This window comes from Micromonospora sp. DT46 (assembly GCF_049841735.1).
Lineage (GTDB): Bacteria > Actinomycetota > Actinomycetes > Mycobacteriales > Micromonosporaceae > Micromonospora > Micromonospora reichwaldensis.
This window is the reverse complement of sequence record NZ_JBNCKW010000005.1, coordinates 532,085-628,276: the sequence shown is the minus strand read 5'-3', so window position 1 is coordinate 628,276 and position 96,192 is coordinate 532,085. Positions and strand designations below refer to the sequence as shown.

At 72.5% G+C, this 96,192-nt stretch carries 71 protein-coding genes and 2 tRNA genes (1 of these 73 running past the window's edge); 49 read left to right on the top strand and 24 right to left on the bottom strand.

Annotated elements, in window-relative coordinates; all coding sequences use genetic code 11:
• Positions 1–674: 674 nt before the first annotated feature.
• On the bottom strand, positions 675–929 hold the full coding sequence (locus tag ACLQ20_RS17095; RefSeq protein WP_425856399.1) for a hypothetical protein: 255 nt from the start codon (positions 927–929) through the stop codon (positions 675–677).
• A gap of 300 nt (positions 930–1,229) precedes the next feature.
• Positions 1,230–3,134 carry a family 20 glycosylhydrolase gene (locus ACLQ20_RS17090; protein WP_425856447.1) on the bottom strand — a complete coding sequence of 635 codons (1,905 nt, stop codon included), beginning with the start codon at positions 3,132–3,134 and terminating at the stop codon, positions 1,230–1,232.
• Between the two features lie 279 nt (positions 3,135–3,413).
• Here ACLQ20_RS17090 and ppdK point away from each other — a divergent pair, with 279 nt between their 5' ends.
• On the top strand, positions 3,414–6,146 hold the full coding sequence (gene ppdK, locus ACLQ20_RS17085) for a pyruvate, phosphate dikinase (protein ID WP_327029309.1): 2,733 nt from the start codon (positions 3,414–3,416) through the stop codon (positions 6,144–6,146).
• A gap of 131 nt (positions 6,147–6,277) precedes the next feature.
• Here the strand turns inward: ppdK and ACLQ20_RS17080 are convergent, their stop codons facing one another.
• Positions 6,278–6,763 (bottom strand): roadblock/LC7 domain-containing protein, encoded by a 486-nt coding sequence (locus ACLQ20_RS17080; protein ID WP_151456293.1) that lies wholly within the window; start codon positions 6,761–6,763, stop codon positions 6,278–6,280.
• A gap of 193 nt (positions 6,764–6,956) precedes the next feature.
• On the opposite strand from ACLQ20_RS17080, the gene ACLQ20_RS17075 reads away from it, so the two are divergent.
• The 6 genes from ACLQ20_RS17075 (at position 6,957) to ACLQ20_RS17050 (ending at position 13,732) form a co-directional block, all read left to right on the top strand.
• Positions 6,957–7,310: a VOC family protein gene (locus tag ACLQ20_RS17075; protein ID WP_327029308.1), complete on the top strand. Its 354-nt coding sequence runs from the start codon at positions 6,957–6,959 to the stop codon at positions 7,308–7,310.
• Positions 7,300–8,601 carry a deoxyguanosinetriphosphate triphosphohydrolase gene (locus ACLQ20_RS17070; protein WP_425856396.1) on the top strand — a complete coding sequence of 434 codons (1,302 nt, stop codon included), beginning with the start codon at positions 7,300–7,302 and terminating at the stop codon, positions 8,599–8,601. The genes ACLQ20_RS17075 and ACLQ20_RS17070 overlap by 11 nt, the downstream gene beginning before the upstream one ends.
• A 15-nt stretch (positions 8,602–8,616) precedes the next feature.
• Positions 8,617–9,453, top strand: a complete 837-nt coding sequence (locus tag ACLQ20_RS17065) for a siderophore-interacting protein (protein WP_327029306.1) — start codon at positions 8,617–8,619, stop codon at positions 9,451–9,453.
• 77 nt (positions 9,454–9,530) lie between these two features.
• Positions 9,531–11,165, top strand: coding sequence for a BCCT family transporter (locus ACLQ20_RS17060; RefSeq protein WP_358116196.1), 1,635 nt, complete (start codon positions 9,531–9,533; stop codon positions 11,163–11,165).
• Between the two features lie 137 nt (positions 11,166–11,302).
• Positions 11,303–13,195: a DNA primase gene (dnaG, locus tag ACLQ20_RS17055; protein WP_327029304.1), complete on the top strand. Its 1,893-nt coding sequence runs from the start codon at positions 11,303–11,305 to the stop codon at positions 13,193–13,195.
• A complete protein-coding gene (locus ACLQ20_RS17050; RefSeq protein WP_327029303.1) occupies positions 13,196–13,732 on the top strand; it encodes a hypothetical protein in 537 nt (178 codons plus the stop codon). It begins immediately after the preceding gene.
• A gap of 10 nt (positions 13,733–13,742) precedes the next feature.
• Here ACLQ20_RS17050 and ACLQ20_RS17045 read toward each other — a convergent pair whose 3' ends face one another.
• From ACLQ20_RS17045 to ACLQ20_RS17025, 5 genes are all read right to left on the bottom strand, one after another.
• Positions 13,743–14,711: a TAXI family TRAP transporter solute-binding subunit gene (locus ACLQ20_RS17045; protein WP_327029302.1), complete on the bottom strand. Its 969-nt coding sequence runs from the start codon at positions 14,709–14,711 to the stop codon at positions 13,743–13,745.
• On the bottom strand, positions 14,708–15,100 hold the full coding sequence (locus tag ACLQ20_RS17040; RefSeq protein WP_088998933.1) for a roadblock/LC7 domain-containing protein: 393 nt from the start codon (positions 15,098–15,100) through the stop codon (positions 14,708–14,710). Before ACLQ20_RS17040 ends, ACLQ20_RS17045 begins: the two co-directional genes overlap by 4 nt.
• Complete coding sequence (locus tag ACLQ20_RS17035) at positions 15,097–17,544, bottom strand: sensor histidine kinase (RefSeq protein ID WP_358116206.1); 2,448 nt, start codon at positions 17,542–17,544, stop codon at positions 15,097–15,099. The genes ACLQ20_RS17040 and ACLQ20_RS17035 overlap by 4 nt, the downstream gene beginning before the upstream one ends.
• A 68-nt stretch (positions 17,545–17,612) precedes the next feature.
• Positions 17,613–18,632, bottom strand: a complete 1,020-nt coding sequence (locus ACLQ20_RS17030; protein WP_151456933.1) for a TAXI family TRAP transporter solute-binding subunit — start codon at positions 18,630–18,632, stop codon at positions 17,613–17,615.
• Positions 18,629–20,845 (bottom strand): TRAP transporter permease, encoded by a 2,217-nt coding sequence (locus ACLQ20_RS17025; RefSeq protein ID WP_425856389.1) that lies wholly within the window; start codon positions 20,843–20,845, stop codon positions 18,629–18,631. The genes ACLQ20_RS17030 and ACLQ20_RS17025 overlap by 4 nt, the downstream gene beginning before the upstream one ends.
• 428 nt (positions 20,846–21,273) lie before the next feature.
• Between ACLQ20_RS17025 and ACLQ20_RS17020 the strand changes: the two genes are divergently transcribed.
• The 21 genes from ACLQ20_RS17020 (at position 21,274) to ACLQ20_RS16920 (ending at position 47,765) form a co-directional block, all read left to right on the top strand.
• Complete coding sequence (locus ACLQ20_RS17020; protein WP_425856387.1) at positions 21,274–22,206, top strand: ABC transporter ATP-binding protein; 933 nt, start codon at positions 21,274–21,276, stop codon at positions 22,204–22,206.
• A gap of 145 nt (positions 22,207–22,351) precedes the next feature.
• Positions 22,352–22,894, top strand: coding sequence for a hypothetical protein (locus ACLQ20_RS17015; protein WP_425856384.1), 543 nt, complete (start codon positions 22,352–22,354; stop codon positions 22,892–22,894).
• Between the two features lie 87 nt (positions 22,895–22,981).
• The gene (locus tag ACLQ20_RS17010) at positions 22,982–23,782 is read left to right on the top strand and encodes an ABC transporter permease (RefSeq protein WP_358116738.1); all 801 of its coding nucleotides are present in this window, start codon (positions 22,982–22,984) and stop codon (positions 23,780–23,782) included.
• Between the two features lie 11 nt (positions 23,783–23,793).
• Positions 23,794–24,594 (top strand): ABC transporter permease, encoded by an 801-nt coding sequence (locus ACLQ20_RS17005; protein WP_327029299.1) that lies wholly within the window; start codon positions 23,794–23,796, stop codon positions 24,592–24,594.
• Positions 24,595–24,658: 64 nt separating this feature from the next.
• Positions 24,659–25,771, top strand: coding sequence for a YihY/virulence factor BrkB family protein (locus tag ACLQ20_RS17000; protein ID WP_151456165.1), 1,113 nt, complete (start codon positions 24,659–24,661; stop codon positions 25,769–25,771).
• Positions 25,772–26,018: 247 nt separating this feature from the next.
• The gene (locus ACLQ20_RS16995; protein ID WP_151456164.1) at positions 26,019–27,197 is read left to right on the top strand and encodes an ROK family protein; all 1,179 of its coding nucleotides are present in this window, start codon (positions 26,019–26,021) and stop codon (positions 27,195–27,197) included.
• Positions 27,194–28,753, top strand: a complete 1,560-nt coding sequence (locus tag ACLQ20_RS16990; RefSeq protein ID WP_425856380.1) for a sugar ABC transporter ATP-binding protein — start codon at positions 27,194–27,196, stop codon at positions 28,751–28,753. The genes ACLQ20_RS16995 and ACLQ20_RS16990 overlap by 4 nt, the downstream gene beginning before the upstream one ends.
• Complete coding sequence (locus ACLQ20_RS16985; protein WP_425856377.1) at positions 28,750–29,874, top strand: ABC transporter permease; 1,125 nt, start codon at positions 28,750–28,752, stop codon at positions 29,872–29,874. Before ACLQ20_RS16990 ends, ACLQ20_RS16985 begins: the two co-directional genes overlap by 4 nt.
• Positions 29,875–29,995: 121 nt before the next feature.
• Positions 29,996–31,051 carry a substrate-binding domain-containing protein gene (locus ACLQ20_RS16980; protein WP_151456162.1) on the top strand — a complete coding sequence of 352 codons (1,056 nt, stop codon included), beginning with the start codon at positions 29,996–29,998 and terminating at the stop codon, positions 31,049–31,051.
• Positions 31,052–31,104: 53 nt separating this feature from the next.
• Positions 31,105–32,310 (top strand): Gfo/Idh/MocA family protein, encoded by a 1,206-nt coding sequence (locus ACLQ20_RS16975; protein WP_425856445.1) that lies wholly within the window; start codon positions 31,105–31,107, stop codon positions 32,308–32,310.
• Between the two features lie 488 nt (positions 32,311–32,798).
• A complete protein-coding gene (locus ACLQ20_RS16970; RefSeq protein WP_425856374.1) occupies positions 32,799–33,959 on the top strand; it encodes an inositol-3-phosphate synthase in 1,161 nt (386 codons plus the stop codon).
• Positions 33,943–34,797, top strand: coding sequence for an SCO3242 family prenyltransferase (locus ACLQ20_RS16965; RefSeq protein WP_425856371.1), 855 nt, complete (start codon positions 33,943–33,945; stop codon positions 34,795–34,797). Before ACLQ20_RS16970 ends, ACLQ20_RS16965 begins: the two co-directional genes overlap by 17 nt.
• Complete coding sequence (locus tag ACLQ20_RS16960) at positions 34,794–35,723, top strand: sugar phosphate isomerase/epimerase family protein (protein WP_425856369.1); 930 nt, start codon at positions 34,794–34,796, stop codon at positions 35,721–35,723. The genes ACLQ20_RS16965 and ACLQ20_RS16960 overlap by 4 nt, the downstream gene beginning before the upstream one ends.
• Before the next feature lie 35 nt (positions 35,724–35,758).
• A complete protein-coding gene (locus ACLQ20_RS16955; protein ID WP_425856366.1) occupies positions 35,759–36,361 on the top strand; it encodes an EboA domain-containing protein in 603 nt (200 codons plus the stop codon).
• The gene (locus ACLQ20_RS16950) at positions 36,361–37,224 is read left to right on the top strand and encodes a TatD family hydrolase (protein WP_425856363.1); all 864 of its coding nucleotides are present in this window, start codon (positions 36,361–36,363) and stop codon (positions 37,222–37,224) included. The genes ACLQ20_RS16955 and ACLQ20_RS16950 overlap by 1 nt, the downstream gene beginning before the upstream one ends.
• Complete coding sequence (gene eboE / locus ACLQ20_RS16945; RefSeq protein WP_425856361.1) at positions 37,224–38,426, top strand: metabolite traffic protein EboE; 1,203 nt, start codon at positions 37,224–37,226, stop codon at positions 38,424–38,426. Before ACLQ20_RS16950 ends, eboE begins: the two co-directional genes overlap by 1 nt.
• 46 nt (positions 38,427–38,472) lie before the next feature.
• A complete protein-coding gene (locus tag ACLQ20_RS16940) occupies positions 38,473–39,912 on the top strand; it encodes an alkaline phosphatase family protein (RefSeq protein ID WP_327029293.1) in 1,440 nt (479 codons plus the stop codon).
• A complete protein-coding gene (locus ACLQ20_RS16935; RefSeq protein ID WP_151455400.1) occupies positions 39,909–40,976 on the top strand; it encodes a polyprenyl synthetase family protein in 1,068 nt (355 codons plus the stop codon). The genes ACLQ20_RS16940 and ACLQ20_RS16935 overlap by 4 nt, the downstream gene beginning before the upstream one ends.
• A gap of 313 nt (positions 40,977–41,289) precedes the next feature.
• Positions 41,290–44,157, top strand: a complete 2,868-nt coding sequence (locus tag ACLQ20_RS16930) for a PQQ-dependent sugar dehydrogenase (protein WP_425856359.1) — start codon at positions 41,290–41,292, stop codon at positions 44,155–44,157.
• A gap of 74 nt (positions 44,158–44,231) precedes the next feature.
• Complete coding sequence (locus tag ACLQ20_RS16925) at positions 44,232–46,358, top strand: ThuA domain-containing protein (RefSeq protein WP_358116232.1); 2,127 nt, start codon at positions 44,232–44,234, stop codon at positions 46,356–46,358.
• A 399-nt stretch (positions 46,359–46,757) separates the two neighbouring features.
• Positions 46,758–47,765, top strand: a complete 1,008-nt coding sequence (locus ACLQ20_RS16920) for a sugar phosphate isomerase/epimerase family protein (RefSeq protein ID WP_151455397.1) — start codon at positions 46,758–46,760, stop codon at positions 47,763–47,765.
• A gap of 93 nt (positions 47,766–47,858) precedes the next feature.
• On the opposite strand, the gene ACLQ20_RS16915 is transcribed toward ACLQ20_RS16920, so the two are convergent.
• Entirely contained in the window at positions 47,859–48,263 is a 405-nt protein-coding gene (locus tag ACLQ20_RS16915) for a hypothetical protein (protein WP_151455396.1), read from the bottom strand.
• Between the two features lie 269 nt (positions 48,264–48,532).
• Here ACLQ20_RS16915 and ACLQ20_RS16910 point away from each other — a divergent pair.
• The 7 genes from ACLQ20_RS16910 (at position 48,533) to ACLQ20_RS16880 (ending at position 57,206) form a co-directional block, all read left to right on the top strand.
• Positions 48,533–48,605 (top strand) — tRNA-Asn (locus ACLQ20_RS16910).
• Positions 48,606–48,883: 278 nt separating this feature from the next.
• Entirely contained in the window at positions 48,884–50,122 is a 1,239-nt protein-coding gene (locus ACLQ20_RS16905; protein ID WP_425856357.1) for an NAD(P)/FAD-dependent oxidoreductase, read from the top strand.
• A 43-nt stretch (positions 50,123–50,165) separates the two neighbouring features.
• A complete protein-coding gene (locus ACLQ20_RS16900; RefSeq protein WP_425856356.1) occupies positions 50,166–51,119 on the top strand; it encodes a hypothetical protein in 954 nt (317 codons plus the stop codon).
• Complete coding sequence (locus ACLQ20_RS16895) at positions 51,116–52,807, top strand: insulinase family protein (RefSeq protein WP_327029289.1); 1,692 nt, start codon at positions 51,116–51,118, stop codon at positions 52,805–52,807. Before ACLQ20_RS16900 ends, ACLQ20_RS16895 begins: the two co-directional genes overlap by 4 nt.
• A 63-nt stretch (positions 52,808–52,870) precedes the next feature.
• Positions 52,871–52,947 (top strand) — tRNA-Ile (locus tag ACLQ20_RS16890).
• A gap of 366 nt (positions 52,948–53,313) precedes the next feature.
• Positions 53,314–55,494, top strand: a complete 2,181-nt coding sequence (locus tag ACLQ20_RS16885) for a GTPase (protein ID WP_327029288.1) — start codon at positions 53,314–53,316, stop codon at positions 55,492–55,494.
• Positions 55,491–57,206 carry a GTPase gene (locus ACLQ20_RS16880; protein ID WP_425856348.1) on the top strand — a complete coding sequence of 572 codons (1,716 nt, stop codon included), beginning with the start codon at positions 55,491–55,493 and terminating at the stop codon, positions 57,204–57,206. Before ACLQ20_RS16885 ends, ACLQ20_RS16880 begins: the two co-directional genes overlap by 4 nt.
• Positions 57,207–57,698: 492 nt before the next feature.
• Here ACLQ20_RS16880 and ACLQ20_RS16875 read toward each other — a convergent pair whose 3' ends face one another.
• From ACLQ20_RS16875 to ACLQ20_RS16865, 3 genes are read right to left on the bottom strand one after another with little or no spacing between them, the layout of a single operon-like run.
• On the bottom strand, positions 57,699–59,327 hold the full coding sequence (locus ACLQ20_RS16875) for a serine/threonine-protein kinase (RefSeq protein WP_327029286.1): 1,629 nt from the start codon (positions 59,325–59,327) through the stop codon (positions 57,699–57,701).
• 20 nt (positions 59,328–59,347) lie between these two features.
• A complete protein-coding gene (locus ACLQ20_RS16870) occupies positions 59,348–62,524 on the bottom strand; it encodes a type I restriction endonuclease subunit R (protein ID WP_425856344.1) in 3,177 nt (1,058 codons plus the stop codon).
• Positions 62,521–64,422, bottom strand: coding sequence for an AIPR family protein (locus tag ACLQ20_RS16865; RefSeq protein ID WP_425856342.1), 1,902 nt, complete (start codon positions 64,420–64,422; stop codon positions 62,521–62,523). The genes ACLQ20_RS16870 and ACLQ20_RS16865 overlap by 4 nt, the downstream gene beginning before the upstream one ends.
• Before the next feature lie 26 nt (positions 64,423–64,448).
• Here ACLQ20_RS16865 and ACLQ20_RS16860 point away from each other — a divergent pair, with 26 nt between their 5' ends.
• Positions 64,449–64,973, top strand: coding sequence for a UTRA domain-containing protein (locus tag ACLQ20_RS16860; protein WP_425856340.1), 525 nt, complete (start codon positions 64,449–64,451; stop codon positions 64,971–64,973).
• 142 nt (positions 64,974–65,115) lie between these two features.
• Here the strand turns inward: ACLQ20_RS16860 and ACLQ20_RS16855 are convergent, their stop codons facing one another.
• Genes ACLQ20_RS16855 through ACLQ20_RS16845 form a run of 3 tightly spaced genes read right to left on the bottom strand, consistent with a single transcriptional unit; the run spans position 65,116 to position 70,612 of the window.
• Entirely contained in the window at positions 65,116–66,420 is a 1,305-nt protein-coding gene (locus tag ACLQ20_RS16855) for a restriction endonuclease subunit S (protein WP_327029276.1), read from the bottom strand.
• Between the two features lie 29 nt (positions 66,421–66,449).
• Entirely contained in the window at positions 66,450–68,498 is a 2,049-nt protein-coding gene (locus tag ACLQ20_RS16850) for a type I restriction-modification system subunit M (RefSeq protein WP_425856338.1), read from the bottom strand.
• A complete protein-coding gene (locus ACLQ20_RS16845; RefSeq protein ID WP_327029274.1) occupies positions 68,495–70,612 on the bottom strand; it encodes an N-6 DNA methylase in 2,118 nt (705 codons plus the stop codon). The genes ACLQ20_RS16850 and ACLQ20_RS16845 overlap by 4 nt, the downstream gene beginning before the upstream one ends.
• Before the next feature lie 189 nt (positions 70,613–70,801).
• Between ACLQ20_RS16845 and ACLQ20_RS16840 the strand changes: the two genes are divergently transcribed.
• Positions 70,802–73,063 (top strand): hypothetical protein, encoded by a 2,262-nt coding sequence (locus ACLQ20_RS16840; RefSeq protein WP_327029273.1) that lies wholly within the window; start codon positions 70,802–70,804, stop codon positions 73,061–73,063.
• 184 nt (positions 73,064–73,247) lie between these two features.
• Here ACLQ20_RS16840 and ACLQ20_RS16835 read toward each other — a convergent pair whose 3' ends face one another.
• Genes ACLQ20_RS16835 through ACLQ20_RS16825 form a run of 3 tightly spaced genes read right to left on the bottom strand, consistent with a single transcriptional unit; the run spans position 73,248 to position 75,891 of the window.
• Positions 73,248–74,222, bottom strand: coding sequence for a hypothetical protein (locus ACLQ20_RS16835; RefSeq protein WP_327029272.1), 975 nt, complete (start codon positions 74,220–74,222; stop codon positions 73,248–73,250).
• Positions 74,219–75,589 (bottom strand): hypothetical protein, encoded by a 1,371-nt coding sequence (locus tag ACLQ20_RS16830; RefSeq protein ID WP_327029271.1) that lies wholly within the window; start codon positions 75,587–75,589, stop codon positions 74,219–74,221. The genes ACLQ20_RS16835 and ACLQ20_RS16830 overlap by 4 nt, the downstream gene beginning before the upstream one ends.
• Positions 75,586–75,891 carry a DUF6403 family protein gene (locus tag ACLQ20_RS16825; protein ID WP_151453699.1) on the bottom strand — a complete coding sequence of 102 codons (306 nt, stop codon included), beginning with the start codon at positions 75,889–75,891 and terminating at the stop codon, positions 75,586–75,588. The genes ACLQ20_RS16830 and ACLQ20_RS16825 overlap by 4 nt, the downstream gene beginning before the upstream one ends.
• A gap of 165 nt (positions 75,892–76,056) precedes the next feature.
• Here ACLQ20_RS16825 and ACLQ20_RS16820 point away from each other — a divergent pair, with 165 nt between their 5' ends.
• Together ACLQ20_RS16820 and ACLQ20_RS16815 are read left to right on the top strand one after the other, a co-directional pair.
• Complete coding sequence (locus tag ACLQ20_RS16820; RefSeq protein ID WP_425856334.1) at positions 76,057–76,851, top strand: class I SAM-dependent methyltransferase; 795 nt, start codon at positions 76,057–76,059, stop codon at positions 76,849–76,851.
• 195 nt (positions 76,852–77,046) lie between these two features.
• Positions 77,047–77,823 carry a hypothetical protein gene (locus tag ACLQ20_RS16815; protein ID WP_425856332.1) on the top strand — a complete coding sequence of 259 codons (777 nt, stop codon included), beginning with the start codon at positions 77,047–77,049 and terminating at the stop codon, positions 77,821–77,823.
• 83 nt (positions 77,824–77,906) lie between these two features.
• Here the strand turns inward: ACLQ20_RS16815 and ACLQ20_RS16810 are convergent, their stop codons facing one another.
• Positions 77,907–80,168 carry a DUF4153 domain-containing protein gene (locus ACLQ20_RS16810; protein WP_425856329.1) on the bottom strand — a complete coding sequence of 754 codons (2,262 nt, stop codon included), beginning with the start codon at positions 80,166–80,168 and terminating at the stop codon, positions 77,907–77,909.
• 188 nt (positions 80,169–80,356) lie between these two features.
• On the opposite strand from ACLQ20_RS16810, the gene ACLQ20_RS16805 reads away from it, so the two are divergent.
• The 6 genes from ACLQ20_RS16805 to ACLQ20_RS16780 all read left to right on the top strand — a co-directional run bounded on the left by ACLQ20_RS16805 (position 80,357) and on the right by ACLQ20_RS16780 (position 87,991).
• On the top strand, positions 80,357–81,442 hold the full coding sequence (locus tag ACLQ20_RS16805; protein ID WP_327029267.1) for an endonuclease domain-containing protein: 1,086 nt from the start codon (positions 80,357–80,359) through the stop codon (positions 81,440–81,442).
• Positions 81,439–82,134, top strand: a complete 696-nt coding sequence (locus tag ACLQ20_RS16800) for a hypothetical protein (RefSeq protein WP_151453703.1) — start codon at positions 81,439–81,441, stop codon at positions 82,132–82,134. The genes ACLQ20_RS16805 and ACLQ20_RS16800 overlap by 4 nt, the downstream gene beginning before the upstream one ends.
• Positions 82,131–85,385, top strand: coding sequence for an ATP-binding protein (locus ACLQ20_RS16795; RefSeq protein ID WP_425856325.1), 3,255 nt, complete (start codon positions 82,131–82,133; stop codon positions 85,383–85,385). Before ACLQ20_RS16800 ends, ACLQ20_RS16795 begins: the two co-directional genes overlap by 4 nt.
• Positions 85,386–85,828: 443 nt before the next feature.
• Entirely contained in the window at positions 85,829–86,098 is a 270-nt protein-coding gene (locus ACLQ20_RS16790; protein ID WP_151453705.1) for a hypothetical protein, read from the top strand.
• Positions 86,098–87,135, top strand: a complete 1,038-nt coding sequence (locus ACLQ20_RS16785) for a hypothetical protein (protein ID WP_151453706.1) — start codon at positions 86,098–86,100, stop codon at positions 87,133–87,135. Before ACLQ20_RS16790 ends, ACLQ20_RS16785 begins: the two co-directional genes overlap by 1 nt.
• Before the next feature lie 178 nt (positions 87,136–87,313).
• Positions 87,314–87,991, top strand: coding sequence for a hypothetical protein (locus ACLQ20_RS16780; RefSeq protein WP_225852063.1), 678 nt, complete (start codon positions 87,314–87,316; stop codon positions 87,989–87,991).
• A 93-nt stretch (positions 87,992–88,084) separates the two neighbouring features.
• Here ACLQ20_RS16780 and ACLQ20_RS16775 read toward each other — a convergent pair whose 3' ends face one another.
• Complete coding sequence (locus ACLQ20_RS16775) at positions 88,085–89,242, bottom strand: acyl-CoA dehydrogenase family protein (RefSeq protein ID WP_151453707.1); 1,158 nt, start codon at positions 89,240–89,242, stop codon at positions 88,085–88,087.
• A 173-nt stretch (positions 89,243–89,415) separates the two neighbouring features.
• On the opposite strand from ACLQ20_RS16775, the gene ACLQ20_RS16770 reads away from it, so the two are divergent.
• Entirely contained in the window at positions 89,416–90,345 is a 930-nt protein-coding gene (locus ACLQ20_RS16770) for an LLM class F420-dependent oxidoreductase (RefSeq protein ID WP_151453708.1), read from the top strand.
• 96 nt (positions 90,346–90,441) lie between these two features.
• Here ACLQ20_RS16770 and ACLQ20_RS16765 read toward each other — a convergent pair whose 3' ends face one another.
• Positions 90,442–90,645: a hypothetical protein gene (locus ACLQ20_RS16765; RefSeq protein ID WP_225852064.1), complete on the bottom strand. Its 204-nt coding sequence runs from the start codon at positions 90,643–90,645 to the stop codon at positions 90,442–90,444.
• A 74-nt stretch (positions 90,646–90,719) separates the two neighbouring features.
• Here ACLQ20_RS16765 and ACLQ20_RS16760 point away from each other — a divergent pair, with 74 nt between their 5' ends.
• Positions 90,720–91,274: a hypothetical protein gene (locus ACLQ20_RS16760; protein ID WP_151453709.1), complete on the top strand. Its 555-nt coding sequence runs from the start codon at positions 90,720–90,722 to the stop codon at positions 91,272–91,274.
• Positions 91,271–92,530 (top strand): FAD-binding protein, encoded by a 1,260-nt coding sequence (locus ACLQ20_RS16755; RefSeq protein WP_425856317.1) that lies wholly within the window; start codon positions 91,271–91,273, stop codon positions 92,528–92,530. The genes ACLQ20_RS16760 and ACLQ20_RS16755 overlap by 4 nt, the downstream gene beginning before the upstream one ends.
• Here ACLQ20_RS16755 and ACLQ20_RS16750 read toward each other — a convergent pair.
• The 3 genes from ACLQ20_RS16750 to ACLQ20_RS16740 form a co-directional block, all read right to left on the bottom strand.
• Positions 92,527–93,675 (bottom strand): site-2 protease family protein, encoded by a 1,149-nt coding sequence (locus ACLQ20_RS16750; protein ID WP_151453710.1) that lies wholly within the window; start codon positions 93,673–93,675, stop codon positions 92,527–92,529. The genes ACLQ20_RS16755 and ACLQ20_RS16750 overlap by 4 nt on opposite strands.
• 206 nt (positions 93,676–93,881) lie before the next feature.
• On the bottom strand, positions 93,882–94,085 hold the full coding sequence (locus tag ACLQ20_RS16745; RefSeq protein ID WP_151453711.1) for a cold-shock protein: 204 nt from the start codon (positions 94,083–94,085) through the stop codon (positions 93,882–93,884).
• A 305-nt stretch (positions 94,086–94,390) separates the two neighbouring features.
• Complete coding sequence (locus ACLQ20_RS16740) at positions 94,391–94,711, bottom strand: MerR family transcriptional regulator (RefSeq protein WP_132237156.1); 321 nt, start codon at positions 94,709–94,711, stop codon at positions 94,391–94,393.
• A gap of 947 nt (positions 94,712–95,658) precedes the next feature.
• Here ACLQ20_RS16740 and ACLQ20_RS16735 point away from each other — a divergent pair.
• On the top strand, positions 95,659–96,192 hold the start of the coding sequence (locus ACLQ20_RS16735; protein WP_425856312.1) for a DUF3103 family protein. Its footprint extends 594 nt past the window's final position; the window shows 534 of its 1,128 coding nt (coding positions 1–534); it begins with the start codon at positions 95,659–95,661; its stop codon lies beyond the right edge, outside the window.

Genomic DNA, 96,192 nt, shown 5'->3' with positions numbered 1-96,192 from the left:
AGGCGAGCCCGGCAGCGGTCAGAGCGGTCTTACGCAGGATGTCGGTACGCATGATGGCAGCACCTTTCGATCGGGGGTACGCGGACGCGCGGGGGAGCGGCGTGCCGCGAGGGGGAAGTCAGAACGGATCGCTCCGGCGGTGGGGGGCCTGCTCGGGCGTCCGGGATGTCTCAACGACCCGGGTCGGCCAGTCATTCCGCCGGCCGGTCGGGCCACCGTGGCGCGCGGGGGAGGCGCCGTGGGTATGCCATGTTCAACGGCCCGCACCGGCCCACGATTCCGCCGCTGAGGTGGCGCCGGCCACGGGACGCACCGGACGGCGACGGACATCCAGGCACGGACTCGGACACTTCGAAGCGGACAAAACTCCCACGACTCCACAGCCCGTCGCAGCCCGTCGCAGTCTGCCGCCGTCGGTCGTCGGGTGCAGCATGGGGCGGCGAGCGCGCTGTCGAGCTGATGTCGTAAACGACTCACGCTGCCCCGACGGCACGAACCGCGACTTCTTTCCGCGCCCAATCCCCACGCCTCTCCGGCCCGGAACGGACGGCACCGCTGAATCGTCTACGACATCAGCTCGACAGCGCCCCGAGGAGCGCATCCGTGCCGCCTGTCCGCGCGCCCGCCAGCAATGGGCACCCCGGCAACCGGCGGTACGTGCCCTGCGTGACGCGTCAGGCGAAACCGCCCTGACCCCGAGATCGAGAGGCATCCGCGACGGCGATGGCGACGGCACCCGTGACCGTCGCGGCACCCGTGACCGTCGCGGCACCCGTGACCGTCGCGGCACCCGTGACCGCCACGGTGACCGTGACCGTCGCGGCACCCGTGACCGCCACGGTGACCGCGACCGTCACGGTGACCGCGACCGTCACGGCACCCGTGACCGCCACGGTGACCGCGACCGCGACGGCAGCGGCGACCGCCACCGCCCCGTCCCTGCGCCGGGCACGGCGGGCCACACCCCGTCGGTGCCCACTCTCGCGTCCGTCCGCTGGGCTTCTACCGGAGATCTTGGTGAGAAACCGCCCCTCCAGGGGCCATCTCGTACCAAGATCTCCACCGTTGATCCGTTGATCCGTTGATCCGTTGATCCGTTGATCCGTGGACCTGGGTGACCCGTGAACCCGGGTGATCCGGTAACCGGGGTGAGCCAGGTGACCCGGTGACGACCGCGATGGCGGCGGCGACCGCCACCGCGGCGGGGATGGGGGCGTTGGGCGCGGGCGTCAGGCGGACGGGCCTGGCGCGGAGGCCTCCTCGGGGTTGGTTTGGATGGGGGCCGCCGTGCGCGGCCCGGTGGGAGTTGGTTGGTCGGTCTGGGTGGGGATCGTCGTGCGCGGCCCGGTGGGAGTCGGATGCGCGGCCTGGGTGGGGATTGCCGCCTGCCGCTCGGCGGGAGCTGGCCGCTCGGCGGGCCAGGGGATCTCCGGTGAGCGGTGGAAGGCCATGCCGGCCTCGGCCCAGCGCGGGCCGTGCCCTGCCAACCGGTCGCGGAACCCGGCCCAGTCGTGCGCCGCGCGGGGCGACCAGCCCAGCTCGGCGATCGCGGGCAGGCGCGGGAAGAGCATGAACTCGACCTCGGCCCGCGAGGTGACCGACTCGGTCCACAGCGGCGCCTCCACGCCCAGCACCGCGTCGGCCGGCACGCCGGCCACGTGGGTGCCGGGATCCCAGTCGTATGCCCGCCGCACGTCGATCAGGCCGGCCCAGTCGTGCCCGATGGGGGTGTCCGGGGCGTACTTCATGTCGAGGTAGGCGTGGTTGCCGGGGGAGAGGACGAGCCGTGCCCCCCGGTGGACGGCGTCCGCCGTGACCGGGTCCTCGCCCTTGGTGCCCCACCACTGGAGCACCCGCCCCTCGGCGTGCGCGACGGGCGCGATCTGGTGCCAGCCCACCACCGTCTTGCCGGTTCCGGCGACGATGCGTTGGGTGCGCTCGACGAAGGCCGCGTACGCGTCGGGACGTACCTTGAACGCCTCGTCGCCCCCGATGTGCAGCCACGGCCCGGGGGTGAGCGCCGCGATCTCGCCCAGCACGTCGGCGACGAACTCGTACGTCCGCTCGTTCGTGGGGTCGACGTAGCTGAAGCCGACCTCGGTGCCGGTGTACGGCGGCGGCGCGGCCCCGTCCGGGGCCAACTCGCCGTACGCGGTCAGCGCGGCGTTGGTGTGGCCCGGCAGGTCGATCTCCGGCACCACGGTGACGTGCCGCTCGGCGGCGTAGGCGACGATCCGCCGGTAGTCGTCGCGCGTGTAGTGCCCGCCCGGGCCGCCGCCCACCTCGCCCGCCCCGCCGACCTCCGCCAGCCGGGGCCAGGAGTCGATCGCGATCCGCCAGCCCTGGTCGTCGGTGAGGTGCAGGTGCAGGTGGTTGAGCTTGTAGCGGGCCAGGTGGTCGATCACCCGCAGCACGTCCGGTACGCCGAAGAAGTGCCGGGCCACGTCGAGCATCGCCCCCCGGTAGGGGAACCGGGGCCGGTCGGTGATCGAACCGCCGGGCAGCGCCCAGTGCTCGGCGACCGGCACCGGGCTCTCGATGGCGGCGGGCAGGAGTTGCCGCAGCGTCTGCACGCCGTGGAAGAGCCCGGCCGGGGTGGCGGCCTCGATCCGTACGCCGTCGGGCGTCACGTCGAGCCGGTAGCCCTCCGGGCCGAGGTCGGCGGAGACGGCCAGCGTCAGGGTGATGCCGCCGGCCGGCTCCGGTCGGGTGGCGTCGGTCACCGGCAGCGGGTAGCCGGTGGCCGGCCGGAGCAGGGCGGCCAGCTGTCCGGCGACGGCGCGGGCGTCGTCGTCGCCGTTCACCCGGATCGCCGCGTCGGGAGTGAGGACGAAGTCGGCGCCCGGGACCGGCGTGACCCGCTCCGGGGCGGGCACGACGTCGCCCAGCCGGACCCGGGCCGGCGTGACGGGCAGGTCGTCGGCGGTCCCGGGCGGCGGGGTGAGCAGGTCGTCGGCGGCCCGGGTCGCCGCCCGGGCCAGCTCGGCGGCGGCCGGTTCGTGGATCGGTAGGGCGCGGTGGCCGGGCTCCCGCTCGTCCACCCCGGCGGCGCGGGACGGGTCGAGCGGCTCCGGGGCGGCGGTGGGAACGGCTGGCACGGCGTCGGCTCCGAGGGGTGTATTTGCGGCGGTTATGGCAAAGGTGAGGTTCACCGAAAAGCGTGCGGCCAAGAATACGAGGCGGAGCCGGAAATGCGTGATCGTGCGCGTGGAAGCGTTCCCAAAAACCGGTACGAACGCGGATAGTCGTGATAGCTGTGCCTATTGTCACCGAACGGTCCCGGGCCACGCGAAGTTCGCTTAGCCTTCGCCCACCGGCCGGCTTGGCACCGGGATTGCCGGTGGTCCGTCCCGGGGTATGAGAGCGACTGAACCTTCGTTAAGTGTCGGACCGGCGCGCGTGGGAGGGCTCTGGTGGCAAAGCAGGAGACGGTGGAACACAAGTACGTGTACGCCTTCGCCGAGGGCAACAAGGATCTCAAGGAACTGCTCGGTGGCAAGGGGGCCAACCTGGCCGAGATGACCAATCTCGGCCTGCCGGTCCCACCGGGCTTCACGATCACCACGGAGGCCTGCAAGGCGTACCTCGCGACCGGGGAGGAACCGGACGGCCTGGCCGACCAGATCGCCGCGCACCTCGCGTCGCTGGAGCAGGCGATGGGCAAGCGCCTCGGTGACCCGGAGGACCCGCTGCTGGTGTCCGTCCGTTCCGGCGCCAAGTTCTCCATGCCCGGCATGATGGAGACCGTCCTCAACGTCGGCCTCAACGACCGCAGCGTCCAGGGGCTCGCGCGACAGGCCAGCGGCGCGGACGCGCAGACCTCCGGCGGCGCGGACCGGTTCGCCTGGGACTCCTACCGCCGCCTGATCCAGATGTTCGGCAAGACGGTGTGCGAGGTGCCGGGCGAGGAGTTCGAGCACGCGCTCGACGACGCCAAGCGGGCCAAGGGCACCCACGACGACCTCGACCTCGACGCCGACGACCTGCGGGGGCTGGTCGACGCGTACAAGAAGATCTTCTTCAAGCACACCGGCCGGGAGTTCCCGCAGGAGCCGCGCGAGCAGCTCGACCTCGCCATCCGCGCGGTCTTCGAGTCGTGGAACGCCGAGCGCGCGGTGCTCTACCGCCGCCAGGAGCGGATCCCGGCGGACCTGGGCACGGCGGTCAACGTGGTGGCGATGGTCTTCGGCAACCTCGGCCCGGACTCCGGCACCGGCGTCGCGTTCACCCGCGACCCCGCCAGCGGCGCCCAGGGCATCTACGGCGACTACCTGGCCAACGCCCAGGGCGAGGACGTGGTCGCGGGCATCCGCAACACCGTGCCGTTGCAGGAGCTGGAGCGGCTGGACAAGAAGTCCTACGACGAACTGCTCGGCATCATGGCCCGGCTGGAGGGCCACTACAGGGACCTCTGCGACATCGAGTTCACCATCGAGCGCGGCAAGCTCTGGATGCTCCAGACCCGCGTCGGCAAGCGCACCGCCGCCGCGGCGTTCGTCATCGCCGGGCAGCTCGTCGACGAGGGCCTGATCGACCTCGACGAGGCGCTGCACCGGGTCAACGGCGCGCAGCTCGCCCAGCTGATGTTCCCCCGGTTCCGGCTCGACCACGAGTTCCAGCCGGTGGCGAAGGGCATCGGGGCGTCGCCGGGCGCGGCGTCGGGCAAGGTGGTCTTCACCTCCGCCCGCGCGGTCGAACTGGCCGCCGAGGGGGAGTCGGTGATCCTGGTCCGGCGTGAGACCAACCCCGACGACCTCAACGGCATGATCGCCGCCCAGGGCATCCTCACCTCGCGCGGCGGCAAGACCAGCCACGCCGCCGTGGTGGCGCGGGGGATGGGCAAGACCTGCGTCTCCGGCGCCGACGAGATCGAGGTCAACGTCCCGCAGCGCCGGTTCGTCGTCGGCGGGCAGACCGTCGTCGAGGGCGACGTCGTCTCCATCGACGGCACCACCGGCAAGGTCTACCTCGGCGAGGTGCCGGTCATGCCGTCGGAGGTGGTGCAGTACTTCGAGGGCAGCCTCGACCCCGAGCACGTCGACAATCCGCTGGTCCGGGCCGTACACCGGATCATGTCGCACGCCGACGCCAGGCGGCGGCTGGCCGTCCGCACGAACGCCGACACCGGCGCGGACGCCGCCCGGGCCCGGCGCTTCGGCGCGGAGGGCATCGGGCTGTGCCGCACCGAGCACATGTTCCTCGGCGACCGGCGCGAGCTGGTCGAGCGGCTGATCCTGGCCCGCGACAACACCGAGCGCGAGGCCGCGCTGGCGGCGCTGCTTCCGTTGCAGCGGGCCGACTTCGAGGAGATCTTCCGGGAGATGGACGGGATGCCCGTCACCGTCCGGCTGATCGACCCGCCGCTGCACGAGTTCCTGCCCCCGCTGGAGCAGCTCGCGGTCAACGTGGCGGTCGCCCAGGAGCGCGGCGAGGACGTGGCGCAGGAGGAGGCGCTGCTCGCCGCCGTCCGGCGGATGCACGAGGAGAACCCGATGCTGGGCCTGCGTGGCGTCCGCCTCGGCCTGGTCATCCCCGGTCTGTTCGCCATGCAGGTCCGGGCGATCGCGGAGGCCGCGGTCACCGTCACCCGCAGCGGCGCGGTGGCCCGACCGGAGATCATGGTCCCCCTGGTCGGCGCGGTGCAGGAGCTGGAGACGGTCCGCGCCGAGGCCGAGAAGATCATCGCCGAGGTGGTCGGGGACAGCGGCGTCGAGGTGCTGATCGGCACGATGATCGAGGTGCCCCGGGCGGCGCTGACCGCCGGCCAGATCGCCGAGGCGGCGCAGTTCTTCTCCTTCGGCACCAACGACCTGACCCAGATGGGCTGGGGGTTCTCCCGCGACGACGTCGAGGGCGCGTTCTTCTGGCGCTACCTGGAGCTGGGCATCTTCGGCATCTCGCCGTTCGAGTCGATCGACCGCGACGGCGTGGGCCGGCTGGTGCGCATCGCCGCGGAGGAGGGCCGGGCGGCCCGGCCGGAGCTGAAGCTCGGCGTCTGCGGCGAGCACGGGGGCGACCCGGAGTCGGTGCACTTCTTCCACGAGGTCGGCCTGGACTACGTGTCCTGCTCCCCCTTCCGGGTGCCCGTCGCCCGGCTGGAGGCCGGCCGCGCGGCGGTGGAGACGGACGGCTCCGACAGCCGCTGACGCGCGAGGACGACAGGCCGGCGGCGGACCCGGGGGAGCGGAATCCGCCGCCGCTGCCGTGCGGGCGGCCCGTGCCGGCGCGACCGCACCGTGGGCCGGGAGTCGGTCGCGGACCGACTCCCGGGGGTTGCTCAGACCGGCGGGCGGCGCCAGGCGTGGGGGGTGACGCGCCGGGGCAGCCTGCCGCCCGAGGTGCGGGCCGCGAGCCGGGCGTGTGCCTCGGGCACCGTCGCCGCCCCGATCAGGCGGCTGGTGTCCAGCACCGAGCCGGTGCGCCGGGCCACCGCCCGCGCGTCGGCGTGCAGCTCGTCCAGGTCGGCGCTGGCGTCGGCGACCAGCGTCAACAGGGCGTTGCGCCCGGCGGGATAGGTGACGACGGCGCCGGTCGAGGTGCGGACCACCGATTCCCGGAACTCGCCGTGCCGCACGGTGTCGGCCACCCGGTGACCGAGGCCGAAGCTCGCCGCCGCGAGCGCCGCCAGGTGGGTGGCGTCCGTCGTCGGCAGGTCGCTGGAGATCAGCAGGCCGTCGGTCCCGGCCAGCACCGTGCCCGCCACCTCCGGGCGGCGCCGGCGCAGCTCCGACAGTTCCGTTCCCATCATCGTGTCCGCGTTCACGGGCGTCTCCCCACCGTCGGGCCCTCAGTCTGGTCACGTTCCGCGCTGGGAACGCTACCGGCGGCCATGCCGGACCGCGATCCCGTAACCGACGGCGATCGGTCGACAACTCTCGACTGTTCGGAGGTTGCGTAGCCGTCGGGCGCGCGCCGGCGGCGCGCCGTTCGCGGCGCGCGGGCGTAACCTGATCGACATGAGCAGCGCCTGGGAGAGCCTGACCGTCGACGCCCGGGACCCCGCCCGGCTCGCCCGCTGGTGGGCCGAGGCGCTGGGCTACCAGGTGGTCACCGAGCAGCCGGACGAGGTGGAGATCCGCCGGTCCGCCGACCGGCTGCCGGGCATCGTCTTCGTGCCGGTGACCGACGACAAGACGACCAAGAACCGGCTGCACATCGACCTGCGTCCCGACGACCAGGAGGCCGAGGTCGAGCGGCTGGTCGACATGGGGGCCCGGCACGTCGACGTGGGGCAGGGCGACGGCGGGTGGACCGTGCTGGCCGATCCGGAGGGCAACGAGTTCTGCGTGCTGCGGCAGCGTGAGGACTGAGCCTCCCGGGCCGGACGATCCGGACGTCGCCCGCTGGGTCGCCGAGCCGCCGAAGGACACCGGTCACGGGCGGTCGGCGTACGAGCGGGACCGCGCCCGGGTGCTGCACTCGGCGGCGTTCCGGCGGCTGGCCGCGAAGACCCAGGTGCACACGGCCGGCACCGACGACTTCCTGCGTACCCGGCTGACCCACTCGCTGGAGGTCGCGCAGATCGCCCGCGAGATGGGGGCCCGGCTGGGCTGCGACCCGGACGTGGTCGACACCGCGGGGCTCGCCCACGATCTCGGTCACCCGCCGTTCGGGCACAACGGCGAGGACGCGCTGGACGACCTCGCGGCCGGGTGCGGCGGCTTCGAGGGCAACGCGCAGACGCTGCGGGTGCTGACCCGCCTGGAGGCCAAGGTGGTGGCCCCGGACGGGCGGTCCGCCGGCCTCAACCTGACCCGGGCATCGCTCGACGCGGTCAGCAAGTACCCGTGGCCCCGCCGCCAGGAGCAGCGCAAGTTCGGGGTGTACGACGACGACCTCCCGCTCTTCGCCTGGCTGCGTACGGGCGGCCCGGGTGACGACCGGCGCTGCCTGGAGGCGCAGGTGATGGACTGGGCCGACGACGTCGCGTACTCGGTGCACGACGTCGAGGACGGCATCCACGGCGGGTACGTGGCGCTGCGCACGCTGCTGCGCGACCCCGACGAGCGGGCCGCGCTCTGCGCCGACGTCGCCGCCACGTACTCCGGGGAGTCCCCGGCCGACCTCGGCGACGTGCTGCTGGAGCTGCTCGGCGACCCGGTGCTCGCCCCGCTGGCCGGTTACGACGGCAGCCACCGCGCGCAGGCGGCGCTGAAGGCCACCACCAGCGTGCTGACCGGCCGCTTCGTCTCGACGGTGGTGGCGGCCACGCAGGAGCGGTACGGCCCGGGTCCGCACCGCCGCTACGCCGCCGACCTGGTGGTGCCCCGGCGGATCGGGGCGCAGTGCGCGCTGCTCAAGGGCATCGCCCTGCGGTACGTGATGCGTCGCCCCGGCGCGGGGGGCCGCTACCGGCGGCAGCGGGAGGTGCTGGCCGAGTTGGTGCACGCCCTGGCCGACCGGGCGCCGGACGGGCTGGATCCCGTCTTCGCCCCGCTCTGGTCGGCCGCGCCGGACGACGCGGCCCGGCTCCGGGTGGTGGTCGACCAGGTGGCCTCGCTGACCGACCCGGCGGCTGTCGCCTGGCACGCGCGGGTGGTGCGCGGTGGGCGCGGGCACCCGCCGACGGGGGATCAGGGATGGGCAGGCGCGCGAACTTAGGCTAGCCTAACCGGCATGACGGAGCGCCCCATCAAGGTCACCACCGCCCGGGTACTGCGCACCGAGCGGCCCACCCCCCACGTCGTCCGGCTGGTGCTCGGGGGTGAGGAGCTGGCCGGCCTGCCGGTGGGCGAGTTCACCGACCACTACATCAAGATCGTCTTCCCGGCGCCGGGGACGCGGTACCCGATCCCGGCGGATCTCAACGCGCTCCGCCGCGACCTGCCCCGGGAGCAGTGGCCCCGGCTGCGCGCGTACACCGTGCGGGCCTGGGACGCGTCGGCCGGCGAGCTGACCGTCGACATCGTGCACCACGGTGACGTGGGGCTGGGCGGGCCGTGGGCGGCCGCGCTGCGCCCCGGCGACCCGGTGCCCTTCGTCGGCCCCGGCGGGGAGTACGCCCCCAGCCCCGACGCCGACTGGCACCTGCTGGTGGGCGACGAGAGCGCGCTGCCGGCCATCGCCGCCGCCCTGGAGCGGCTGCCCGCCGGCGCCCCGGCCACCGTCTTCGTCGAGGTCGCCGACCCGACCGAGGAGCAGCCGCTGGCCAGCCCGGGCGCGGTGCGCCTGACCTGGCTGCACCGGGGCGACCGCCCGGTCGGGGAGGCCCTGGTCGCGGCCGTCCGCGCCCTGGAGTTCCCGCCCGGGGACGTGCAGGCCTTCGTGCACGGCGAGGCCACCTTCGTCAAGGAGCTGCGGCGCCTGCTCCGCGTCGAGCACGCCGTTCCCCGCGAGCGGCTCTCCATCTCCGGCTACTGGCGCCGGGGCATGGACGACGAGGGTTGGCGGGCCAGCAAGTCCGACTGGAAGCGGCAGGTGGAGGCCGAGGAGGCCGCCGCCGTCCCCGCCTGACCAACCACTGCCGGGCAGGTTCGCCCGATATCGCCGTGTGCCGCCTCCCTGCCCAGCAGGATGGGCAGGGGGTGGCCATGAGCGGGCAGGTACGGGACCGGGCGCAGGCCGTGGGCCGGATCGACCGGACGGTGTTGGCGCTCAGCGTCGGCGGCGTACTGGCCGTGGTGACGTGGGGCGTGCTGGCCCGGGGCTCCCTGGCCGGCTTCGGCGAGTCGGGCCTGGCCTGGGTCATCGACACCTTCGGCTGGTTCTTCGTGGTGGCCGCCGACGCCTTCCTGGTGCTCTCGGTGATCATCGCGACGACGAGGTTCGGCCGGATCCGGCTCGGTGCCGACGACGACGAACCGGAGTTCAGCACGCTGGCCTGGGTGGCCATGATGTTCAGCGCCGGGATGGGGATCGGCCTGGTCTTCTTCGCCGTCGCCGAGCCCATCCAGCACTACGCCATGCCTCCGCCGGCCACCGGCGTCGCACCGCAGACCGGCGCGGCCGGTGCCACGGCGATGCAGTACACCCTCTTCCACTGGACGCTGCACCCCTGGGGGATCTACGCCGTCGTCGCGCTCGCGCTGGCGTACTCGACCTTCCGCAGGGGCCGGGAGAACCGGATCTCGGCGGCCTTCCACCCCCTGCTCGGGGACCGTGCCGACGGCGCGGCCGGGCGGGCGATCGACCTGCTGGCCGTCTTCGCCACCGTGTTCGGCTCGGCGACGAGCCTCGGCCTCGGCGCGCTCCAGGTCGCCGCCGGTCTCGACCTGGTGGCGGGTGTTCCGGACACGACCGCGGTGGAACTGGTGGTGATCGGCGCGCTCACCCTGGCGTTCGTCATCTCCGCCTTCTCCGGGCTGCACCGGGGCATCAAGTGGCTCTCCACCACCAACGTGCTGCTGGCGGTGCTGCTGATGCTCTTCGTCTTCGTGGTCGGGCCGACCATCTACACGCTGGAGGTCCTGCCGGCCGCAGTGGGCGACTATCTCAGCAACCTGGTCTTCATGTCGACCCGCACGGGCGCCTTCTCCGATCCGTCGTGGCTCGGCTCCTGGACGATCTTCTACTGGGCGTGGTGGATCTCCTGGGCGCCCTTCGTGGGCACCTTCATCGCCCGCATCTCCCGAGGCCGTACGGTCCGGCAGTTCGTCGTCGGGGTGCTGCTGGTGCCGAGCGGAGCCAGCGCGGTCTGGTTCGCGGTGATGGGCGGGAGCGGGCTGCGGGCGCAGGCCACCGGCGCCCGGGACCTGGTCGCCGACGTCGGGGCGGGCACCGAGCAGGCCCTCTTCGGCCTGCTGGGGGCACTGCCGCTGGCGACGCTGACCAGCGTGCTGGCCATGGTGCTGATCGCCCTCTACTTCGTCACCAGCGCCGACTCGGCGTCGCTGGTGCTCGGCTCGCTGACCTCCCGGGGCGCGCTGCGCCCGCACCGCGCGCTGGTGGTGGTCTGGGGCGTGCTGATCGGCGCGGTCGCCGCCGTACTGCTGCTGGTGGGCGGGCTGGACGCGCTGCAACAGGCGACCATCCTCGTCGCCCTGCCCTTCGTCGTGGTGATGCTCGGCCTGGCCGTCGCGCTGGTCCGGGACATGGCCCGGGACCCGGCGGTCAACCCGCCGCCGCGGGTCCGCCGCTCCGGCCTGGCCGCCGCCGTCCGGGCCGCCCGGTCGTACGACGAGGAGGACCCGCCGCCGGTGCGGCGCTACCTGCGGCGCCCGCGCTGACCCGGCGTGGCACCGCGCCGGGTGGCCGTGACCCGGCCGGGCGGGGGCGGCCGTCGCGGGCGCGGGCGCCGAGGTGACGGCGGTGGTCGCCACACGCGGCGTCCCCCGGCGGCGCGGCGTCGGTGCGGCAGGGCAGGATGTACGCCGAGGGGGTGGCGGACATGGCTGGGCGGATCCGGGACGAGGACATCGCGCTGGTCCGGGAACGCAGCTCGATCGCCGACGTCATCTCCGAGACGGTGACCCTGAGGTCGGCCGGCAGCGGCAACCTCAAGGGGCTGTGCCCGTTCCACGACGAGAAGAGCCCGTCGTTCAACGTCTCGCCCGCCCGCAACGTCTGGTACTGCTTCGGCTGCGGCGCCGGCGGCGACGCGATCAAGTTCCTGATGGACGCCGAGCACCTCAGCTTCGTCGAGTCGGTCGAGCGGCTCGCCGACCGCGCCGGCCTCCAGTTGCGCTACGTCGAGAACGACTCGGCCGCGCCGCGCCCGCGCCCCCAGCAGGGGCAGCGGCAGCGCCTCGTCGCCGCGCACGCCGCCGCCGTGGAGTTCTACCGCGGCCAGCTCACCACCGCCGGCGCGCGTCCGGCCCGGGAGTTCCTGGCCCGGCGCGGCTTCGACCGGGCCGCCGCCGAGCGCTACGGCTGCGGTTTCGCACCCGACGCCTGGGACCTGCTCACCAAGCACCTGCGCCAGCAGGGCTTCAGCCACGACGAGCTGGTCACCGCCGGGCTGTCCCGCCCGTCGCGTTCCGGCACGCTGATCGACCGGTTCCGCCGCCGGCTGATGTGGCCGATCCGCGACCTGACCGGCGACGTGATCGGCTTCGGCGCCCGCAAGCTCTTCGACGACGACGACGGCCCGAAGTACCTGAACACCCCCGAGACGCCGATCTACAAGAAGTCGCACGTCCTCTACGGGATCGACCAGGCCAAGCGGGAGATCGCCAAACAGGGCAAGGTGGTCGTGGTCGAGGGCTACACCGACGTGATGGCCTGCCACCTGGCCGGGGTCCCGACGGCCGTGGCGACCTGCGGCACGGCGTTCGGCGGGGACCACATCGGGGTGCTGCGCCGGCTGCTGATGGACACCGACGACGTGGCCGGCGAGATCATCTTCACCTTCGACGGGGACGCCGCCGGCCAGAAGGCGGCCCTGCGCGCCTTCGAGGACGACCAGCGCTTCGTCGGGCGTACGTTCATCGCGGTCAGCCCCGACAACATGGACCCCTGCGACCTGCGCCTGGCCAAGGGCGACCTGGCCGTCCGCGACCTGGTCGCCCGCCGCGAGCCGCTTGTCGACTTCGCGCTGCGGCACGTGATCAACCGTTTCGACCTCGACACCGTCGACGGCCGGGTCGAGGCGATGCGCCGGGCCGCGCCGCTGGTCGCCAAGCTCAAGGACCGGGAGAAGCGCCCGGAGTACGTGCGCAAACTCGCCGGCGACCTCGGCATGGAGATCGAGCCGGTGCAGCGGGCCGTGCTCGCCGCCGCCTCGGCCGCACCCGGCCGGGACGCCCCGCCCGCGCCCCGGCCCGCCCCGGCGGAGCCGATCGTCGACAACCCGCAGTCGATGGTCGAGCGGGAGGCGCTGAAGCTCGCCCTCCAGGAGCCGGTGCTGGCCGGGCCGATGTTCGACGCGGTCGAGGCGTCGGAGTACCGGCACCCCGTGCACGTGGCGGTGCGGGCGGCCGTCGCGGCGGTCGGCGGGGTCGCCACGGCCACCGGCGGCGCGGTCTGGATCGAGTCGGTCCGCGACGCCTGCGAGGACCTGGCCGCCCGGGCGCTCGTCGGCGAACTGGCGGTGGAGCCGCTGCGCATCGACGGCGAGCCCGACCCGCGCTACGTCTCGGTCACCATGGCCCGGTTGCAGTTTGGCTCGGTGACCAGCCGGATCAGGGATCTCAAGTCCCGGATCCAGCGGATCAACCCGGTCAACAACAAGGACGAGTACTTCGCCGCCTTCGGGGAGCTGCTGTCGCTGGAACAGCACGCCCGGGCGTTGCGCGAGCAGGCCGCGGGAGGGCTGTAGATGGGACTGTTCCGCCGCAAGCCGAAGCTGCCCGCGGCCCAGCGGCCGCCGCTCGCCGCCGAGGAGCGGGTGCTCGCCTGGGCCGCCGTCGGCGACGGCCAGGGCGACGGGGTCGTCGTGGCCAGCAACCTCGGCCTCTGGCTGCCCGGCCGGGCGGAGAGGCTGGGCTGGCACGACATCCTCAAGGCGGTCTGGTCCGGCCGGCAGCTCACGGTGACCCCGGCCGAGTCGTCCGCCGAGCGCGACGGTTACCTGGTGGTGGCCGACGGCCCGGCCGAGAGCCACCTGCTGCTCGACCCGGGTGAGCTGCCGCACCAGGTGCGGGAGCGGGTCACCCGGTCGGTGGCGTACACGCAGCACCGCCCGGTGCCCGGCGGCGCCGGCCGGGTCGCGGCGCGCCGGGTGCCGGGGGTGGACGGCCTCACGTGGACGGTCCGTCTCGACCCCGGCACCCCGGCCGACGACCCCGAGGTGCTCGCCGAGACCGACCGCCTCGTGGCGGAGGCCCGTGCCGCCACCGCCCCGGCGGACGTCTGACCGGCGCGGGTCACCCGCGCTGGTAGAACCGCGCGGCCCCGGGGTGCAGCGGGATCGGGTCGGTGCCCGAGGCGCTCTGCTGGGTGAAGTTGCCGGCCTCGGGGTGCACCTTGACCAGGTCGGCCTGGTAGGCGAAGAGCAGCCGGGTCAGGTCGTACGCCAGCTGGTCGGGCATGTCGGCGCTGACCAGGATGACGTTCGCCACCGTGACCGTCGGCGTGCCGCTCCTCGTCTTGTAGGCCTCCTTCGGCAGCTCCGCCGTGGTGTAGACCGAGCCGTGGCGCGCGGTGAGCGGCTCCATCAGGTCGACGATCGGCAGCAGCGCGTATCTGCCGGGCGCGCTGGCCAGCAGGTCGGCGATGCCCGGCGTGGGTAGGCCGCCGGAGAAGAACATCGCGTCGAGCGTGCCGGCCCGCATCCGCTTCACGGTCTCCGGCAGGGAGAGCGTGGCCCGGACGACGTCCCGGTCCGGGTCGAGGCCGGCGGCGGTCAGCAGACGCCCGGCGATGATGTCCGTGCCGGACCTCGGCGAGCCGGTGGAGACCCGCTTCCCGCGCAGGCCCGACAGCTTGGTGACCTTCGCGTCGGCGCGGACGATGACGTGGGTGTAGTTGCTGTAGACCCGGGCCAACGCCCGCACCGGCTGCGGCTGGCCCTCGAAGGCCCCGCGCCCCGCGACGGCGTCGGCCGCCGTGTCGGCGAGGCTGAAGGCGATCTCCATGTCGCCGCTGGCCAGCCGGTTGACGTTCTCCACCGACGCGCCGGTCGGCTCGGCCCGTGCCTCGTAGCCGGGCAGGTGCCGGCTGATCACGTCCGCGTAGCCGCCGCCGAGCTGGTAGTAGACGCCTGTGGTGTTGCCGGTGGCGAGGAAGATCCGGCCACCGTGCCAGGGTTGCGGCCCGGCCTCGGCCGCGCCGCAACCGGTGGCGAGCACGGTCGCCAGCAGGGCCGCCAGCAACCGGGAGGACCGTCCGATCACGCCCGGACCGCCGGCTCCAGGGCCTCCGCCACCCGCTGGACCAGCATGGCGGTCTCGTAGCCGATCTGGCCGAGGTCGCAGCCGGGCGCGGCGAGCACCCCGACGAGCGCGCGCTCGCCGACCGCCATCACCAGCATCACCCCGCCGTCCATGTCGACGATCTGCTGGCGTACGCGGCCGGCCGACATGAGCCGGGCGGCACCGACGGTCAGGCTGGCCAGGCCGCTGATCACGGCGGAGAGCTGGTCCACCTGGTCGGGCGCGAGGTGGGGCGAGGCCGCCAGGCGCAGCCCGTCGCCGGAGACCGCGAGGGCGTGTGACACGTCCGGCACCTGTTCGGCGAAGTTGGCCAGGAGCCAGTCCAGGCCAGCGCTCTCGGATGGGGTCATGGGATTCTCCTGGGGGGTGTCGTCTGGGTACGTCGGGTCGCCGCGGCCACTCCCTCGGCGAGCGAGGACAGCCGGGACCGCACGACCTCGGGGTCGAGCAGGTCGCCCGCCGGCCGCGCCGTCGGGGCCTCGTGCAGCGCGGCCGGCAGTTGGCCGCCCCGGGTGCGGCGCGGCAGCCCGGCCCCGGTGAGCGGAGGCGGCGCGGGCGGGGCCGACGCGGGACGGGACGGCGGCATCGCGGCGCCGCCACCCGACCCGGTCGGGCGCGCGCCGAGCACCGGGAGCGTGATCGTCGGCGCGTGGTGGACGCTGGTCAGGTCCGGCAGGGTGGCGGGACCACCGGCCCCGGTCCGGGGCCGGAACCAGGCGGTCTGGGCGGGAACGACCGGCGCGTGCGTACGCACGGGCGGCGGCGCCTGCGCGGGCACCGTCCGGACGGGCCCCGCAGGTGCGCGCACCTGCGGGGCGGCCTGCGCGGGAGCGCGTCCCTCCGGGGCGGAGCGCGGGGCGACGTCCTCGACGCGGGTCAGCGCCGACTCGGGGATCTCCACCTGCGCGACGGTGCCCGCGCCGCTGTTGTGCAGCTGCACCCGCACCCCGTGCCGGGCCGCCAGGTGGGCCACCACGTGCAGGCCCATGCTGCCGGCGGAGGCGCTGGAGAGCATCGCGGGGGCGAGCAGCCGCTCGTTGATCGAGGCGAGGCGGCTGTCGCTGATGCCGATGCCCTGGTCGTGTACGCGCAACGTGAGGCCGTCGATCGTGCGCCGGCCGTCGACGTGCACCGGGGAGTTCGGCGGGGAGTAGACGGTGGCGTTCTCCAGCAGCTCGGCGAGGAGGTGGACCAGGTTGCCCACGGCGGCCCCGTGCACCGCGGCGGTCGGCACGTCGACCTCCACCCGCGGGTAGTCCTCGATCTCCGAGGCGGCCGCCCGCACCACGTCGGCGAGCAGGTGGGCGCCGTCGTGCGTACGGCCGGGCTCCCCGCCGGCGAGGACGAGGAGGTTCTCGCCGTTGCGCCGCATGCGGGCGGCGAGGTGGTCCAGCGCGAAGAGCCGGGCCAGCGCGTCCGGGTCGGTCTCCTCGCGTTCGAACTCGTCGAGCAGCCGCAGCTGGCGGGTGATCAGGGTACGGATGCGCCGGGCCAGGGCCTCGGCCATCCGGGTCACGTCCATCCGCACCTCGGCCTGTTCACCGGCCAGACGCAGGGCGGCCCGGTTCACCGTGTCGAAGGCCTGGGCGACCTGCGCGATCTCGTCCCGGCCCTGCCCGATGCCGGCGGTCAGCCGGGTGGCCGCGCCGTCGGTCGGCGCGCCGTCACCGGACGCGATGGCGGTGATCCGCTCCGGCAGCTCGCGGTGCGCCATGGCGAGCGCCGCGACCCGCAGCCGGCGCAGGCGACGGCTGGTGCGGACGGCGAGCAGCACGGCGGCGGTCAACGACGCCAGCGCGACGGCGGTGGTCGCGCCTCCGGTGACCAGGGCCCGCCGCTGGGCGTCGCGGGCCAGCCCGGCGGCCTTGCGGTCGAGCTCCTCGGAGAGTTCCCGGCCGAGCAGGTTGTACCGCCGGATGGCCCCGCTCTGGGCCACGTACCAGGCGTCGCCGTCGGTCCTCAGCCCGGCGGGCTCGGACTCCACGTTGAGCGCGCTGTCGCGCATCCGGCGGGCGGTGGAGACGTCGGTCCCGGCCACCAGCCGGGTGTACGCGTCCGCCGCCGGCCGGCCGGCGATCCGGGAGAACTCGGCCTGACGCTGCTCCTGCGCGCCCCGCAACTGGCCGAGGCGGACCAGTTCCCCGTTCACCAGCGTGCCCCGCACGAAGACGGCGCGGAGCAGGTCGCGTTCCACGGCGGCGAGGTGTTCCTGGGCGGCCACGGCCGCCACCTCCCGGGCCCCGTTGGCCAGCTCGCGGTCGCGCAGCTGGGCCGGCAGCGCGTCGGCGACGGCGAGCAGCGACTCGACAAGCGAGAGGTAGGCCGGGTCGGCGGTGGTGCCGCCCAGCGCGGACCCGCGGGCCGGTTCGAGCTGGCCGAGCTGCGCGTCGGCGCCGTCGAGCACCTGGCGCAGGTCGGGGGCGGCGCGGCGGGCGTCCCGGCTGGCGCCGCGGTAGCGCTCGACGGACGCGTCGACCCGTCGTCGCTGCGCGTCGACGAGGGGCCGTCCGCTGCTGCCGCCCCGCTGGCGCAGGGCCGCCGTCTCGCCGAGTTCCCGTTCCAGCTCGTGCACCAGGCGCACGGTGGCCGTCGCGGTGCCGGCCAGCACCCGGGCGCGGTCCGCGTCGTCGGAGGCGTCCAGGGCGGTGGCGGTCTGGGCCGCCCCCAGCACCACCAGGCCGACCGTGGCCACCAGGATGGGCGCGAGCAGCTGGGTGCGTACCGACCACAGCCGGTCGGTGTGGTCGGCGGGCCGGTGGTGCCGGCGTACGCGGCCGGGGGTGGGGAGCGACACTCGGGCCCTCCGGGCTCAGGGTCGGGGGCGCCGGGCCCGGGCGCGAGGCCCGGACCCGGCGCCGGGGATCAGCGTGCGCCGAGGTCCTGCAACGCCTTGTCCGCGCCGCGGTGCAGCGGTACGGGGTCGGTCTTGCGGGCGTTGTCCAGGCTGATGCCCTTGGCGGCCGGGTTCGCCTGGGCCAGGGCGTCCTTCTTGTCGAACACCGTCCGGGTGATCGCGCAGGCCACGTTCGCGTTGAGGTCCTTGCGGACCAGCAGCACGTTCGGCACCACGATGGTCGGGGTGTCCGCGGCGGTCTTGTAGACGTCCGCGCCGATGGTCCCGGCCTGGTACGCCGGGTTGAGCTCGGTCATCTTGGGCAGCAGCGGGGTGATGTCGATGAACTTCACCTTGTCCCCGGCGGTGGTGAACAGGTCGGTCAGCCCGCCCGTGGGCACCCCGCCCGACCAGAACAGGCCGTCGACGCTGCCGTCCTTGACGCCCTCGACGCTCTTGGTCAGGTCGAGCCGCTGCGCCTGGACGTCCTTGGCCGCGTCGAGGCCGGCGGCCTCCAGCAGCCGGTTGGCGATGACCTCGGTGCCGGACTTCGGGGAGCCGGTGGAGATCTTCTTGCCCTTCATGTCGGCGACCGAGTTGATCCCCGAGTCGGCCCGGACGACGACCTGCGTGTAGTTGTCGTAGATCCGGGCGAGCGCCTCGACCGGCTGCGGGGCCGTGAAGCTGCCCTTACCCTGCACCGCGTTGACCGCCGTGTCGAACAGCGAGAAGGCGACGTCGTACTGCCCGCCGACGAGCTGTTCGATGTTCTGCACCGAGGCGCCGGTCTCGGCGGCGGTGCCGGTCAGCTTGCCCTCGGTCGCCCCGGAGAGCTGACCGGCCAGGGCGTTGCCGACCACGTAGTAGACCCCGGTGGCGTTGCCGGTGGCGATGCCGACGCGGGTGCTGTCGGTGACCTTGCAGGTGATCTCACTGGCGGCGTCGTCCTTGGTCGCGCCGTCCTGACGGCCTCCGCAGCCGGCGGTGCCCGCGGCGACGAGGGCCAGCGCGCCAACCCCCGCGGCGAGCCGCATGTTGATCCGTCTCACTGTTTTTCCTCCCCATGGTTCACCGTTGGTACTGCTGACGGCCCGCCGTTCCGGCCGGCGGATCCGCGTCTGACGAGCACGCCCGCCACCATGACGGCAGCCAGGGCGGCGCCGATCGCGACGGGCACGGGTTCGAGCCAGAGCAGCGTGAGCCCGGCGAGCGCGCCGACGATCCGCTCCGGCGCGCCGGCCGGGCCGACGCCGGGCAGCCAGCCGCCCGCCGCGACCGCGAGCACGGCGACGCTGAGGGCGGCGACCGTCGCGGCGACGGCTATCCGCTGCGGGCCCCCGATGCCGAGCAGCCCGAGGCCGGTCGGGGTGACCACGAAGGCGAGCGGGATGAGGTAGGCCGGCAGGGCGTACCGCAGGGTCTGCCACATGGTCGGCACCAGCCGGCCGCCGGTCACCGCGGCAGCGGCGACCGCGGCGAGCGCGGTCGGCGGGGACGCCTCGGACAGCACCGCGAAGTAGAAGACGAACATCGCCGCGGCGGGCGCGGTGACGCCCAGGTCCAGCAGGGCCGGGCCGATGATCACCCAGCCGATCACGAACGACGCGGTGACCGGCACGGCCAGCCCGAGGAGGGTGAGGGCGACGGCGGCGAGCAGCGCGGTGAGCGCCAGCACCACGGCCGGCTCCGAGCTGACGGCCTGGGCCCCGCTGACCAGCAGCGCCGCCGCCTGGGGGCCGAGGCCGGTCTTGGTGGTGGTGGCGGTGATGATGCCCGCGGCGGCGCAGACCGCGCTCACCGCGAGGACCCCGCGCACCCCGGCGCTGAGCGCGGCGAGCAGGCGGGGCGGGGTGAGCCGGTGCCGACGGTCGAGGAAGGACAGCACGGCGGCCAGGATGGTGGCCAGCACCACGGCCTTCGTCGCGGAGAAGCCGACGGCCAGCAGCCCGACGATCGCGAAGAGCGAGAGGAAGTGGTAGCCGAACCGGGCCAGCAGCCGGCCGGCGGAGGTCGTGTCGATGACCACCGGCCGCACGCCCGAGCGGCGGGCGTCGATCTCGACCGCGAGGAGGATGCCGAGGTAGTAGAGCACCGTCGGGACGGTCGCCCAGCCGAGCACCTGAAGGTACGACACGCCGAGGTACTCGGCGATGATGAAGGCTGCCGCGCCGAGGGTGGGCGGGGAGAGGATCGCCCCGACGCCGGCCGCGGCGAGCATGCCGCCCGCCCGCTCCGGCGGGTAGCCGGCGCGGCGCAGCACGGGCCAGGTGACCGCGCCGATGCTGACGGTCGTCGCCGCGCCGGAGCCGGAGACGGTGCCGAGCAGGAACCCGGAGGCGACGGCGGTGCGCCCGGCGGCCGTGCGCGAGCGCCGGAAGGCGGCGGCGGAGAGCTCCACGAAGAACCGGCCGGCCCCGGAGAGGTCCAGCACCGCGCCGTAGATGGTGAACAGCACGATGTACGTCGCCGCGACGTCGAGCGGGGTGCCGTAGAAGCCGCTGTCGGAGTTGTAGAGGCCGTCGACGATCTGCCCGAAGTCGAGGCCGGCGTGGGCCACCGGCCAGGACTGGGGCAGCAGCCCGCCGTAGTAGCCGTAGCCGAGGAAGACCACGCAGACGGCCGGCAGGATCCAGCCGGTGGTGCGCCGGCACGCCTCCAGCAGCAGGAGCAGCAGGACGGTGCCCATCGCCACGTCCATGCCGACGAGCAGGCCCTGCCGGTCGAGGAAGGCGTCGTACCCGCCGCCGCCGTCGCCCAGGTCGACGGGCAGCACCGGGTAGAGGCAGCTGACCAGCGCCGCGCCGGCCAGGATCCAGTCCGGCAGGGTGGGGCGCCGGCGCCCGGGGCGCTCCGCCGGAACCGCGTCGTCCGGCCCGGTCGCGCCGGTGCGGCGCAGCCGCCGGGGCAGGCGCAGATCCGCCGGGTACGCCAGGAAGACCATCGGCAGGATGCCGGCCAGGAAGATGACCAGGTAGAACTTGCTCCCCTGCGGCAGCGGGTAGAACACCTGCCAGAGGGCGAGCAGCGCGATCGCCAACGTCGTTCCGGTGACCAGCACGCCGATCGGCCCGGAGAGTTCCCGTCCGGGCTTTTCGTCCTCGAACTGCGCGGCGAGTTCCCGTGGATCGGGCGCGGCACCGTCCGGATCGGACCGATTGTCGGTCTCGGGCGGCAACGGGACCGGACCGCCATCCGGGGTGGACTCGGGGCCCACGGTGGACGGCTGCGGGGCGGGTTCGCCGGAGGAACGCACTGGTGGCACGAGGGGGCACGATACGCGAATTAGATACCGGGCGGAACATTGCTGATCATGATTGCAGCCAGTAATTAATTGGGACTCGCGATTACGCAGAGAGACTGTAATTGGGTCCGGATATGCGGAAGGATGCGCGCCCTGATTGGTAAGAATGCGGCAAGCCGGGAGCGGGTCGTATCCGATGCGTCCACTCTGGTCCGGTAGCAACGCGTTTCCGTCCCGCCCTCGCGTGGCCGTCGCCGTGCCGTCGGCACCGCACCAGGCCATGACGCAGGGTAGTTTTCGTCGCTCTCCGTTGCCGGATGGGCCCTGACCAGGGCGCCTGTACCCCTACCGCCCCGGCCCCTATCACCCGGCGACGGACCCGCCCGGACCCGGTGGGGTGTCGGAACCGCTCGGTGGGAGGTGTCGGATCCGGAGGTTAGGGTCGGGCGATGACCACGGCTCCACCACTCATCCAGGCGCGGGCGCTGGTGAAGCGGTTCGGCGACTTCACCGCCGTCGACGGCATCGACGTCGCGGTGCGGGCCGGCGAGGCGTTCGGCTTCCTCGGGCCCAATGGCGCCGGCAAGTCCTCCACCATGCGGATGATCGGCTGCACCTCCCCGCCCAGCGGCGGCGAGCTGCGCATCCTCGGCATGGATCCGGTGCGCGACGGGCCGGCGATCCGGGCCCGCCTCGGCGTCTGCCCGCAGCTCGACAACCTGGATCCCGAGCTGACCGTCCAGGAGAACCTGACCACCTACGCGCGCTACTTCGGCATCTCCCGCCGGGTGGCCCGGGCGCGCGCCGCCGAGCTGCTCGACTTCGTCCAGCTCACCGAGCGGGCCGACAGCAGGGTGGAGCCGCTCTCCGGCGGCATGAAGCGGCGGCTGACCATCGCCCGCGCGCTGGTCAACGAGCCCGAGATCGTCCTGCTCGACGAGCCGACGACCGGCCTCGACCCGCAGGCCCGGCACCTGGTGTGGGAGCGGCTGTTCCGGCTCAAGCAGCAGGGCGTCACGTTGGTCCTCACCACGCACTACATGGACGAGGCGGAGCAGCTCTGCGACCGCCTGGTCGTCATGGACGGCGGGCGGATCGTCGCCGAGGGCTCGCCCCGGGCGCTGATCGACCGGCACTCCACCCGGGAGGTCGTCGAGCTGCGGTTCGCCGCCGAGTCCCAGGAGGCGTTCGCTGGCAAGCTCGACGGGCTGGGGGAGCGGGTCGAGGTGCTGCCCGACCGGATCCTGCTCTACGTGCCCGACGGCGACGCGGCCGTCGCCGAGGTCGGCGAGCGGGGGCTGCACCCGGCCAACGTGCTGGTCCGGCGCAGCAGCCTGGAGGACGTCTTCCTCCACCTCACCGGCCGCACCCTGGTCGACTGACAGGGCGTCCGGTCGCTCGTCGTCGGTGGTTTGCGATCCGGTGCCGGTCGTCCGGCGCGACCGGGTGGGTGCGGCGGGCCGGCCGTTACGTAGCATCGGCGGGCCGGCGCCACGTCGACCGCCCGGCGACGCACACGGGGGTGTCATGTCGGAGTTGGAGTTCCAGTCCCGCCGCCAGGCCGGGCTCGCCGCGCTCTACCTGGGCGTCTTCGCGACGATCTGGTTCAGCGTGCCGGCCGCCGAGCAGCCGCTGCGCGCCCTGCTGGTGGTCGCGAGCGGCGCGGCCCTGGTCACGGCGGTGATCGGCGCCGTCGTCGTGGCCCGCAGCCGGGGAGCAGGGGGCGTCACCCACGACCCTGCCGCCGACCGCCGCTACCTCCTGATCGTCCTGGCCGAGTTCGCCGCCGCCGGGCTCGGCGCCGTCGTGCTCGCCCTCGTCGGCTGGTCGGAGTTCATCCCGGTGCTGGTCGGCGCCGTCGTGGGGCTGCACTTCTTCCCCCTCGTCCCGGTGCTGCGCGACCCGCTGCTGTGGCCGCTCGGGGTGGCGGTGTGCGCCGTCGCCGTGGCCGGGCTGGTCACCGCGCTCGTCTCGGCGGTGCCGGCGGGGCTCGTCGTCGGCACCGGCACCGGGCTGCTGCTGCTCGCCTACGCGGTGCAGGCGCTGCTGCGCGCGGCCCGTAAGCGCTGACGGGGCGACGGAGTCGCCGGCCTGTCGTACCCGCGAGGTAGGAAGGCCGTGGTGGACGCGGAGCGAGACGGGGGTGGTCGCGTGAGCGTGGCGCAGTCGGCGCGGGAACGCGCGCGCCCGAGGTTGCCGCGGGTGCCGGCGCTCGCGGTGCTGGCGCACCACCTCGTCGGCTACCGGCGCACCTGGCGGGCGGGGATCTTCTCGTCGTTCCTGTTGCCGGTGCTGACCGTCCTCGGCTTCGGCGTCGGCGTCGGCTCCTACATCGACCAGGGCATCGACGGGGTGAGCTACCTCGACTGGATCGTGCCCGGCCTGATCGCGTCGACCGCGTTGCAGACGGCCGTCAGCGAGTCGACGTGGCCCGTGTTCGGTAACTTCCAGTGGGTCAGGACCTATTTCGCGCAGAGCGCGGCGCCGCTGCGGGTGGGCGACATCCTCGGCGGGCACCTGGCCTTCGTGGTGTTCCGGGTGGTCACCACCGTCGCGGCGTTCCTGCTGGTGACGGCCCTGTTCGGGGCGCTGAGCTCTCCGTGGGCGCTCGCCGCGCTGCCGGCGACGGCGCTGCTCGGGCTGGCGGTCGCCGCGCCGACCTTCGCGTACGCGTCGGTGGTCTCCGTCGACAGTTGGCTCGCGATGCTGCTCCGCTTCGCGGTGATCCCGATGACGCTCTTCGCCGGCGTGTTCTTCCCCGTCGAGTCGCTGCCCCTGGCGCTGCGCTGGCTGGCGTACGCGACCCCGCTCTGGCACGGCGTCGACCTGTGCCGGGCGGCGGCGCTCGGCGTCGCTCCGCAGTGGTCGGTCGCCGGTCACCTGCTCTACCTCGCGGCCTGGGCGGTCGGCGGCTGGCTGCTGGCCCGGCGCGCGTTCCGTCGCAGGCTGGTCGTCTAGGAGGAGTCGCAGTGGTCGCTCTCGTCCTGCCCCGGCTGGCCGCCGCGTCCCGCCGGTCGGTCTCCGTGGCCGAGCGCAACGTCGCGGCCCTGAAGGCCGTCTACTGGCTGCTGCTCGTCTCCGGGTTCGTGGAGCCGCTGCTCTACCTGCTCTCCATCGGCGTCGGGGTCGGCGCGCTGGTCGGCGACCTCACGCTGCCCGGCGGCGAGGTCGTCACCTACGCGGCGTTCGTCGCGCCGGCCATGCTCGCGTCGTCGGCCATGTCCGGCGCGCTGTCGGAGACGACCTTCAACTTCTTCGGCAAGATGAAGCAGATGAAGCTGTACGACGGGGTGATCGCCACCCCGGTGCAGCCGTTCGAGATCGCGCTGGGGGAGCTGCTCTGGGCGATGCTGCGCGGCAGCGCTTACTCGGCCGCCTTCCTGGTGGTGATGGTGGTGATGGAGTTGACCACCGCGGCGCGGGCGCTGGTCGCCTTCCCGGCGGCCGTGCTGGTCGGCTTCGCCTTCGGCGCGCTGGGCATGGCGATCACCACCTTCATGCGCAGCTGGCACGACTTCGACCTGATGTCGGCGGCCCAGTTCACCCTCTTCCTCTTCTCCGGCACGTTCGTCCCCGCCGAGGCCTACCCGGCCGCGCTGCGCTGGGCGGTGGAGGTGACGCCGCTCTACCGCGCGGTGCACCTCATCCGCGGCGTCTCGGTGGGCGCGGCCGGCTGGGAGTGGGTGCTCGACGTGCTCTACCTGGTCGCGGCAATGGTCCTGGGGCTGCTGGTCGCCTCGCGCCGGATGGGCAGGTTGCTCTACGGCTAGTGGTTAACGGTGGCCGCTGCCTGGGCATGTCGAGGGGGACTGACACCGACCACGAGGAGGGGCGATGGCCTCCGACGAGTCCTCCACCCGCAGCGGACGCGACCGCGACGATTCCGGGGCGGCCGGCCGGGTGGGCGACCGCCGGACGGGCCGCGCGGACCGGGGATCCGACCCCGTTCGTGCCGAGCGGCACCGCCCGGGTCGCGGCCCGGTCGGGCCCGACGAGGGTCCCGACAGCCCGACCGGGCTGCCGGGCGCCGGTTGGAAGGCCGCGCTGCGCCGCACGGTGCGGGAGTTCCAGGACGACAGCCTGACCGACTGGGCGGCGGCGCTGACGTACTACGGGGTGCTCTCCATCTTCCCCGGCCTGCTGGTGCTGGTCTCGATCCTCGGCCTGCTCGGCCCACGGGCCACGGAGGGCGTCAAGGAGACGGTCAACGACGTCGTCCCGCAGGACAGCATCCGGCAGATCGTCGAGGGGGCGATCGACCAGGCGCAGCAGAGCGGCGGCTTCGCCGGCTTCGCCGCGATCCTCGGTCTGCTCGCCGCGTTCTGGTCGGCGTCGGGTTACGTCGCCGCGTTCATGCGCGCCTCCAACACCATCTACGACGTGCCGGAGGGGCGGCCGATCTGGAAGACGCTGCCGATCCGCGTCGGGGTGACCGCGGTGATCGGCGTGATGCTGCTGGCCAGCGCGGTGATCGTGGTCTTCACCGGCGGCCTCGCCGAGCAGGTCGGGGAGGCGATCGGGCTGGGCTCCACGGCGGTGACCGTGTGGAACATCGCCAAGTGGCCGGTGCTGCTGCTCCTGGTGAGCCTGATGTTCGCGATCCTCTACTGGGCGTCGCCGAACGCGCGGCACGGCGGCTTCCGCTGGGTCAGCCCCGGAGGCGTGCTGGCGGTGGTCATCTGGTTGGTGATCTCGGGCCTGTTCGCGCTCTACGTCAGCAACTTCGGCTCGTACAACAAGACGTACGGGGCGCTCGCCGGTGTGATCGTCTTCCTGATCTGGCTGTGGCTGAGCAACATCGCGATCCTCCTCGGCGCGGAGTTCGACGCCGAGCTGGAGCGCAGCCGCGCCATCGAGGCGGGCCACTCCCCGGACGAGGAGCCGTACGTCGAGCTGCGCGACGACCGCAAGCTCAAGAAGAAGCGCAACGCCGCCAACCGCAGCTGACCGCGCGTCGCCCGTCCGCACCCGCCGCCGCCCCGCCACCGTCCCCGGTGGCGGGGCGGCGGCGTGCTCCCGCCAGCTCCGGGGCTCCGCGCTTTTCCTGATCCTTCCGATGCTTTTGTTTGATCGGACAAAAGTTCGCGTCAAATCGGCCGAAGCTCTGGACACGTGACACGGAACACTCCTACTGTGTCGGCACGACACCTCGGCATCGCGTCGATGTGAACGAGCCCGCGAAGAGGTGAGTCCGGTGCGGACGGTCGACCCCCTGCACGTACGGCTGCTGCGGCTGCTCCGTGACGAGGGCGCGGTGTCCCGGGCCGAGCTGGGCGACCGGTTGCAGATGCCCCGTCCCCGGCTGCTGGCGGAGCTGGAACGGCTCGTCGCCCTCGGCTACGTCGCCGAGGCGGGGCTGGCGGCCTCCCGGGGCGGTCGCCGTTCCACCCTGGTCGAGCTGAGCCCGCGCCTGCGCTTCGCCGCCGTCGACCTCGGCGCCAGCTCCATCGACGTCGAGGTGGTCAACGGCCGGCTGGAGCCGGTCGCCGCGTACGCCGAGGCGGCCGACATCCGCACCGGCCCGAAGGTGATCCTCCAGCGGGTCAACGAGCTGCTGCACAAGGCCCGGGTGGACGGCGCCTACGAGCGGCTCGACGCCGTCGGCATCGGGGTGCCCGGCCCGGTCAGCTTCCGCGACGGCGTGCCGGTCTCCCCGCCGATCATGCCCGGGTGGGACCGGTTCCCGGTGCGCGAGCTGCTCACCCGCGAGCACGGCTGCCCGGCGGTGGTCGACAACGACGTCAACATCATGGCCATCGGGGAGCGGCACGGCGGGGTCGCCCACTCCGTGGACGACTTCCTCTTCGTGAAGATCGGCACCGGAATAGGGTGCGGGATCTACCTCAGCGGCGAGGTCTACCGGGGCACCGACGGCTGCGCCGGGGACATCGGCCACATCCAGGTCGACGCGCAGGGCCCGATGTGTTCCTGCGGCAACATCGGCTGCCTGGAGGCCCTGTTCAGCGGGGCCGCGCTGGCCAAGGACGCGACCGCCGCCGCGCGCAGCGGGGTGTCGCCGGCGCTGGCCGAACGGCTCGCCGCACGCGGCGCGGTGACCGCGCTGGACGTCGCCGGGGGCGCCGTCGAGGGGGACGTGACGTGCATCCAGCTGATCCGCGACGGGGGTCGGCGGGTGGGTGGGGTCCTGGCCGGGCTGGTCAGCTTCACCAATCCGTCGATGATCGTGATCGGCGGCGGGCTCGCCCAGCTCGGGCACATCCTCCTCGCCGAGATCCGCAGCGTCGTCTACCGCCGGTCGCTGCCGCTGGCCACCGGCAACCTGCCCGTCGTCCTGTCCGAGCTGGGCCCGCGCGCCGGCGTCGCCGGTGCCGCCGTGCTGGCCAGCGACGTGGCCTTCGCGGAGGCATCATGAGTGAGCAACTGGTCGAGTCGCCCGCCGACGCCGTCGCGGGCGAGGTGGTGCTGCGCCTCACCGACGTGGTCAAGACCTTCCCGGGCGTACGGGCCCTGGACGGGGTGCAGCTGGAGGTGCGCGCCGGCGAGGTGCACTGCCTGCTCGGGCAGAACGGCGCCGGCAAGTCCACCCTGATCAAGGTGCTGGCCGGGGTGCACCGGCCCGACTCGGGGCTCGTCGAGTGGCGGGGCGAGCCGACCACCTTCGCCAACCCGCAGGCCGCCATGCGCGCCGGCATCGCCACCATCTACCAGGAACTCGACCTGGTCGAGGACCTCTCGGTCGCGGAGAACGCCTTCCTCGGCCACGAGCCGCGCCGGCTCGGCTTCGTCCGGCGGGGCGCCATGGCCCGGCACACCCGGCAGATCCTCGGCCGGCTCGGCCACGCCGAGATCCCGCCCGGGCGGATGGTGCGCGCGTTGCCCGCCGCCGGCAAGCAGATCGTCAGCATGGCCCGCGCGCTCTCCCACGAGGCACGGCTGATCATCATGGACGAGCCGAGCGCCGTGCTGGCCCACGACGAGGTGGGCAACCTGTTCCGGATCATCCGGGAGCTGACCGCACAGGGCATCGCCGTCATCTACATCTCGCACCGGCTGGAGGAGATCCGCGAGATCGGCGACCGGGTCACCGTACTCAAGGACGGCCGGACCACCGCGGCGAACCTGTCGGCCCGCGACACCCCGACCCGCGACCTGGTCAGCCGCATGACCGGCCGCACCATCGAGTACGTCTTCCCGGACCGCCCGGCCGGCGCGGCGGGGGGCGCGGAGCTGCTCACGGTCGAGGGGCTGACCCGGGCCGGCGAGTTCGCCGACGTCTCGCTCGGCGTCCGGGCCGGCGAGATCGTCGGCATCGCCGGGCTGGTCGGCTCGGGTCGTTCCGAGCTGCTGGAGACCATCTACGGCGCGCGCCGTGCCGATGCCGGCTCGGTGCGGATGGCCGGCCGGGCGCTGCGCCCCGGCAGCGTCGGCGCGGCGGTGCGGGCCGGGATGGGGATGGCCCCCGAGGAGCGCAAGAGCCAGGCGCTGCTGCTGGGCGAGCCGATCTACCGCAACGTGACCCTGGCGACCTTCGCCCGCTACGCCCGCGCCGGGTTCACCGACGTCGGCCGGGAGCGGGACGAGGCGGACCGGATCGCCGAGAGCCTGGAGCTGCGCCCCCGCGACGTACGCCGGCCGGTGCGCACCCTCTCCGGCGGCAACCAGCAGAAGGTGGTGGTCGGCCGCTGGCTGCTCGGCGACACCCGGCTGCTGCTGCTCGACGAGCCGACCCGGGGCGTCGACGTCGGCGCCCGGGCGGAGCTCTACCAGGTGATCCGGGGGCTGGCCGCGCGCGGCGTCGGGGTGCTGCTGGTCTCCAGCGAGGTCCCCGAGGTGCTCGGCCTGGCAGACCGGGTGCTGGTGATGCGGGAGGGGCGGGTCGTCCACGAGGCCCCGGCCCGCGAACTCGACGAGAACACCGTGCTCGACCTCGTCATGGCGGGGTCCCTGATGGAAGGCGCACCGGCATGACCGAGGGTCCTACTCCCACCGTGGCGCCCCAGCGGGCGGCGCAGCTGCCGGCGCAGTCGCCGCCGGTGGACCCGGCGCAGACCGGGGCGGCCGTCGACAAGGTGGCGGCACCGGGCCGGATCTCCTGGTGGCGGGGGGACGGCGGCGAGGGCGCCCGCCGCAACCTCGGCCTGATCGGGGTGCTGGCCGTGCTCGTCGTGATCGGCGCCCTCACCCGCTCCGACCTCTACTCCAACCCCGACTGGGTGTGGGACAACGTCCTGAGCATCCTCAAGCTGGCGGCCGTGGTCGGCGTGGTCACCGTCGGCATGACCTTCGTGATCATCGGCGGCGGCATCGACCTCTCCGTCGGTGCGATCGTCGCGCTGGCCGGCGTCTGGTGCACCACGGTGGCCACCCAGAGCTACGGCGCCGGCGGCATGATCTTCAGCGCGCTCACCGTCGGGCTGGCGGTCGGCCTGGTCAACGGGCTGCTCATCTCGTACGGCCGGCTGGTGCCGTTCATCGCGACCCTCGCCATGCTGGTGGCGGCCCGGGGCCTGGCCGCCGAGATCTCCGACAAGCAGACCCAGGTGTCGGACAACGGCTTCATCAACGGCCTCGCCAGCAACAGCCTGCTGGGCATCCCGCTGCTGGTCTACATCCTCGCCGCCGTGGTGGCCGCCGGCTGGGTGCTGCTCAACCGCACCACCTTCGGCCGGCGTACGGTCGCCGTCGGCGGCAACCCGGAGGCCGCCCGGCTCGCCGGCATCAACGTCCGGCGGCACACCGTGCTGCTCTACGCGCTCTCCGGGCTCTGCTGCGGGATCGCCGCCATCATGCTCACCGCCCAGGCCAACTCGGCACAGGCGGCGATGGCGAACCTCTACGAGCTGGACGCGATCGCCGCCGCGATCATCGGCGGCACGCTGCTCAGCGGCGGGCGGGGCACCATCATCGGCTCCCTGCTCGGCGTGGTCATCTTCGCCACCATCACCAACCTCTTCGCCATCAACGGCCTCTCCACGGAGGCCCAGAACATGGTCAAGGGCGGCATCATCGTCGCAGCCGTCCTGGTCCAGCAGGTCCAGTTCCGCAGCCTCACCCAGTTCCTGAGCCGCAACCGGCTCACCACCACCTGACCCGCACCGCACCGACCGCGCGGCATCCGGGCCACCTGAGCGAGGGTGGCCGGGCACCGCACGCGCTCTTCCGTCCCGCACCGCGAGATTTCCTCCACCACCGTCAACCCAGGAGGTCGTCATGACCCAGCACAGTCGCGACATGTCGCGCCGCCGGCTGCTCTTCGGCGGGGCCGCCGTCGGCGCCGGCGTGCTGCTCGCCGGCTGCACCAGCAACGAGACCAAGCCGACCGAGGCGCAGACCAAGGCGGCGGCCGCGCCGGGCGGCAACAACGAGCCCGGCAAGCGGGTCGTCATCGGCTTCTCCGCGCCGGCCGCCGACCACGGCTGGATCGCCGCCATCACCAACAACGCCAAGGCGCAGGCCGGGGCGTACTCCGACGTGGAGTTCAAGTCGGTCGAGGCCGGCGCGGACGCGGCGGCCCAGCGGGCGGCGCTGTCCACGCTGATCTCGCAGAAGCCGGACGTGATCGTGCTGCTGCCGCACGACGGCAAGGAGCTCAACGCGTTCGGGCTGGAGGCGATGAAGGCCGGCGTCCCGGTGGTCAACCTGGACCGGGCGTTCCCCGACGCGCGGGCCTACCGGCTCCAGATCAAGGGCGACAACTACGGCATGGGCGTGGCCGCCGCCACCTACATGATCGAGCAGTTCAAGGCCAAGGGCGTCAGCAACCCGGTGATCGGCGAGATCGCCGGCATGGACGAGCTGGAGCTGACCCAGGAGCGGTCGAAGGGCTTCGTCGACACCCTGACGGCGAGCGGCTTCAAGGTCGCCAACCGCCGGGCGGCCCGGTTCACGGCCGACTCGGGGCAGCAGGAGGCGGCGCAGCTGCTCCAGGCCCTGCCGAAGATCGACGCGCTCTGGAACCACGACGACGACCAGGGCATCGGCGTGCTGGCCGCGGTCAACCAGAGCGGCCGCAAGGAGTTCTTCATGGTCGGGGGCGCCGGCTCGAAGAAGGCGATGGAGGACATCCAGGCGGACAACACGGTGCTGAAGGCGACGGTGACCTACAGCCCCTCGATGGCCTCCTCGGCCATCTCCCTGGCCCGGCTGATCGGCCAGGGCAAGGGCATGTCCGACCTGGTGGAACTCCAGGTGCCCAAGGAGATCATCCTCGCCTCCGAGACGATCACCAAGGAGAACGCGGGCAGCTACCTCAAGCTCGGGTTCTGATACACGGGGGGAGACCCACCTTGTCCACGACAGACAGAGAACTGCGGGTCGGCATGGTCGGCTACGCGTTCATGGGCGCCGCGCACTCGCAGGCGTGGCGCACCGTGAACCGGGTGTTCGACCTGCCGGCGCGGGCCCGGATGTCGCTGATCTGCGGCCGGGACGCCGGGAAGGTGGCCGACGCCGCCGACCGGCTCGGCTGGGACGCGCACACGACCGACTGGCGCGACCTGATCGCCCGGGACGACATCGACGTGGTCGACGTCTGCACGCCCGGGGACAGCCACGCCGAGATCGCCCTCGCCGCGCTGGCCGCCGGCAAGCACGTGCTGTGCGAGAAGCCGTTGGCCAACACGGTCTCCGAGGCCCGGGCGATGGCCGCCGCGGCGGTCACCGCGCAGGCCGCCGGGGTGCGGTCGATGTGCGGGTTCAACTACCGGCGGGTGCCGGCGGTCGCGATGATGCGCCAGCTCGTCGCCGACGGGCGGCTCGGGGTGATCCGGCACGTCCGGGCGACGTACCTGCAGGACTGGATCGTGGACCCGCAGTTCCCCCTGGTGTGGCGGTTGCAGCGGGACAAGGCCGGCTCCGGCGCGCTCGGCGACATCGGCGCGCACATCATCGACCTGACCCAGTACGTCACCGGCCGGCGGATCACCGGGGTCAGCGCGGTCACCGAGACGTTCGTCAAGGAGCGGCCGCTGCCGGCCGGGTCGAGCGGGCTGGCGGCGACGGTGGACGGGGCGGCGGCCGACGGCAACGGCGCCGACGGCCACCGCCCGGCCACCGGGGCGGTCACCGTCGACGACGCGGCGGTCTTCGTGGCCCGCCTCGACGGCGGCGTGCTGGCGACGTACGAGGCGAGCCGCTTCGCCACGGGACGCAAGAACGCCCTCCGGGTGGAGATCAACGGCTCGCTGGGCACGGTGGCCTTCGACCTGGAGCGCCTCAACGAGTTGGAGTTCTACGACGCGACGCGACCCGCCGCCGAGCAGGGTTTCAGCCGCATCCTGGTGACCGAGGGGGAGCACCCGTACATGTCCGCGTGGTGGCCGCCCGGCCACCTCATCGGATACGAGCACTCCTTCACCCACCAGGCGCGGGACTTCGTCGAGGCGGTCGCCACCGGAGTCGACCCGGCGCCCTCCTTCGTCGACGGGTTGCAGGTCCAGCTGGTGCTGGACGCGGTGACCCGGTCGGCGGAGCTCGGCTCCTCGTGGACCGAGGTGGAGCCGGCCCTGGCCACGGTCGCCGCCTGAGCCGACTCCGGCGCCGACCGGCGAGGGACCGGCCGCGGTTGCGCCCCGCGGCCGGGACGAGGTCGGAGCCGGAGGACGTGCGGCCGGGCCGGCGTGGCCCGGTGACGCACGAGCAGAACGGTCGTCCGGTGCGGCCGGACCGGGATTCCCCGGTCGCACCGGAGGACCGTCACCACCCGGCGACCGTTGCCGGGGCCGTGTCACCCCCACGACGTCCGGTCGGCGCGCGCCGTCGTCCCGACCGGCGGATGCGGGGGAGGCAGGGACGGGACGCCGACCGGCCCTGCCTGCCAGCCCCGTCCGTCCGTGTCCGCGCCGGGAACCGGACCGGGGTCGTCGCCGCCGACGTCGACACCGGACCGGTGGGCTCCTCCCGGGGCGGCCGGCGGACGGGGCCCATCCGCATAGATGCGTATCTTTCTGAACAAACTTCTGATATCTATATACCTCAATGCACGGCTGGTTCCTCCTGATCGGGAAGGAGCACCATGCGTACGGGTGTCTGGCTGGTGGGAGCACGCGGCTCGGTCGCGACCACCAGCATCGTGGGGGCGCTCGCCCTGCGGTCCGGGCTCACCGGCCCGACCGGCTGCGTCACCGAGCTGCCCGACCTGCGCGGGCCCGCCCTGCCGGCCTTCACCGACCTGTTCCTCGGCGGGCACGACGTCGTCACCACTCCGCTGGCGAAGCGGGCCGAGACCCTGGCCGCCGCCGGCGTGCTGCCCGGCCGGCTGGTCGCCACCCTCCCCGACGAGCTGGCCGCCGTCGAACGCGAGCTGCGTCCGGCCCCCGCCGGCGGCACCCAGGCGGACCGGGCCGCCGCGACCGTACGCGACCTCACCGACTTCCGCCGCCGGCACGGGCTGGACCGGGTGGTGGTGGTCAACGTCTCGGCCACCGAACCCGCCGCCCGCCCGCACCCGGGCCACGCCGACCCGGGCGCGCTGGCCGCCGCGCTCGCCGGCCCCGACGAGGTGCTGCCACCCAGCTCCCTCTACGCGTACGCGGCGGTGCGGGCGGGCTGCCCGTACGTCGACTTCACCCCGTCCACCGGGCTGCGGCTGCCGGCCCTGGTGGCGCTGGCCGCCGAGCGCGGGATCCCGTACGCCGGGCACGACGGCAAGACGGGGGAGACGCTGGTCAAGTCGGTGCTCGCGCCGATGTTCGCGATGCGGCACCTGGCGGTGCGCTCCTGGTCCGGGGTCAACCTGCTCGGCGGCGGTGACGGCGCCACCCTCGCCGACCCGGCGGCCAACGCGGCCAAGGTGGAGAGCAAGCAGCGCGTGCTCGGCGAGACCCTCGGCCACCTGCCGCAGGGCGGCACCCGCATCGAGTACGTCGAGGCGCTGGGCGACTTCAAGACCGCCTGGGACCTGATCACGTTCGCCGGGTTCCTCGGCACCGGGATGCGGATGGAGTTCACCTGGCACGGCTGCGACTCCGCCCTGGCCGCGCCCCTCGTGCTCGACCTGGCCCGACTCACCGCCGCCGCGCACGCCGCCGGCCACGCCGGCCCCCTGACCGACCTCGCCTTCTTCTTCAAGGACCCGCTCGGCACGCCCACCCACTCGCTGGCCGACCAGTGGACCCGACTGTGCGGCTTCGCCCACCGACTGCACGCGGGAGGCACCGATGCCGCGCCTCGCTGACCTCGCCGAACTGGTCCGGGCGCCGGCCGCGCTCTCGGTGCCCGGGGACGTCGTCGCCGGGGCGGCAGCCGCCGGCACGCTCGGGCGGCGTACGCCCGCGCTGGCCGCCGCGTCCGTCCTGCTCTACTGGGCGGGGATGGCCGCCAACGACTGGGCCGACCGCCGGCTGGACGCCGTCGAACGCCCCGAGCGGCCCATCCCCAGCGGCCGGGTGGCCCCCGGGGCCGCGCTCGGCCTCGCCGCCGGGCTCACCGCCGCCGGGGTCGCGCTGGCCACCGCCGCCGGGGGCCGGCGCGCCGCGACGGTCGCGGTCCCGCTCGCCGCCGCCGTCTGGGGGTACGACCTGGCGGCGAAGTCGACGGCCGCCGGGCCGGCCGTGATGGCCGCCTGCCGAGGGCTGGACGTGCTGCTCGGTGCGACGGGTGGACGGGCGCTGCGGGCGGTGCCGGCGGCGGTCACCGTGGCCGCGCACACGTGGACGGTCACCGCGCTCTCCCGCCGCGAGGTCACCGGCGCCGACGCCGCGCTGCCGCTGCGTACCCTCGCCGGCACCGCCCTGGTCGCGGCGGGCGCCGTCGTCCGACCCCGCCCCGACCGGGCCGCGCTGCCGGCGCTGCTGGCCGGCTGGTACGCGGCCCGCTACGGCGCGGCCCAGGCCCGGGCGGTAGCCGACCCCCGCGCCGGCCGGGTGCGGGCGGCGGTGGGAGCCGGCATCACCGGGCTGCCCGCGTTGCAGGGCGCCCTCACCGCACGCGCCGGGGCCGGGCTGCTGGGGCTGGCGGTGGCGGCGGCCGCGCCGCTCGGCGGCCGGCTCGCCCGAAGGATCTCCCCGACATGACCGCCCCGACCCGCCCCGCCCCGACCCGCCCCGCGCCGGGCCCCCGGGGCACGGTGGTGGCCGGCGCGGCCGACGGCGGGCTCCGGTTCGGCTACGGCACCAACGGGTTCGCCAACCACCGGCTGACCGACGCGCTCGCCGTCGTCGCCGACCTGGGCTACCAGGGCGTCGCGCTCACCCTGGACCACGACCACCTCGACCCGTTCGCGCCCGCGCTGGCCCGCCGGGTGGCCGCCGTGGCCCGCCGGCTCGCGGCGCTCGACCTCGCCGTGGTCGTCGAGACCGGCGCCCGTTACCTGCTCGACCCGTGGCACAAGCACGCCCCGACGCTGCTGCACGACGACCCGGCGCGGCGCGTCGAGTTCCTGCGCCGGGCCGTGCGGATCGGCGCCGACCTGGGCGCGGAGGCCGTCTCCCTCTGGTCCGGCGTACGCCCCGACGCTGTCGCACAGGAGACCGCCTGGGACCGGCTGGTCGCCGGCTGCGCGACGGTGGTCGACGCCGCCGAGGCGGCCGGCACGACGCTCGGCTTCGAGCCGGAGCCGGGCATGCTGGTCGAGGACATCGCCGGCTGGCGCCGGCTGCGCGGCGCGCTCGGCGATCCGGACCGCTTCGGCATCACCCTCGACATCGGGCACTGCCGCTGCCTGGAGCCGCGGCCGGTCCCCGAGTGCGTACGCGAGGTCGGCGCGTACCTGGTCAACGTGCAGATCGACGACATGCGCCGGGGCGTGCACGAGCACCTGGAGTTCGGCGCGGGGGAGATCGACTTCCCGCCCGTGCTGCGGGCCCTGGGCGACGCCGGCTACCGGGGCCTGGTCGCCGTGGAGCTGCCCCGGCACTCGCACGCCGCCCCCGCCGTCGCGGCCCGCTCGCTCGACTTCCTGCGCGCCGCCGCGAAGGAGGCGGCACGCCAGCAACGGTGACGGGGCCACGTCGGCAGCACGAGGGAGGAGACGGGATGACACCGGATTCACTGCGGGCCGCGCTGCGGGGCGTACCCGAACCCGACTGGCTCGACACGGCGCTGCGGCGGGTGGCGGCCGAACCGGCGACGATCGAGCGGTTCTTCCCTGCCGCCGGGCGGCGCTGCGGCCGGGCACCGCTGCCCGGGGCACCCGGCTGGAGCGCCGACGAGGCGGCCCGGGCCCTGCTGCTGGCCGCGCTGCCGACCGACCACGCGACCCACGCCGAGACCCGCTACCGGCAGGGCGACGCCGCCGAGAAGCGGGCCGTGCTCAAGGCGCTGCCGCTGCTGCCGGTCGGTGCGGCCGGGACGCCACTGCTGCACGACGCGATCCGCACCAACGACACCCGGCTGCTGGCCGCCGCCCTCGGCCCGTACGCCCGGCACCTCGACCCGGACGCCTGGCGGCAGGCGGTGCTCAAGTGCGTCTTCACCGGCGTGCCGCTGGCCGTGGTGCACGACCTCGACGCCCGCGCCGACGGCGAACTCGCCGCGATGCTCGCGTCGCTGGCCGCCGAGCGGCAGGCCGCCGGGCGCGCCATGCCGGCGGACGCGACCGACCTGCTCACCCGGCTGCGCGAAATCCAGGAGGCCTGATGCGCATCTTCGACCCGCACATCCACATGACCTCGCGGACCACCGACGACTACGAGCGGATGGCCGCCGCCGGGGTCCGGGCGGTGGTGGAGCCGGCGTTCTGGCTCGGCCAGCCCCGCACCAGCCCCGCCTCCTTCGCCGACTACTTCGACTCGCTGGTCGGCTGGGAGCCGTTCCGGGCCGGGCAGTTCGGGATCCGCCACCACGCCACGGTCGCGCTGAACCCGAAGGAGGCCAACGACCCGCGCTGCCGCCCGGTGCTCGACCTGCTGCCGCGCTATCTCGACAAGGACGCCGTGGTGGCGGTCGGCGAGATCGGCTACGACTCGATGACGCCGGAGGAGGACGAGGCGTTCGCCGCCCAACTCGCCCTGGCCGTGGCCCACGACCTGCCGGCCCTGGTGCACACCCCGCACCGGGACAAGGCGCGGGGCGTCGAACGCAGCCTCGCCGTGGTCGCCGAGTCCGGCGTCGAGCCGGGCCGGGTGGTGCTCGACCACCTCAACGAGGTGACGGTGGGGCTGGTCCGGGACACCGGCTGCTGGCTGGGCTTCTCCATCTATCCCGACACCAAGATGTCGCCGCCGCGCATGGTGGAGCTGCTGCGGGCGTACGGGACGGAGCGGGTGCTGGTCAACTCGGCGGCCGACTGGGGGCGCTCGGATCCGCTGCTCACCCGGGCCACCGGGGAGGCGATGCTGCTGGCCGGCTTCACCGACGACGACGTGGACCGGGTGCTGTGGCGCAACCCGGTCGAGTTCTACGGCCGGTCCGGTCGGCTCGACCTGACGGACCTGGAGCACGCCGCCGACCCGCCGATCGGCACCTGGGCGGGCAACTCGATCCTGCGCGGCGGCAGCTGATGCGGCTGCGGCACGCCGGCGGCGACCCCGTCCACCTCGGCTACTGCACCAACGTGCACCCCGCCGAGGACCTCGCCGGCATCCTGCGCCAGCTGGACACCCACGCCGTGCCCGTACGCGAGGCGCTCGGTGCCGACCTGCTCGGCCTCGGGCTGTGGCTGGCCGCCCCGGTCGCCGCCGAGCTGGCCGCCGACCCGGCCGCCCGTCGCCGGCTGCGGGCCGCGCTGACCGCCCGGGGGCTGGAGGTGGTCACGCTCAACGGCTTCCCGTACGCGGCCTTCCAGGCGCCCGTGGTCAAGGGCGACGTCTACCACCCGGACTGGACGACAGGCGGGCGGCTCGCGTACACCCTGGATCTGGCGCGGGTGCTCGCCGACCTGCTGCCCGACGACGCGGCCCGGGGCTCGGTCTCCACCCTGCCGTTGGCCTGGCGGCGGCCCTGGGACGCCGCCCGCGTGGACGCCGCCCGCCACCGGCTCGACCAGCTCGCGGCCGGTCTCGCGGCCGTCGAGCGGGCGACCGGCCGGAGCGTGCGGGTCGGGTTCGAGCCGGAGCCGGGCTGCGTGGTGGAGAGCACCGGGCAGGCCGTCGCGGCCCTGGCCGGCGTGGACACCGACCGGCTCGGCGTCTGCCTGGACCTCGCCCACCTCGCCTGCGCCTGGGAGGCGCCGGCCGAGGCGCTGGGCCGGCTGCGCACGGCCGGGCTGCCGGTGGTGAAGGTGCAGGTCTCGGCCGCCATCGAGGCGCCCGCCGAGGCGACGCCGGCGCTGCGACGCTGGGTGGAGCCGCGCTTCCTGCACCAGACCCGGGCGGCAGGCTGCGCGGGGGCGGCCGACCCTGCCGACCCCGCCCACGCCGCCGACGACCTGGACGCCGCCCTGGCCGCGCGGCTGCCCGGCCCGTGGCGGGTGCACTACCACGTGCCGCTGCACGCCCCGCCCGAGCCGCCGCTGGGCTCGACCCTGCCGGTGCTGCGCGCCGCGCTGGCCACGCTCTACGCCGGGCCGGAGGCGGGCTGCGACCACCTCGACGTCGAGACGTACACCTGGGGGGTGCTGCCGGCCGCGCGGCGCCCGCGCACCGACGCGGAGCTGGCCGCCGGCATCGCCGCGGAGCTGGCCTTCGCCCGCGCCGAGCTGCTCGCCCTGGGCCTGGCGCCGGCGGGCCGGGCGGCCCCGGCGACGGCGGAGGTACGGCGATGAGCGGGCGTCAGCGAGTGAACCGTCGACACGGCGCGGGGGTGCCGGCATGAGTCGGCGGCTGGTGGTGCTGGACGTGGTGGGGCTGACCCCGCGCCTGCTGGCGCACATGCCCCGGCTGCGCGCGGTCGCCGACGCCGGCTTCCGCGCGGAGCTGGGCACCGTGCTGCCCGCGCTGACCTGCCCGGTGCAGTCGACGTTCCTCACCGGGGAGCTCCCGGCCGGGCACGGGATCGTCGGCAACGGCTGGTACTTCCGGGACCTCGGCGAGGTGCTGCTCTGGCGCCAGCACCACGCCCTGGTCGGCGGCGAGAAGCTGTGGCAGGCGGCCCGCCGGGTCGAGCCGGGCTTCACTGTGGCCAACGTCTGCTGGTGGTACGCGATGGGCGCCGACGTGGACTGGACGGTCACCCCTCGCCCCGTCTACCGGGCGGACGGGCGCAAGGAGCCGGACTGCTACACCGACCCGCCGGAGTTGCACGACGCCCTCACCGACCGGCTCGGCACCTTCCCGCTGTTCAGCTACTGGGGGCCGGGCGCGGGGCTGGCGTCGTCGGCGTGGATCTGCCGGGCCGCCGAGCGGATCCTCGCCGACCACGCGCCGGACCTGACCCTGGTCTACGTCCCGCACCTCGACTACGACCTGCAACGCTTTGGCCCGTCGTCGCCCCGGGCCGCCGCGGCGGCGGCCGAGCTGGACGGGGTGCTCGGGCCGCTGCTGGACGCCGCCCGCGCCCGGGACGCGACCGTGGTGGTGCTCTCCGAGTACGGCATCACCGACGTCTCCCGGCCGGTCGACGTCAACCGGCTGCTGCGCGCCGAGGGGCTGCTGCGGGTGCACACCCAGGCCGGCATGGAGTACCTCGACCCGTGGACCTCGCGGGCCTTCGCGGTGGCCGACCACCAGGTGGCGCACGTCCACGTCCGCGACCCGGCCGACGTGCCGGCGGTGGCGGCGCTCTGCGCGGGGCTGCCCGGGGTGGCCGAGGTGCTCGACGCCGACGGCCGGGCCGCGCACGGGCTGGACCACCCGCGCGCCGGGGAGCTGGTGCTCGTCGCCGAGCCGGACGCCTGGTTCACCTACTACTACTGGCTCGACGACGCCCGCGCGCCCGACTTCGCCCGGCTGGTGGACATTCATCGCAAGCCGGGTTACGACCCGGCGGAGCTGTTTCTCGACCCGGCCGCACCGTTGGCGGCGAAGCGGCGGGCCGCCGTGGCGCTGGCGCGCAAGAAGCTCGGGATGCGCTACCTGATGAGCGTGGTGGGGCTGGACGCCGGCGCCCGGGCGGTGCGCGGGTCGCACGGCCGGCTCCCGGCCGATCCGGCGGACGGGCCGGTGCTGCTCTGCTCCGATCCGTCCGCCGCGCGGGACCGGGTCGCCGCGACCGAGGTCAAGGCACTCCTGCTGGAGCTGGCGGGGCTGGCACCGGCGTCGGCCGGGTCGCCCACCCCGGCGTCGGCGGGACCGTCCGGGGAGGAGGCGTGACCGCCGTCGTCGCCCCGACCGACACGAGCGGGCTGCGGGCGCGGTTCGACGCCGCGCTCGCCGCCTTCCTCGACCGGCAGGGCCGGGACTGGCCGGACGGCGCGCCCCGGGGCGTCTTCACCGCGCTGCACCGGTTCGTGCTGGCCGGCGGCAAGCGGCTGCGCCCGCTCTTCTGCTACTGGGGATGGCGGGGCGCGGGTGGCCCCGACGGCGCCCCGATCGTGACGGCCGCCGCCGCGTTGGAGCTGTTCCACGCGTTCGCGCTGATCCACGATGACATCCTGGACGGCAGCGACCGCCGCCGGGGCGGGCCGTCGGTGCACCGGCTCTTCGCCGACCTGCACGCCCGCTCGTCCTGGCGCGGCGACCCCGAGGCGTACGGGCGCAACACCGCGCTGCTCTGCGGCGACCTCTGCGCCGCCTGGTCCGACCAGATGTTCCACGAGTGCGGCCTGGACGCGGGGCGGGTGCACCGGGGGTACGCGGTCTACGCGCTGATGCGCACCGAGGTGATCGCGGGGGAGTACCTGGACCTGGTCTCCGGGGTGGGCGACGGGTCGGTGGCGAGCGCGCTGACCGTCGTCCGGATGAAGGCGGCCCGCTACACGGTCACCCGGCCGTTGCAGATCGGGGCGACGCTGGCCGGGGCCGGGCCGGAGCTGCTGGCCGCGCTGGCCGAGTTCGGCGACCCGCTGGGCGACGCGTTCCAACTGCGCGACGACGTGCTGGGGGTCTTCGGCGACCCGACGGTCACCGGCAAGTCGATCCTGGACGACCTGCGGGAGGGCAAGCCGACGGTGATGATGGCGCTGGCCCGGGGCGCCGCCGACCGGGCGCAGGCCGCGCGGCTGCGGGAGCTGTTCGGCAACCCGGCGCTCGACAGTGACGGCGCCGGCGAGCTGCGGAAGATCATCGAGGGCACCGGGGCTCGCGAGCGGATCGAGGAGATGATCCGGGTACGCGCGGAGGCCGCCCTGGCGGCCCTGGGGTCCACCCCGGTGACCGCCGAGGCCCGTGCCGCCCTGACCGCCCTCGCCGCCCAGGCCGTCGACCGTCCCCATTGAGTCGAGGCTCCGGCAGGCGGCGACTTTTGACGGGATCGACGAAAGTTGGTGCCGAATCGGCGGAAGGTATGGACACATCGATGTCCGCCATTTAATGTCGGGCCATCACGAATCTGTTTCGTCGAGGTGAACCGGCGGCGCGGGAACCCATCGACTGGTGACCTCCGATCGATGGGGTCCACTCCATCCCTCGCAGGTCGCGGCTGGCCGGGCACGGCACCCCGGCGGGCCGACCGCATCCCCCGCTACGGCATCCGGCGCGACGGCGCGCGCCCGCCCTGGCAGTCACTCGTCAGGAAGGGACGGCACACCCATGTCCACCCAGGACGCCCCCATCCCACGGCTCCGACGACGGTTCTCCGCCGCCTCGGCGCTGCTGCTGGTCGCCACCGCCGGCACGGTCGCCCTCGGCGCCGGCCCGGCCACGCTGGGCGGCCCCGGCCCGGCCCAGGCCCACCCCATCGTCGGCACCGACTTCCAGCAGGTCACCCTCGCCAAGGGCGTCGCCGAGGTGGGCGAGCCCATGACGATCGCGGTGCTGCCGGACCGGTCGGTCCTGCACACCGCCCGCAACGGCACCGTCCGGCGTACGGACTCCGCCGGTACCACCTCCGTGATCGGCACGCTGCCGGTCTACACCCACGACGAGGAGGGGTTGCAGGGCGTCGGGGCCGACCCGAACTTCGCCAGCAACCGGCACATCTACCTCTACTACGCCCCGCCGCTGTCCACCCCGGCCGGCGACGCGCCGGCGACCGGCACCGACTTCTCGGCCTGGCAGGGCGTCAACCGCCTCTCCCGGTTCACCCTCAACGCCGACTTCACGATCAACACCGGCAGCAAGGTCGACATCCTCGACGTGCCCGCCGACCGGGGCATGTGCTGCCACGTCGGTGGCGACATCGACTTCGACGCCGCCGGCAACCTCTACCTCTCCACCGGCGACGACACCAACCCGTTCGACTCGGCCGGGTACGCGCCCATCGACGAGCGCACCAACCGCAACCCCGCGTACGACGCGCAGCGCAGCGCGGCCAACACCAACGACCTGCGCGGCAAGATCCTGCGGATCAAGGTGAACGCCAACGGCACGTACTCGATCCCGGCGGGCAACATGTTCGTCGACTCGGACGCACGGACCCGCCCCGAGATCTACGCCATGGGCTTCCGCAACCCGTTCCGGATGAGCGTGGACCGGGCCACCGGCATCGTCTACGTGGGCGACTACGGCCCGGACGCCGGCACCACCAGCGCCCGGGGGCCGAGCGGCCAGGTGGAGTTCAACCGGGTCACCGGGCCCGGCAACTACGGCTGGCCGTACTGCACCGGCACCAACACCGCCACCGAGACGTACGCCGAGTGGGACTTCGCCGCCGGGACCGCCGGGGCGAAGTACAACTGCTCCGGCGGGCCGACCAACAACTCGTTCCGCAACACCGGCCTGCCCACCCTGCCCGGCGCGAAGCCGGCCTGGATCCGGTACGCCGGCGACGCCGGCACCCCGCCCGAGTTCGGCGGCGGCTCCGAGTCGCCGATGGGTGGCCCCGTCTACCGCTACGACGCCGCGCTGAACTCCACCACCAAGTTCCCGCAGTCCTTCGACGGGCAGTTCTTCGCCGGCGAACTCGGCCGGGGCTGGGTCAAGCCGATCCACCTCAACGCCGACGGCAGCCCGGGCGGAATCGACACGTTCCCGTGGAACGGCAAGCAGATCATGGACATGGCGTTCGGGCCCGAGGGCGCGCTCTACATCCTCGACTACGGCACCGGCTACTTCAACGGTGACGCCAACTCGGCGCTCTACCGCTACGACTACATCGCCGGCGGCAACCGGGCGCCGACCGCCGTCGCCGCGGCCGACAAGACCTCCGGCGCGGCCCCGCTGACCGTGAACTTCTCCTCGGCCGGGTCCAGCGACCCGGAGGGCGGGGCGCTCACCTACTCCTGGGCGTTCGGCGATGGCACCAGCTCGACGGCGGCCAACCCCAGCAAGACGTACACCGCCAACGGCACCTACCAGGTCACCCTGACCGTACGCGACCCCCAGGGCGCCACCGGCACGGCGAACGTGCAGATCGGCGTCGGCAACACCGCGCCCACGGTCACCATCAACAGCCCGGCCAACGGCAAGCTGTTCAGCTACGGCGACACCGTGCCGTTCAGCATCACGGTGACCGACCCCGAGGACGCCGCCATCGACTGCACCAAGGTCAAGATGACGTACGTGCTGGGCCACGACAACCACGGCCACCAGATCACCTCGAAGAACGGCTGCTCCGGCTCGATCACCATCCCCGTCGACGGTGAACACGACGACGCGGCGAACATCTTCGCCGTCTTCGACGCCGAGTACACCGACGCGGGCGGGCTGACCACGCACAAGCAGCACACCCTCCAGCCGCGCAAGCGCCAGGCGGAGCACTTCAAGACCTCCTCCGGCGTCGGCACCTTCGACAAGGGCACCGCCGAGGGCGGCAGGACCGTCGGCGACATCAACAACGGCGACTGGATCGCGTTCGAGCCGTACCGGATCGACAACGCGACCTCGTTCAGCGCCCGGGTCTCCTCGGCCGGCGCCGGCGGCACCCTCCAGGTGCGGCTCGGCTCGCCGACGGGCACCGTGCTCGGCTCCGCGACCGTGCCGGTCACCGGTGCCTGGGACGCGTTCACCACGGTCAGCGGCAGCATCTCCGGGGCGCCGGCCAGCACCGGCACGCTCTACCTCACGTTCGCCGGCACGGGCACCGGCGCGCTCTACGACGTGGACACGTTCGCCTTCACCACCGGCTCGGCGGGGGTCCGCACCGGCCCGGTCGTCGGGCTCGGCGGCAAGTGCCTGGACGTACGCAACGCGGCCACCGCCGACGGCACCCAGATCCAGATCTACGGCTGCAACGGCAGCGCCGCGCAGACGTGGACGGTGACGCCGAACTCGACGGTGAAGGCGCTGGGCAAGTGCCTGGACATCTCCGGCGGCGGGTCCGCCGACGGCACGAAGATCCAGCTGTACGGCTGCAACGGCACCGGCGCCCAGAACTGGTCGGCCCAGGCGGACGGCACCCTGAAGAACCCGCAGACCGGCAAGTGCCTGGACGTCTCGGGCAACACCCCGACCGACGGCCAGGCCGTGCACCTGTGGACCTGCCACACCGGCGCCAACCAGAAGTGGACCCTGCCCTGACCTGAGGCGGGGAGGGGCACGACGCCCCTCCCCGCCCCGGCAGGCCCTTGACAGCCCCGGCATTGGAGAGCGACATGCGCAGACTCCTCCGACCCCTCCTCGGCGCGGCCACCGCCGTCCTCGCCGTCCTCGCCTGCACCACCCCGGCCACGCCGGCCAGCGCCGCCGACGCCCCGTACGACGTGCTGGTCTTCTCCAAGACGGCCGGCTTCCGGCACGACTCCATCGCGGTCGGCACCCAGGCGATCCGCGACCTCGGCGCGGCCAACAACTTCACTGTCACCGCCACCGAGGACGCCGCCCAGTTCACGACCGCCAACCTGTCCCGCTTCGAGGCGGTGGTCTTCCTCAACACCACCGGCGACGTGCTCGACGGCACGCAGCAGAGCGCCTTCGAGTCCTACATCGGCGCCGGCGGCGGGTACGTCGGCGTGCACGCCGCCGCCGACACCGAGTACGGCTGGTCCTTCTACGGCAACCTCGTCGGGGCGTACTTCGCCTCGCACCCGGCCATCCAGCAGGCCAACGTGAAGGCGGAGAACCGGGCGCACCCGGCGACCGCGCACCTGCCGCAGACCTGGCCCCGCACCGACGAGTGGTACAACTACCAGACCAACGCCCGGTCCACGGCCCGGGTGCTGGCCACCCTCGACGAGTCCTCCTACTCGGGCGGCTCGATGGGCGCCGACCACCCGCACTCCTGGTGCAAGACCTACAGCGGCGGCCGGTCCTTCTACACGGGCGGCGGGCACACCCAGGCGTCGTACGCCGAGCCGGCCTTCCGTGCCCACCTGCTCGGCGGCATCCGGTACGCGGCCGGCCGGGCCAAGGCCGACTGCCGGCCCGAGACCGGCTACACGCCGCTCTACAACGGCTCCACCACCGGCTGGTCCCAGGCCGGGCCGGGCAGCTTCAGCAACGCCGACGCCACCCTCACCTCGGTCGGCGGGATGGGCCTGTACTGGTACAGCGCGAAGCAGTTCACCAACTACTCGCTGAAGCTGGACTGGCGGCTCGCCGGCGACGACAACTCCGGCGTCTTCATCGGCTTTCCGCCGTCGAGCGACCCCTGGTCGGCCGTGAACAACGGCTACGAGGTGCAGATCGACGCCACGGACGCGGCCGACCGCACGACCGGCGCCGTCTACACCTTCAAGTCCGCCGACATCGCCGCCCGGGACGCGGCGCTGAACCCGCCGGGGGAGTGGAACACCTACGAGCTGCTCGTCGAGGGCGAGCGCCTCCAGGTCTTCCTGAACGGCGTGAAGATCAACGACTTCACCAACACCGACCCGGTCCGCTCGCTCGCCGGCCACATCGGGCTCCAGAACCACGGCACCGGCGACGACGCCTCGTTCCGCAACATCCGGATCAAGGAACTCGGCGTCAACCCGCCGGTCGGGAACACCGTCCAGGCCGAGGCGTTCAGCTCCGCCTCCGGGGTCTCGCCGTTCACCAAGGCCGGCGCGAACGGCGGGCAGACCCTCGGCCACATCGACCCCGGGGACTGGGCCGCGTACGCCGGGCTCGACCTGACCGGCACGACGTCGCTGCGGGCGCGGGTCGTCTCCGGCGGGCCGGGCGGCACCATCCAGGTGCGTACGGGCTCCGCGACCGGCACCGTCCTCGGCTCGGTGGCGGTGCCGAACACCGGCGGCTGGAACACCTTCGCCGACGTCACGGCCGCCCTCTCCGGTGTGCCGTCCGGCACCGGCACGCTCTACCTGACCTTCACCGGCTCGGGCACGGGGCTCTTCGACGTGGACGACTTCACCCTGGTCAAGGGGAGCGGCGGCACCGGCACCGGCCCGATCCGTGGCCTGGGCGGCAAGTGCCTGGACGTGCGCAACGGCGCCACGGCCGACGGCACCCAGATCCAGATCCACGGCTGCAACGGGTCCGCCGCGCAGACGTGGACGGTGACGCCGAACTCGACGGTGAAGGCGCTGGGCAAGTGCCTGGACGTCTCCGGCGGCGCGTCGGCCGACGGTACGAAGATCCAGTTGTGGACGTGCAACGGCACGGGGGCGCAGAACTGGTCGGCCCAGGCGGACGGCACCCTGAAGAACCCGCAGACCGGCAAGTGCCTGGACGTCTCGGGCAACAACCCGGCGGACGGTCAGGCCGTGCACCTGTGGACCTGTCACACCAACGCCAACCAGAAGTGGACCCTGCCGCCCGTCGGCACCCGTATCCGCTGACGAGCGGAGGATCCACACGCGGAACGCTGTCGAGCTGATGTCGTAGACGATTCATCGCCGTCCGGTGCACAGCGCGGCCCGGACGTCACCCCACCGATGTCACAGACGACTCAGCTCGACAGCGTCCCTACGACTCCTTCACCCGCGGACCGCCGGCGGCCACCACCGCCCACGGAGCCATGGATCACCCGTTCAAGGCTGCGTGACGAGGCACTAGAGTGGGGGGCGGCGACCGTGGCGGTTGCCGGTGACCGGCGGGAGGCGCAACCCGGCGGGTCCAGGTGCGCACGCGTACCCACCGGTGTCCCGCCGTGGCCCGCCGCGCACCGGCCCTGCCCGGTCACCCTCGCCCCGGTCACATACCCACGGAATCCCCCATCACCACAGGGGAGAAGCACCATGGCGCGACCCATCACGCTCTTCACCGGCCAGTGGGCCGATCTTCCGTTCGACGAGGTCTGCCGCCTCGCCTCCGAGTGGGGCTACGACGGGCTGGAGATCGCCTGCTGGGGCGACCACTTCGAGGTCGACAGGGCGCTCGCGGACGACTCGTACGTCGAGCGGAAGCGCGAGACCCTGGCGAAGCACAACCTGAAGGTCTTCGCGATCTCCAACCACCTGGTCGGCCAGGCCGTCTGCGACCACCCGATCGACGAGCGGCACCAGGGCATCCTGCCCGCCCGGATCTGGGGCGACGGCGAGCCCGAGGGCGTACGCCGCCGTGCCGCCGAGGAGATCAAGGACACCGCGCGGGCGGCGGCGAAGCTCGGGGTGGACACCGTCGTCGGCTTCACCGGCTCGTCGATCTGGCACACGCTGGCGATGTTCCCGCCGGTGCCGCCGTCGATGATCGAGCGCGGCTACCAGGACTTCGCCGACCGGTGGAACCCGATCCTGGACGTCTTCGACGAGGTGGGCGTGCGCTTCGCCCACGAGGTGCACCCGAGCGAGATCGCGTACGACTACTGGACGACGAAGCGGGCGCTGGAGGCGGTCGGGCACCGGCCCGCGTTCGGGCTGAACTGGGACCCGTCGCACTTCGTGTGGCAGGAGCTGGACCCGGTGAACTTCATCTTCGACTTCGCCGACCGGATCTACCACGTCGACTGCAAGGACGCGAAGGTGCGCACCGGGGACGGGCGGCGGGGCCGGCTCGCCTCGCACCTGCCATGGGCGGACATGCGGCGCGGCTGGGACTTCGTCTCCACCGGCCACGGCGACGTGCCCTGGGAGGACTGCTTCCGGGCCCTGAACGCGATCGGCTACGCCGGCCCGATCTCGATCGAGTGGGAGGACGCCGGGATGGACCGCCTCGTCGGCGCCCCGGAGGCGTTGCAGTTCGTCCGCCGGCTCGCCTTCGACGCCCCGGCCGCGGCCTTCGACGCCGCGTTCACCAGCAAGGACTGACCGCCCCGGGGTCGCACCCGGGCGGGCCGAAGTCGGGGCCCGCACACGAACGGGCCGGTCGCCCGGAGGCGACCGGCCCGCGCGAAGGTGCGATCAGAGGGTGCTGCCGTTGGTGCCCGAGCTGGACGGCTTGCTACGGGGCGTGGCGGTGGTCGACGTCGACCCGGAGGCCGAGGCCGTGCTCGACGACCCGGTGGAGCTCTTCGCGCCGACCGTGGCCGGCGTGCCGGCGAACGCGTCGTCGGCGGCGGTCAGCTCCTGCTTGTGGCCGTTGCTGTTGAGCTTCTCGCCCAGCTTCGACTGGCCGAGCTTGTCCTTGCCCTCGCTGTAGAGGCGGGTCGCCTGGGCCTGCGCGACACCGGCCGCCTCCTGGACGGTCGGGTGGTCGAGCACCTTGCGGCCCCGGATCACCAGCTCCTCGTACTTCTCCCGACCGGCACGGGCGCCCAGGACGAATCCCGCAGCCAGCCCGCCAAGGAACATCATCTTTCCGCGCATGGCGGCTCCTTCCGTACCTGACGCGCCGTCGACCGACGGTTACCCCGCCGGAGGCGACCAAATCGCGCCTGCCTTCTCTGTCTGCAGCTAACTACCCATCCTGCTCTCCGCTCATACCTCCTTGTGCCGGGATGACGATTTGTCCGGGTTTATTGTCGTGTGCGCGGGCGCCGATCGAAGCGGTAACCCCCTGGACCAACACCCCCCGGAATCCTGTACTCTTGTGCCGTCGCACGGCGCAGCGAGATCGGCACCGGACGACACAGCGGTCCCCCGTAGCTCAATTGGCAGAGCAGCCGGCTGTTAACCGGCAGGTTTTTGGTTCGAGTCCAAACGGGGGAGCTTCCACACCAGACGCCCGTCGGCCACGCCGGCGGGCGTTCGCCGTTCCCGCCCCGTGTCTGCCGGTCGTCGCGCGCCTGCCGGCCGTCGCCCGGATCCGTCGTGGCGAAGATCGTGCCCGCCAGGTGCGGGACGACCTGTTTCGCCCACCCCCGGGCCGCTCGCCCGGCAGGATGGTCGCTGTCGACCTGGACTCCCGCTGCGTCGATCGGTGCGTCGATTCGTGGGTAGGTGAGTGGCCGGGCCGGCTGTTCCGGACGGAGAGCGGGAGGTGCGCGATGCTCGCCGAGACCGATGTCGTCGTGGTCGGCGGCGGCCTGGCCGGGCTTGCCGTGGCCCGGCGGCTGCACCGCGCGGGTGTGCCGTGGCGGCTGCTGGAGGCCGGCGGCCGGCTCGGCGGCCGGGTCGCCACCGACGCCGTCGACGGCTACCTGCTGGACCGGGGCTTCCAGGTGCTCAACACCGCGTACCCCCGGATCGGCGCCCTGCTCGACGTCGACCGGCTGCGCCTCGGACACTTCACGTCCGGCGTGCTGGTGCGCAGGGGCGACCGGTTGGCCCGTCTGGTGAACCCGCTGCGCGAACCCACCGGCGCGCCCGGCACCGCGCTGGCCGGCGTGGGCTCCCTGCTCGACCGGCTACGGTTCGCCGCGCTCGCCACGGGCTGCGCCACCCTGCCGAAGGAACGGCTGCTCGCCGCCCCGGAGACCACCACCGAGGCCGCGCTGCGCCGCGCCGGCCTCTCCGACACGATCGTCGAGGAGCTGCTGCGGCCGTTCCTGTCCGGGGTCCTCATCGACCGCGAACTGGAGACCTCCAGCCACGTGCTCGCCATGGTGCTGCGCTCCTTCGCCCGGGGCCGGATCGGCCTGCCCGCCGAGGGGATGGCCGCGCTGCCCCGCGCCGTCGCCGACCCGCTCCCGGCGGAGCTGATCGACCTCGACACCCCGGTCGCCGAGGTCGCGCCCGGCCGGGTCCGCACCCAGGCCGGCGACCTCCGCTGCCGCGCCGTCGTGGTCGCCGTGGACCCGCCGGCGGCGGCCACGCTGCTGCCGGGTCTGCCGGCGGTACGCACGCACGCCTACACGACCTACTACCACAGCGCGCCGGAGCCGCCGCTGGACGAGCCGATCCTGCTCCTCGACGGCGACCGGCGCGAGATCGTCGCCAACACGGTGGTGGTCAGCAGGGCCGCGCCCACGTACGCGCCGGCAGGGCGGCACCTGGTCGCCACCTCGGTGGTCGGCCCGTCGGCCCCGCCCGAGCCGACGGTACGGGCGGAACTCACCCGGCTCTACGGCCGGTCCACGGCGGACTGGACCCACCTGACCACGGTGTCCATCCCCGACGCGCTGCCCGCCGCGCCCCCGCCGCAGGGGCGGCTGCGCAAGCCGGTGGCGCTGGGGGAGGGCCTGTTCGTGGCCGGGGACCACCGGGACAGCCCCTCCATCCAGGGTGCCCTCGCCAGCGGCTGGCGGGCCGCCGGGGCCGTCCTGTCGGAGCTGCGTACCGGCTGAACGGAGGGTCACGTCCCGTTGAAGATCACTTATGCTCCTCGCCATGCCCGCACCCCTTCCGCCGCCCAACCTCGACGCCGCGGCGGCGTACCCCCAGGTCGGTCAGGTGCGCGCGGCCCTCGCGGCGCGCGACTGGCCGGCCCTGCGCGCGCTCGTCGACGGGCAGGACCCGCACGGCCGGACCTTCCTCGTCGGCGAGGCCGGCGAGGCCGAGGACATCGAGGAGTTCCTGCGTGAGGTGCTGGCGCAGCGGCCCGACGACGCGCTCGCCGGCGCCCTGCTGGGGTCGCACCTGATCCGCGCCGGCTGGCGGATCCGCTCGTCCTACCGGGCGCAGCACGTCAGCCGGGACCAGTTCGCCCAGTTCCACGCCCACCTGCGGCGCGCCGAGCAGGTGCTGATCGACGTCACCGCCCGGTACCCGGACGACGCGGCGGCCTGGACGCAGCGGATCACCAACGCGCGCGGGCTGGAGCTCGGCCAGGCGGAGGCCCGCCGCCGCTACGACCAGCTCGCCAAGCACCACCCGCACCACCTGCCGGCCCAGGCCTCGCTGCTGCAACAGTTCTGTCCCAAGTGGAGTGGCACCTGGGAGCGGGCGCACGGCTTCGCCCGGGAGTGCGCCGACGCCGCCCCGCCCGGCGCCCCGAACGCGGTGCTGGTGGTCGAGGCCCACCTGGAGGAGGCGCTCGACCACGACGACCTCCGCGAGGCGAGCGCCCACCTGCGCGGCGCGCACGTGCAGCGCGAGATCCACCAGGCGGCGCAGCAGTCGGTCTGGCACCCCGAGTTCCGCAACGACTGGGGCTGGGTCTGGGTGCGCAGCGTCTTCGCGATGGCCTTCTGCCTGCTGGACGAGTACCAGGCGGCGGCACAGCAGTTCGCGGCCATGGGGCCGCTCGGCGACGAGGCGATGTTCGGCTACATCGACGGCGACGCGACCAAGCAGTTCCAGCGGTTCCGCGACAAGGCGTACGCGAAGGGTGGGCGGTCATGATCCAGGAACTGGACGTGGACGGGGTGCCCACGCTGCTCGCCCCCACCGGCGGGCCGATGCGCGCCGGGCTGACCTTCCGGGTCGGCACCGCCGACGAGACGCTCGCCCGCAGCGGCATCACCCACCTGCTGGAACACCTCGCGCTGGCCCCCCTCGGGCTGGCCGACTACCACGTCAACGGTGCCACCGCGCCGGTGTTCACCACGTTCCACATGCAGGGCTCCGCGCAGGACATCGCCACCTTCCTCACCTCGGTCTGCGCCAACCTGACCGAGCTGCCGACCGGTCGGCTCGACGTGGAGAAGGAGATCCTGCGCACCGAGTACAGCAGCCGGGGCACGGCCGCCGTCGACGACATCCCGCTGTGGCGGCACGGCGCCCGCGACTTCGGCATCACCAGCTACCCGGAGTGGGGGCTCTCCGCGCTGACCGCCGACGACCTGCGGCAGTGGGCGGCCCGCTGGTTCACCCGGGAGAACGCGGTGCTCTGGATCGCGGGGAAGGCCGTCCCCGCCGGGCTGCGCCTGACGCTGCCCCAGGGCGTACGGCAGCCGGTGCCGGCGGCGTCGTCGGCGCTGCCGCAGACCCCCGCGTACTTCGTCGGCGGCTCGCGGGCGGTGGTGCTGGACGCCGTCGTGCGGCGCCGGACCGCCGCGAGCGTCTTCGCCGGGGTGCTGGAGCGCGAGCTGTACCGGGCGCTGCGCCAGGACGCCGGGCTCTCCTACCAGACGACGGCGGGCTACGAGCCGCGCGGCGACGGCCACGCGACGCTGCGGGCGCTGGCCGACGCGCTGCCGGAGAAGCAGGACGCCGTGCTCGGCGGCTTCGTCGACACGCTCGCCAAGCTCCGGGTCGGCCGGATCGAACAGGCCGACCTCGACGCCGTCGTGGCGAAGCGGCAGGACTTCCTCGGCACCGCCGAGGTGGACGCGGCGCGGCTGCCGTCGTACGCCTTCAACGTGCTCACCGGGGAGCGCAACCTCACGGTCGACGAGCACCGCGCCGAGCTGAAGGACGTCAGCACGGACGACGTGCACGAGGTGGCCCGCGAGGTGCTGGCCGGAGCGCTGCTGATGGTTCCCGAGGGGCACCGGGCCGACTGGGCCGGCTTCGTCGCAGCGCCCACCCGCTCGCCCGACACGGTCGCCGGCACCCCCTACCGGGAGAAGGAAGGCGACGGCGAGCTGCACGTCGGCGTGGACGGGGTGAGCTGGCTCGGCCGCGGTGGCCCGCTCACCGTGCGGTACGCCGAATGCGCCCTCATGCTCACCTGGCCCGACGGCGCCCGGCAGCTCATCGGCGACGACGCCATCTCGATGCGGATCGAACCGACCATGTTCGACCTGCACCCCGGGGCGATCCGGGTGATCGACTCCCAGGTGCCGGCCGACCGGCAGGTGGCCATGCCGGCCCGCGACCCGGACCGCATCCCGCAGCCGCAGGCCGCTGCCGGCACCGAACGGCGGGAGCCGGCGAAGCGCTCCTGGTGGGAGATCCCGCTGATGGTCGTCAGCGGCCTCGCCGCGCTGGCGATCGGCGGGGGGACCTTCCTGCTGACCCTCGGCATGTTCATCACCGAGACGGCCGAGAGCGACGAGGGCTGGCTGTGGGGCGTCATCGCGGTGGGATGGCTGCTCACTGTTATCCTCGCGTTGCCCATCGTGCTGCTACGCCGGCGACGCCGATGAGCGACGGCGCCGTTTCGTGCTGGCCGGTGATCCACCGGGCGGGATAAGATCCGGCGCGGTATTGGGGCGGTAGCTCAGCCGGTTAGAGCAGGGGACTCATAATCCCTCGGTCGCGGGTTCGAGTCCCGCCCGCCCCACCAGGCAACCAGATGCGGCAGCAACGCCACGATGATCTCCACCCCGGCACCCAACCCGAACTACCCGCGAGCACAACTCACAGAATCTGTGCCTGAACCAGTCTTCAGGCGGAGCCGACAATGACAGCGGGAGGATCCGTAGGGTGCTACCTCTGGCTTGCCTGGTCCGGCAGTGCCTTACCCCCTGGAACCCCGCATGTCGGTGTGCGCAATTTCGGAGCTCATGCTCTTTGGGAGTCGGGAGCGCGGGCGGCTGCGTGAAATGACGACAGCCGGCCTGCGCGCAGCGGTTGCATGGTCACAGCGGGAGGTGCAGGCTCGCACCTTGCGCTCGCTGCCCCAAATGTCCATCAAGGCGGAGGTCTACCCGTGACCTGGCGGATTTCCGGCCAGCCCAGTACGTCGGGTCAGGATTCGGCACGAGAGCGGATCTTCGGGGCGGATGAGTCGTCGTCGACCGTGCCCGCTGCGTTCCGGGCGTTCCTGGTCACCGGCGGGCGAGAGGTGTCTCGCGAGCTGACACGGGCATCGCAGGAGATCGATGTGTGGCTCGGCGCCAGTGAACATCGCCGGTCGCTCGGGGATGCCGTCGGGTTTCTGCGCCACAGCGCGGTACGCCTTGAAGCTGTCTGTGAGTCCCTTGCGGACCGTGATGTCGAACGGCCGTTCCGCGTCGTCCTGATGGGCCGGACGATGGCCGGCAAGAGCACTCTGTTCGAGTATCTGTCGGCCGGCGATGGGGAGCGCGTCGGCGATGGTAGGCAGCGATACTCCCGAGATTCCTGTGTCCGGGTCGCGAAAGAGATCGGCGTCGAGATCGTCGATACCCCGGGTGTCGGCGCCATGGACGGAGGAGAGGACTACGAGGTTGCGTTCGGTCAGGTTGCCGACGCGGATCTGATCCTCTGGGTGGCCACCGATCAAGCGACGCAGGAACAGACCGGGCGTGCGCTGGAACGGCTGTCGGACCTTGGCAAGCCGATCCTCGTGGCTCTGAACTGTCTCACCGACGTCACGAAAGAGATCGGGCTGCTGGACATGCTCGAAGAACCCGGACTTGTGTTCGGAGGTGACGCGGAAGGGAACCTGGCGCCGATCCGCCGTCACCTTCTGCGCGCCGGTGGGCGTTACATCGACGCGGTGGCGATTCACGCCCAGGCGGCCCAACTGGCACGCTCGGGTTCGCTGGGCGCCGACGAATCCCACACCCTGCACGCCAACAGCCGGATCGACTCCCTGATCAGCGCGCTTCGCTTCCAATCGGACCGCACCGTCGAACAGCGGCGCATCGTCAGTATCTGCGACAGCCTGCGTCTCGCGCTCCTGGACGCCGCCAGCGCCCTGGCGGACGCACACGTCACGGCGTCCTCGGCGCTCACGGCGAGCATGGGGATGCAGCTCGAATTCCGTAAGCGCGCCTTCCGGCGGGTGGACGATGCGCACGAGGAGATCAAAGCGGCCTTCGCGGCAGCCATCACCGCCCGTGAGCGCTGGGCCGAGAGCGTCGACGTCGACCAGGATCTCGACGAGATCAACGAACGGCTGAACCGCGAGATCGCCGTCCTCCGCAAGGAAGTCGAGCGGTCCGTCGCTGACGCCGGGCAGCGACTGAATGCCGACCTGAATGGCGTCGCGATCGATGTGGCCGACGACTGGGCGGGGCTCGGCGTCAGTGGCTTCCGTGACCTCGAGGGAAGAGGCGCGGTCTGGGGCAATCGCGCGGTCAAGGCTGGTGGGCGTCTCGCCGTGGGACTGGGCGGGCTCGCACTCGGCGCGAAGGCCGGCGCGGTCGCCGGCACCTTTCTGACGCCTGGTCTCGGGACCGCGATCGGTATGGTCGCCGGCGGCGTCATCGGACTCGCCGTCAGTTTCCTCGGGCTCGACCGGTTCATCGACTGGATCGGTGACGAAGTGTTCCGAAGCGCCGCGGAAGTTCGTGAGCGCCGCCGCCGGAAGGTCCGCGACCAGATGTCGGAGCTGCTCATGAAGCTCCGGGAGGATCTCGTGCCGGAGGGCGACCGGGTGCGGCGAGACTGGCTCGATGCGGTCGAGGACGAAGTCGCCCGGCAGTACGCGGCCTGTGCCGTGCTCGAGCGGTCCATCGCGGTGCTGCAGCGTGTCGCGTCGGACGAGGTCGAGCCGGCGATCACCCGGATCGACACCGAACTCGGTCGTGAGCTGCTGCGCTGCACGGGCCGGGAGCGGGTGGCGTCGGCCGTCGTCCGTGCGACCCGCTGGCGGGGTGCGGGCATCGCGGTCGAGGTCTCGGAGCCAAATCTCAGTGAGCTCACGCTCTCCCCGGCGGCGGAGTGCGTGGAACGAATCGTGCCCACGTCGGCGCACTCATCGGCGAGCGCCAACGCGCTCCAGATCATCCGGCACCTGGCGGATCGCGAGGTGACTGTCCACGAGACGGGCCCGGACAGCCTGGACATAGCCCTGAACGAGCCCGTCGCCCCGGGTGTCTGGGAAGCATGGCGCGCTCTTGCACGCGTGCACACCGGGGTCGACGTGCGAATCAAGGAAACGGACGAAGGAGGCACCTCGTGACGAACGTTCTCGTGCATGAACTGCCATCGCGTGCGCAGGAGCTGATGTCACGCTTGCAGCACGTGTTGAGATCTAATTCCGGCGTGCTCGCTGGGGAGCTTCTCACCCGCGCACGCATGCAATCCCGGCAGAAGCCGCGGATGGTTCTCACCGGTCAATTCAGCAGTGGTAAGTCGAGCCTGATCAAAGCGTTGACCGACGGGGATGTGGAACCCGTCATTGACGCGGACATAGCTACCGACGCCGTCACCGAGTACGAGTGGGACGGCGCGGTGGCGCTCGTCGACACGCCAGGTGTCCAGTCGGGTCTGCGGAGCCACGACGAGCTGGCCGTCGGTGCGATCGGTGAGGCGGATTTCATCCTGTTCGTCATCACCGTGAACCTCTTCGACGACGCATCCAGGGACTACCTGCGGCACCTGGCGAACGATCTCCAGTTGTTCGGGCAGATGATCGTGGTGATCACGCAGGCCGGCAAGCAGGCGGCGGCTGAGGGCGTGCGCGACAAGGCTGTACAGGACGCGCTCGGCACCTCGGCGTTCAATCTCCCGATCGCGGAAGTGGACTCCGTCTATTACCTGCGGAGTCTGGATGGCGGTCCCCGGGCCGACGCGCTTCGAACGCGTTCCGGCATCGACGAGTTGCGCTTGCAGGTCAACAAGATCAGTGAGGACCGGGGGCAGCTCGCTCAGCTCCGGCAGCCACTGCACCTTATTCGCCAGCTGTGTGACGAGGCACAACAGATGTTCGCGGAAGACCCCCAATCGCAGGACGCGCTCGGCCTGCTCGCCGCGCAGCGTTCCGCGGTTTCCGACCGTCGCTACATGATCGAGACGTCTTTCCTCGCGGCCGAGGCGGAGTTCAAATCAGCGTGCCTGGTCAACGTGACGGCGTTCGTCGATACGGCGACGAGTCTTCCCGCTGACGGCTCACGGGCGGGAGATGCTCTCGACGCGGCGGAGGCGAGGCTTGTGGAGGCACTCGACCGTCATGCCGAGCAATTCGCTCACGCGATCAACAGGCTGACCGAGATGCAGCTCGACAAGTTGTCGGAACGGCTGCTGGAGATCGGCGACAGCAATCGAGCTCAGCACCTTCTTCATCCCTCGGGCAACGTCGCGCTGGGAACGCCGGACGGCCTGGGGGTCATGCCCTCGGACCAGGCCACGCGGGACCGACTGACGTCGACAGTGGACTGGCGTGGGGTCGCCGATCAGATCACGAAGGGTCAGAATTGGTGGGGGGCAGGCGACGGCCTCAAGAACGCGTCGGGGTCGGTCGGCCACAACGTCGTCAAGAACGTCGGCCACCTGTTCGGGAAGAAGTTCAAGCCCTGGGAAGCGCTGAAGGTCGCTGACAACATCGGCAAGGCCGCCAAGATCGGCGGTTTCGCGATACAGATCGGCCTGGCGGGCTACGAGGTCTGGAAAGGCGAACGCGAAGTGCGTAGGGCTCAGCTCGAGAGCGAGCGTCAGCACGCGGCGTTCGTCACTGAGATCATGGGGCACGCTGACAAGATCGCGGCCGATGCGCGCCGGCAGCTCTGGGAGATCATCGACCCGCCCATGGATGTGTTCCTCGCCGGGGTCGAAGCGGCGCAGGACGAGGTTCTCGGCGCTGACCTCGCGCGCGGAAATGCCGCTCGCGAATTGAGTGCGATCGCATCAGAAGCGGATCGCCTCCTCGCCGAAAGTTCTGGAGGCGGCAGGTAGCCGCGACGCACCCGGATGCCATCATCTGATCGGCATGCCATCATGCGTCGCGCCACACGCCCTTCTATGGTGCTGTTGGCGGATCCGGTCGCCGGCTGCACCACGATCCGGCGGTCGCTGCGCCCGGGAGGAGCCTCGCCGCGACCGTCTTCCGCGACGGCAGCGTCAACCCGTGGATGTCCGCGGCGTTGCTCGGCGCAGCACCGCACGCCGGTGGCTCGACGCCGGTGTCGGCGAAGGAGGTGTGTGCCTACCTGGACGGCCAGTTGCCGACGCTGAGGGGATCGGCTCCGTGACGGGCACGATGGCCAACCTCACCGTGAACCTCTACTCCTGGTATGAGAAGCAGGGTGCCGTGCCGACCGGCCGTCAGATCGACGACCAGATTGGCAGGGTTGCCCGGCGACCCGGACCAAGGTGCTCGAACTCGCCGGCATGGAGAGCTTCGAGCGGTTGGAACCGCCGCCGACATGACGCGACCTCCCAGCTCAGCTAACAGCTAAGCCCGCTTGGCCCGATGTCGTCAGGGGTCCGCCGACGCGTACCGCCGGTGCGGCGTAGCCGGGTGAGAAGGTCGGAGATCTCCTGGGTCTCCTCGTGGTCCGGCCCGTAGACCAGCGAAAGGTCCTCGTGCAGTGGCACCAGCTCGGCCACCGCCTGTTCGACGCTGCCCTCGGCGAGCAGCAGCATGCCGATGTTGCGGCGTAGTTCCAGGGCGTCGGAGGACACGTCACCCTCGGCGGCACGGACGTGGGTGAGCACCTGCCGGAACCGGCGCAGCGCGGCGGTGGACTGGCCCAGCTCCGCCCGGCAGTGCGCGGCCTGGCGTAGGCAGGCCAGCGCGTCGTCACCGGTCGGCCCTCCGGTGCGTGCGAAAGCCGAGTACAGGGCATCGAACTCCGGCAGGGCCTGGCGGAAGTCACCGCCGATGACGAGGATGGCCGCTCGCCGCTGACGGAGGGCGAGGACCCGGGGACTCTCGACGCCGAGCACGGCTGCCGCCGGTTCGATGACCTGTTGCAGCGCTTCCGCCGCCTGCGTGTACCGCTCCTCGGCGAGCAGGTCGTTGGAGCGGGACACCGCGCCGTGGATCGCTCCCCGCAGGTCCGTCGGAGGGCCACCGGCGGACGGTTGCGACGGGACGGGGCGCTCACGCGGGTCTGGCACGGACGGGGCTTCCGGCCGCAGCCGTGGCGCGTTGGGGCGGCGGTACAGCAGCGTGGGGTCCGGCACGCCGGTCGGGCAGTGTCCGGCCGACGGAGGATGGGACCCCGGGGCGGGGAGGAACGGCAGCAACCGTTCGTAGACGTCGTACGCGTCCCGGGGGCGGTGCTCGGGCGCCTTGGCGGTGAGCTGGAGAACCAACTCGTCCAGGGCTTCCGGTACGTCCGGTCGCAGCTTGCGCAGTGGCAGAGGCGTCTCGGAGACGTGCTGCCGCATCAGCTCGAACTCGTTACCGCCGGCGAAGACGGTCCTGCCGACGAGCAACTCGTGGAGCACGCAGCCGAGGGCGTACAGGTCGCTCTGCGGGGTGATCCGCGCGCCCTGGATCTGCTCCGGCGGCATGTAGTGGTGCGTTCCGATGACACTGCCGGTGACGGTGAGGCGGGTGACGTCGGTGCGGAGCATGGCGGCGATGCCGAAGTCGAGCACCTTGACCGCGCCGGCGTCGGACACCAGGACGTTGTCCGGCTTCAGGTCCCGATGTACGACAGGGACGGCGTGGGCGTGGGAGAGGACCGTGCAGATCTGCGCCGCGACCGCCGCCGCCCAGTCGATGGGCAACGGTCGGAGTGGGTCGATGTAGGCGCGCAGCGAGGTGCCGCGCACGTGCTCCATGACCAGGTAGACCTGGTCGTAGGTGCTGTCGAGCACGGCGTCGTACACCTGGGGGACGCCGTGGTGTTGGATGCGGGCGGTGACGCGGGCCTCGCGGCGGAAGCGCCTGGCGAACTCCTCGGCCTGCTCGGCGGAGGCGATGACGTCCGCGCGGATCAGCTTGACGGCGACCTCACGGTCGAGGACGGCGTCGTAGCCGCGCCAGACCTGCCCCATCCCGCCGGAGTTGATTTCGTCGACCAGTTCGTACCGGCCGGCGATCGGCTCTGCCCGCACTGTCACCCCCGCACGGTAGTGGCTTTTCAGGCGGCGTCGTCCACGACGCCTTCCTGGCGGCGGATCATCTGCCATGCGGCGCTGCGGGCGCTGCGGTTTAGCGAGCTGCGGAAGTTCTGCTGCGGGTCGAAGTACTTGCGGCCCAGGTCGGCGGTGGTGTCGAAGTGGTCCATCATCTTGTCCTCGAAGACCGGGTCGAAGACGTGGCCGAAGTTCTCCTCGTCGTTGGCGACGGCGGCCAGCCGCACCTTCGGGTCGGCGAGCGCCTCGTGGAAGGGCTTGATGACGTCCTGCTCGGTGAACTCCGTGCCGTACTTCGCGTTGAACCGGTCGATGAGTTCCGACAGCAGCGACTTCTCCGACTCCTTCGCGCCGCCGGATCCGTCGCCGAAGCCCTTCATGTCGGCCGGCCCCTCCGGTACGAGGCTGACGTCGTGCTCGCCGGTCTTCTCGACCCGCAGGTGGCTGAGGTCGACCTCGCCGAGGTCCACGCCGCCGTCGTCGCGGCGGGGCAGCCGGTTGAGCAGGTGCCGCCCGTAGAGGTAGAGGCGTTCCAGCTCCGCGTCGGCGTAGGGGACGATCCCGGAGAGGAAGCTGTATTTGCGCGCGTAGTCGTTCAGGTCGGCGCGGAAGGTCTCGGCCGTGGCCTGGTCTTCCTCGTCGTCGCTGTCGAGCAGTTCGGTGAAGCGGGCGACCGCCGGGTCGAGGTGCCGGTACAGCTCGGCGTGCAGCTTCTCCCACTTCGCCGTGTTGCCGGCGGCCTGCTCGTCGGCGGCCAGCCAGGCCGCCGCGAAGGCGAGCATCTCGTCGTCGACGAGGAGCGCCGCGGACATCACCCTGCTTTGCGCGGTGTAGAGCAGGTTGGGGTCCGAGGGCAGGGTGGCGGCTTCCTCGAAGTACGGGCGGAAGGCTTCCTTGATGTCCTCCGCGTCGTTGACGAAGTCCAGCACCGCCAGGTCGGACTGGCTCTTGCGCTCGTGGGTGCGGTTGAGCCGGGACAGGGTCTGTACGGCGGCGATGCCGGTCAGCGTCTTGTTGACGTACATCGTGGTGAGCAGTGGCTGGTCGAAGCCGGTCTGGTACTTCTCCGCGACCACCAGGACCCGGTATTCGCGCTGCCCGGCGCCGCAGGCCTGGGCGGCCTTGTCATCGGCCCGGGTGTACGCGAACGCCTTTTCGAGCGCGCTTTCGGCCAGCCCGCCGTTCTCCTTCGCCTCGGTGAGCTCCTCCCCGTCGTATTTCAGAGTGCCGGAGAACGCGACCAGGACGCCCGGGTCGGGGTAGCGGAGGTCGCCGAGGTACTTCCTGATCGAGCGGGCCATCTGCACGGCCTGTTGCCTGCCTGCGGTGACCACCATCGCCTTCGCCCGTCCGCCGAGCCTGCCGGCGGTGTGCGTGCGGAAGTGCTCGACGATGACCTGCGCGTGCTGGGCGACGGTCGAGTCGTGGGTGAGCGCGAACCGGGCCAGCAGCGGGTTTGCCTTGGCCCGGTCGACCTTCCGCTCGTCGGGGTTGCCGTTGACGAGCTTCCAGTAGGTGTCGTAGGTGACGTAGTTGCGCAGCGGGTCGAGGATGAACTTCTCTTCGATGGCCTGCCGCATCGAGTACGTGTGGAACGGGTGGAATTTTCCGTCCTCGCCCAGCGTGCCGAAGTCGAGGAGGGTCTTGTGCTTCGGCGTGGCGGTGAACGCGAAGTAGGAGAGGTTGGCGGCCCGGTGCCGCCTGCGCGCCTTGGCCTTCAGCTTGGCCTCGGTGCCGGCCGGCGCGGGAACACTGGTTGCTCCCGGGTCGTCGGAGTCGGCGTCGAGGCCCAGGTCACGCAGCACTTCCCGGACGGAGCCGGCCGCTTCGCCGGACTGGGAGGAGTGCGCCTCGTCGATGACGATCGCGAAGCGCCGGCCCTGGATTTCGGTGGGGTTGCGCTTGAGGTAGTCCACCAGGGCCGGGAAGGTGTGCAGCGTGACGGTGACGATCTTGCCCGTCTCGCGGGAGAGCGCCCTGGCGAGCTGCTCGGATTTCGAGCCCTGCCTCTCGTCGATGTTCACCACCAGGCCGGCGGTCTGCTCGAAGCTGCCGACCGTCGCGCGCAGTTGGGCGTCGAGGTTCCGCCGGTCGGTGATGATGACGACCTTGTCGAAGACGGGGGAGCCGGGCGTGAGGCCGGCGGCGACCGCGCCGGGGTCCAGTTCGGCCACGTCACGGTGGGCGTGCAGGGACGACAGGCGGTGGCTGAGCCAGGCGATGGTGTTCGACTTGCCCGAGCCCGCCGAGGCCATGATCAGGTAGTTGTGGCCGGCACCGTGCCGCGCCGCGTGCGCCGCCAGCTTCCGCACCGCGTGCCACTGGTGGTAGCGCGGGAAGATCAGAGACTTTCGGGTACGCCCGTCGGTGCCCTTCTCCCGGTGCAGGTGCACGAAGCGTTCCAGCAGGTCGAGCCAGTTGTCCCGCTGCCAGATCTGCTCCCACAGGTAGGAGGTGGCGTACTTCCCGTGCTCCGTGGCGGGCGGGTTGCCCCTGCCGCCGGGCCGACCCGGCCCCGCCGAGCCGGTGTCGAAGGGCAGGAACCGGGTCGGCTTGCCGCGCAGCTGGGTGGTGACGAAGACCCGGTCGGGGGCGACGGCGAAGTTGGCGAGCACCCGCCGCGAGAAGATCAGCTCGGTCGGGTCCCGGTCGGTGCGGTACTGCTCCTTGGCGTGTTCGACGCCGGAGCCGGTGAGCGGGTTCTTCAGCTCCGCGGTGGCCACCGGGATGCCGTTGAGGAACAGCGCGAGGTCCAGCCGGTTGCCCCGGTCGGCCTGCTTGGTCGCGTACGCCAGCTCCCGCACGACGGTGAGCCGGTTGCGCCGGTAGTCGGCGAGGATCGCGTCGGACTCGACAAAGGACGGCTTGAAGTACGCGACCCGGAGCCGTACGCCGTGGTCCTTGACGCCCTTGCGGAGCACGTCGAGCAGCCCGTCGGTGGCGATGGCCTGGTCCAGGCGCTTGACGAATCCGCGTTGCGCGGCCGCCTGGTCGTCGCCGTAGAAGGCGATCAGTTCCTTCCACTCGGCGGCCTGGGTGGCGCCGATAAAAGTGAAGAGCTGGGCGGTGTCGAGGCCGAGATCGGGGCGGTAGTCGGCGTTGTCGCCGCGTTCCCAGCCGTTGGCGAGGAGCGCGGCGACGATCGCGTCCCCGAAGGCGGACTCGTGATGGATGGGGCTCATGCGTCCTCGTCAAGGTCGCCGAGGTCGTCGTCGTTCCGGGTGTCCAGTGCCAGCCTCGACAGGGACTTCCCCTCCGCGTTGCACCATCGGGCAGTTCCCTGGGCAGCGACGGGCGCCTTGCTCCACTCCGCCAACCGCCACATCTTCTGCACCAGCCCGGATGGGGAGTAGCGCTTCCCGTCGGCGGCCCAAAGGAGCGGTCGCACCCGCTGGTTGACCCAGGTCGCGGCCCCCCGATTCGAGTCGGCCGCGAGCCAGGCGGCCAGTGCGTCCCGCTCGGGCTGCCCGATTGCCCGGAACGTCAGTGGCGTGCCCTCAGCAAGTCGGTTGGCATCGACCAGGGTGGGGACGGCATTGCGTCGGCGCTGTCTGGGGACGCTCCTCACCGGCCGGTATTCCTGCGGCAGGTCGGGAACCGAAGCGCCGCTCTGCAGATCTCTCAGCACCAGGCCGGCGAGGGTGCGACAGGGCTCGGGCTCGGCAAGCGTACTGGACACCAGCTGCTTCTTGAATTCGGCGTCGACGTGGTGAACGAGCCAGTCCGTGGCGCGCTCGACCACCCTCGGCACCTGAGCCAGGATCGCGTCCCAGTCGGTGTCGGGTTCGTCGATGCCGTCGAGGTCCAAGTGTTGGAAGGCGATGTGTGCGATCAGCCGATTTCCGCGCTCCACGATCGCCTCGGCTCGCGCCTGACGGTCCTTCGCGGTGCGGTGGAGCGTGGCGTCGACCTCCCGCAGGATGAGGACGCTACGCCAGATCTGGTAGGCGGAAGGTTGGTCCTGCACGTTGAACAACAGGTGGTAGGCGCCCTGGGAGCCTTCCTCCCACAGCCGATCCGCGCCGAGTTTGGCCCGGACGGCAAGATCAGAGTTCCGGTGCGCGCAGGCCAGCGCGATCGCTGCGACCTCCACCGAGCACCCGCTCTCCGCTGAGGGCTCCGGCTCCCCGCGCTTCACCGTATAGGTCTTTTGCAGCGAGAGAAGGAAGTCCTGTTTGATGCGCCTCTGCACGGGATCCAGAGCGACGAAGTCGCGCCGCTCCACCCGGTTCTGAGTGTTGGTGGCCGTGGTCACCGCGTCGGCGAAGCCCGGCGGGCAGTTCCTGAGCGAGATGACCCGGACGGTCACGTAGCCGTCAGCGACCGCCTCAGGGTCCTTGCGAAACGCCCGGTGGATCGCGTGGACGGTTTGCGCGCCGTTCACCACGCTGGCCCCTTCCAGCTTGAGGGTGACCGGCGACCGCCTTGCCCCACGCTGGAAGTAGTCGGGATCCACCGTGTCGCAGAGCACCGTGATTCCGTTGTTGAAGAACCAGAAGTTGTGCGGGTCGGCGGTCAGCGTGTCGGTCAGGCCCTGGTTGACCTGGGTAATGCCAAGCGGCTTCCGGATGTTGCGGTCAAAGAGGCGGTCCTCGTGAGTGTCGTACCACTCAGCGATGTCGGCGACCGAGACGATCCCCTGGAATGCCTCGTATGGCTCGGTAACCCTGATCCAGTCCTGCATCTTGGCAGTCAGCGGGATGGGCGGCTCCGCGAAGTCGTTGCGGACCACCTCCCAGATGTCGCGGGCCAGGTAGGTGCGCTGGTCGAGCATGTTGCCGAACTGGTTGAACTCCTCCTGCGCGTCGGAGAGCCGCTGCACGACGTCGGTCGCGAGTGGCTCGGTCCGCATCACGGTGGGTACCAGGGTGATTTTCGACCCCCGGTTGCTGAGCACGGCGGTTACCTGGTCCGCGAGGTTCTGAAACCGGACGTTGAAACGGTCGAACCTGCGCGCGTCAATACAACGAAGACCCTCAATGAACTTCAGTGCGTCGGCAACGGCGAACTTCCCCTTGCCGCTGTCACTCCACTTGGCCTGGACCAGCCAGAGGTGTGACGCGTTCTTGTCGATGGCCACTGCATCGACGCGCCCACTCCCGGGACATGCGCAAGCGCATCGGCAGCACGTCGCCGTTCGCCCGAGACAGCGAAGCCGCAGGCAAACAACCGAGTTGGGAGGCCGACAGCCGGAAGATTCCGTCGTCGGCCCCTCTCGCGGAACGACTCGGCATCCAGCCCGGCGACATGGTCATGCACACCAAGTACCGGTACCTCGCCGACGACACCCCAATCCAACTCGCTGACTCGTACGAGCCGTTGACCATCACGGGCGGCACCCCCGTTGAGTACCCCGAGCAAGGGCCGATTATCGGCGTGGTCGCCCGCATGGACTCCATCGGCGTGGCCATCGACCGCTTCGTCGAGGAGGTCATCACCCGACCGGCGATGCCCGACGAGGCCGAAGCCCTCGAACTCGACAGACGCGGCGGCATGTGGGTGATCTCTGTCGAGCGCACGTACTACGCCGGCCAAACCGCCGTCGAGACCGCCGACATCGTGTTCCCTGGCGGCAGGTACCGGCTCGTCTACGAGATGCCCATCGACCCGTGGACGCCATCCGGCGGGTAGGAATCCCTCGTTTCCGGACGGAGGGCTGGGCGGATTCAGTTCCTAAGCTTCGATGGGGCGCTCTCCTCGCAAATCCAAATGAATCCCCTTTCGCAACCCCGTCGCACGGCGAGAACGCGTAAATGCAGTCCCAGCAGCCGGCTCAGGCCTCGATTCCTCGTCCGCTGGCGGTGGAGATATCGATCTGGCCAGTGACAGCGGCAGTGATCAGTGCTTGGCGACGCTCGGTGAGTAGCGCAAGCTGTTGATCCAGTTCCCGTCTCAGGCGGGCGATGGCGTCGAGCCGGTTGCGGACACTTCGCACTAGTTCGCGTTGGCGTATGACACGCGGCAGCGGAATGGGGAAACTAAGGATCTTGCTGCTGTTCGTCGAGGCCAGGTTGGTTGTTCTTGAACCCGTGCTCTCGAAATAGCAGCGTCCGTGCATCGTCTGGGTCATGAGCGCCAGGTAGTCGCCATCGAGTCGGTCCAACTCAGGACGAAGTGCGAAGACATGATTCTGGTGCAGGCAGTTGGGCAGTTCGCCATTCCATACGGTGCCTCGGCCGAGCTTATCTAGATCTCCGCCCTCCGTCATCAGAACATCGCCAGTGCGCAGCGTGCACCGCTTCGCAGTCTCGCGCGGCACAGTCACTTCAGTGACGTTCGCAAGGTCCACGTAACCGGCTTGCACGTTCGCCACCCGTAGGTACGGACGAGTCACGGCGTCGCCGCTCACGTCGCGGTTGCCGTCTACGGTCAAACCATTCTGCAACCGACACACGTAACCGAGTCGCACCAGGGGGACGTCTTCGGGCATGTTGGGCAACCAAGGCCACGGCGACGTCCCCCTCCCTGCAGTGAGTACACCAGGTATCAGTGTCTCGGAAACTTCGGCATACGAGCGCTCTTCCAGGATGGCGCGCTGTCGCATCCGATCCGCCGCAAGTCTGTCAATGTGCGCGGTCTCGGCGTCGAGGAAGTCGGCAATGCGGTGTTGCTCCAGAGGTGGGGGAATTGGGAGCCGTATATCACGCGCCACATCGAGGTTGATCCGAGACCGTGTGGAGCCGCGTGTTAGTGCAATTACCTGATCGGTAACGAATGATGAGCTGAGTGCCCAGGCGGCGAACCGATGCGTTAGTCGCTTTTCGTCTAGCCGTGCGCGGAAGCAGTCAGCCTTAACTATCGCGGGGCCGATGTTGTCTGGGGCTATACAACCGCGCCCGACCGGATGGCGTTCGTCGCCGAGGCCGGCTATGAGCAAGTCGCCAGGAATTACTGTGTGACGCTGCAAGTGTGTGTAGTAGTCCAACGGGATGTAAGCGGCGTCGGTGTTGCGGAAGTAGGCGGACCCAATGTTCCCGAGTCTGACGACGCGTGCGCCCTCGTCAGAATAATGGCTACTTGTCAAGGAGCTGCCAAACGGGCCGTCGACGATCTCGTTGATGAAGCGCCGAAGTGGCACCTGGGGGTATGTTGTAGGCGCTGTTGCAGTCACTCGGTCACCTCGCCCAGCAGCGCCTGGATCTCGGCCTCCAGTGCCTTCAGTTCCGCGTCGATTTCCGCCAGCGGCCTCGGGGGCTTGTAGACGTAGAAGTGGCGGGTGAAGGGGATCTCGTACCCGATCTTGGTTTTCTCGTGGTCGATCCAGGCGTCCGGGACGTGGGGGAGCACCTCGCGGCGCAGGTACTCCTCGACGTCCTCGTGCAGCGGCACGTTCTCGTAGTCGCGCAGCTCCGTGTCCGGCTCCGTTTCGCCCTTGACGAGCTGCACCTCGCCCTCGGGGTCGCGTACCCCGATGATGTCCCGCATCGCCTTTTGGAACGGCGTGCCGGTGGGCCAGGGCACGCCGCCCTCGGCCATCGCCTTCCGCAGCGCGTCCCATGCGGCCCGCTTCGTCGTCCACACCTGCCCGATCAGCGGCTTCAGCGCGGTGGTCAGCGCCTCGACGTCCGGCACCTTCTGGATCGGCTTCGAGACGGCCAGCGCGGTCAGCGTCTCGTCGGTGACCTCGAAGCGGAGCTTCAACGGGCGTTCGACGGTGATCCGGCGGTAGCCGAAGTCCTCGTTCGCGAAGACCTTCACCTTGCCGTGCTGCGGGTGCTCGCCGTCCTGGGCGACGTCGAGTGCCTCCGCGTACAGGCGGGTGATGTCCTTGATCTGGTCGGGGGTGACGAACTTGCGCTTGTCGCCGAGCGACTTGCGCATCTTGGCGAACTGGTCGCGGGCGTCGAGCAGGACGACCTTGCCCCGGTGGCCCCTGGCCTTGCGGTTGGTGAGAATCCAGAAGTAGGTGGAGATGCCGGTGTTGTAGAAGAGCTGGTCGGGCAGGGCGACGATGCCTTCGAGCCAGTCGTTCTCCAGGATCCACTGCCGGATGCGCGACTCGCCGGACTCGGCCGCCCCGGTGAAGAGGGGGGAGCCGTTGAAGACGATGGCGATCCGGCTGCCGCCCTTGCCGTCGAGGGTGACCGGCTTCATCTTCGAGATCATGTGCTGGAGGAAGAGCAGCGAGCCGTCGTTGATCCGGGGCAGGCCGGCAGCGAACCGACCGCTCTCGCCGAGCGTCTCGTACTCGTTCTCGACCTCGTCCTTGACCTTCTTCCACTCCACGCCGAACGGCGGGTTGGCCAGCAGGTAGTCGAAGTGTTCGCCGCGGTGGCCGTCGTCGCTGAACGAGTTGCCGAACTTGATGTTGTCCGGGTCCTGATCCTTGATCATCATGTCGGACCGGCAGATCGCCCAGGACTCCGGATTCAGTTCCTGGCCGAAGACGGTGACGGTGGCGGACGGGTTGAGCCGGGTGATGTGCTCCTCGGCGGCCGACAGCATGCCGCCGGTGCCGCAGGCCGGGTCCATGACGGTGCGCGAGGTGCCCGGGATGCTGAGCGCGTCGTCGTCGGGGGCGACCAGCAGGTTCACCATCAGCTCGATGACCTCGCGCGGGGTGAAGTGCTCACCCGCGGTCTCGTTGGACTGCTCGGCGAAGCGCCGGATCAGCTCCTCGAAGACATACCCCATCTGGTGGTTCGTGACGTTCGGGACCGGCTTGCCGTCCTCGCCGAGAATCACCTTCCCGGTCTTCTTGTCGCGCTGGTGAGGATGCAGGTCGAGGTCCGCGAAACGGCCGACCACCTGGTAGAGCAGGTTCGCGCTGTCGAGCCGCCGGACCTGCTGGGCGAACTCGTAGCGCTCCATCACCTCCTGCGCGTTCTCGGAGAACGCGCCGATGTAGGCGAGCAGGTGCTTCGCCGTCTGGCCGGAGTCGTTGGCAATCGACTTCAGCGTGTAGCCGCTCACGTTGTAGAAGCGGTGCCCGGACGCGCGGCGCAGGAACCGGGAGACGTCCACGTCCTGGCCCCTGAAGCGGTCGTGTTCCGTCAGGACCTTGTCCCGGGTGAGGTCGAGGACGCACTCCAGCCGGCGCAGCACCGTGAACGGCAGGATCACCTTGCCGTAGTCGGACTGCTTGTAGTCGCCGCGCAGGAGGTCGGCGACCGACCAGGCGTGATTCGCCAGCTCGGTGTGCTTACTGCTGTTCAACGTGATCCTTCCGGTGGGAGCAGTGCACCGCCGGTGAGGCCGGCGGCCAGGGTGCGGGCGGTCTCGTCGGCGAGGCGGTTGGCGATGTCCGCCGCGACTCGGAGCGCGTGGAGCTGGCGGAACGCCTTGCCGTACCGCTGTTGTTCGTCGAGGGGGAGCAGGGGGATCCGCAGGCGTCTGGGGTCGACCCGGACCACGGTGGTGCCGGACGACGCGGCGCTGAGATTGTCCTCCGCGGCCAGGAACCCGGCCAGGAACCACGGGTCCAGGCGGGCCGGGTCGGGACGCAGGAGGTGGAGGTGCCGGCCGAGGAGGTGGCCGGCGTCGCGGGCGTCGGCGACGCGCGCGGTGCTCACGCCTTCGTGCAGCATCTCGGGGAGGATGACATCCCCCGCCTCGATGGTGACGTCCTCGTCCGAGCGTTCCTCCTCGCCGGCACCCGAGGCCGGGCGGCGGGACACCACGTCCCGCGCGGTGAGTGTCCGGGGCAGCTCGGAGTCCTGTAGGGCAGGGCTCGAACCGCGGATCGCCGCTGGCGCGCGGAGCAGCGTGAGGGCGGCACCCCGCAGCAGGTCGGCGACGGTGGCGGTCCGCCAGGATCGGGGATCGGCGCCGGCAGGAGGCCAGGTGTGACCGCCGCTGAGGGCCACCAGCCCGCTGGCCGCCAGCCGCAGCCGGCTCCTCAGCTCGTACGCCATCTCGGCGAGTTCGTCGGGCTTCGCCGCGACCGGGGCGGCACGTACGTGACGCGCCGGGCTCAGGTCCACCGCCTCGTCGAGCAGGTCGACGACCGGGACGGCCCGTGCCACGCCCGCAACGGGATCGTAGTTGTCGGGGTGTCGGTCGAATTCGTGCCAGGCGTCGAGCGCCGCGCTGCGGATCGCCGGCCAGTCCAACGTGGAGCGCCTGTCCGGCGTGTCGCGGGTGTCAGTGGTTCCGGTGCCGGCGCTGTCGACCATCAGGACCGTCGGCGGCAGGGTCGCCTGCGGGTGCGGCCGTTCGAGCAGCCACAACTGGAGGCCGATGTGCAGCGGCTGGGCCACCCCGACAGGCAGGGCGACGACGGCACGTAGCGCACCGCTGCGGACCATCTCGGCCCTGATCCGTCGCCCCGACGGCCGGAAGGCGGCTCCCGGCGGCATCAGCAGGACAGCACGGCCACCCGGGGTCAGGTGCGCGAGACAGTGTTGCAGCCATGCCAGTTCCGACTCGCCCTTCGGCGGCAGCCCGAACAGCCACCGAGGGTCGTACGCCAGGTCCTCGTGGCCCCACTCGCGGTGGCCGTAGGGCGGGGTGCAGAGCACCGCGTCGGCGGCCAACGTCGGGAACGCGTCGTCGCGCATGCTGTCACCGACCTGGACCTGTGCCTTCGTCCCGCCAGCCTGCACGGCGAGGCGGGCGGCAGCCTGCGCGGCGAACACCCCCACCGCGTCCTGGCCGTACAACTCGTGTGCCCCCCGCCCGGCGGCGGCCAGCAGCAGCCCACCCACCCCGCAGGCCGGGTCGAAGACCCGATCCGGGTACGGCTCACCCGGGCCGGCGAGAAGCTCCGCCATCAGATCGGCGACGGGCGGTGGCGTGCGATAGGCGCCCCCGGCCTTGCCGTCCCCGATGTCGCCCTCGGCCAATACCTCCAGCGTCTGCGCCGCGCCCACCTCGTTGACGCAACGCAGCACGGCACGAAGCACCTCGGCCGCGTCGGGCTGACCCGTGAGACTGCCGACGCCGGGGATGTCGACCGCGTACGACCGGCTTGTCTTCGCAGCCCATGCGGACAGTTGGTCATCGGGCAGCCCGACGGCTTTTTCCACCTCGCTGTCGGCTACGCGACTCGCCGCGACGACGAGCGGCAACAGTCTGCTTCGGTGGGCGAGGTCGGTTGCGCTGGTCCGTAGGGCCGTGCGCAGATCGTCGGTGGGGGAGCTGGCAGGCAGTTGCCCGCGCGCGGAAAGCCAGGCCCGGACGGCGTCCAGGTCGTACGCCGGGCTGGTCTCCGTCCCGCCCGACGGGGCGGGGAAGTCGGGATGACGCCGACGCCAGTTGCTCACGGTGGCGCGCGTGACCCCGGCCAGCCGGGAGATCTCGGCGGCGGTCACCTGGGTGGGCTGCGGCATGGGCGTCCTGTCAGTGGTCCTGCGTCTCGCCGTCACCCTACACGGGCCCGATCGCGCCTAGGCTGTTTGACGGCGCTTTCAGCGAAAAGTGTGCTAGGGTCGCTTTCATCAAGGCGCGGCCGGTCGTTCATCTCCCCCTGCCCGCGTTCGACCCCCCGGGCCTGCCACCCCCCTCCAGGAGGACCCTCCGTGTCCATCGCCGTGCAGAGTTCCTACACCGCCGCCAAGAGCCGAAACCAGAGCCGGGAGAGCTGGTCGGTCATCTTTCGGCACCCCAGCAGGATCGATGCGGGTACGGGTGAGCCCGGCCGCCGGGTTCGTCGGGCGCTCGGGACGGCCGATGACGCCGAGGCCGCCCGGATGGTCGAACAGCTCAACGAGATCCTGCGCACCCCGGACCTCTGGGAGCCGACCGCACGGGCGAGCGCCGAAGCGCGATTCGACGCCCGGATCGTGGAGATCTTCTACGAGGACGGGGAGGCTGTGCAGCTCGACTTCGCAGGCGTACGCGAAGAGCTTCTTCCGCTCCCCACCGCGGCGGACGGCTACGAGACCGTGATGATGCTCGGCACGACCGGGGCAGGCAAGACGACGGTGGTGCGGCAGCTCCTCGGCACCGATCCGGAGACCGAGCGTTTCCCGTCCACGTCGACGGCGAAGACGACCGTCGCCGATACGGAGCTGATCACCAGTACGGACGAGACATACCACGCCGCCGTGACGTTCACGCCTCGCGACGAAGTGATCGACTACCTGAGTGACAACGTGTCAGCCGCCGCGCTGGCCGCCTTCAACGGCAAGGGCGACGCCGAGGTCGTCCGGCAGCTTCTCGATCACGTCAACCAGCGGTTCCGTTTCAGCTACGTATTGGGCCGTGCCACCGCGCCGGCCGCCGACGACCTTGTGGACGATGACGTCGACGACGGCGAGGAGGTCGACCCGACCGAGTACGGCCAGGTCGACATCGAGTTCACCCAGCAGGTGATCCAGAAGGCGGTGCGCTCGGTCCGGGCGATCGTCGAGCGATATGCCAGCGACACCCGGGACGCGTTCGATCCCAGCGAGGAAGACGAACGGGCCGTCGCCGAATACATCGAGGAGAACCTCGACACCGCGTTGCGGCAGTCCGACGAGTTCCACGGCATCGTGGATTCCCTGATCGACGAGATCGAGAAGCGCTTCACCACGCTGGAAGTCGGTGACCTACGGCGGAACCGGCAGGACTGGCCGGTCAGCTGGTTCTGGAGCACCGACGACAGAACGGCGTTCATCAAGAACGTCACCAGATTCTCCAGCAACTACGCCCCGCTGTTCGGTCGCCTGCTCACGCCGCTCGTCAACGGCATCCGCGTCAGTGGCCCGTTCGTACCGCAGTGGGCCGCCCAGCCGGCCAAGCTCGTCCTGGTCGACGGCGAAGGTCTCGGCCACACCCCGAAGTCGGTTGCCACCCTCTCGACCAGGGTCGCCCTGCAGCTCGAGAAAGTCGACGCCGTGCTCCTGGTCGACAACGCGGCCCAGCCGATGCAGGCGGCCCCGGTGGCGGCGCTCAAGGGCATCGCCGTCTCGGGCAACGCGATGAAACTGCACTTCCTCTTCACTCACTTCGACCAGGTCAAGGGCGACAACCTGCCGACATTCTCCGCCCGGGAGGAGCACGTGCTCGCCTCCGTGGAGAACGTGCTCAAGGCGATCGGCGACGAACTCGGCCCGGCCGCCGAGCGCGTCCTGCGTCGCCGCCTCGACTGCGCACGGTTCTTCGTCGGCGGGATCCACGAGCCGCTCAACGCGAAGAAGAGAATGGGAGGACGGTCGATCGAGGAGCTCCAACGGCTGGTCGACGCCCTGGCCCACCCGGAGCAGGCTGTCGAAGCTGGCCCCAGCCGGCCGGTCTACGACCGGATGAATCTCTCCCTCGCGGTGACCGAAGCGGCAAAGAGCTTCCACCTGCGGTGGCGGGGACTGCTCGGGTTCGAGTTCAACCCGGACGCGCGGAAGGAGCACTGGACCCGCGTCAAGGCGTTGAGTCGCCGCCTGGCGGAAGGGTGGGTGGACGAATACGACAACCTCAAGCCGGTCGCTGATCTCCGCTATGCGCTGCAAGCGCAGGTATATCTCATGCTGCAGCAGCCGGTGCGCTGGGACGGGGGCCAGCCGAGCGACGACGAGAGGCAGACGATCATCGACGAGGTATCGAATGCCGTGACCGGGGAGCTGATCGATCTGGCCCGGCGCAGGCTCCAGCACGAAGTGCAGCGCAGCTGGCAGACGGCCTACAACCAGAGCGGCAAGGGATCCACGTTCGTCCGCGCCCGCATCATCGCCTCCGACATCTACGACAAGGGCGCCCCGGTGCCGACTGTCAGCGCATCGCCGGACCAGAACCGCTTCCTGAAGGATGTCGCGGAGATCGTTTCGGAGGCCACCGAGGAATTCGACATCGTGCTGGAGTGAGAGTCTGACCGTAGTGGGTTGTGCTTGCCGCACGTCGTCGAGACGAGCGGCGCGCACCCGTGCAGTCGTGCTCGTCGCCGTCGCGGCTCATCACCAGCACCACGGTCCCTCCGTGCGCGCTCGACCTGACGGCAGTTCTGCCGGGGTGCGGGTCGCCACCAGCCCGTCCGTCCCCTGACACTAATCAGTCACCACGTGCGCTGCGACTCCAGGCGGCCTTCGGCCCTGCCCCGTCCTCGGTGAGCGCCGACGCGCGCCCGCTCAACGCGTCGACGCGTTCGACGAGTCGGCGTACGGCGTCCTCGTCGTCCGCGTCCACGGCCGTCACGCGTTCGAGCAGCGCGGCGTAGTCCGACGTCAGCGTCAGGTACTTCCTGCCGAACGTCTCCTTGGCGCCGTCGACGTGGGCCTGGCGCTCCGCCATGGCGTACCACCGGTCGAGGTCGATGATCTGCTGGGCGAGCACGGCGGCGGCGGCGCTGAGCGCGCTGCGGGCGTCGGCGCTGTCGTCGCGGCGGCGGCGACGGGCGTCCGCGAGCCGGCCCGCGCGGCGGCCACCGACGTAGAGCACCGTCGCCCCGGCGACGACGGCCACGATGGCCGCGGCCGCGAGCAGGAAGCGGGGCAGCGACGGGCTGATCGTCCGCGCGCCGTCGGGAACGGTGCCGGCCTTCACCAGCAGGTCGTAGTTGACGGTGACGACCTTCAGCGCCTCCAGGGGGCGGTCGGCGAAGGTGTCGACGCCCCGGCTGACGGCCATCTCCGCCACGAAGGCCCGGCCGAAGTTCCCGTCGTCGCGCCCGGGCAGCAGCGCGCACCCGTAGGTGTCGTACTCGTCGCCGTCGCGGCTCATCACCAGCACGACGGTCCCGTCGGCGGCGCGCTCGACCTGGCGGCAGCCCTGCCTGAGGTCGGCGCCCGGCGCCAGCATCAGCACGACCAGCCGGCGGTTGCCGATGATCCGTTCGGCCGCCGCGCGGTCCAGCTCGACGCCCGGCGCGACGTACACGGAGGAGGCGCGCACGTGGCGGGCGACCGGGCCGTCCAGCGCCCCGCCGGTCCACAACGCCCAGCCGGCCAGCGCCAGGCAGGCCAGGACGGCGACGCCGAAGGGCGTGCCGAACAGGTCGGCGAGCCGACGTCGTACGGACTGGCTCACGACAACCTGCCCCGGAGGTAGAGGTGCGGGCGGTAGCTGGCGACTCCCAACGTCCGGGCGCCGTCGTCCAGCTCGTCGGCCGCCTCGTCCAGCAACGTCCGCACGTGGCGGTCCGGCAGCCCCTCGTCCAGCGCGGCGCGGGCGGCCTGGAGCTTGACGATGCCCCGGGTCAGCGCCGGATCGCTGCGGGCGTCGGTGAGCAGGGACATCTCGACGGCGAGCGCGGTGAGACCGGCCAACCGGGCGGGCGTGCCACCCCGCCCGGGGTCGCCCCGCCGGACCACCAGGGCGTCCGACCGGCGCAGCGACCGGACCGAGAGGATCAGGAACGTCGCCACGCAGCCCGCGAAGAGCCACGGCAGGGCGGGCAGCGCCACCCGCAGCGGGTCGACCGGCTGGTACGGCAGCGGGCGGTCGAACAGCCCCGAGTAGCGCAGGTCGGTGACCCGGTTCAGGTACGCCGTCAGGATGTTGCCCTGGGGGTAGTCGTACCGGCTCAGCCGGCCGCCGAACTGGCCGTAGAAACTCGCCCCGGCCAGCTCCGCGAAGTCGTCGGCCGCCGGGCCGTGGTACTCGATCCAGAGGCCGTACATCACGACGATCGGCGTGCCCGGGAACAGCTCGGCCAGCGCCGGACCGTACCGGGGCACCGGCTCGCCGAACGGCTGCGCGGGCAGCGCCACGTACCGGGCGCCGTCCGGGAAGGCGTTGCGCGCGGCCTTGTCGGGGATGCCGGTCAGTGTGGCCCCGGCCCCGAGGTGCAGGCCGGTGGCCCGCAGGTCGGCGGCGACGGCGGCCAGCTCCCGGTCGGTCGGGTCACGCCACCGCAGCTCGTCGTGCTCGGGCGGGTCGGGCGCCTCCCGCAGCGCGGCGATCAACGCCACCAGCAGGCCTGTCACGTCGGCGGTGGCGAACTGGGCGCGCCAGCCGGGCAGGGTGTCGGGTACGGCCTGGTAGATGCCGCCGCTGACCTCGGTGCCGATCACCCGGACGGTCGCGTTCTTCACGTCCCGTACCCGTTTGCGTTCGTCCTCGTCGAGCCCGGGCGGCGCGACCAGGATGCGGACGGGTTCGGCGCCGGCGGCCTCGCGGACCCGCTGCTCGTTCCAGCGTGCGGTCGCGCCGGGGAGCCGCACCACGGGTTCGGCGGCCATCAGCGCGGTCATCTCGTCCACCGAGGGCACGCTCGCGTCGCTCAGCTCACCCGCCGAGCCCTCGTCGATCTTCGCCGGGGCGGCCGGCGACCGGCCGTAGCTGACGTCGACGCTCTGCCGCTGGGCGAGCAGGAAGACGACCAGGACGACCACGGCGACGCCGAGCAGCGCCCAGCGCAGCAGCTCGTACCGGTATCGCCTGCGCGATTTCACTGGTGCGTGCGCCACAGCCGGTCGGCCTCTCTCGCGTGTTGCGCCGCCTGCCGGGCGGCGGACGCCCCGCCGCGCCCGGCGGCGATGGATTCGGCGCGGGCCAGCAACTGCTCGGCCTGCGGCACCCGGGTCACCGCCGCGTCCCGGCTGACGGCCGCGCTGTCGATGGCCGCGCGGGCGGCGGACCAGGCGGTCCGGCGCTCCCGCCCCCGCGCCCGCCACCGGGGCAGCAGGGTCGTCGCGAAGCCCGCGCCCACGAGCAGGACGCCGCCGACCAACCAGGCGAGGAGGGTGTGGGACATGCGCTCCAACCATCGGGCGAGGGGTACGGGGGTGCGCTCGGGAGCTGTCGGGGCAGGCAGGGGTACGACCGAGTCTGGCTCATCGAGGCGAATCGGTGCGCACCAGCCCTCACCGGCTCTGGCCTGCGGTCGGCCCGGCACGCCGGGGCGTCGTATCGTCTCCGCATGGCGCACCCGGTCTGGGCGGACGGCAGGGCCTACGAGGCGTACGTGGGCCGGTGGAGCCGCCCCGTCGCGGGGGAGTTCCTGCGGTGGCTGGCCGTGCCACCGGGCCGCCGCTGGCTCGACGTGGGCTGCGGCACGGGCGCGCTCACGTCGACCGTGCTGGCACTGGGGGACCCGAGGCACGTCTCGGGCGTCGACAGTTCGCCGGGCTTCGTCGCGTACGCCCGCGCGGCCGTCCGCGACGGACGGGCGGCCTTCCAGGTCGGCGACGCCCGGGCGCTGCCCCTGCCCGACCGCTGCGTCGACGTCGTCGTCAGCGGACTCGCGGTCAACTTCGTGCCCGAGCCGGCGCGCGCCGTCGCCGAGTTCGCCCGGGTCGTCCGCCCCGGCGGGGTGGCCGCCGCCTACGTCTGGGACTACGCCGGCGGCATGGCGCTGCTGCGGCACTTCTGGGACGCCGCCGCCCTGCTCGACCCGGCCGTGGCCGAACGGGACGAGGGGCGCCGGTTCGCGGGGTGCGACCCGGGCTCCCTGCGCGGGATGTGGACCGACGCGGGCCTGACGGCGGTGGCGCTCCGGCCCGTCGACGTGCCCATGGTGTTCGCGGACGTCGACGACTACTGGACGCCGTTCCTGGGCGGGCAGGGCCCCGCCCCCTCGTACGTCGCCTCCCTGACGGCGCCGCAGCGCGCCCGCCTGCGCGACCTGCTCGCGGCCCGCCTGCCCGTGGCGCCGGACGGCTCGATCCGGCTCACCGCCCGGGCCTGGGCCGTCCGGGGCACGGCGCCGGCCTGACCGCCCGCAGGCGCCCGCCGGGCCTTCGCGGTCGGAGGCGCGCAGCCGGGTGAGGCCGTCCGGCTGTCCGCTTCGAGACCCAGCGGTACCCGCCGCCGGCGTCCTCGGTCAACCTGATCCGTGACGCCGGGTGTCCCGCCCGTCGTGGAGATCGGAGGACCGATGAAGGCCCGTTTCCGACGGCGGTCGACCCGGATGACGCTGTTCGCGGCCCTGGCCGCCGCGCTGGTCGCCGCACTGCTGCCCGCCTCGCCGGCGCTCGCGCTGCCCTCCGGCAGCGGCTGGTCGGCCTCGTGGAGCTACTACCATCCCACCGCCTACCAGTACGCCGGCACGCTGCCGGGCGTCCGGCTGACCGGCTACGCCACCGACAACTCCGGCACCAGCACCACGGTCGGCACGATCGAGGACACCGCCGACGACGGCCGCTGCGCCAGGGTGATGCTCTACGCCAACGGCGTCGGCTACGTCGCCGACCGGACCACCTGCGGCAGCGGCAGCTACCTGACCTACTCCACCGGCAGCTACAGCCAAGGGCTGCTGGTGATCGTCTACCGGATGGTCGCGGGCACCACCACCCACGACAAGGGCTTCGCCATGTTCGTTCCCGGTTCGTCCGCCGATCCGGAGCTGCGCACCGTGGGTACGGGCGCCAGCTGGTCGTACTACACGTCGGCGGCGTTCCAGTACACGGTCACCCGTCCCGGCGTGCGGCTGACCGGCTACGGCGCACACCAGTACGCGGACCAGCGCTCCTCGCTGAACACGGTGGAGAAGACCGCCGCCACGGTCGGCTGCGCCACGGCCAAGGTCACCGGCGGTGTGTCCACCAGCGGCGGCACCTGCGTCAACGGCGGCAGCACGTCCTTCTCCCGCTCCGACCTGACCAACAACCTGGAGGCGTCCGCCTGCTACCAGCCGGTCCCCGGCACCCGGCGCTGCCTCGCGGTGGGCATCCCCGAGCCCTGGTGACCCGACCGGCACCCGCTGGACGCACCGGCCCGCCGACCCGGCGGTCCCGCCGTCCCCGGACCGACCCGGGGACGGCGGATCCGTCAGCGGCGGCGCTTGGGCAGGTCGAACTGGTCGGCGGCCCGGCAGTCGCGTGGACCGCCGACCGCGCCCGGCCCGGCCCGGTCGAGCGCCGCGCGCGCCCGGATCCGGCCCAGGTTCCAGGCGTACCAGGGGTCCGACTCGTCGAGGTCCTTGGCGACCCAGCTCAGCGTGCAGCGGCGCACCGGATCGGGCAGGCCCGCCAGCGCCGGCGTCGCGTCGGCCGAGAGCGCCCGCAGGTACCAGGCGTCGATCTTCCCCGTCTGCTCGTACCGGGCGATGTTGCGGCGGGCGGCGTAGTCCTCCGGGTTGAGCACGGCCAGGCCCAGCAGCATCACCACGGCGAGCGCCACCGTCGTGCCGGGAATCCAGGCACCGCGCCAGCGCAGCCCGGCCACCAGGATCATCAGGAACACGGTGCCGAGCAGCAGCTCGAACGCCATCACGAAGAGCCGCTCGCCGGTGAAGCTGTACGCCTTCTGGTACGTGTACATCCGGGACAGCGCCGACCCCACGATGACGAAGCTGAGCACGCTGAGCAGGCCCAGCAGGACCCGCAGCAGGTGGCGCTCGACGGCCCGGTCCCGCCGCGCCCAGCGGGCCACCCCGCCGAGCACCGCCAGCGTCAGCATGGTGACGACGACGAGCTGCCAGAACCCGCTGCGCGCGTACTCCGCGTAGCTGAGGCCGGCAGTGCGCAGCACGTGCCGCTGCCCACCGAACAGGACGGTGAACTGCACCGCCACGAAGCCGCCGAAGAGCAGCGTCAGGGCGCTGATGACCGGCGCCCACTCCACGAGGCCGAAGCGGCGCGTGCCGGGCCGGTCCATCGTCGACAGGTCGGGCGGCGCGGCCAGCGTGTAGAGGGCGGCGACGGCGCAGAGCCCGCCCACGGCGGCGAGGAGGATCCAGCGGAACGTCGCGCCGCCGTTGACCTCGGGAACCAGCTCGCCGAGCATCACGGAGAAGGCGCCGTCGGCCGAGGACAGGAGCGCGCCGAAGACGATCAGCGCGGCCACGGTGGCCGCGGCCGACCCGACGACCCGGCGGGCCAGATGCGGGTTCACCGGGGCGTGCAGGTGCCCACGCACCCACGGCAGCCCTCGCAACGCCGCGAAGGGGGCCGCCACCAGGCTGAACAGGATGGAGCGGACGAGCCGGCCGCCCACGATCGCGAGGGTCGCGCAGCAGAGCGCGCCGAGCACGCAGAACGTCACCAGCCACCAGGCGTTGCGGAAGGCCAGGACCGACAGCAGCGCCAGGGCCGCCACCGCCCAGCCGGCGCGGATCCGCCGGTCGGCGCGCGGCAGTTCCGCGCCCGTCCGCCGGACCGCGAGGACCACCGCGACGGTCAGGGCGAGCCAGCCGAGGAACCAGCCGATGCCGGTGCGGGTGAGCGGTACGAAGAAGGCCAGGCCCAGCGCTCCGGCGAGGACCGCGAGCGGTACGGCCCGGTCCTGGGTGGGCGCCGGCCCCGGCCAGCGCGTGTCGAGGAACGACGGCGGGCGCGGGACCGGCTGGTAGCCGCGGTACGGCGCCGGCGCGCCGGACGGCACTCCGATCCGGTACGGCGCCGGCAGCGGCGCGGCGGCGGGCTGCTGGACGTTGGTCGCCGGCGGGCGGGCAGCGGATGCGCCGGTGCCCGCCGACGGGGCGGCCGGCGCACCACCGGTGGCCGGCGCGGCGGTCGCGGGCGTCCCGGTGCTGGGCGGCGCCTCGGTGCTGGGCGCCGTCCCGGTGGTGGGCGCCGTCTCGGTGGCGGGTCCGCTCGTGGTGGGCGTAGCGGGGGCGGAGGCGGTAGGTGCCGCGTCGGTGCCGCGCGGCGGCGCGCCGACGGCGTCCGGTGACGGCGCGGCAGCCGGTGCCGCGGAGTCCGCCGCCGTCACCGCGGCGGTCCGCGTCGGGATGCTCTCTCCCGGCTCGACGACGGCCGTCGGGGCTGGCGCGGCGGTCGCCTCGGCCGGCCTGGGGGCGGGGACGACCGAGGCCGGGGCCGGCGGGCCCGCGGCGACCGGAGCCGCCGCGGCGGTGGTTGGCACCAGCGGGATGAACACGGCGTAACCGCGCGTCCCGGGCGGGATGCTGACGGGGATCGCCCAGGCGGGTGCGCCCTCCGCCCCGGGCCACACCATCGGGGGCGGCGCGCCCTCGATGGACGGCATGACGAGCAGGTGCGGCGGCGCGTTTCCGGGGTCGTCACCGGCGGTGCTGCCGGGCGCCTCGCCGGAACCCGGGGGGCCCGACACCGGTGGTGGCTGGGTCAAGGAACCCCTCCTCGTTAGAACGGTCGGCACACTGTACGGCCGACTCCGGGCCCGCCGCCGCCCCCGACACCGGCAGAAGGGCTGGACAGCCGCAGCCGGATGGCCGTACCCGGTCACAGCGGTGCAGGCACGGGCCAGCGGATCGGGCGGGCGGCGCGCTCGATCGATCCTCGGTAACGTGCTCGGCCGTGGCCAGTGGCGTACCTCCCGCCGAGTGGTGGGAGGCCCTTCCTCCGCAGCAGGTCAGCCACCTGCCCGGCATCGACGCCGAGTTGCTCCATGTGGGACTCGATCCGGCACCGGCCGCCGCCCCGGTCGTCGTTCGGTACCGCGTGCCGGCCCGACGGGGCTTCACCGAGTTGCTCGCCGCCGTCCTCGACGAGTTGGACGGCGCAGCCCTCACGCTGTTCCCCCGCTGGTTGCCCGGTGCCGAACGGCTCGACGGTTCCGGCACGCTGGGCGTCGCTGCGGTGCGGTCCCTTGCCATGCGGGCCGCTGCGCACTCCGAGCACTTCGGCCCGTTCCTGGCCGACCTCGCCGAGCGCGCGCTGCGCGGAGAGGACCGGCAGCACCGGCCGCGCTTTCCGGCAGAGGTACGGGCTGCCGGCCTGGCCCGGGTCATGGCCTCCGCGTACGACCGTGACGGGTGCGTCCTGCTGGTCGGCCTGACCGACGAGCTGCCCACGGAGACCGAGCGCGCGTTGGTCGCCGTCGCCGAATGGCTGGTGCGGCACGGCCGCCTCACCGTCTGGCTGGCCGGGCGGGAACTGCGGACGGTCGACCGGATCCGGTCGGTTCAGGTTTCGCTGCCGTCGAGCCTGACCGAGTTGGCGGTGCAGGCGGGTCGGGTTCCCGACACCGTCCGCGAGCCTCCGCCGGCACTGACGTTTCCGCCGCTGTCCGGTGTCCCACGCGGCGACAGCGCTGCCGAGCAGGCACTGGAGCTGGCACTGACGCCACACGAGTGGGCCCGGGGGAGGCGCTGGAACCACACGTACGACTGGCACCTGCTCGGCGAGACCTACCGCCTGGACCTCTTCTGGCCGGCCGAGGGACTTGCGGTCGAGGTGGACGGCCCGGAACATCGGGGACGAATCAGATTCGCCAACGACCGGCGGCGTGACGTGCGGCTGCAACTCCTCGGGCTGGACGTGCTCCGGTTCACCAACGAGCAGGTGCTGTCCGACGTCCAGGCCGTGGTCGGCATGATCCGGCAACTGCTGACCCGTCGTCGCCTGGCCGGCGCGCACCCCCACGAAGAAGAGGCACCATGACGAGCACGGCGGACCTTCCCCACCTGACGCCCAACCAGATCAACGCGCTTGTGGTGCTCATGGTCGAGGCCCGCGAACTGACCAACAACGAGCTGAAGGAGTTGGCCGGGTTCAGCCTCACCGGCGTCGACAACGCCAAACTCGTCAAGCTCGGCCTGGTCGAGACCGACCGGTCCCACCGGCCCTTCTCCCACGAGCTGACCGACGAGGGGTGGCGGGTGGTGCGGCAGCTGCACGTCGGCGCCCCGCCCGCACGTAGTGGCTCAGCCACCCGTTCGCTGTTCACCCTGCTGGCCAACCTGCACCGCTCGCTGAGCCGGTTGGGGCTCAGCCACGCCGACTTCTTCACGCCGTCGTCGGCCACCTCAGGTCCGGCGGCCGGCCCGACGCCTCCCGGCGCCGCGCCAGCGCCGGCGGCCACCGAGCCGGACGCCGTGGAGGCCCTGATCCGCGCCGCCTATCACGAGCTGGCCCGGGAGCCGGGAGCCTGGGTGGGGCTCGCCGACCTGCGTGAACGCCTCGGCAGGCAGGACCGCGCTACCGTCGACGCGACGTTGCGCGCGATGGTCCAGCGGGACGGCGTCCGAATCATCCCGGTCGCCAACACCAAGTCGTTGACCGCGCGGGACCGGGCGGCCGCGGTGCGCATCGGGGACGAGGAGAACCACACCCTGGCGATCGGCTCGGCATGATCCCGGAGGACGTACGGGCCGCGCTCGAGGCGGTCAGTCTCAACCCTGCGGTCACTCCCGACGACGTGTGGCGGCCCAGCCCGTACGACGTGCCGGAGCTGCACGAGAAGGTGGTCGCGGAGATCCTGCGCGGCGTGGGCAGGGCCCGCACCGACGACACCACGGTGCCCCTCGGCGTGGCCATGCAGGGGCGGGCCGGCGCAGGCAAGACCCACCTGCTCGGGGCGGTGCGGGATCGGATCCAGCGTGAGGGCGGCTACTTCTTCCTGGTCGACATGGTCAGCGGGAAGACGTTCTGGGAGAGCGTGGCGCTGGCCCTGGTCGAAGGCATGGGACGGGACGCGATCGGCTGGGGCACCCAGCTGCGCACGTTCCTGCGTCGGCTCACCGCCCACCTCGGCATCCCGGCGGAGGTACGCGACGCGATCGCCGGGACGAAGCCGGTCACCCGGGAGCACCTGGACACCTTCGTGCGGGCCCTGCGGACGCGCCATCGCGAGATCGGCCGGGACTGCCAGGACACCGCCCGGGCACTCGTCCTGCACGGCGCGCTGGACTTCGAGGCACAGGACGTCGGCTACGCCCATCTGATCTCCGAGCCAGGTGACCCGGACGGTCGCGCGGCGTGGGGGCTGACCCCGGCGATCCGTACCCCGCAGCAGATCGTCCAGGACGTCTCGCGGCTGATGGCGCTGACGCTCGACCCCACGGTGATAGCCGTCGACCAGCTCGACACGCTCTTCGCCCAGACCAGCACCGCCATGTTCGACCAGTACGCCGGGCTGGAGGACGCCCAGGCGAAGGTCATCGGGCCCATCGCCGACGGGCTGCTGAAGCTGCGTGACGTCACCCGCCGGACGCTGATCGTGGTGTCGTGCCTGCCGGACACCTGGGAGCTGTTGACCAGGAGTGCGCCCACTCCGGTCGGCGACCGGTTCCGGCAGGCGATCCTCCCCGACCGGATTCCCACCCCCGAGATCGGGCGGGCCATCGTCGCGAAGCGGTTCACCGCCGCCTTCGCCGGGCCGCGTTTCGCACCGCCGTACCCGACCTGGCCGATCAGCCCCGAGGCGTTCGTGGACGCCCCGGCGTTGACGCCCCGGGCGCTGCTGCGCCGAGTGGATCGACACGTCGCCTGGTGCCGGGACCGGGACGAGGTGACCGAGCTCGACCGTCTCATCGAGGTCGTCGACCACGTCGTCGGCGGGTCCGAGCCACCGGACCGGAGTGCCGCCGTCGGCCCGAAGTCGTGCCGCGACACGGACACCGGTGACGACGTGCGCCTGCGGCAGCTCGACGCCCGCTTCGCCGGGCTGGTGGCGGGGGCGGACGTGGCGGGTGCGCTCGATCCGCGGACCGAGGACGAGCACATGCCGGCGCTCCTCGCCGCCGGTCTGGCGGCCTGGATCGCCGAGCGGTCCCCGACCGGCGCCAGCTACAGGTACGACCCGCTGCCGGGCCGCAAACCGGCGCTGCACGGGCGGCTGATCGAGGTGCTGGACGAGGCCACCGAGAACGAGGCGCACTGGTGCTTCCGCGGGATCTCCCATCCGAACGCGATCGCGGCGACCGCCAGGGTGAAGGCGGCCTGCACCATGGCGGGCCTCGACCGTGCGCTGCCGCAGCGGCGGCTGGTGCTGTTGCGCAACGGCCCGTGGCCGACCGGGAAGCGTACGGCCGAGGTGTTGGCGGCCTTCGACGCGGCCGGCGGAGTCCGCTGCGGCGTCCCGGAGGCGGACCTGCGGGTGTTCGCCGCGCTTCGTGAGCTGAGTGGCGAACCGGCCTCGGTTCTCCAGGAGTGGCTGGTCGCGCGCCGACCGGCCGGCTCCACGCAGCTGTTCGCCACGATCCTCGGCGACTCCGCCGGGGCGGCCAATGCGGAGGCCGGACCGGTCGCCCGGTCAGTCGGGCCGACCGCCGAGGTGGGCGGCGAGGACGACGCGCGGGTCGGCGGCGGGAGGGCCACCGTCGACGGAACTTCGATCCTGTTGGGGCGGACCACCGACGGGGCGCGGCCGTTCGCGGTGGACCTGGAGTCGCTGCGCCGTCACACGGTGATCTTCGCCGGCTCCGGCTCCGGCAAGACCGTGCTGATCCGGCGGCTGGTCGAGGAGTGCGCTCGAGAGGGCGTCTCCGCGATCGTGCTCGATCCCAACAACGACCTCGCCCGCCTGGGCGATCCCTGGCCGCAGCCGCCGGCCGGATGGGGCCCCGGTGACGCCGAGCGGGCCCGCGACCACCTCGAACACACCGAGGTGGTGGTCTGGACGCCCCGGGTCAACGCCGGTCGACCGCTGAGCTTCCAGCCGCTGCCGGACTTCACCCCCGTACGCGACTCGCCGGACGAGTTCGACCAGGCGATCCGCTCGGCGGTGGAGGCACTCGCCCCGCGCGCCGGTGTGGACCGGCCGACGAAGGTGGCCCAGCAGGGCAAGGCCGTGCTGACCGAGGCCCTCCAGGCGTACGCGAGGAGCGGAATGGTGGGCCTGCCCGGCTTCACCGAGTTCCTCGCCGAACTGCCCGACGGGGTGAGCCGGCTGAGCCGGGCGGACAAGCTGGCCCAGGATCTGGCCGAGACTCTGAAGGCCGCCATGGTCACCGATCCGTTGTTCGGCGGCGTCGGCGCCCCGGCCGATCCGGGCCTGCTGCTCACCCCCTCGCCGGGCCGGCGCGCACGCATTTCGGTGATCAGCTTTGTGGGGCTCACGTCGGACCAGGAACGGCAGGGCTTCGTCAATCAGCTCCAGATGGCCCTGTTCGCCTGGATCAAGCGGCACCCGGCGGGCGAGCGACCGCTGGGCGGGCTCTTCGTGATGGACGAGGCGCAGACTCTCGCCCCGTCGTCCGGGCAGACGGCCTGCACGGCCAGCACGATCGCCCTCGCCTCTCAGGCCCGCAAGTACGGGCTCGGGTTGGTCTTCGCCACCCAGGCGCCGAAGGGGCTGCACAACCAGATCTCCGGCAACGCCACCACGCAGTTCTTCGGGCTGCTCAACGCTCCCGCGCAGATCGACGCGGCCCGTCAGTTGGCGGAGGCCAAGGGCGGGCGGCTGCCCGACATCGGCCTCATGCAGAGCGGCCAGTTCTACGTGGCCGGGGAGGGCTTCGCGTTCGTCAAGGTGGACACGCCGATCTGCCTGTCCCACCACCCGAAGGCGCCGCTCAGCCCGGAGGAGGTCGTCGCCAGGGCAGCTTCGGCACAATTCCGGCCGGAGCGCAGTCACCTGCCGGACGCGCCGGCCGTCCGATAGCGGACAGGACGCCGATCGCCTTTCCGGCGCACTGTTGTAGCAGGTCAGAGGCGTGAGGATGGCGGGCCACAACCCATTCCTCGGGCCCGGCGGGGACAGCATCGTCCCCGCCGACACCGCCATCACCGAACCCGACCCCGCGACGGCCACGGCGTAGCGCAGCGCCGGCCGCCCACGCAGCGCGAGGTCGCGCTCCGGCAGTCACGTCCCGGGTACCCGGGCGGAAGCCGCCGCACCGACACAGACGTCCCCATTCCGGCAGCCACCGGAGCCGCGCGCCATCCCCGGGACGAGCGCGGCCGGCGAGCCGTACCCACGAGCCGTCCCGGGCACGCGCAGGCGCGTGCCCGGCGGCCGGTCGTCGCCCGTCCCACCCTGCCCACCGGAACCGGCCCTGGCCACGCGCCGGTCGGTCCGGTCACCGAGCACGAGAGGAGCCGGCAATGGCCGCTCCCACCGCCACCGCCTCCCTGAACGCCTCCACCTACTCACCCGGCGACCAGATGATCCTGACGGTCACCTACGGCGACGCCGACACCAAGCCGGTGACCGTCACGATCGTGGTGACCGACGCGCAGGGCAACAGCAGCGCGCCGGTCAAGGTCACCGCCGTCATCGACCCGCTCACCCTCACCGTCACCGACGACTCCGGCCGCACCTGGACCAGGGCGTCGGACAACGGGTCCGTCGCCGTCTACCGGGCGGTGGCGTGATGCCCCGGGTCACCGTCACGGTGCGCGACAACGGCGGGCGTACCGCCACCGCGACCGCCGACTACACGATCGCGCCGCCGGTGCTGGGCGGCTACTACCTCTCCGGCGGCGCCGACCCGACGGCCGACATGGCCGGCGGCAACTTCCGCTCGCTGACCCAGTACCGCAGCTTCGCCGACGGCTACATCTTCCCCGGCTACCAACGGCCGTGGCTGATCACGCTCGGCAGGGCCGGGGTGCAGATGAACATGGTGCTGGAGCTGAAGCACTACGGCGCGCCCGACGCCGGGCCGCAGACGTTCACCGTGGACGGCGTGACCTACACCGTCCCGGCGCCCGCGATGACCATCCAGCAGCGCCCGGGCACGACCTGGCCCCGGGCGTACGGCTACAGCCAGGTCCTGGCCGGGCACTGCGACGGGCTCTTCGCCCGCGCCCTGTCCCAGTACCGGACCATGGGCTTCGGGGTGAACATCCAGCTCGCCTCGGAACTCGACACGGACCACGAGTTCGGCACCACGGAGTCCGGCGTCAGCTACAACTGGGGGCAGTCCGACGCCCGCGCGGTGCAGGCGGTGACGTACATCGTGAACTGGTTCAAGGCCCGTCAACTGCCCGCCGGCACGACGTTCTCGGTCGGGGTGGGCGGCTTCGACCGGGCCTGTTTCCAGCGCACCCATCCGGAGGCGCTGATGGCCAGGCTCGACTTCCTCCAGTGGAACGCCTACGCCACCAGCCCCACCCACACGGCGCTGGCCCGGTTCCGCCGGGCGAAGGACTGGGCGGTGGCCGACCTCGGCCCGGTCGCCCTCTCCCGCCCGGTGATCATCGCCGAGTGGGGCGTACGGGTGGCGGAGGTGCCGGACCAGGCGGGCTGGATCGCCACCGTCCCGGCCGCCATCGCCCAGCTCAACGCCGAGCGGGGACCCCGGATCGTGCGGACCAACTACTTCAACTCGGGCTGGGGCACGCTGTCGCCGAAGTCGACGGGGCTGGCCGCGCTGAAGTCGGCGTACGCCACCCGGCCGTACGTCTGAGCGGCCGGCCGGAGGTCCGCCAGGAGGGCCCGGGGAGCCGTCGGCGAAGGATAGACGTCGATCATGAGATCCATCGATGGTGGTATAAGATCCACCGGATCGTGCGCAGGCCCGCTCGTGCGCCTCCCGGTGCGACGTCCACCGAGCCCCGCTGCGCCAGGACAGCCATGGAGATCATGTGAAGTTCAGTCGTCTCGCCCCTGCGATGGCCGCCCTCGTGCTCGCGGTCGGCGCCGTGGTCGCCCCGGCCGGCGCCGCGCAGGCGCATCCGGCAGCGGACACGGTAAACGTCTATCCGCCGATCCAGGGGTCGTCCACGTGGGACCGCTTCGGTCTCTCCGGGCCGACCTCGCACCACATCGTCTTCGGCCACTGGGGCTACCCGAACGACTGGGCCGTCGACATCTACCGCAATCCGGGTGCCACGATCGTCTCGCCGTTCGGCACCAAGACCGCTTCCGGGCACCCGGTCGCCGTCAAGGTGGTCACCGTCCAGGCCGGCTGCGCGACCCGCAATCTCGCCGACGGCGGCTACCGCATCGGGCTCGAGGCCCGGGACACCACGACCGGGCAGATCCTCGGCCGCGCGGACGTGATGCACGTGAACAACAAGCCCGGTGGCATCGTCGTCGGCGCCTCGGTCGGTCCCTGGACCAAGCTCGGCGAGACGGGCCGCTTCCGCTGGTCCAGCTGCTACCAGGTCAACGGTGACAGCGGGGCCCACATCCACCTCGAAGTGATCAACCAGCACCGCTACTCGTGCTACGTGTCCCGCGGTGCGAACACCGCCCTGACCGACCTGACCGTGGTGGGCAAGGTCGGCGTGCACCACACGGGCCAGCGGCAGCGCTGCTGATCCGTCGATGGACGGCGGGCGGGTGCCCCGGCTCCGGTCGGAAGCCGGGACACCCGCCCGGGTAGGGCGCCCGCGCGCTGCTTCACCCCGGGGTCAGTAGGCCAGTTCCACCGGCCGGCCGAGCACCCGCGCGCCGTTGTTGGCGAGCCAGCCCTCGGCCGCCGCCGCGTGCTGGCTGAACGTGTGGATGTCGCGGAACCGGCGCTGCAACGGCGACGAGTCCCGGGCCGCCCCGCCGCCGGCCGCCCGGTAGCAGGTGTCGACCGCGGCGGCTGCCCGCTCCGTCACCCAGGGCAGCGCGGCGGAGATCCGTGGGTGCAGCGCGGGGATCGCCGCCGGATCGGTGGCGCAGGCCGACCAGAGCTCGTCGGCCAGGTCCCGCAGCAGCGCCCGGGCGGCCCGTACGTCCAGGTCGGCACGGCCGAGCTGGAGGCGGAAGGCCGGCGAGTCGGCGAGCGACTGCCGGGCGTAGAGCCGCTGCCGGCCGCCCTCGAGCAGCGCGACCATGTCGTCCAGCGCGCCCTGCGCGATGCCGACCGCCACCGCGCCGAGGTGCAGGACGAAGTGGACCAGCGGCGCCACGAAGCCCGGCCCCGGTACGCAGGGCACGCCGGTGAACAGGTCGAAGCTCTCCTCCGTGGGGCAGAAGGCGTCCGCCACCTCGATGTCGTGGCTGCCGGTGCCCCGCAGGCCGAGCACGTGCCAGGTGTCGTGCACGGTGACCCGGGAGGCCGGGAAGAGCATGGAGCGCATCGCCGGCGGTGCCCCCGCCGGCCCGCCGTCCCCGGTCAGCACGCAGTTGCCGAAGATCCAGTCGGCGTGCCGGGCGCCGCTCGCGAACGCCCACCGGCCGGTGACCCGGAAGCCGCCGTCGACGGGCTCGGCGCGCCCCTGCGGGGCGAACCCGCCCCCGACGACCACGTCCGGCCCGTCGGCGTAGAACTTGTCGAACCGGTCGCGGGAGAGCATCGCCACCAGGTGCGGCGTCTCGGCGCCGATCATCACCGTCCACCCGGTGGAGCCGTCGGCCCGGGCCAGCGACTCCAGCACCCGCAGCCCGGTGTGCAGGTCCGCCTCGTACCCGCCGTGGCTGCGGGGGACGAACATCCGGAAGCAGCCGGCCGCCCGCAGCGAGTCGAGCAGATCGGCGGGCAGCCCCCGGGCCGCCTCGATCTCCCCGGCCCGGCGGGACACCTCCGGGAGCAGCGCGTCCACCGCCCCCGTCAGCCCGTCCCGGTGCTGGTCCTCCATGGGTTCCTCCTCGCCTCGTCGCTCGGCCTCCACTCTGGACCGGCGGACGACCCGGGGCCAGGCTCGCCGCTATCGGATGCCCGCCACTTCGCGCGGTGGGCGCCCGCCCGAGCCGCCGCCCGGGGAGGGGCCGGAACGGCACGCCGACCCGGCCCGCTCCCTATGCTCGAAGCATGGAACTGCGGATCTTCACCGAACCCCAGCAGGGCGCGACGTACGACGACCTGCTCGCCGTGGCCCGCTGCGCGGAGGAAACCGGCTACGGCGCCTTCTTCCGCTCCGACCACTACCTGAAGATGGGCGCGGTGAGCGGTGACCCCGGCCCGACGGACGCGTGGACGACCCTCGCCGGCCTGGCCCGGGACACCCGGCGGATCCGGCTGGGCACGCTGATGACCGCTGCCACCTTCCGGCTGCCCGGCCCGCTGGCCATCACCGTCGCGCAGGTCGACCAGATGAGCGGCGGCCGGGTCGAGCTGGGCATCGGCACCGGCTGGTACGCCGAGGAGCACACCGCGTACGGGATTCCCTTCCCGTCGCTGGGGGAGCGCTTCGACCGGCTGGAGGAACAGCTCGCGGTCGTCACGGGGCTCTGGGCGACGCCGCCCGGCGCGACCTTCGACTTTGCCGGGACGTACTACCCGGTCAGCGACTCGCCCGCCCTGCCGAAGCCGGTGCAGGACCCGCGCCCGCCGATCCTGCTCGGCGGCATGGGCCCGAAGCGCACGCCCCGCCTGGCCGCCCGCTACGCCGACGAGTTCAACCTGCCGTTCGCCTCGGTCGAGGACTCCGCCGCCCAGTTCGACCGGGTCCGGGCCGCCTGCGCCGAGACCGGCCGCGACCCGGGCGAGCTGCGCTGGTCCAACGCCCTGGTGCTCTGCTGCGGGCGGGACGACGCCGAGGTGGCCCGGCGGGCCGCCGCGATCGGCCGGGAGCCGGACGAGCTGCGCGAGAACGGCCTCGCGGGCACCCCCGCCGAGGTGGTCGACAAGATCGGCCGGTACGCCGAGATCGGCAGCGAGCGGCTCTACCTCCAGGTGCTCGACCTGGCCGACCTCGACCACCTGGAGCTGGTCGCCGCCGAGGTGAAGCCCCAGCTCTGAGCCGGCGGGCAACCGCCGCCCCAGCACCGCGTCGACGTCCTGCGCCGGCGACGGCGGCAAGTCGCGCGCGGGGCGGCGGCCCCGTCGTGCCGGCCGTCAGGCGCGGCCCACCCGGGGCGCCGGCCCCGGATGGGGCACCGGGTGCGGCGGGGGCGTCGGCGGCGGCGCCGGCTTGGGGCGGGGCGTGGTGCCCGCCGGGTACGCCCCGGCCGGCGACACCGCTCCGATGCCGGTCGGGTCGATCTCCTCCTCGGAGGGGAACACGTCGCCCCGCGGGGCGGGATCGCGGTAGCTGCTCATCGGCGTAGGGTTCCCCGACGAGGGCGCCGTAACCGTGCCCGATCGACCGGTTTCCGTCCCGCCCTGCTCGTCGGATGATGCGTCCCGACGACCACGGTGTCGAACGGGGGTACGACATGGAACTGCACCGCAACCGGGGGGCGTTGGTGCTGCCCCTGGCCTGCGTGATCGGGGGCGGGGTGCTGCTGGCGCTGCCGGGGGAGCACGTGCTGCTGCGCCGGCTGGTCGCCGTCGGCGCCGTGCTGCTGGGCGGGGGCGTGCTGGTCGGCCTGCTGCGCCCGTTCCGGTTCGTCATCGGCGCCGACGGCCTGAGCGTCCGCCGCCCCGGGCTGCGCCGCACGATCGCGTGGGCGGAGGTCGCGGCGCTGGCGCTGGCCCGGCCGCCCGCCCGGCAGGGGCTGCCGTCGACGCCGCGACTGCTGCTGGTCCCCGCGCCGGGCGCGCTGGCCGACCTGCCGGCCGACGCGCACCATCCGGTCGACGGCCGGGCCGCGGTGGAACTGCTGGACCTGGCGCGGGTCCGGGAGAGGCCCGCCGAGGTGGCGGCGGCGCTGACCCGGCACGCCGGGGACCGTTTCGTCGACGCGCTCGGCGGGGCTCCTGCCGCCGACCGCCACCGCACCCCGTGACCACCGCCGGGGCCGGGCCGCGGCACAACTGGGCGGGCAACGTCCGCTACGCCGCCCGCCGCCACCACCGCCCCTCCTCGCTCGACGAGCTGCGCCGGCTGGTGGCGGGCAGCGACCGGCTCCGGGTGGTGGGCACGGGGCACTCGTTCAACCGCCTCGGCGACACCACCGGCGACCTGGTCTCGCTGGCCGGGCTGCCCGCGACCGTCGCGCTCGACCCGGACCTCCGGGCCGTCACCGTGCCGGCCGCCATGCGGTACGGAGACCTCGCGTCCTGGCTGCACGCGCGCGGGTACGCCCTGGCCAACCTCGCCTCGCTGCCGCACATCTCGGTCGCCGGGGCGGTCGCCACCGGCACCCACGGCTCGGGGGAGACGATCGGCAACCTGGCCAGCGCGGTCGCCGGGCTGGAACTGGTCACCGCCGGCGGTGACCTGCTGACCGTGGACCGGGCGGCCGACGGGGACACCTTCGCCGGAATGGTCGTGTCGCTGGGCGCGCTGGGCGTCGTCACCCGGGTCACCCTGGACGTGGTGCCGACCTTCGAGATCCGCCAGCACGTCCGCCTCGGCCTGTCCCGCGCGGCGCTGGACGCGGCGTTCGCCTCGGCGTACAGCGTCAGCGTCTTCACCGACTGGCGGTCGCCGCGGCTGCGGGAGGTGTGGGTCAAGCAGCGCGCGGACGCGGCCCCACTCCCGGCGGACTGGCTCGGCACGACGGCGGCCGACGCGCCGCGACACCCGGTGCCGGGCATGCCCGCGCGGAACTGCACCCCGCAGCTCGGCGAGCCGGGCCCGTGGCACGAACGGCTGCCGCACTTCCGGCTGGAGTTCACGCCCAGCAGCGGGGCGGAGTTGCAGTCGGAGTACCACGTGCCGCGCGGCTCGGCGTCGGCGGCGCTGGCCGCGCTCGATCCGGTGGCGCACCTGATCGCGCCGGTGCTCCAGGTCTGCGAGCTGCGGACGGTGGCGGCCGACGGGCTGTGGCTCAGCCCGAACCACGGGCGGGACAGCCTGGCCATCCACTTCACCTGGACCGCCGACGCGGCGGCGGTGCTGCCGGTGGTGGCGGCGGTGGAGGAGCGGCTCGCGCCGTTCGCGCCGCGCCCGCACTGGGGGAAGGTCTTCGGCCTCGCCCCGGCGGCGGTCGCCGCGGCCCTGCCCCGGTACGCCGACTTCCTCGACCTGGCGCGCCGGCTCGACCCGGCCGGCACGTTCCGCACCGACCTGCTCGACCACTACCTACCCCGCAACTAGCGACCGGGCCGGCTGCCCTGCATCTGATCGCGGAGGCTGCCGCGCTGCACCGCCCGGCTGATGTCGCTCGGCGAGACGATCCCGACGAGGCGGCCGTCGGCCACCACCAGCGCACGGCCGTCGGCGCACTCGCTGAGCCGGGGGAGCAGCTCGTTCAGCGGCTCGTCCGGCCGGGCGAGCACCAGCTCGTCGGCGCGGCAGGCCACCTCGGCCAGCGTGGTGCCGGCCCGACGGTCCGCCGGGATGCCGCGCACCCGGTCGAGGGTGACCAGGCCGACGGGCCGGTCGTCCTCGGTCAGCGGCAGCGCCGTGTGCCGGTACGCGAAGAGGTAGTGATCGACGAAGTCGCCCACCGTCATCTGTCCCGACGCGGTCTGCGGCTGCGGCGTCATCACGTCGGCCACCCGGATGCCCTGAAGCGCGCTGCCCATCCGGGCCTGCCGCTCCTCCATGCCGGCGGCGCCGATCAGGAACCAACCGATCAGGGCAAGCCACAGCCCGCCGAAGCCGACGCCGGCCAGGAACTGCCACAGTCCCAGCCCGATCAGCACCGCGCCGAGCACCCAGCCGGCCCGGGCGGCGACGACCGACGCCTTCGTCCGGTCGCCGGTCGCCTTCCACACGGCGGCGCGCAGCAGCCGCCCGCCGTCGAGCGGGGCGGCCGGCAGCGCGTTGAAGACCGCCAGCAGCACGTTGATGCCGGCCAGCCAGGCCAGCGAGCCCAGCAGTAGCCCCTCCACCCCGGCCACGGCGAGCACCACCGCGATCGCGCCGAAGAAGAGCCCGATCAGCAGGCTCACCAGCGGGCCGACGCCGGCGATGCGCAGCTCCGCGCCCGGGTCGCGCGCCTCGCCGCGCAGCTCGGCCACCCCGCCGAAGAGCCAGAGGGTGATCCCGCCGACCTCCAGCCCGTTGCGCTTGGCGACGATCGCGTGCGACACCTCGTGGGCGAGCAGGCCGAGGAAGAAGACCACCGCCGCCGCGAGCCCCGCCAGGACGTACGCGGCGACGGGCCGGTCCGGGTAGGCCCGGGGGAACTGGTTGGCCGACAGCCCCCAGGCGATCAGCGCGAAGATGACCAGGACGCTCCAGTTGACCCCGACCGGCACGCCCGCGATCCGGCCGAGCCGGAAACTCGCCCTCATGTTTCGGGTACTACCCGCGACAGCCCCGCCCATGCCAGTTCGGCGGGGCATGCTGGCCGATGCCGCGACGGGCGGACCGTCGATGACGAGGTTCTTGTCGGTAGCCGCGCCGGGACCCGGCGTGGTCGGCGCTCAGGCCCACCGCCAGCGGAAATGACGGACGGCGACCCGCTGAACCAGTCGGGCCGCCGTTCGCAGAATGGAGATCAGAGCGGGCGGATGTTCTCCGCCTGCGGGCCCTTCTGGCCCTGGGTGATGTCGAACTCCACCCGCTGGTTCTCATCGAGGCTGCGGAAGCCGCTCGATGCGATCGCGGAGAAGTGGGCGAAGACGTCGGGGCCGCCGCCGTCCTGGGCGATGAAGCCGAAGCCCTTGTCGGCGTTGAACCACTTCACGGTACCTGTAGCCATGTCTGCTCCTTCGCAGGCTGTTGGAGACCGCACGGTGTGCGGACTCTTACGCCGCCGCGTTGATCGCCCGCGCCGAACCGACACGACAAACGAAAAGAGCGCCTGGATGAGGTTTCAGATAACCCCATCAGGCGCCGGAAACGTCTACGGAAATCAAAACTGCAACAAGGAGACCGTAGCACAGGCGGGTAACAGCCCTTCGTCTCCCTGCGTGTGTCCCTGTCCTGGCGGCGCGACATCCGCAGGTTCTTCGGGGTGCGGCAGACGGTCCTTCTCGTGGTGGAGAAGGACCGTGCGGCGCGGGGTCAGGTAGCGCCGGCCTGCTGGCGGCACTGGTGGTCGCGGTTGTGCTGGAGGGCTTCTTCCAGCTGGTCTTCGAGAATGATGATCCGGCAGGCGGCTTCGAGGGCGGTGCCCTGGTCGACCATCTCCCGGGCCCGTGCGGCCAGGCGCAGCTGGTAGCGGGAGTAGCGGCGATGTCCGCCGGCGGAGCGGAACGGGATGATCAGCTTCGCCTCGTCGAGGCGGCGCAGGAAATCCTGCGAGGCGCCCACGATCTCGGCGGCGCGGCCCATGGTGTAGGCGGGGTAGTCGTCGTCGTTGAGCATGTCGTCGGGTTGGGCCATGCATTCCTCTTCGTGAACGAGGGCCCCGGCGCGTGTTGCGCCGGGGCCCAGGGTTACGGGTTGAATACACCATCTACCGACAGGTTCGTCGGGTTCTCGTTTCCGCACCGTGCCGCTATCAGCAGGCGGTGCGAGGATCGCATAAGCGTGACCGGAGACCACCTCACGTTCGATGGGGCTACGGCGTCCACCTCAGAACTTGCACTACGTCCTGACGGCGGGCGATCCAACGGCGTCCAGCCCTCCCTTTCCTCTTCTTGCATTGCCTACGGTTGCTATCCGTCGATGTCGGAGCCCCACGCGACTTCATGGCCCCGCACATGTGCGGCGGATCCTTGCTGCATCAGGCGGAGCCCCGAACCTTGCATCGGCCCTGCCTGCGGTCTGCCCTGACCTGGAGTTACGTCAAGGTCTTGTCCTGCACTTGCCGTGTTGCGGCGGTGATGTGGTTTCACCGCAGTTGCCGAGCGAGCCGCGAGAAGTTCCGGGCCCTGCTTCGACGCTCCTGCTCTCGTCAGCGTCTTTAACCGATCTCTGTCGTCAACGGAGGCAACATTACCCAGCCCCACCAAGAATGTCTAGTCTCGGGAGACCAGATTTTCTCGGCCGCTGATCGCGGGTTTCCCCACCGTGCCGCCGGCCCGTGGCGATGTGCGCCCGGCGACGCGCAGGTCAGCCAGCGCTTCGAGGTGGCCCGCGCGGTACGCGAGGTCCTGCTGGGGGCGTCTGGCATCGGCCACACTCGCCGCTCGCCTGGCGGGTCTGGACCGGGCCGCCACAGTGCTCGGCGGGCCGGTCCGGTTCGTGGCTGTCTGAGCTGCGGTACGTAATCAACCGCTTACGGCGACGTTGACGGCTTCCCCGTGGACGTATACCTATGTAGTCATCGTCGTCAATTTCCCGGTCGCCGCCACGAGCCGATGGCCGGGAGACGCAGAGGAGTCCATGTGAACCGACGTACCTTCCGCCGCGCCGTCCTGTCACTCGGCATCGCGACGACCACCCTGGTCGCAGCGGTCGGCACCCCGGCGTACGCCCGGCCCGACCACCCCGCACCGGCCCCGGCGGTCGCCAGCCCGGTGTTCGCCATCACCGACGGCGTGGCCCGTCAGGTGGCCCTCACCGGTCGGTCCGAGCTGACCCGGTTGGGCGGCTCCGCCGTGAACGGCCCGGTCGACCTGCTCGCCGCCGGCGTCGACGCCCGGCTCGCCGGTGACCTCCGCGCCGCCAACCAGCGGCTGCTGGTCGCCAAGGGCCTGCCGGGCGGCACCGGCTCGCTGTTGCGGTTGCGGCTGGCCCACCCGGACATGCGCGCGGCGCTGACCCGCGGCGAAGCGCCGCTGGTGGCCGCCACCCCGCCCGACGACTCGGCGACGAGCGTGACCGCCTACGACCGCTCCGGCGGCACGGTGGTGCTGGATGCCACGCGGGTGCCGCGGCAGCCGGTGCTCGTGGTGGACGTGGACACCGAGCGGGCGCTC

What these genes read in the sequence shown, in the direction of transcription:
- ACLQ20_RS17075 (WP_327029308.1), top strand. Translation starts at nt 6,957, where the DNA reads ATGAGCAGCGCCTGGGAGAGCCTGACCGTCGACGCCCGGGACCCCGCC.
- ACLQ20_RS17065 (WP_327029306.1), top strand. Translation starts at nt 8,617, where the DNA reads ATGACGGAGCGCCCCATCAAGGTCACCACCGCCCGGGTACTGCGCACC.
- ACLQ20_RS17060 (WP_358116196.1), top strand. Translation starts at nt 9,531, where the DNA reads ATGAGCGGGCAGGTACGGGACCGGGCGCAGGCCGTGGGCCGGATCGAC.
- dnaG (WP_327029304.1), top strand. Translation starts at nt 11,303, where the DNA reads ATGTACGCCGAGGGGGTGGCGGACATGGCTGGGCGGATCCGGGACGAG.
- ACLQ20_RS17050 (WP_327029303.1), top strand. Translation starts at nt 13,196, where the DNA reads ATGGGACTGTTCCGCCGCAAGCCGAAGCTGCCCGCGGCCCAGCGGCCG.
- ACLQ20_RS17040 (WP_088998933.1), bottom strand. Translation starts at nt 15,100, where the DNA reads ATGACCCCATCCGAGAGCGCTGGCCTGGACTGGCTCCTGGCCAACTTC.
- ACLQ20_RS17020 (WP_425856387.1), top strand. Translation starts at nt 21,274, where the DNA reads ATGACCACGGCTCCACCACTCATCCAGGCGCGGGCGCTGGTGAAGCGG.
- ACLQ20_RS17015 (WP_425856384.1), top strand. Translation starts at nt 22,352, where the DNA reads ATGTCGGAGTTGGAGTTCCAGTCCCGCCGCCAGGCCGGGCTCGCCGCG.
- ACLQ20_RS17000 (WP_151456165.1), top strand. Translation starts at nt 24,659, where the DNA reads ATGGCCTCCGACGAGTCCTCCACCCGCAGCGGACGCGACCGCGACGAT.
- ACLQ20_RS16990 (WP_425856380.1), top strand. Translation starts at nt 27,194, where the DNA reads ATGAGTGAGCAACTGGTCGAGTCGCCCGCCGACGCCGTCGCGGGCGAG.
- ACLQ20_RS16985 (WP_425856377.1), top strand. Translation starts at nt 28,750, where the DNA reads ATGACCGAGGGTCCTACTCCCACCGTGGCGCCCCAGCGGGCGGCGCAG.
- ACLQ20_RS16980 (WP_151456162.1), top strand. Translation starts at nt 29,996, where the DNA reads ATGACCCAGCACAGTCGCGACATGTCGCGCCGCCGGCTGCTCTTCGGC.
- ACLQ20_RS16975 (WP_425856445.1), top strand. Translation starts at nt 31,105, where the DNA reads ATGGTCGGCTACGCGTTCATGGGCGCCGCGCACTCGCAGGCGTGGCGC.
- ACLQ20_RS16970 (WP_425856374.1), top strand. Translation starts at nt 32,799, where the DNA reads ATGCGTACGGGTGTCTGGCTGGTGGGAGCACGCGGCTCGGTCGCGACC.
- ACLQ20_RS16965 (WP_425856371.1), top strand. Translation starts at nt 33,943, where the DNA reads ATGCCGCGCCTCGCTGACCTCGCCGAACTGGTCCGGGCGCCGGCCGCG.
- ACLQ20_RS16960 (WP_425856369.1), top strand. Translation starts at nt 34,794, where the DNA reads ATGACCGCCCCGACCCGCCCCGCCCCGACCCGCCCCGCGCCGGGCCCC.
- ACLQ20_RS16955 (WP_425856366.1), top strand. Translation starts at nt 35,759, where the DNA reads ATGACACCGGATTCACTGCGGGCCGCGCTGCGGGGCGTACCCGAACCC.
- ACLQ20_RS16950 (WP_425856363.1), top strand. Translation starts at nt 36,361, where the DNA reads ATGCGCATCTTCGACCCGCACATCCACATGACCTCGCGGACCACCGAC.
- eboE (WP_425856361.1), top strand. Translation starts at nt 37,224, where the DNA reads ATGCGGCTGCGGCACGCCGGCGGCGACCCCGTCCACCTCGGCTACTGC.
- ACLQ20_RS16940 (WP_327029293.1), top strand. Translation starts at nt 38,473, where the DNA reads ATGAGTCGGCGGCTGGTGGTGCTGGACGTGGTGGGGCTGACCCCGCGC.
- ACLQ20_RS16930 (WP_425856359.1), top strand. Translation starts at nt 41,290, where the DNA reads ATGTCCACCCAGGACGCCCCCATCCCACGGCTCCGACGACGGTTCTCC.
- ACLQ20_RS16925 (WP_358116232.1), top strand. Translation starts at nt 44,232, where the DNA reads ATGCGCAGACTCCTCCGACCCCTCCTCGGCGCGGCCACCGCCGTCCTC.
- ACLQ20_RS16920 (WP_151455397.1), top strand. Translation starts at nt 46,758, where the DNA reads ATGGCGCGACCCATCACGCTCTTCACCGGCCAGTGGGCCGATCTTCCG.
- ACLQ20_RS16915 (WP_151455396.1), bottom strand. Translation starts at nt 48,263, where the DNA reads ATGCGCGGAAAGATGATGTTCCTTGGCGGGCTGGCTGCGGGATTCGTC.
- ACLQ20_RS16905 (WP_425856357.1), top strand. Translation starts at nt 48,884, where the DNA reads ATGCTCGCCGAGACCGATGTCGTCGTGGTCGGCGGCGGCCTGGCCGGG.
- ACLQ20_RS16900 (WP_425856356.1), top strand. Translation starts at nt 50,166, where the DNA reads ATGCCCGCACCCCTTCCGCCGCCCAACCTCGACGCCGCGGCGGCGTAC.
- ACLQ20_RS16895 (WP_327029289.1), top strand. Translation starts at nt 51,116, where the DNA reads ATGATCCAGGAACTGGACGTGGACGGGGTGCCCACGCTGCTCGCCCCC.
- ACLQ20_RS16870 (WP_425856344.1), bottom strand. Translation starts at nt 62,524, where the DNA reads ATGAGCCCCATCCATCACGAGTCCGCCTTCGGGGACGCGATCGTCGCC.
- ACLQ20_RS16860 (WP_425856340.1), top strand. Translation starts at nt 64,449, where the DNA reads ATGCGCAAGCGCATCGGCAGCACGTCGCCGTTCGCCCGAGACAGCGAA.
- ACLQ20_RS16845 (WP_327029274.1), bottom strand. Translation starts at nt 70,612, where the DNA reads ATGCCGCAGCCCACCCAGGTGACCGCCGCCGAGATCTCCCGGCTGGCC.
- ACLQ20_RS16825 (WP_151453699.1), bottom strand. Translation starts at nt 75,891, where the DNA reads ATGTCCCACACCCTCCTCGCCTGGTTGGTCGGCGGCGTCCTGCTCGTG.
- ACLQ20_RS16820 (WP_425856334.1), top strand. Translation starts at nt 76,057, where the DNA reads ATGGCGCACCCGGTCTGGGCGGACGGCAGGGCCTACGAGGCGTACGTG.
- ACLQ20_RS16815 (WP_425856332.1), top strand. Translation starts at nt 77,047, where the DNA reads ATGACGCTGTTCGCGGCCCTGGCCGCCGCGCTGGTCGCCGCACTGCTG.
- ACLQ20_RS16800 (WP_151453703.1), top strand. Translation starts at nt 81,439, where the DNA reads ATGACGAGCACGGCGGACCTTCCCCACCTGACGCCCAACCAGATCAAC.
- ACLQ20_RS16795 (WP_425856325.1), top strand. Translation starts at nt 82,131, where the DNA reads ATGATCCCGGAGGACGTACGGGCCGCGCTCGAGGCGGTCAGTCTCAAC.
- ACLQ20_RS16790 (WP_151453705.1), top strand. Translation starts at nt 85,829, where the DNA reads ATGGCCGCTCCCACCGCCACCGCCTCCCTGAACGCCTCCACCTACTCA.
- ACLQ20_RS16785 (WP_151453706.1), top strand. Translation starts at nt 86,098, where the DNA reads ATGCCCCGGGTCACCGTCACGGTGCGCGACAACGGCGGGCGTACCGCC.
- ACLQ20_RS16775 (WP_151453707.1), bottom strand. Translation starts at nt 89,242, where the DNA reads ATGGAGGACCAGCACCGGGACGGGCTGACGGGGGCGGTGGACGCGCTG.
- ACLQ20_RS16770 (WP_151453708.1), top strand. Translation starts at nt 89,416, where the DNA reads ATGGAACTGCGGATCTTCACCGAACCCCAGCAGGGCGCGACGTACGAC.
- ACLQ20_RS16765 (WP_225852064.1), bottom strand. Translation starts at nt 90,645, where the DNA reads ATGAGCAGCTACCGCGATCCCGCCCCGCGGGGCGACGTGTTCCCCTCC.
- ACLQ20_RS16760 (WP_151453709.1), top strand. Translation starts at nt 90,720, where the DNA reads ATGATGCGTCCCGACGACCACGGTGTCGAACGGGGGTACGACATGGAA.
- ACLQ20_RS16750 (WP_151453710.1), bottom strand. Translation starts at nt 93,675, where the DNA reads ATGAGGGCGAGTTTCCGGCTCGGCCGGATCGCGGGCGTGCCGGTCGGG.
- ACLQ20_RS16745 (WP_151453711.1), bottom strand. Translation starts at nt 94,085, where the DNA reads ATGGCTACAGGTACCGTGAAGTGGTTCAACGCCGACAAGGGCTTCGGC.
- ACLQ20_RS16740 (WP_132237156.1), bottom strand. Translation starts at nt 94,711, where the DNA reads ATGGCCCAACCCGACGACATGCTCAACGACGACGACTACCCCGCCTAC.